Source organism: Citrobacter braakii (assembly GCF_002075345.1).
Classification (GTDB): domain Bacteria; phylum Pseudomonadota; class Gammaproteobacteria; order Enterobacterales; family Enterobacteriaceae; genus Citrobacter; species Citrobacter braakii.
Map to the genome: position 1 here is coordinate 1 of NZ_NAEW01000016.1, position 93,465 is coordinate 93,465.

81 protein-coding genes and 1 pseudogene are annotated in these 93,465 nt (G+C 53.4%); 33 read left to right on the forward strand and 49 right to left on the reverse strand.

The genetic code is table 11. The features are described from left to right. The 4 genes from BZK42_RS22250 to BZK42_RS22265 form a co-directional block, all read right to left on the reverse strand. The coding region (locus BZK42_RS22250; RefSeq protein ID WP_080860276.1) for a DUF2339 domain-containing protein at positions 1-1,835 on the reverse strand (1,835 nt) is incomplete at its 3' end. 136 nt (positions 1,836-1,971) lie between these two features. Further along, positions 1,972-3,840, reverse strand: coding sequence for an amidohydrolase (locus BZK42_RS22255; protein WP_080860278.1), 1,869 nt, complete (start codon positions 3,838-3,840; stop codon positions 1,972-1,974). 21 nt (positions 3,841-3,861) lie between these two features. Continuing rightward, positions 3,862-4,407, reverse strand: a complete 546-nt coding sequence (locus BZK42_RS22260; RefSeq protein WP_016152022.1) for an antibiotic biosynthesis monooxygenase — start codon at positions 4,405-4,407, stop codon at positions 3,862-3,864. Between the two features lie 174 nt (positions 4,408-4,581). Next, positions 4,582-5,223, reverse strand: a complete 642-nt coding sequence (locus BZK42_RS22265; protein ID WP_003021513.1) for a hydrolase — start codon at positions 5,221-5,223, stop codon at positions 4,582-4,584. Between the two features lie 273 nt (positions 5,224-5,496). On the opposite strand from BZK42_RS22265, the gene BZK42_RS22270 reads away from it, so the two are divergent. Beyond that, complete coding sequence (locus tag BZK42_RS22270) at positions 5,497-6,399, forward strand: LysR family transcriptional regulator (protein WP_047357684.1); 903 nt, start codon at positions 5,497-5,499, stop codon at positions 6,397-6,399. Here the strand turns inward: BZK42_RS22270 and malZ are convergent. The 5 genes from malZ to phoB form a co-directional block, all read right to left on the reverse strand. Beyond that, positions 6,393-8,210, reverse strand: a complete 1,818-nt coding sequence (gene malZ / locus BZK42_RS22275) for a maltodextrin glucosidase (protein ID WP_080860280.1) — start codon at positions 8,208-8,210, stop codon at positions 6,393-6,395. The genes BZK42_RS22270 and malZ overlap by 7 nt on opposite strands. 138 nt (positions 8,211-8,348) lie before the next feature. Continuing rightward, a complete protein-coding gene (gene proY / locus BZK42_RS22280) occupies positions 8,349-9,722 on the reverse strand; it encodes a proline-specific permease ProY (RefSeq protein ID WP_016152018.1) in 1,374 nt (457 codons plus the stop codon). An 80-nt stretch (positions 9,723-9,802) separates the two neighbouring features. Then, positions 9,803-11,122 carry a branched-chain amino acid transporter carrier protein BrnQ gene (gene brnQ, locus BZK42_RS22285; protein ID WP_016152017.1) on the reverse strand — a complete coding sequence of 440 codons (1,320 nt, stop codon included), beginning with the start codon at positions 11,120-11,122 and terminating at the stop codon, positions 9,803-9,805. 405 nt (positions 11,123-11,527) lie between these two features. Then, positions 11,528-12,823 carry a phosphate regulon sensor histidine kinase PhoR gene (gene phoR / locus BZK42_RS22295; protein WP_047357682.1) on the reverse strand — a complete coding sequence of 432 codons (1,296 nt, stop codon included), beginning with the start codon at positions 12,821-12,823 and terminating at the stop codon, positions 11,528-11,530. 50 nt (positions 12,824-12,873) lie between these two features. Continuing rightward, positions 12,874-13,563: a phosphate response regulator transcription factor PhoB gene (gene phoB, locus BZK42_RS22300; RefSeq protein ID WP_080860282.1), complete on the reverse strand. Its 690-nt coding sequence runs from the start codon at positions 13,561-13,563 to the stop codon at positions 12,874-12,876. A gap of 190 nt (positions 13,564-13,753) precedes the next feature. On the opposite strand from phoB, the gene sbcD reads away from it, so the two are divergent. The 3 genes from sbcD to araJ all read left to right on the forward strand — a co-directional run bounded on the left by sbcD (position 13,754) and on the right by araJ (position 19,459). Beyond that, positions 13,754-14,956, forward strand: coding sequence for an exonuclease subunit SbcD (gene sbcD, locus BZK42_RS22305; RefSeq protein ID WP_047501945.1), 1,203 nt, complete (start codon positions 13,754-13,756; stop codon positions 14,954-14,956). Next, complete coding sequence (gene sbcC / locus BZK42_RS22310; RefSeq protein WP_080860284.1) at positions 14,953-18,099, forward strand: exonuclease subunit SbcC; 3,147 nt, start codon at positions 14,953-14,955, stop codon at positions 18,097-18,099. Before sbcD ends, sbcC begins: the two co-directional genes overlap by 4 nt. 187 nt (positions 18,100-18,286) lie before the next feature. Then, positions 18,287-19,459 carry an MFS transporter AraJ gene (gene araJ, locus BZK42_RS22315; protein WP_080860286.1) on the forward strand — a complete coding sequence of 391 codons (1,173 nt, stop codon included), beginning with the start codon at positions 18,287-18,289 and terminating at the stop codon, positions 19,457-19,459. 27 nt (positions 19,460-19,486) lie between these two features. On the opposite strand, the gene mak is transcribed toward araJ, so the two are convergent. After that, a complete protein-coding gene (gene mak, locus BZK42_RS22320; RefSeq protein ID WP_047501951.1) occupies positions 19,487-20,395 on the reverse strand; it encodes a fructokinase in 909 nt (302 codons plus the stop codon). Positions 20,396-20,486: 91 nt separating this feature from the next. On the opposite strand from mak, the gene rdgC reads away from it, so the two are divergent. Continuing rightward, positions 20,487-21,398, forward strand: coding sequence for a recombination-associated protein RdgC (gene rdgC, locus BZK42_RS22325; RefSeq protein ID WP_003021479.1), 912 nt, complete (start codon positions 20,487-20,489; stop codon positions 21,396-21,398). A 50-nt stretch (positions 21,399-21,448) separates the two neighbouring features. Here rdgC and ppnP read toward each other — a convergent pair whose 3' ends face one another. The 5 genes from ppnP to BZK42_RS22350 all read right to left on the reverse strand — a co-directional run bounded on the left by ppnP (position 21,449) and on the right by BZK42_RS22350 (position 24,134). Then, positions 21,449-21,733, reverse strand: a complete 285-nt coding sequence (gene ppnP / locus BZK42_RS22330) for a pyrimidine/purine nucleoside phosphorylase (protein WP_016152010.1) — start codon at positions 21,731-21,733, stop codon at positions 21,449-21,451. Positions 21,734-21,804: 71 nt separating this feature from the next. After that, the gene (locus BZK42_RS22335) at positions 21,805-22,482 is read right to left on the reverse strand and encodes an AroM family protein (RefSeq protein ID WP_016155840.1); all 678 of its coding nucleotides are present in this window, start codon (positions 22,480-22,482) and stop codon (positions 21,805-21,807) included. Positions 22,483-22,729: 247 nt separating this feature from the next. Then, positions 22,730-22,921, reverse strand: coding sequence for a protein YaiA (gene yaiA / locus BZK42_RS22340; protein ID WP_080860288.1), 192 nt, complete (start codon positions 22,919-22,921; stop codon positions 22,730-22,732). A 26-nt stretch (positions 22,922-22,947) separates the two neighbouring features. Beyond that, entirely contained in the window at positions 22,948-23,493 is a 546-nt protein-coding gene (gene aroL, locus BZK42_RS22345; RefSeq protein WP_016155838.1) for a shikimate kinase AroL, read from the reverse strand. Positions 23,494-23,678: 185 nt separating this feature from the next. Next, complete coding sequence (locus tag BZK42_RS22350) at positions 23,679-24,134, reverse strand: YaiI/YqxD family protein (RefSeq protein WP_016155837.1); 456 nt, start codon at positions 24,132-24,134, stop codon at positions 23,679-23,681. 148 nt (positions 24,135-24,282) lie between these two features. Between BZK42_RS22350 and proC the strand changes: the two genes are divergently transcribed. After that, positions 24,283-25,092, forward strand: a complete 810-nt coding sequence (proC, locus tag BZK42_RS22355; protein WP_016152005.1) for a pyrroline-5-carboxylate reductase — start codon at positions 24,283-24,285, stop codon at positions 25,090-25,092. A 17-nt stretch (positions 25,093-25,109) separates the two neighbouring features. Here proC and adrA read toward each other — a convergent pair whose 3' ends face one another. The 5 genes from adrA to BZK42_RS22380 form a co-directional block, all read right to left on the reverse strand. Continuing rightward, positions 25,110-26,225 (reverse strand): diguanylate cyclase AdrA, encoded by a 1,116-nt coding sequence (adrA, locus tag BZK42_RS22360; protein WP_088583121.1) that lies wholly within the window; start codon positions 26,223-26,225, stop codon positions 25,110-25,112. A gap of 91 nt (positions 26,226-26,316) precedes the next feature. Continuing rightward, complete coding sequence (gene psiF / locus BZK42_RS22365) at positions 26,317-26,637, reverse strand: phosphate starvation-inducible protein PsiF (RefSeq protein WP_003830956.1); 321 nt, start codon at positions 26,635-26,637, stop codon at positions 26,317-26,319. A 97-nt stretch (positions 26,638-26,734) separates the two neighbouring features. Continuing rightward, positions 26,735-28,150, reverse strand: a complete 1,416-nt coding sequence (gene phoA, locus BZK42_RS22370) for an alkaline phosphatase (RefSeq protein ID WP_019076143.1) — start codon at positions 28,148-28,150, stop codon at positions 26,735-26,737. A 104-nt stretch (positions 28,151-28,254) separates the two neighbouring features. Then, positions 28,255-28,497 carry a sigma-S stabilization anti-adapter protein IraP gene (locus BZK42_RS22375; RefSeq protein ID WP_016152002.1) on the reverse strand — a complete coding sequence of 81 codons (243 nt, stop codon included), beginning with the start codon at positions 28,495-28,497 and terminating at the stop codon, positions 28,255-28,257. Positions 28,498-28,746: 249 nt separating this feature from the next. Beyond that, positions 28,747-29,943 carry a multidrug efflux MFS transporter gene (locus tag BZK42_RS22380; protein ID WP_080860290.1) on the reverse strand — a complete coding sequence of 399 codons (1,197 nt, stop codon included), beginning with the start codon at positions 29,941-29,943 and terminating at the stop codon, positions 28,747-28,749. A gap of 302 nt (positions 29,944-30,245) precedes the next feature. Here BZK42_RS22380 and ddlA point away from each other — a divergent pair, with 302 nt between their 5' ends. Next, complete coding sequence (ddlA, locus tag BZK42_RS22385; protein WP_080860292.1) at positions 30,246-31,340, forward strand: D-alanine--D-alanine ligase; 1,095 nt, start codon at positions 30,246-30,248, stop codon at positions 31,338-31,340. A gap of 25 nt (positions 31,341-31,365) precedes the next feature. Here the strand turns inward: ddlA and BZK42_RS22390 are convergent, their stop codons facing one another. Then, positions 31,366-31,587: a DUF2754 domain-containing protein gene (locus BZK42_RS22390; protein WP_019076140.1), complete on the reverse strand. Its 222-nt coding sequence runs from the start codon at positions 31,585-31,587 to the stop codon at positions 31,366-31,368. Between the two features lie 264 nt (positions 31,588-31,851). On the opposite strand from BZK42_RS22390, the gene BZK42_RS22395 reads away from it, so the two are divergent. After that, positions 31,852-32,175 (forward strand): DUF2755 family protein, encoded by a 324-nt coding sequence (locus tag BZK42_RS22395; RefSeq protein WP_016151998.1) that lies wholly within the window; start codon positions 31,852-31,854, stop codon positions 32,173-32,175. Here BZK42_RS22395 and BZK42_RS22400 read toward each other — a convergent pair. Together BZK42_RS22400 and sbmA are read right to left on the reverse strand one after the other, a co-directional pair. Then, a complete protein-coding gene (locus BZK42_RS22400) occupies positions 32,160-33,263 on the reverse strand; it encodes a DUF1615 domain-containing protein (protein WP_019076139.1) in 1,104 nt (367 codons plus the stop codon). The two genes, BZK42_RS22395 and BZK42_RS22400, sit on opposite strands and share 16 nt — an antisense overlap. Positions 33,264-33,279: 16 nt before the next feature. Beyond that, positions 33,280-34,500, reverse strand: coding sequence for a peptide antibiotic transporter SbmA (gene sbmA, locus BZK42_RS22405; RefSeq protein WP_016155831.1), 1,221 nt, complete (start codon positions 34,498-34,500; stop codon positions 33,280-33,282). A gap of 383 nt (positions 34,501-34,883) precedes the next feature. Here sbmA and ampH point away from each other — a divergent pair, with 383 nt between their 5' ends. Then, on the forward strand, positions 34,884-36,041 hold the full coding sequence (gene ampH, locus BZK42_RS22410) for a D-alanyl-D-alanine-carboxypeptidase/endopeptidase AmpH (protein ID WP_080860294.1): 1,158 nt from the start codon (positions 34,884-34,886) through the stop codon (positions 36,039-36,041). Between the two features lies 1 nt (position 36,042). On the opposite strand, the gene iprA is transcribed toward ampH, so the two are convergent. After that, the gene (gene iprA / locus BZK42_RS22415) at positions 36,043-36,666 is read right to left on the reverse strand and encodes a hydrogen peroxide resistance inhibitor IprA (RefSeq protein WP_080860295.1); all 624 of its coding nucleotides are present in this window, start codon (positions 36,664-36,666) and stop codon (positions 36,043-36,045) included. Positions 36,667-36,756: 90 nt separating this feature from the next. Then, the gene (gene ehaB / locus BZK42_RS22420; RefSeq protein WP_080860297.1) at positions 36,757-39,681 is read right to left on the reverse strand and encodes an autotransporter adhesin EhaB; all 2,925 of its coding nucleotides are present in this window, start codon (positions 39,679-39,681) and stop codon (positions 36,757-36,759) included. A 510-nt stretch (positions 39,682-40,191) separates the two neighbouring features. Between ehaB and hemB the strand changes: the two genes are divergently transcribed. The 11 genes from hemB to fbpC all read left to right on the forward strand — a co-directional run bounded on the left by hemB (position 40,192) and on the right by fbpC (position 52,891). Further along, positions 40,192-41,166 carry a porphobilinogen synthase gene (hemB, locus tag BZK42_RS22430; RefSeq protein ID WP_016151991.1) on the forward strand — a complete coding sequence of 325 codons (975 nt, stop codon included), beginning with the start codon at positions 40,192-40,194 and terminating at the stop codon, positions 41,164-41,166. A gap of 511 nt (positions 41,167-41,677) precedes the next feature. Beyond that, positions 41,678-42,319 (forward strand): PIG-L deacetylase family protein, encoded by a 642-nt coding sequence (locus tag BZK42_RS22435; RefSeq protein WP_080860299.1) that lies wholly within the window; start codon positions 41,678-41,680, stop codon positions 42,317-42,319. A 4-nt stretch (positions 42,320-42,323) separates the two neighbouring features. Next, a complete protein-coding gene (locus tag BZK42_RS22440) occupies positions 42,324-43,520 on the forward strand; it encodes a glycosyltransferase family 2 protein (protein ID WP_047357666.1) in 1,197 nt (398 codons plus the stop codon). Beyond that, positions 43,459-44,088 (forward strand): LbetaH domain-containing protein, encoded by a 630-nt coding sequence (locus BZK42_RS22445; RefSeq protein WP_047357665.1) that lies wholly within the window; start codon positions 43,459-43,461, stop codon positions 44,086-44,088. Before BZK42_RS22440 ends, BZK42_RS22445 begins: the two co-directional genes overlap by 62 nt. Beyond that, positions 44,085-44,867: a YaiO family outer membrane beta-barrel protein gene (locus BZK42_RS22450; protein WP_047357664.1), complete on the forward strand. Its 783-nt coding sequence runs from the start codon at positions 44,085-44,087 to the stop codon at positions 44,865-44,867. Before BZK42_RS22445 ends, BZK42_RS22450 begins: the two co-directional genes overlap by 4 nt. Positions 44,868-45,096: 229 nt before the next feature. Continuing rightward, positions 45,097-45,726, forward strand: coding sequence for a response regulator transcription factor (locus tag BZK42_RS22455; RefSeq protein ID WP_029139427.1), 630 nt, complete (start codon positions 45,097-45,099; stop codon positions 45,724-45,726). After that, entirely contained in the window at positions 45,726-47,267 is a 1,542-nt protein-coding gene (locus BZK42_RS22460) for an MASE1 domain-containing sensor histidine kinase (protein WP_046275611.1), read from the forward strand. The genes BZK42_RS22455 and BZK42_RS22460 overlap by 1 nt, the downstream gene beginning before the upstream one ends. 85 nt (positions 47,268-47,352) lie before the next feature. Beyond that, complete coding sequence (gene uhpC / locus BZK42_RS22465) at positions 47,353-48,657, forward strand: MFS transporter family glucose-6-phosphate receptor UhpC (RefSeq protein WP_080860303.1); 1,305 nt, start codon at positions 47,353-47,355, stop codon at positions 48,655-48,657. Further along, positions 48,654-49,685, forward strand: a complete 1,032-nt coding sequence (locus tag BZK42_RS22470; protein ID WP_016151983.1) for an ABC transporter substrate-binding protein — start codon at positions 48,654-48,656, stop codon at positions 49,683-49,685. Before uhpC ends, BZK42_RS22470 begins: the two co-directional genes overlap by 4 nt. A gap of 69 nt (positions 49,686-49,754) precedes the next feature. Then, positions 49,755-51,833 carry an ABC transporter permease gene (locus tag BZK42_RS22475; protein WP_080860305.1) on the forward strand — a complete coding sequence of 693 codons (2,079 nt, stop codon included), beginning with the start codon at positions 49,755-49,757 and terminating at the stop codon, positions 51,831-51,833. Positions 51,834-51,844: 11 nt separating this feature from the next. Continuing rightward, positions 51,845-52,891 (forward strand): ferric ABC transporter ATP-binding protein, encoded by a 1,047-nt coding sequence (fbpC, locus tag BZK42_RS22480; RefSeq protein ID WP_080860307.1) that lies wholly within the window; start codon positions 51,845-51,847, stop codon positions 52,889-52,891. Between the two features lie 70 nt (positions 52,892-52,961). On the opposite strand, the gene mmuM is transcribed toward fbpC, so the two are convergent. From mmuM to BZK42_RS22525, 9 genes are all read right to left on the reverse strand, one after another. After that, positions 52,962-53,903, reverse strand: coding sequence for a homocysteine S-methyltransferase (gene mmuM / locus BZK42_RS22485; protein ID WP_047497862.1), 942 nt, complete (start codon positions 53,901-53,903; stop codon positions 52,962-52,964). After that, positions 53,890-55,293 carry an S-methylmethionine permease gene (mmuP, locus tag BZK42_RS22490; protein WP_032946968.1) on the reverse strand — a complete coding sequence of 468 codons (1,404 nt, stop codon included), beginning with the start codon at positions 55,291-55,293 and terminating at the stop codon, positions 53,890-53,892. Before mmuP ends, mmuM begins: the two co-directional genes overlap by 14 nt. 274 nt (positions 55,294-55,567) lie before the next feature. Further along, entirely contained in the window at positions 55,568-56,779 is a 1,212-nt protein-coding gene (mhpT, locus tag BZK42_RS22495; RefSeq protein WP_016155816.1) for a 3-(3-hydroxy-phenyl)propionate transporter MhpT, read from the reverse strand. A 68-nt stretch (positions 56,780-56,847) separates the two neighbouring features. Continuing rightward, the gene (gene mhpE / locus BZK42_RS22500) at positions 56,848-57,861 is read right to left on the reverse strand and encodes a 4-hydroxy-2-oxovalerate aldolase (protein WP_016151976.1); all 1,014 of its coding nucleotides are present in this window, start codon (positions 57,859-57,861) and stop codon (positions 56,848-56,850) included. Continuing rightward, complete coding sequence (mhpF, locus tag BZK42_RS22505; protein WP_080860309.1) at positions 57,858-58,808, reverse strand: acetaldehyde dehydrogenase; 951 nt, start codon at positions 58,806-58,808, stop codon at positions 57,858-57,860. Before mhpF ends, mhpE begins: the two co-directional genes overlap by 4 nt. Next, positions 58,805-59,614 carry a 2-keto-4-pentenoate hydratase gene (gene mhpD, locus BZK42_RS22510; RefSeq protein ID WP_016151974.1) on the reverse strand — a complete coding sequence of 270 codons (810 nt, stop codon included), beginning with the start codon at positions 59,612-59,614 and terminating at the stop codon, positions 58,805-58,807. Before mhpD ends, mhpF begins: the two co-directional genes overlap by 4 nt. A 9-nt stretch (positions 59,615-59,623) precedes the next feature. Next, a complete protein-coding gene (gene mhpC, locus BZK42_RS22515) occupies positions 59,624-60,490 on the reverse strand; it encodes a 2-hydroxy-6-oxonona-2,4-dienedioate hydrolase (RefSeq protein ID WP_019076124.1) in 867 nt (288 codons plus the stop codon). A gap of 28 nt (positions 60,491-60,518) precedes the next feature. Then, a complete protein-coding gene (gene mhpB, locus BZK42_RS22520) occupies positions 60,519-61,463 on the reverse strand; it encodes a 2,3-dihydroxyphenylpropionate/2,3-dihydroxicinnamic acid 1,2-dioxygenase (RefSeq protein WP_046275617.1) in 945 nt (314 codons plus the stop codon). A gap of 1 nt (position 61,464) precedes the next feature. Then, positions 61,465-63,129 carry a bifunctional 3-(3-hydroxy-phenyl)propionate/3-hydroxycinnamic acid hydroxylase gene (locus BZK42_RS22525; protein WP_080860311.1) on the reverse strand — a complete coding sequence of 555 codons (1,665 nt, stop codon included), beginning with the start codon at positions 63,127-63,129 and terminating at the stop codon, positions 61,465-61,467. 192 nt (positions 63,130-63,321) lie between these two features. Here BZK42_RS22525 and BZK42_RS22530 point away from each other — a divergent pair, with 192 nt between their 5' ends. Together BZK42_RS22530 and BZK42_RS22535 are read left to right on the forward strand one after the other, a co-directional pair. Then, complete coding sequence (locus BZK42_RS22530; protein ID WP_080860313.1) at positions 63,322-64,134, forward strand: DNA-binding transcriptional regulator; 813 nt, start codon at positions 63,322-63,324, stop codon at positions 64,132-64,134. A 135-nt stretch (positions 64,135-64,269) separates the two neighbouring features. Beyond that, on the forward strand, positions 64,270-64,578 hold the full coding sequence (locus BZK42_RS22535; protein WP_046275619.1) for a putative quinol monooxygenase: 309 nt from the start codon (positions 64,270-64,272) through the stop codon (positions 64,576-64,578). 127 nt (positions 64,579-64,705) lie between these two features. Here BZK42_RS22535 and BZK42_RS22540 read toward each other — a convergent pair whose 3' ends face one another. Together BZK42_RS22540 and BZK42_RS22545 are read right to left on the reverse strand one after the other, a co-directional pair. After that, positions 64,706-65,182: a cold-shock protein gene (locus BZK42_RS22540; protein WP_016151966.1), complete on the reverse strand. Its 477-nt coding sequence runs from the start codon at positions 65,180-65,182 to the stop codon at positions 64,706-64,708. Positions 65,183-65,268: 86 nt separating this feature from the next. Further along, positions 65,269-65,514 (reverse strand): YmjA family protein, encoded by a 246-nt coding sequence (locus BZK42_RS22545; protein ID WP_080860315.1) that lies wholly within the window; start codon positions 65,512-65,514, stop codon positions 65,269-65,271. A gap of 379 nt (positions 65,515-65,893) precedes the next feature. Here BZK42_RS22545 and BZK42_RS22550 point away from each other — a divergent pair, with 379 nt between their 5' ends. Continuing rightward, positions 65,894-66,670, forward strand: a complete 777-nt coding sequence (locus BZK42_RS22550) for an MBL fold metallo-hydrolase (RefSeq protein ID WP_080860317.1) — start codon at positions 65,894-65,896, stop codon at positions 66,668-66,670. A gap of 18 nt (positions 66,671-66,688) precedes the next feature. Further along, positions 66,689-67,639 (forward strand): GlxA family transcriptional regulator, encoded by a 951-nt coding sequence (locus BZK42_RS22555; RefSeq protein WP_080860319.1) that lies wholly within the window; start codon positions 66,689-66,691, stop codon positions 67,637-67,639. On the opposite strand, the gene BZK42_RS22560 is transcribed toward BZK42_RS22555, so the two are convergent. Next, positions 67,636-68,244 (reverse strand): class I SAM-dependent DNA methyltransferase, encoded by a 609-nt coding sequence (locus BZK42_RS22560; RefSeq protein WP_053390018.1) that lies wholly within the window; start codon positions 68,242-68,244, stop codon positions 67,636-67,638. The two genes, BZK42_RS22555 and BZK42_RS22560, sit on opposite strands and share 4 nt — an antisense overlap. 164 nt (positions 68,245-68,408) lie before the next feature. Here BZK42_RS22560 and BZK42_RS22565 point away from each other — a divergent pair, with 164 nt between their 5' ends. The 4 genes from BZK42_RS22565 to BZK42_RS22580 all read left to right on the forward strand — a co-directional run bounded on the left by BZK42_RS22565 (position 68,409) and on the right by BZK42_RS22580 (position 74,430). Continuing rightward, positions 68,409-69,491, forward strand: a complete 1,083-nt coding sequence (locus BZK42_RS22565; protein WP_080860321.1) for a LacI family DNA-binding transcriptional regulator — start codon at positions 68,409-68,411, stop codon at positions 69,489-69,491. A 121-nt stretch (positions 69,492-69,612) separates the two neighbouring features. After that, entirely contained in the window at positions 69,613-72,696 is a 3,084-nt protein-coding gene (locus BZK42_RS22570) for a beta-galactosidase (protein WP_080860323.1), read from the forward strand. Between the two features lie 52 nt (positions 72,697-72,748). Then, positions 72,749-74,002, forward strand: a complete 1,254-nt coding sequence (locus BZK42_RS22575; protein ID WP_080860325.1) for an MFS transporter — start codon at positions 72,749-72,751, stop codon at positions 74,000-74,002. A gap of 155 nt (positions 74,003-74,157) precedes the next feature. After that, positions 74,158-74,430: a YceK/YidQ family lipoprotein gene (locus tag BZK42_RS22580; protein WP_016151950.1), complete on the forward strand. Its 273-nt coding sequence runs from the start codon at positions 74,158-74,160 to the stop codon at positions 74,428-74,430. Between the two features lie 44 nt (positions 74,431-74,474). Here BZK42_RS22580 and prpE read toward each other — a convergent pair whose 3' ends face one another. The 4 genes from prpE to prpB all read right to left on the reverse strand — a co-directional run bounded on the left by prpE (position 74,475) and on the right by prpB (position 80,021). Then, on the reverse strand, positions 74,475-76,361 hold the full coding sequence (prpE, locus tag BZK42_RS22585; RefSeq protein WP_080860327.1) for a propionate--CoA ligase: 1,887 nt from the start codon (positions 76,359-76,361) through the stop codon (positions 74,475-74,477). 39 nt (positions 76,362-76,400) lie between these two features. Further along, positions 76,401-77,852, reverse strand: a complete 1,452-nt coding sequence (locus tag BZK42_RS22590; RefSeq protein WP_016155798.1) for a bifunctional 2-methylcitrate dehydratase/aconitate hydratase — start codon at positions 77,850-77,852, stop codon at positions 76,401-76,403. A gap of 37 nt (positions 77,853-77,889) precedes the next feature. Beyond that, on the reverse strand, positions 77,890-79,059 hold the full coding sequence (prpC, locus tag BZK42_RS22595; protein ID WP_047497899.1) for a bifunctional 2-methylcitrate synthase/citrate synthase: 1,170 nt from the start codon (positions 79,057-79,059) through the stop codon (positions 77,890-77,892). Positions 79,060-79,139: 80 nt separating this feature from the next. Beyond that, positions 79,140-80,021, reverse strand: coding sequence for a methylisocitrate lyase (gene prpB, locus BZK42_RS22600; RefSeq protein ID WP_016155797.1), 882 nt, complete (start codon positions 80,019-80,021; stop codon positions 79,140-79,142). Between the two features lie 251 nt (positions 80,022-80,272). Between prpB and prpR the strand changes: the two genes are divergently transcribed. After that, positions 80,273-81,883, forward strand: coding sequence for a propionate catabolism operon regulatory protein PrpR (gene prpR / locus BZK42_RS22605; RefSeq protein WP_046275626.1), 1,611 nt, complete (start codon positions 80,273-80,275; stop codon positions 81,881-81,883). A 32-nt stretch (positions 81,884-81,915) separates the two neighbouring features. Here prpR and yahO read toward each other — a convergent pair whose 3' ends face one another. Next, the gene (gene yahO, locus BZK42_RS22610; protein ID WP_016151944.1) at positions 81,916-82,191 is read right to left on the reverse strand and encodes a DUF1471 family periplasmic protein YahO; all 276 of its coding nucleotides are present in this window, start codon (positions 82,189-82,191) and stop codon (positions 81,916-81,918) included. A gap of 273 nt (positions 82,192-82,464) precedes the next feature. On the opposite strand from yahO, the gene BZK42_RS22615 reads away from it, so the two are divergent. The 4 genes from BZK42_RS22615 (at position 82,465) to BZK42_RS22630 (ending at position 86,572) form a co-directional block, all read left to right on the forward strand. Then, positions 82,465-83,097 (forward strand): LysE family transporter, encoded by a 633-nt coding sequence (locus BZK42_RS22615; protein WP_016151943.1) that lies wholly within the window; start codon positions 82,465-82,467, stop codon positions 83,095-83,097. Positions 83,098-83,176: 79 nt separating this feature from the next. Beyond that, a complete protein-coding gene (locus BZK42_RS22620) occupies positions 83,177-84,565 on the forward strand; it encodes a diguanylate cyclase (RefSeq protein WP_080860329.1) in 1,389 nt (462 codons plus the stop codon). Between the two features lie 219 nt (positions 84,566-84,784). After that, entirely contained in the window at positions 84,785-85,879 is a 1,095-nt protein-coding gene (locus BZK42_RS22625) for a 4Fe-4S binding protein (RefSeq protein ID WP_032931024.1), read from the forward strand. A 183-nt stretch (positions 85,880-86,062) separates the two neighbouring features. Continuing rightward, on the forward strand, positions 86,063-86,572 hold the full coding sequence (locus BZK42_RS22630) for a hypothetical protein (RefSeq protein WP_223307927.1): 510 nt from the start codon (positions 86,063-86,065) through the stop codon (positions 86,570-86,572). Between the two features lie 106 nt (positions 86,573-86,678). Here BZK42_RS22630 and foxA read toward each other — a convergent pair whose 3' ends face one another. The 7 genes and pseudogenes from foxA to BZK42_RS22660 form a co-directional block, all read right to left on the reverse strand. Continuing rightward, positions 86,679-88,787, reverse strand: a complete 2,109-nt coding sequence (foxA, locus tag BZK42_RS22635) for a ferrioxamine B receptor FoxA (protein ID WP_088583119.1) — start codon at positions 88,785-88,787, stop codon at positions 86,679-86,681. Positions 88,788-88,908: 121 nt separating this feature from the next. After that, positions 88,909-89,892, reverse strand: a complete 984-nt coding sequence (locus BZK42_RS22640; protein WP_032931274.1) for a helix-turn-helix transcriptional regulator — start codon at positions 89,890-89,892, stop codon at positions 88,909-88,911. A 286-nt stretch (positions 89,893-90,178) separates the two neighbouring features. Then, positions 90,179-90,979 (reverse strand): methyl-accepting chemotaxis protein, encoded by an 801-nt coding sequence (locus BZK42_RS29845; RefSeq protein WP_437124554.1) that lies wholly within the window; start codon positions 90,977-90,979, stop codon positions 90,179-90,181. After that, positions 90,971-91,747, reverse strand: a pseudogene (locus BZK42_RS29850) (HAMP domain-containing protein); the annotation flags it as partial. The gene BZK42_RS29845 and the pseudogene BZK42_RS29850, both read right to left, overlap by 9 nt. 208 nt (positions 91,748-91,955) lie before the next feature. Beyond that, the gene (locus BZK42_RS22650; protein ID WP_016151936.1) at positions 91,956-92,195 is read right to left on the reverse strand and encodes a hypothetical protein; all 240 of its coding nucleotides are present in this window, start codon (positions 92,193-92,195) and stop codon (positions 91,956-91,958) included. Between the two features lie 91 nt (positions 92,196-92,286). After that, a complete protein-coding gene (locus BZK42_RS22655) occupies positions 92,287-92,922 on the reverse strand; it encodes a DUF2913 family protein (protein ID WP_016151935.1) in 636 nt (211 codons plus the stop codon). Between the two features lie 448 nt (positions 92,923-93,370). Further along, a partial coding sequence (locus BZK42_RS22660; RefSeq protein WP_046275486.1) for an IS3 family transposase occupies positions 93,371-93,465 on the reverse strand: 95 nt, incomplete at its 5' end.

Sequence of the window (93,465 nt, forward strand, 5' to 3'; positions counted from 1 at the left end):
GCGTCACGCCAGAGCAGCGCTACCGCAACAATTAGCGCCGCGCACCAGGCCAGATTCGGCCAGCCCGCCGCAAAAATCTGCTGTACAGCGATCTGATAGATCAGCATCACCAGCATCATCGGCCACAGCAGCCATTTACTGGCATCCAGCTCCCGCCACGCCAGGCGACCCGCGATACTTCGCCAGCCCCAGCTCGATACCGCCATTAATGCCAGCACGCCAGACAGTACCCACCGATCCTGTTTCAGAACGAGTTGCGATACCGCAACGAGCGCAACAATCCAGAAAACCAAACCACCAGCGAGTAGCGCCCAACTACCCGGCATACAAATGTTGCGCCATAGCCATGCAGCAACCAGCCAACTGAGGCTGAGCACGGCAAAAATCAGCATGACTGAGAGCGCGGTTGTTCCGTTCGCCAGCGCCCATAGCGCGCTCCCCACGGCCAGCACGAGCAGCGCCGTACCGCTATAACTCATGCGTCGTTGCTGTTGTTGCACGCCCAGCCAGAGGATCCCAAGCCCCTCCAGCGACCAGGCCATCGCCGTCCAACGGGCTGAAAGCGCCAACGGGATAGCAAGAGTGGTAAACGCACCACCGAGCGCCAGGGCGGACAATACCAGAGGTCTCCCCAGAGAAGAGGAACGCCGCAACGCAAACTTTGCTAACACCAGATAGAAACCACCGTAACCCAGCGCACTAAGCGCCGGACCATAAGCCATATGCCGGGTAATGGCATACTGCATTCCAAAACCGATCAGCGGTGGGGCAAACAGCAGTACGCCGTCAATAATCTGTTTGCCTTTTTCCTGCGCCTGGAGCGACAACGCCACGCTCAGCACGCCAAAAATAATCGTGTTGGCGATCAGGAACAGTTGGCAACTCAGGTAATACTCTGGTCGATAGCCCTCCAGGCCCCACACCCCGCCAACGCCGAAGGTGAACAGCAGGCCAAGCAGATTAAGCTCCCGCCAGTGCTGCCAGATGCTGATGGCGAGAATGCCGACCGAGAGCAGAAGATAGAATGAGAAGAGCGCGACATGACTGCCGCCGCCGGTGGAAAGCAGCAGCGGCGCAAGATAACCGCCAAGACTTGCCAGCATCGCCAGGCTGAGCGCCTTTTGCAGAATAGCCAGCCCCACACTCGCCGCACAAATCACCACCAGCAGCGCAAATGCCAGCGTCATTGGCAGCATTTGCCAAAGCCGGAACGCGCCAAAGACGGTGAGATAGAGTGCTCCGGTAGCTCCCCCCTGTAATATCAGCGCATAGATCGGTTGCTTATGCCGCAGCCGCCAGCCCAACGCCAACAGCACAATAGCGAACAGCGCGGCCGCCACCAGACGCAGCTCCAGCGGAAACAGAGAATGTTCGACCGTATAACGCAGCAGGAAAGAAAGCCCCAAAAACAGGAGCAAAATACCGAGCTTTGCCAACGGGTTACCCTGCATAAACCAGCGCACCAGCGATGACATTACCCCGCCAAAAGCAGAAGGCCGCTCGACGTCGGGCGTAGATACCGCCGCATTATCCGGCTTCGGCTGTGAAGCCCACGGGTTAACGGGCTCAGGCGGCGGCTCAGTTACAGGCTCCGGCGATACGCTGCTCATCGCAGTCGTTGGCGCATCGGCAGGAACAATATCTTTTGCTGCCGTTGGCTCAACGGCGCTGGTCTGCGCCACACCGCGCAGCTCCAGCTCCTCTACCCGACGGCGCAAGACCATCAGCTCAGAACGTACAGCCGCACTGCGTCTGAATGCCACGATCGCGAGGCCAGGAACCACTACCAGCGCGAAGAATAATACAATGCAGCCAAGGGTTAGCAGCTCATCCATGTTTCCACCTTCACTGTATAAAGACAGACCAGAATGACACAAATTGTTGCAGTTGCGCCATATCGGTTAACACGATGAACCGCTTTTCAGAATAGACAATCAGCCCCTGGGTTTGGCCAGGGGCTGTGATCAGGGATTAAAACGCGAAGCAGGAGCAGCCAAGCGCGCCCCAGAAAGCCCGGTCATCTGACACCGGAATTGCCGATTTACGCGCTATATCATGCTGATGACCGTGTACGCCGCAGCTGCCGCAGCACTGGTGCATCTGCACCATTGCGCCAATTTTCGCCGCAGCAGGCGGCGCTGAGCGATAGTGCCCCGGCACTTTTACCACCGGCGACCAGTCAGGTACAACCGGGATGACCGGCGGCGCCAGCGGAGTGAAATGCCCGGCCGCATACACCACTTTGCCATCGACAATGGTCATCACCGACTCTATGCCTTTGATCTCCTCTTCCGGCACACTGAAGTAATCTTTAGACAGCACCACCAGGTCGGCCAGTTGGTCTTTCTCGATGCGCCCTTTCTTACCCTGTTCGCTGGAGAACCAGGCGCTACCGGCCGTCCACAGTTCCAGCGCCACATCGCGCGGCAGGCGATTGTTATCATCGTACATCGCCATCCCTCCCACAGTACGGCCCGAAACCAGCCAGTAGAGCGCTGTCCACGGGTTGTAGCTGGCCACGCGGGTGGCATCAGTCCCCAGCCCTACCGGAACTTCAGCCGCCAGCATTTTCGCCACCGGCGGGGTATGTTTGACCGCATCTTTGCCGTAGCGATCGACAAAATATTCGCCCTGGAACGCCATACGGTGCTGAACAGCGATCCCGCCCCCCAGCACTTTTACGCGCTCGATATTCCGTTCGGTAATCGTTTCAGCGTGATCGAAGAACCAGTGCAGGCCATTGAACGGGATATCGCGATTCACCTTCTCGAATACGTCGAGCATTCGGCTGATGGATTCATCGTAGGTGGCGTGCAGGCGGAACGGCCAGCGGTGCTCCACGAGGTGGCGCACCACGCGCTCCAGCTCATCTTCCATACCTTCCGGCAGATCCGGGCGTGGCTGGAGGAAGTCTTCAAAATCCGCGGCCGAGAAGACCAACATTTCCCCTGCCCCATTGGCACGGTAGAAGTCGGTCCCCTGCCCTGGTTTGAGCATATCGGTCCAGCGTTCAAAGTCTTCCAGTTCCTGCTGCGGACGCTGGGTAAACAAGTTGTAGGCGATGCGCACCGTCATCTGTTTGTTGGCGTGTAACTGCTCAATTATCTCGTAATCTTCCGGGTAGTTCTGAAAACCACCGCCTGCATCGATGGCGCTGGTCATCCCTAGACGATTCAGCTCGCGCATAAACTGCCGGGTCGAGTTGACCTGCATTTCCAGCGGCAGTTTTGGTCCTTTTGCCAGCGTCGAATAAAGGATCATGGCGTTGGGTTTGGCGATCAGCATCCCGGTTGGGTTACCGTTGCTATCACGCACAATCTCACCACCCGCCGGGTCCGGCGTCGCTTTGGTGTAGCCGACTGCTTTCAATGCGGCACGGTTCAGCAAAGCTCTGTCGTAGAGGTGCAGAACAAAAACTGGGGTATCCGGGGCAGCTTCATTCAGTTCTTCGAGGGTTGGCATGCGACGTTCGGCAAACTGGAATTCGCTCCAGCCGCCCACCACGCGCACCCATTGCGGCGATGGCGTTCTGTCAGCCTGCTCTTTGAGCATGCGCAGCGCGTCCGCCAGCGACGGTACGCCTTCCCAACGCAATTCCAGGTTGTAATTCAGACCGCCGCGAATGAGGTGCAGGTGCGAATCGTTCAGGCCCGGGATCACCGTATGCCCTTGCAGATCGACAACCTGCGTCCCGTCGGTGGCAAAACTCATGATGCGATCGTGGCTACCGGTCGCCAGGATCTTACCATTGGCGATCGCCACCGCCTCGACCTGCGGGTTTTGTCTTTCGAGAGTATGAATTTTTCCGTGAGTCAGAATCAGTGTGGCAGTTTGAGACATAACAATCTCCTGAGAAACCGGTCAGGCTTTTTTCAGCCATCCGGCAAACAGACGGGTTACGATGGGCATCCAGAACCAGACCACCAGCGCAACCACACAGGCATCATTGATCAGATGCAGGAGTAACGAGCCCTTCATGGCAGGCAGCACAATGCCGGTCAACCACGGCACCAGATTGGTGCTGGGAAAAATCACCAGCAGGGTTATCAGAAACTGTTTCCAGCGCCTGGGCTGACGTACATGGGGCGCGGGCGGCGTAAACCAGAACGCTGCTTCGGTGCGGATTTCGGTTTTATCCCCCTCCGCCAGCAGCGGGGCAATCTCTTCGACCAGCACGCGGCGCGTATCGGACTGGGTCCAGTTATACAGATGCTCAAGCGTGTCGAAGCGGATAATGATGTTCCACAAGTTGTTGCCATCTGCAGGACGAATCACATTCGCCCCCAGATGACCGGGAAACTCGGCCGCCACCGGCATGATTTTCCCCAGCCACTGCTCATACCGCTGCGCTTGTTCAGGCAGCAGGGTGTGGGAAATCACCAACGTCACATGTTTGTTCTGCGCCATAAAGGGTTCCTTGTTGAGAGGAAACAGGCCCGCTTAGGCCACGGAAGCAATACACAAAATCATTCATGGCGCATCGAAACGGCAAGATTGTGTATCCCCGGAGGCTGACAAAAGTTAGTGACCGGGGTTCGCAAACGAAGCCCACAAAGAGGCAACATGAAGGATGAGGTGTATTTAGGCTTTACGTTCCGGCGCGCCATGCACCATGGTGTAGGCGTAATCCACGCCCATACCGTAGGCGCCGCTGTGCTCACGTACCAGATCCATGACGGCGTCGTAGGTTTCTTTGCGGGACCAGTCGCGCTGGTACTCGAGAAGAACCTGTTGCCAGGTCACAGGTACGGCACCCGCCTGTACCATGCGGTCGATAGAACGCTCATGGGCATCCACGGATGTGCCGCCGGAAGTGTCAGTTACCACATAAACTTCGTAACCCGCTTCCAGCGCCATCAGCGCCGGGAAAGTCAGGCATACTTCGGTCCACAGCGCGGAGATAATCAATTTTTTACGCCCGGTCGCTTCCACGGCTTTCACAAACGCCGCATCTTCCCAGGAGTTCATCGAGGTGCGTTCAATTGGTTTAACATCAGGATGAACCGCTAACAATTCCGGCCAGATATAACCGCTAAAACTTTTCGTTTCCACAGAAGTATAAATCACCGGAACATTGAATATTTTCCCGGCCTTCGCTAATGCCACGGTATTATTTTTCAAAGTCTGGCGGTCAATATTCGCCACACCAAATGACATTTGCGGCTGATGATCAATAAAAATAAGCGTTGAGTTTTGAGGGTCAATCAGTTCCCGAATAGACATAGCACACCTTCTTAATCAATAAGTTAAAAGGCAACGGTCTGTATCTGCCGTCAGCAGCAGGATCCTGAATCAGAAAGCTTGTTGAGTATAGCGGGAAATTTCTAACGAGTTATTAAAGAAAACTTACCATCCAGTGAAACTATTAATTTTGTGTTGCGTTATATCCTAAACAACATCAAAAAAATGCGCATGACTCATCTAATTTATTCACTGGCATTGTTTTTCTCCATTCGGTACAACAGAGGGGTTTAATTTTCAGGATATTTTCTGCTTATGCGCATCAATCTGGATGTTTTGCTAATTCTCGACGCACTCGATAAACAGGGTTCATTTGCCGCGGCGGCCGAATCGCTGTTTAAAACCCCTGCAGCACTCAGCTATATGATTCAAAAGCTGGAAAGTGATTTGAATATCGAGTTGCTTGACCGTTCCGGTCACCGGGCAAAATTTACCGACACCGGTCAGATGATGCTGGAAAAGGGACGTTTGCTGCTGAGTGCGGCAAAAGATCTCGAAAAGCAGGCGGTGCAGCTGAGTTCAGGCTGGGAAAAAGAGCTGGCGATTGCGCTGGACGACTCCTTCCCTTTCGCCTCGCTGTTGCCCATTATCGATGAATTTCACGCGCTGAATAAGCAAACCCGCCTTAACTTCACCCACCATACGCTGGCGGGCTCCTGGGAGGAACTGACGCATAATGGAGCAGATATTATTTTGGGGGCGATTAATGAACCGCCTACGTCAGCGGCCTGGTCCTACAAAATGCTTGGCACGCTGGACAATGTGTTTGTCGTTGCGCCTGAGCATCCGCTGGCCGCAGCACCGGATGGCCTGACTAACGAACAGCTGTGCCTGCACCGGGCGATTGTCATTAGCGACAGCGCCCGCTTTTGTCATCCGTTACAAACCAATCTGATGGAGGAGCAGGCGCAGATTCGCGTTGATGATTTCCACAGTAAGGTGATGCTACTGCGGGCCGGCTTGGGCTGCGGATTTCTCCCCCGCCATATTGCTAACCCGTGGCTTGCCACGGGCGAGCTGGTGGAAAAAACGGTCATCTCATTTCGCCAAAAAGACGTGGCCTATATGGCCTGGCGCAATAACCGCGATGGACTGGCGCAGCGCTGGTGGCGGGAAACGCTGCTGGCAAGCCCGGATGTTACGCACTTATATCAATGACCCATCCACACCGAGGCGGAAATCGCCGGCAGCGTCAGGATATCCTCGGCAAGCACGCCTTTGCCCTCCTGGTGCTGCCATTGGCTGACGCTCAGTAATGGCGAGGCTGGCAGGACCACTTCACAGGCGTGGCCACGGTTAATCGCCACCAATACGCGCTGGCGGTTTAGCACGCGTACAAACACCACCACGTTATCCTCGGCGTAAATCACCTGACAACCACCATGGCGCAGCGCCTGGCTCTGGTGGCGTAATGTTGCCAGCCGCTGATACAACGCCAGCAGGTTAGCGTCCTGTTTTTCAGGCTGCCACGGGAATGGTTTGCGACAAAACGGATCGTTGTTCCCATCCAATCCCACTTCGTCACCGTAGTAAATACAGGGCACGCCAGGCCAGGTAAACAGCCACACCACCGCCAACGGTAAACGTGCGACGTCTTTACCGAGCAGAGATTTAAAACGGGCGGTATCGTGGCTGTCGAGCTGGTTGAACATCCGCAACTGCTGCTGATGCGACAAACCCGCGCGATAGTTATCCATCCACGCCATACAGGTCTGGGCGTCAATGAATTGCGGATCGTATGAAATATCGGTATTGGCGAGAAATCCCCATATCGGAAAGGTAAAACCGCGATAGTTCATGGCGGCATCTTCCGCGTCGGCCTGCAACCATTGGCGCGCGTCGCCAAAATGCTCGCCCACCACATACGCCTCTGACTGGGTCTCTTTCGCCGCCTGCGTAATTCCGGCCACGTGCTGCAGGTTGTTGTGCGCACCACCGGCCTCTCCCAGCATATGCACCACGTCAAGACGCCAGCCGTCCATACTCCACGGCGCTTTCAGCCAGTGGCGAACGATGCTGTCTTCGCCGCGATAAATTTCATTCACCAGGCTTTCAGAGGAAAAGTCCAGCTTGGGCAGGCTGGAATACCCCAGCCAGTCGAGCGCGACGCCGTCGGCTGAGAAATGATACCAGTCGCGCCAGGGGGATTGCGGATTATGGCACGCGCCATCCGTTCCCCGATTATGTCGGTCAAACCAGGCGTGTGAATCGCCGCTATGGTTAAAAACACCGTCGAGAATCAGGCGCATCCCCTGCTGTTGGGTGGTGTGACGCAGGCGCAGCAGCGCCCTGTCGCCGCCAAACTGCGGATCAACATGACGGTAATCTTCGGTATCGTATTTATGCACGCTCGGCGCGGTAAATACCGGATTCAGGTACAGCGCCGTGACGCCTAACGTTTTCAGATACGGCAGCTTTTCGCTGATGCCGTCCAAATCGCCGCCATAAAACGTGGAGCCACCGGCCTGGGCCGTAAGCGGTTCATCCCACTCGCGCCGCACAATATCGTGTCCGGCAGCGTGGTGGTAATAGACGTTATCCTGAGTCGCTTCACGCGACTGGCTGCGGGCAAAACGGTCCGGGAAAATTTGGTAAAAAATCTGATCGGCGACCCACTGCGGACCGTTATCCGGCACATCAACAGCAAACTGCTCCAGACGCGCAGGCGGAAAACGGCTGAATCCCTGCGGGGTGAACCACAACTGACGATCGAGCCAAAGTAATTTAAAACTATAGCGTCGACGAGGCTGTCCGCTGGAGAGATCGATCGCCGCTCTCCACGCGGTCACGCCCGGCTGCGGCTGGCTGCGTTGCTTGTGCATACCCAGCGAAATCTCTTCGTTATCGTTTTCTGCGCGTAGCGTCACCCGCTGGGGTGGATTTTCCCCCGCCAGCCATAATGTAATCGTCAGTTGATCTTTGTTTTGCTTAACAAATGGGGCAACCGGAAGGTGCCAGGCGTTCAACATCACGTATCCCCTTTGATGATAATGACGTCACCTTGCCATAGCGAAGTGCAGGATCACTCATCATCTTAACGATTATTGGGGGAGGAGTGCGGGGGAGGAGAAAATTGCCGGGTAACATTAAGCTACCCGGCAAAAATATTACTGCGCTTCAGCCAGTTGGCGCTCGCGACGGCGCTTGAAAACCCAGCCGGCAAGCAGCAGGATAATCCACGCAAAACCGACGTATAGCGAAATGCGGGTATCCGGATGATAGCCGATAAGCGCGATGATAAAGACCAGGAAAATCAGGCCAATGACGGTCGTCACAACCCCACCCGGCACTTTAAATTTCAGCGCCTTAACCTCTTCCGGCGGCAGACGACGACGGAAGGCAATTTGTGACAGCAGGATCATAATCCACACCCATACCGTTGCGAAGGTCGCCAGAGAGGCGATCACCAGGAAGACGTTTTCCGGCATGATGTAGTTTAGATACACCGCAAACAGCAGCGCGATGGTCATCACCATCACCGTCACCCATGGCACGCCACGACGCGACGTCTTGGCGAACATTTTCGGCGCGCTGCCCTGCTCCGCCATACCGTGCAGCATACGCCCCACGCCAAAGACGTCAGAGTTGATGGCCGACAGCGACGCGGTCAGGACTACGAAGTTGAGGATCCCGGCGGCAAAGGTAATCCCCATATGCTGGAACGTCAGAACGAACGGGCTACCGTCAGTGCCGACCTGGTTCCACGGGTAAATAGACATGATGACGAACAGCGTCCCCACGTAAAACACGAGGATACGCATCGGTACGGAATTGATGGCGCGCGGAATAGATTTTTCCGGGTCTTTGGCTTCGCCAGCGGTAATCCCGATAATCTCAATCCCGCCGTAGGCGAACATCACCATTTGTAGCGACATCACCATGCCGAGCCAGCCGTTGCTGAAGAAACCGCCGTTGCTCCACAGATTATGGATACCGGTAGGCTGTCCGCCGTTACCAATCCCCCAAATGATGATGCCAAAACCGGCGACAATCATGATGATAATGGTGGCGACTTTAAAGAACGAGAACCAAAATTCCAGCTCGCCAAACACCTTCACGCTCATCAGGTTGATGGCGCAGATAATCAATACCACGCTGAGTACCCAAATCCAGTGCGGTACGGCCGGGAACCAGACGCCCATGTAAATACCAAAGGCAGTCACATCGGCAATGGCGACAATCAGGATTTCAAAACAGTAGGTCCAGCCGGTTATGTAGCCTGCCAGCGGTCCGAGGTTTTCCTGCGCATAGCGCGAGAAGGAGCTGGCAGCAGGGTTATGAACGGACATTTCGCCCAGCGCGCGCATAATGATATACGCCGCTACGCCGCCGATAATATAGGCCAGCAACACGCTTGGCCCCGCCATTTTGATGGCATCGGCCGAGCCGTAGAACAGCCCGGTACCAATTGCTGAACCTAATGCCATAAAGCGAATGTGCCGGGTGCTCAGCCCACGCTTTAGCTTGTTATTACTTTCCATCGATTCCTAACCTGTTAACACAATAAAAAACCACGGGGCCATGTTAATAGCCCCGTGGTTAAAACTTATTGTCAGTGATATTAGTGTGCGCTGGAGGTCACTTGTCGACCCGCTGCACGATCCCAGATAACTGCCAGGACCACCATCACGACTGTTGGCATCAACCACGCCAGCCCCTGCTCCGCCAGCGGTAAACGCTGGGTCCAGGCCGGTAACACGTCGCCAATTGCAGAAGCTTTAATGCCATCAAGGATACCAAAAATCAGGCTGATAAACATCGCAGGTGCAATGACGCGGGAAGAATTATGCCACCATGAGCGGGTAAAACTTAATACAACCAGTGCGATACATGGCGGATAGATAGCCGTCAGCACCGGAATAGAGATCTGAATCAGATGGCTCAGACCCAGGTTAGAGACCACCATCGAGAAGCCGCCGAGGATAAATACCAGCGTACGATAAGACAGTGGAACGTACTGGGCAAAGAACTCTGCGCACGCGCAGGTCAGGCCAACAGCGGTGACCAGACAGGCGATGAAAATCAACGCCGCCAGCAGGAAGCTCCCTGCGCCACCAAAGGTGTGCTGAACATACGCATGCAGAATTGCCGCGCCGTTAGCAGATTGATCGACCAGAATTGCGCTATCTGAACCCAGACGGAACAGCGCGAGATACAGCAGCGTTAAGCCCACACCCGCCATCAAACCCGCCCAAACGGTATAACGGGTCAGCAGACGCGCTTCAGTAACGCCACGCGAGCGAGCGGCGTTGACGATAACAATACCAAATACCATCGCGCCCAGCGTATCCATGGTCAGATACCCGTTCACGAAGCCATTAGAAAACGCAGCAGTTTGATAGGCTTCCATCGCATTGCTGATCGGGCCTGCTGGCCAGACGATTGCGGCGACAGACAGGACCACCAGCGCCAGGATTTTCAGCGGAGCCAGGAAATTACCAACCGTATCCAGCAGTTTGCCCGGATACAGCGAAACCAGAATCACAATCGCGAAATAGACCACGCTGTAGATAAGCAGTGGCAGCGCGGAGTCACCGGTCAGCGGTGCAATCCCGACTTCGAAAGAGACCGTCGCGGTACGCGGCGTAGCAAATAACGGTCCAACAGCCAGATAGCACACGGTCGCCAGCAGCAAACCAGCGACTTTACCGATAGGCGTGCTCAGTCGGTCCACACCACCACCGACTTTCGCCAGCGCGACAACGGTAAGTACCGGCAGGCCAACGGCGGTAATCAAAAAGCCAAAAGCCGCAGTCCAGACGTGTTCACCTGCCTGCAAACCAACCATTGGGGGGAAGATGATGTTACCTGCACCAACGAACAGTGCAAATGTCATAAATCCCAAAGCGATAATATCGCGCGATTTTAACTGATGGGTCATAAAGTCTTACTGCCTGTGGATGTGGTGTTGAAAATAATAAATTTTTGCCTTTCCCTGGGGGACAATACAGCGGCATTTTTGCTCAATTCCAGCGGGAAACACTCCCAGACTGGCGCGGCGAAGAATAGTTTTTCGATTTACCGCGTAAATGCAGTCGGTATGACAGCACCTGGAGCGCAATTTAAACGCTTATAACGTTTTAAAGCAAGGTGGGATCCAAAAACCAGAACAATATAGCGATATGAAAAATGGGGTTAGCACAAAACACCATTTCATGGAAAAAGGTATGGGTAATAGTTCGAACAAAAAACAACCAAACGTCGTAAAATTCAGGATGGTTATATTGACCGCATAGAAAAAGCCAGCTTGCGCTGGCTTTTGGAAAGATTATCTTACGAATGCGCCTTAACCGTTAATTTTGGCAATTAAACGTTCCGGGATCACGAAACTAAATCGCGTCCCAACGCCTGGTTCGCTTTCGATATTCAAGCGACTGTCGTGATGATGCAGCGCATGCTTAACGATGGCCAGGCCAAGTCCGCTGCCGCCCGTTTGCCGCGATCGCGCCTTATCCACACGATAAAAACGTTCGGTTAAGCGTGGAATATGCTCGGCGGCAATGCCTGGACCGTTGTCTTCCACGCAAAACTCCGCCCCCGACGCCACATGCTGCCAGCGTACGGTAATGTGCGTTCCCGCTGGCGTATGGTTCACCGCGTTGTAGACGAGATTCGAGATAGCGCTACGCAACTGCTCCTCGTTACCCCGCACGTTCAGGCTATTATCAACATCAAAGGTAAACGTATGTTTTTGCTGGCTCAGCGTTTGCGCTTCGTGTTCGAGCACGCGCAGCATCATGGGCACATCGACCTTCTCATTCAGCAGTAGCGTCGGCGCAGCCTCAATTTTTGACAGCGTCAGCAGCTGTTTCACCAGCCCTTCCATGCGATACGTTTGTTCACGCATGGTATGCAGCGCTTTTTCACGCGTCGTCCCTTCCAGCGGATGCTCCTGCATCATTTCCAGGTACCCTTGTAACACCGTCAGCGGCGTACGCAGTTCATGGCTGGCGTTGGCGAAAAAGTTACGTCGTGAACCTTCCAGTTGATGCATCTGGGTAACGTCGCGCGCCACCATCAGCAGTTGCTTATCGGTATAGGGCATCACGCGAATTTCCAGATGCCGTCCGGTATTGAGTACCAGATTGATCGGTCGGCTAAAATCGCGCGTTTTCAGATATTGTGTAAATTCCGGGTAGCGCAACAGGTTAAGAATATTTTGCCCGCTATCGTCCGGCCAGCGCAGTCCCAGAACCTGCTGGGCCAGTCCGTTACACCAGAAGATACCGCCTTCTTCAGTGGTCAGCACCACCGCGTCGGGTAGCGATTCCGCCCCGCTGCGAAAACGTTTAATCAGATTACCCAGTTCACGACGGCGCTTTTTGTTGCGCAGTTGCATTTGATGCAGCCCGTACAGCAACGGCTCCCAACTGCCTCGCCCCGGCGGCGGCGTCATGCTTCTGTCGACCCATAGCCACCAGGACAAACGTAATAAATTCCAGAAATGCCAGATAAGCAGGCCCGTTACCGACGCCAGTAAAAACCAGGGCAGGTAACCGAAAAAAGCGCTAAGGATAAATGCCGGTATGCAGCACAGGATCAGCTCCAGTACCAACCTTTTCCATGACAATCGTTCTAGCAAACGTCTTACTCCCTATACGGCCTATTCCTTCAGGCCCTGATTCTTGTCAGTCAGAAGCGGGTTGAAAAACGATATCCCGTCCCGCGAACCGTCTGCACCATACGATCGTGTCCGCTGTGCTCCAGCGCCTTACGTAAGCGGCGGATGTGCACATCCACTGTCCGGTCTTCCACGTACACATTGGTTCCCCAGACATGATTGAGGAGTTGCTCGCGACTGTAGACACGCTCGGGATGAGTCATAAAGAAGTGCAACAGTTTGAATTCGGTCGGCCCCATATCCAGCGGATCCTTGCCGGTCATCACGCGATGCGAGGTGGGATCAAGGCTTAGCCCCTGCATCTCTATAACCTCTTCCACCGCCATCGGTGAAATACGACGCAGAACTGCTTTAATACGCGCCACCAGCTCCTTGGGAGAAAAGGGCTTGGTAATATAATCATCCGCGCCGGTTTCCAGCCCCCGGACGCGATCTTCCTCTTCCCCCCTCGCTGTCAGCATCATCACCGGGATATCCCGCGTCATCGCTTCGCGCTTGAGATGTTTAATAAACTGTAGACCCGAGCCGCCGGGAAGCATCCAATCAAGCAGGACGAGATCCGGCCAGGGTTCATTGAGTTGGTTCACAGCACTGTCATAGTCTTCGGCTTCAACGGGTTGAAATCCGTTTTGCTCGAGCACGAAGCAGACCATTTCACGAATTGGAGCTTCATCTTCTACGACCAGAATACGTCTCGCCATGATTTGCCCTGTTTGTAATTAAATCGTTTGCCATCAATACAGTGCCATTATGCGTCAGTTTTATGACAGATTTATGAAAAGATAGTCCAGGTTTAACGCAGCCCGGCGAATTATGACAGCCCGGAGACAAGATATTCCCACTCGTGAAGGGTTATAATTCCCGCCATTGTTTTACCGTCATGGAACTCTTATGCGCATCCTTCACACGTCTGACTGGCATCTGGGCCAAAATTTCTACAGCAAGAGCCGCGCCGCCGAGCATCAGGCCTTTCTCGACTGGCTGCTGGAAACGGCACAATCCCAGCAGGTGGATGCCATTATTGTGGCAGGCGATATTTTCGATACCGGCTCACCGCCTAGCTATGCCCGTGAGCTGTATAACCGTTTTGTCGTCAATCTGCAGCAAACCGGCTGTCATCTGGTGGTGCTGGCAGGCAACCACGACTCCGTCGCCACACTCAATGAATCCCGAGATATTCTGGCGTTTCTCAACACCACGGTGGTTGCCAGCGCTGGTCATGGGCCGCAGATACTGCCGCTACGCGACGGTACGCCGGGGGCGATCCTGTGTCCGGTGCCTTTTTTACGTCCGCGCGACATCATCACCAGCCAGGCCGGGCTGACAGGACAAGAAAAACAACAGCATTTACTGGGCGCAATCACCGACTACTATCAGCAGCAGTATCAGGATGCCTGCACGCTGCGCGGCGACCACAATCTCCCCATCATTGCGACCGGGCATTTGACCACCGTTGGAGCCAGTAAAAGCGACGCCGTACGTGACATTTATATCGGTACGCTGGACGCTTTCCCGGCGCAAAACTTCCCACCGGCAGACTACATCGCGCTGGGACATATTCACCGGGCGCAGATTATCGGCGGCACGGAACATATTCGCTACTGCGGCTCGCCGATTGCCCTCAGTTTTGACGAGTGCGGCAAAAGCAAATGTGTACATCTGGTGAGCTTTGACGCGGGGAAACTCAGCGCCGTTGAAAATCTCACCGTGCCGGTTACGCAGCAGCTTGCGGTACTGAAAGGCGATTTAGCCGCCATTACTACCCAGCTTGAGCAGTGGCGCGGCGTGCAGCAAGAGCCACCGGTGTGGCTGGATATTGAAATCACCACCGACGACTACCTGCATGATATGCAACGTAAGATCCAGGCCTTAACCGAAGATTTACCGGTAGAGGTGCTACTGGTGCGCCGCAGTCGGGAACAGCGCGAACGCATTATGGCCAATGAACGACGTGAAACGTTAAGCGAGCTGAGCGTGGCAGAGGTTTTTGACCGCCGCCTGGCGCTGGAAGAACTCGAAGAACCGCAGCGTGAGCGGCTTAACCAGCTGTTTAGCGCAACCTTACAAACGCTTGCCGGGGAGGCTGAAGCATGAAAATTCTCAGCCTGCGCCTGAAAAACCTCAACTCCCTGAAGGGAGAATGGAAAGTCGATTTTACGGCAGAACCGTTTGCCAGCAACGGGTTGTTCGCTATCACCGGGCCAACGGGCGCGGGGAAAACGACCCTGCTGGACGCAATTTGCCTTGCGCTGTACCACGAAACGCCGCGCCTGAATACCGTGTCACAGTCGCAAAACGACCTGATGACCCGCGACACCGCGGAGTGTCTGGCCGAGGTCGAGTTTGAGGTGCGGGGCGAAGCCTACCGCGCATTCTGGAGCCAGAACCGGGCGCGCAATCAGCCGGAGGGCAATCTGCAGGTCCCTCGCGTAGAGCTGGCCCGCTGCTCCGACGGTAAAATCCTCGCCGATAAGGTCAAAGATAAGCTGGAGATGACCGCCGAGCTTACCGGGCTGGATTACGGACGTTTTACCCGTTCGATGCTGCTGTCTCAAGGGCAGTTTGCCGCATTTCTTAATGCCAAACCGAAAGAGCGCGCCGAGCTGCTGGAAGAGCTGACCGGCACTGAGATCTACGGCCAAATCTCCGCCATGGTATTTGAAAAGCACAAATCAGCGCGTACGGAACTGGAAAAACTGCAGGCCCAGGCCAGCGGTGTTGCGCTGTTAGCGCCAGAGCAATTGCAATCTCTGACAGAAAGTTTGCAGGTACTTACTGACGAAGAAAAACAATACCTTACCAGCCAACAAGCCCAGCAGCAGCACCTCAACTGGCTCATGCGGCAAAATGAGCTACAGGCGGAGATAAACCGCCACCAGCAGGCATTACAGGCTGCACTTCAGGCGCAGGAAGAGGCGCAGCCGCAACTGGCGGCGCTGAGTCTGGCACTCCCGGCCAGAGCGTTACGCCCACACTGGGAGCGAATCCAGGAACAAACGGCTACGATTGACCGTACGCGACAGAAGATTCAGGAAGTGAATGCTCGCTTACAAAGCAGCTTAGCGCTGCGCGGACGTATTCGTCAGCAGGCACAAACGCAGTCGGCCGCTATGCTCGCCGGACAGCAAACGTTAACCGACTGGCTGAAAGAACATGACCGCTTCCGCTTGTGGAGTAGCGAACTGGCAGGATGGAAAGCGCTGCTGGCCCAACAGTCCGACGCCAGCGCCCAACTGCGCCAGTGGCAGCAGTTGCGGGAGAACGACACGCGCAAGCTCGATGCGCTGGCGATTCCCACGCTGACCCTTTCGGCACAACAGGTAACGGAAGCGCTGGCGCAACATGTGCAGCTTCGTCCGTTACGCCAGCGGCTGAGTAATCTGCACGGGCAAATCGCCCCGAAGCAAAAGCAACTGGCGCAGCTACGCGCCACGCTTGTGCAGCGTCAGCAGGAGCTGGCCCAGCGCAATGCGGTGCTTACAGAAAAGCGTCAGCGCTATAAAGATAAAAATCAGCAGCTTGCCGATGTGAGAATCATTTGCGAGCAGGAAGCCCGGATCAAAGATCTGGAAAGCCAGCGGGCACTATTGCAATCCGGCATGCCTTGCCCACTTTGCGGCTCCACCACGCACCCGGCGATTGAACGCTATCAAACGCTCGAACTGAGTGTGAATCAGACACGGCGTGAAGCGCTGGAAAAAGAGGTCAAAACGCTGGCCGATGAGGGTTCAACGCTACGCGGTCAACTTGAGGCGATAACCCAGCAACTTCAGCGCGATGAACGCGAAGTACAAACGCTTTCTCAGGAAGAGCAAGCACTTACTCAAGAGTGGCAGACAGTCACCGCCAGCCTCAACGTGACGCTGCAACCGCAGGATGACATCGCCCCGTGGCTTGCCGCCCAGGAAGAGCACGAGCAGCAGCTTCACCAGTTGAGTCTGCGTCATACCCTGCAGGCGCAAATCACCGCACACACAGAGCAGATTACTCAGCTCCAGCAGCATATTGACCAGCGTCAGGCAACGTTAACCGCCGAGCTGGCCCGTCATGGTCTGTCCCTTCCGGCCGAGGGTGAAGTCGCCTCATGGCTGAGCGAGCGGGCGAACGAAGCGCAAATGTGGCAGCAGCGCCAAAACGAACTGACTGAATTACAGGCTCGAATCGCCCAGCTTGCGCCGGTGCTGGAAACGCTGCCTGAAACCGATGCGCTTGGTGAAAACATTGAGAATCTGTCGCTGGAAAACTGGCGGCAGGTGCACGACGATTGTCTCTCTTTACAGGGGCAGTGGCAAACCTTACAGCAGCAGGAGGCGCAGGAGGTTCAGCGCGCAGCAGAAATTCAGGCGCAGTTTGATACCGCATTGCAGGCCAGCATCTTTGCCGATCGCGACGCCTTTGTTGCCGCCCTGCTGGATGAAGAGACCTTTAACCGCCTTGAACAATTGAAGCAATCACTGGAAGGCCAGCGACAGCAGGCGCAAACGCTGCTTAATCAGGCGCAGCAGGCGCTGGCGACTCATCAACAACAGCTACCAACCGGGGTGGATCTCACGCTCACCGTGCAACATCTTCACGACGCGCTGGCGCAACTCACCCAGCAGCTACGGGAGAACACCACTCGTCAGGGCGAAATTCGCCAGCAGCTCAAGCAGGATGGTGAAAACCGCCAGCAGCAGCAGGCGCTGATGCTCGAGATTGCGAAAGTCGCACAGCAGGTCGAAGACTGGGGCTATCTGAACGCGCTGATCGGCTCGAAAGAGGGAGATAAATTCCGCAAGTTTGCCCAGGGGCTGACGCTGGATAATCTGGTCTGGCTTGCCAACAACCAGTTGACCCGACTGCACGGTCGCTATTTGTTGCAGCGCAAGGCCAGCGAAGCGCTGGAGCTGGAAGTGGTTGATACCTGGCAGGCCGATGCCGTGCGTGACACGCGTACGCTTTCCGGCGGCGAGAGCTTCCTCGTGAGTCTGGCGCTGGCGCTGGCGTTGTCCGATCTGGTCAGCCACAAAACGCGAATTGACTCCCTGTTCCTCGACGAAGGTTTCGGCACGTTGGACAGCGAAACGCTGGATACCGCCCTGGATGCGCTCGATGCGCTCAACGCCACTGGCAAAACTATTGGTGTCATCAGCCACGTTGAAGCGATGAAAGAACGCATTCCGGTGCAGATCAAGGTCAAAAAAATCAACGGACTGGGCTACAGCAAACTCGATAAAATGTTTGCAGTTGATGCCTGATAGCAGCTCAGCACCTGGAGGCCGGATATGCGCCAGCGCTATCCGGCACAGCACATAGCACGATCGTGAATACACAAAGACGGATATGAAATGGCATTCCACTTCGCTTATCCGCAAGCTATCTCTATTGGCGGCGAACGTTCGCCGCTATGGCGCACATCGTGCGTCTTTCTTGTTGGCAGGTGGTATGAAAAAAGTCATTTTCTCTTTAGCTCTGGGGACATTTGGGCTGGGCATGGCCGAGTTTGGCATCATGGGTGTACTCACCGAGCTGGCGCGGGACGTGGGAATTACCATCCCTGCCGCTGGCCATATGATTTCGTTTTACGCTTTTGGCGTGGTGCTGGGCGCGCCTATTATTGCGCTCTTTTCCAACCGCTTTTCTCTCAAGCATATTCTGCTGTTTCTGGTCACGCTGTGCGTGATCGGCAACGCCATCTTCACCCTCTCCTCCTCATATTTAATGCTGGCGGTGGGCAGGCTGGTTTCCGGCTTTCCACACGGCGCGTTTTTTGGCGTTGGCGCGATTATCCTGTCGAAGCTGGCCCGTCCGGGAAAAGTCACCGCCGCCGTCGCGGGCATGGTTTCGGGTATGACCGTTGCTAATCTGATTGGTATTCCCATCGGCACCTGGCTGAGTCAGGAATTTAGCTGGCGCTACACGTTTCTGCTGATAGCCGTCTTTAATATCGCCGTGATGGTCTCGATAACTTTTTGGGTACCCAACATCAGCGATGAAGCAAAAGGGAAACTGCGCGAACAATTTCACTTTTTGAAAACCCCCGCCCCGTGGCTCATCTTTTCCGCCACCATGTTTGGTAACGCCGGGGTTTTCGCCTGGTTCAGCTACGTCAAACCGTACATGATGTTCATCTCCGGCTTTTCCGAAGCGCTGATGACCTTCATCATGATGCTGGTAGGATTGGGGATGGTGTTGGGAAATCTGCTGAGCGGTCGCCTTTCTGGCCGCTATACGCCGCTGCGTATTGCGGTAATAACCGACTTTGTAATTGTGCTGGCTCTGCTGCTGCTCTTTGCCTTTGGCGGGATCAAAGCCGCGTCGCTGACCTTCGCCTTTATTTGCTGCGCGGGCCTGTTTGCCCTGTCGGCGCCGCTGCAAATTTTGCTGCTGCAAAATGCTAAAGGGGGTGAGCTGCTGGGTGCGGCAGGAGGGCAAATTGCCTTTAATCTCGGCAGCGCAATTGGCGCCTGGTGCGGTGGTATGATGCTGACGCTGGGCTTTGCCTACAACTACGTGACGTTGCCGGCGGCGCTGCTGTCGTTTTCTGCAATGTCGTCGCTGCTGCTCTACGGTCGCCTGAAGCGCAGCGTATCCCGGATGACTCCCGCTGCCGGATAGCCTCCGCGCTACCCGGCAACGCGAATATTACTCCTGCGGCCACAACCAGGCCGCGCCGCGCACACCGCTGGAGTCACCGTGCAGCGCCTTGCGTAGAGGCGTTTCGCACTCGCCGCCAAAGACAAACTGTTTAATCAACGTTGGCACGTTTTGATACAGTCGGTCGACATTACTCATTCCGCCGCCCAGCACGATTACGTCCGGATCGAGAATATTCACCACATGTGCCAGTGATTTCGCCAGACGCAGCTCGTACCGACTCAACGCCTGTTCCGCCAGGGTATCCCGGGCATTAACAAGACTGATAATTTCACTGCCCTTGAGCGGCTTACCGCTCAGACGCTGGTAGTCGGTGGCAAAACCGGTTCCGGAAATGAAGGTTTCAATACAGCCTTGCTTGCCGCAATAGCAGGGCACTTCCTGCCGATAACGCAGTTCGTCTTCGTCCATCCACGGCAGCGGATTATGCCCCCACTCGCCCGCAGTACCGTTCCCGCCCGTGTGCGCCCGGCCGTTCAGCGCCACTCCAGCGCCACATCCTGTACCGATAATCACCGCAAACACGGTTTGCGCCCCCGCCGCTGCACCATCAACGGCTTCAGAAACCGCCAGGCAGTTGGCATCATTTGCCAGCCGCACTTCGCGATTCAGACGCGTACTCAGGTCTTTGTCAAAAGGTTGCCCGTTAAGCCAGGTCGAGTTGGCATTCTTCACCACTCCGGTGTAAGGCGAAATTGAACCGGGAATGCCCATCCCCACGGTTCCCGACTGCCCGGTGGCCTTTTCCGCCATCTCCACCAGCGCGGCGATGGTTTCTATCGTTTGCCGATAATCATCACGCGGCGTGGGCAGGCGATGGCGAAAAAGCTGTTCGCCTGCATCGCCAAGCGCGATAACTTCCGTTTTCGTACCGCCTAAATCGATACCTATACGCACTGTTTGCTCCTCTTCCCGATTAACAATGCAAGCATAGCGACAATTCGCTATCATGCCCGCTGGATTTAACGACAAGGCCGTGGAAATTATCATGCTGTGGTTCAAAAATTTAATGGTTTACCGTCTTAGCCGCGATGTTTCTTTGCGTGCCGAAGAGATGGAAAAACAGCTGGCATCAATGACGTTCACCCCTTGCGGTAGCCAGGATATGGCAAAAATGGGCTGGGTTCCGCCGATGGGATCGCACAGCGATGCATTAACGCATACCGCCAATGGCCAAATTATTATCTGCGCCCGCAAAGAAGAAAAAATTCTGCCGTCGCCGGTTATCAAACAGGCGCTGGAAGCCAAAATATTCAAACTGGAAGCTGAGCAAGGTCGCAAACTCAAGAAGACCGAAAAAGACTCGCTGAAAGATGAAGTTCTGCACTCATTGCTGCCGCGCGCCTTTAGCCGTTTCAGCCAGACGATGATGTGGATCGATACCGTCAACGATCTGATCATGGTTGATTGCGCGAGTGCGAAGAAAGCCGAAGATACGCTGGCGCTGCTGCGTAAGAGTCTCGGTTCGCTGCCGGTCGTTCCGCTGACGATGGAAAACCCCATTGAGCTGACGCTGACCGAATGGGTTCGCTCCGGCACAACGGCACAGGGATTCCAGTTACTGGATGAAGCCGAACTAAAAGCGATCCTTGAAGACGGCGGCGTGATCCGCGCGAAAAAGCAGGATCTGGTCTGCGACGAAATCGCCGTGCATATCGAAGCGGGCAAACTGGTCACCAAGCTGGCCCTCGACTGGCAGCAGCGCATTCAGTTCGTGATGTGTGACGACGGCTCTATTAAGCGTTTGAAGTTTAGCGACGAGCTGCGCGATCAGAACGAAGATATTGACCGCGAAGATTATGCTCAGCGTTTTGATGCCGATTTCATCCTGATGACGGGTGAACTGGCGGCGCTGATTAAAAGTCTGGTGGAAGGATTAGGCGGCGAAGCGCAACGTTAAGCCGTACTTACCGAATGGCGGCACAATGTCGCCATTCGTCATTTCTATGCTTACAGATAGCGGCAAAGATAGGATGTTGGCTCTGCCACCTGCAGATGAAACTCACTGTTGCCCGGTACGTTGAATACGTCCCCTGCGGCATACACCTTCCACTCGGTTTCCCCCGGCAGCAGCACGTTCAGTGCGCCGCTAACGACAGTCATCTCTTCAGGCGCCGCAGTACTAAAGGTATATTCGCCTTCAGCCATCACGCCAACACTGGCGCGGCCAGTACTGCTGCTGGTAAAACCGATCGATTTTACTTTGCCGGAAAAGTATTCATTACTTTGAAGCATACAACTGGCCCTATCTCGTGATTAAGTTGAGAACCAATATAGGGGGCTGACGTTCCACCTGTCACGTAAAATTACGCCAACAGCTCCGAAGCCAGTCGGGCAATCAACACATTAGACAGAAGAACCGGGACATCCAGCGATTTTTGCAGTAAATCACGATGGCGTTGATTGAACCCCAGACAATCCAGCATGATCACATCCGCGCCTTGCTCCAGTAGTTCTTTCCCGGCATCAATTAATTGTTGTTCGGTACCTTCGATCGGATTCGCCACGGCATACACTGGTGGAGTTTGTAACACCTGCCATTTTTGCGTCTGGGCTTTGAGCAATTCGGTGACGGGGACAATAACCCCGACCTGATGCCCATCGACAATCGAGGCCACCAGCGGGGGGATAATACGTAACGGCTCCAGCAGAATACTATTGCGGGCGGTCAGGCGAGCGATTGAGGCGGTACTCATCAGCAGGATCACGTCAAAGCCCTGGTTATCCAGCACCTCCACGATACTTTGCAGCGAGCGCTCTACCTTCTGGCGTGAGACATGCGCAAGTTGGTGGTCGCTGAGCAGCGTTAATAAAGGCTCGTCACCGGGCGAAACGCCGTACTCAGCCATCACATCTTCTCGCCGCATCTGTCCAAGCAGACTGTGGTGAGTAATGTGCTGTTCATCGATATATTCCGTCAGGAGCGGTAACACCTCACACATTGGCACCACGCCAATCGTGAGGATAGCCAACGACGCACTCATTTGTTGCTCCACCATCTTCTTACTTTGCTGTGAAATCCCGGGCAAGTGCCGGGCGCTGACCTGCGCTACAAATGCTCAAAAGCGTAGCAGCTGATCGGCGGTGTATTGTGTAAAGATTCCAAATCATTCCGGTACTGGATTGTTATTGCTTAATTTTCAATTTTAACGGTATACGGCGAAATTTAAGAAAATGTGATGAACGCCCGTCGTGGCACTTTTCAGACTCGTGCCAGGACGGTGCTTAATATCAGGTTTTATCGGGGTCTTCGTAGCGTTTTTTGGCATCCCTGGCTTCCTGCGCAGAAGGATGCTCACTGATCAACGTATTCGGTTTAGGGTGATCGGCTCGAAGTTGATACCAGGTTACCGTCTGGCCTGGCGTCCCCTTTTCAACCGTAACAATGTTCGCTTGACGTGGGTAAGGTGGTTTTGTCGGCATAGTTCTTCCTTTTCACTGGATGAACATTAAGTATAGACACCGCCCTGTAACCGTGGCGCTGCCTGCGCCAGTATCTCAAGAATGTCTTCCACCACCTGCGCAGGTTTATGGGTAGCATCAACGATGTAGTGCGCAGCTTCACGGTACAGAACATCGCGCTGGGCGAGCACTTCCTGCACCTCTTCAGTCAACGGCTTACCGGTTAAGGTTGGGCGCAATCCCTCTTCAGGCGTGGCCTCCAGACGATCAACCAGTACTGATACCGGTGCGCTTAAATAGATAACCACGCCGTGGCTGCGCATGTAATGACGATTAAATTCGGTAAGAATGATACCGCCGCCGGTCGCAACAACCGTCGCTGGGGCTGTGACGGCCTGCAGAGCGCTCGTCTCCTGGGCACGAAACCCTTCCCATCCTTCCCTTTCGACGATCTCCGCCACGGTCATCTGCACGTGCGATTGCAACCAGCGATCGGTATCGACAAACTGGAAATCGATAGCCTTCGCCAGCGCCATACCGGTAGTTGTCTTACCACACCCCCGGGGGCCGACAAGATAAAGAGGTTGCGTCATTACAGAAATTCCCCAGGGAGCCGCGAGCGAGCGGGATCTGATGCGGTTAAAGATATAATCATATCACCAAACTAGTACATCGCCAAAACGTAAAGAAAAAATTACATATAGGGTAGCTGTACCTATTAACCCCTACTATAACAAGAATTCACCATGAATAAAGTGTAAATAATAAATTACACGCTTTATTTTCTGCGCTGTACTTCCAGCCACCACTTATCAAGCTCAGCAGCAAAATGCTGCCTGTCTCGTGGTGAAAGGCTGTCCGGCCCGCCGGTCTGAATACCGCTGGCGCGTAGCGTATCCATAAAATCACGCATCATCAGACGCTCACGGATCGTGGCTTCGGTATAACGTTCACCGCGCGGATTAAGCGCCGCCGCACCTTTTTCAATGACTTCTGCCGCCAGCGGGATATCCGCTGTTATCACTAAATCACCGGCACTACACTGGCGCACAATCTCGTTATCCGCCACGTCAAACCCGGCGGGAACACGTAATGTGCGGATAAACCGCGAAGACGGGACGCGCAAACTCTGGTTTGCTACCAAAATAAGCGGCATCTGCATGCGCTCAGAAGCGCGGTACAAAATATCTTTAATCACATTCGGACACGCATCGGCATCCACCCATATTGTCATAATTTCTCCCCACTGATGTGCAGTTGCACATTGTCGCGTGCTTTTACTTGCAGGCAAAGTGCTGTTTATCCTTCTGCACGTATTCAATCCGCGCTAAGCTTAGCTTTCCCAGGTAAAACAATGAATATCACGCATAGGGAGTGACAAAATGGACAAGAAAATCGGTTTTATCGGCTGCGGTAATATGGGCAAAGCGATACTTGGCGGCATGATCGCCAGCGGCCAGGTTCTCCCCGGACAAATCTGGGTCTACACCCCTTCCCCCGATAAAGTCGCTGCATTGCACGACCAGTACGGTATTAATGCGGCGCAGTCTGCGCAAGAGGTCGCGCAAATCGCTGACATTGTTTTTGGGGCCGTAAAACCAGGCATAATGATTAAAGTGCTGAGCGAAATTACCTCCAGCCTGAACAAAGACTCCCTGGTCGTCTCGATTGCCGCTGGCGTCACCCTCGATCAGCTCGCCCGCGCGCTAGGCCATGACCGTAAAATCATTCGCGCGATGCCAAACACGCCGTCACTGGTGAATGCCGGAATGACTTCCGTCACACCGAACGCCTTAGTCACGCCAGAAGACACCGCCGACGTGCTGAATATCTTCCGCTGCTTTGGCGAAGCGGAAGTCATTGCGGAGGCAATGATTCATCCGGTCGTTGGCGTCAGTGGTTCAGCCCCGGCTTATGTGTTTATGTTTATTGAAGCGATGGCGGACGCCGCCGTGCAGGGTGGCATGCCTCGCGCGCAAGCTTATAAATTCGCGGCGCAGGCAGTAATGGGTTCGGCGAAGATGGTGCTGGATACGGGTAAACATCCCGGAGAACTGAAGGATATGGTGTGCTCGCCTGGTGGAACCACCATTGAAGCGGTACGCGTCCTGGAAGAACGAGGTTTTCGTTCATCAGTGATTGAAGCGATGATTAAGTGCATGGAGCAGTCGGAAAAACTCAGCCGCTCCTGAGTTAACACAGCCGGACGTCAGGCCGCCGCCTCAGTGCGGTTACGTCCGGAATTCTTTGCTTTGTAGAGCGCCATATCCGCCGACTTTAACCATTCTCGATAATGCTCGGTTTCTGCGGTCAGCGGCGCAACGCCCACGCTGATCCGCAGAGCAACCTGCGGCGCGCAGGATAAACGCAGTTGGCCAAGTCGTTCGTGAACGCGAGACATCGCCGCAATCGCGCTGGTTGCCGGCGTGCCGCACATAATCACCGCAAACTCATCACCGCCAAAGCGCCCGATCACGTCGCTACCGCGTAAGGTCATCTGCAACTGGCGGGTCAGCGCGACAATCGCCTGATCCCCAACGTCATGACCCCAGGTATCATTAATGCTCTTAAAATGGTCGATATCGATAATCAGTAACGTGGCGTCACGCTGGTAGCGGCGGCAATTATCAAATTCATTACGCAGTAACAGTTCCCAATGGCGGCGGTTGTACACCCCAGTCATGCCATCTCGCGTACTCATCACCTGTAAACGGCGTTTATGTTCCGCCAGCTTGATGACCGTCTGGTAGCTGACCCAGGCAAACAGCAGCGGATAAATCACCAGCACCGGCAGCGTCAATAGCACGCTAAGTTGAGTACTGCTAAAAGCGACGGAGATATCGGTTAACTGTAACGTCACCAGGCATGAAACCATCATCAAAACGGCGCCTGCGATGAATATTCGCATCCCGCCTGCGCCCATCAGGTTGATGCAGATAATCATCAGCAGCGCCGTGGATGGCAACAGGTTTACGCCCATAATCCCTATCCACATACCGGCAAGAATGGCATCGGCTTTTAAGTTGGTAAATTCGCTATGCAGAGGATCGTCGGCTTTGCTGGCCAACTGCCAGGCCAAATGCGGCCAGACAAACGCCCATCCCACCAGTAATAGCCACCAGCCACCGGTAATGGGCTGAGCAACTAATACCGACGCGATAGGGAAAAACATTCCCCCCAATCCCACCGCTCGCGGCAGCCTGATTCGTCGGGCGAATCGCAGACCGGAACGTTGGTGGTCATTTTGATGAAGCGATAAAAATGCTTCATTCGGGACGACCTTCTTTTGATAAAAGTTTTCATCATTCATTGTATTTGGGAATATTCTGAAACAAATTTCCCAAATTATAGGAAGGGGTCTGGTGGCGGAAGTATGATATTTCGGGTGAGCGATTTTACCTGCTCACCCGTAAGTGCTACGCAGATTTCTTCAGGCAAGCGCTCATAAATTTATTACGATCATCACCTTTCAGAGACTGCTCCGTCGCCTTAACGTTACATTCACGCATTTTTTGCTGCTGCGGCGTCAGGCTCTTTTCCTCCGGCGCAGATTTACTGTTTTTCAGGCAATCACTCATATATGTCTTACGCGCATCCCCTTTTAAGGTCTGCGCCGTTGCCTGCTGATTGCAGGTGGTCATACGCTGTTGTTGCGGGGTTAAAGTCTTCTCGGCAGCACCGACGGTAGTTAAAAAAATCAGACCAAAAAGCAGCGTCATTAATAATGTAATTTTCATAGCATCCTTCTTTTCTGAACGACAACACACAGGTAAGTTTGGCTGCTAACGATAAAAATACCACCCGGCGGCAAAAGTATTGCCGCCGGGCGTCGGGTTATTTCAGTCCTAACGCCGCTTTCATGGTGTAAAACAGGTCGGTTTGATCGGTCAGGCCGACCACATTCGCCGCGTGCGGGCCATAGGCTGCAATTCGCAGCTGGCTGCCGGTGTGCTCCTGAGATTCCTCTTCAGAGTTGCCGTAGCTGATGACCATGACCGCGCCATCTTTGGTGTTCAGCGCCTGGGTCAGGCCTGGTGCTTTGGTATCCGGCGCGACAATCTGGCTGGCATGTGCGTGGTCAGCGGTTACCACCACCAGGGTGTTGCCATCTTTCTTCGCAAAGGCAAGCGCGCGCTGTACCGCTTCGTCCAGATCGACCGTTTCGCCAATCTGTCCGCACGGGTTGGCGGCGTGGTCCTGTTTATCGATTGACGCCCCTTCCACTTGCAGGAAGAAACCTTTCTCATTTTTGCTTAACAGCTCAATCGCTTTATCCGTCATCTGCGCCAGCGTTGGCACGCTGTCGTCACGCTTTGGATTTGGCGTACAGGTCACAACCGGCTTATCCAGATTGCCATGATAAGACGCTTTCGGACCTTCCCAGCGCACGGGCATATTGCCGTCAGAGAACAGGCCCAGCAGAGGTTTATCCTGATTAGCTTCGGTAATCGCCGCCAGCGTCGCGGTATCACTCACCATCTGATAACCGCGGGCCAGGGCTTGTTCACGCAACGTTTTACCCTGCCACTCGCCTGCCGCAGCGGTTTCCGCAAACGTTTTGGCCCCGCCGCCCAGCGTAACGTCAGCCCTGGCATTCAGTAATTGTTCGGTGATTGACCCTTTACCGCCTTTTTCCAGCGCATTGGTTGGGCATTTTTCACGTGTCACGCCTGGGCCATAGCACTTACGCGAAGTCACATGGGCAACCAGCGCCGCCGGAGTAGCATCCTGCAATTCAGCGGTAGAAACGTTGCCCGTCGCCAGCCCCGCCGCTTTTGCCATTTCAAGAATTGTGGCGTGATCTTTTTCATGAATATCAACGCCCAACGCGCCATTATAGGTTTTCACACCGGTGGTCCACGCCGTCGCGGATGCCGCAGAATCCGTCACATAATCGGGTTTACCCGTTTTCTTATCCAACGCATAGTGCGTGTATTGTCCGGTCAACGGTAAAGCATCAATTCCTTTAAAAAAGCCGCCTGCGCCTTCGGCATAATTTCGCGCGGCCGTTATTTCTGAGTCCCCCATCCCATCGCCAATCAATAAAATAATATTTTTGGCAGGTTTATCGCTCAGAGATTCGCGCAGAGCCGCCGTTTGATCGGCAGACAATCGGCGGGCGCCGCCCGGCGTGGTGATATCACCCTGAGCGGCACGATTATCCATAACCGCTATGGCAGAGGTTTCTGCATTAATAACCGGGGTAAACAGCAAAGGTAACAGGGCAATAGCGAGTGCGCTTTGTTTCACTTTATTTTCTCCATGTATAAATACGGTAAAATTAAAACAAAGCGACTATAAGTATTTGATGTGACACTTTTATGATAATTTGTGGATGACGCACCACGGATTACTCAAAACGCTTTTGGCACACTCTCGCCAGCGTTATGAACGTTGGTCAGAAACGCAGGCATACGGCCTTCTCCAGCCAAAGCCCCTTCAATTTGGCGAATAAATATTTGCCGATCGTTACACGTCATATTGCGCAGCATTTCGATGATTACCTGCTCCAGCGTTTCAACCTGCGCCGTCAGTTCTTGCGACTCTTCTTCTTTTTGGGCGAGCTTAAGTAACAACTCAGTAACGAGATTTTTCATTTACGTATTCCCTTAACCAAATATAGGCCACGTTATCATTAAGACTCACAACTGCCTAGTGGATGAAAGTTGTATTTTCATAAGAAATAAAACGTTTTGCGAAAACAATCACAACACAAAATAAGGGAGAAGGAGTCTTATCGCAGAATTATTCCATATAAAAGGGTAAGGGGATTAATAATCACCTGGATATATAAATGCATAATGATGGATTAACAACGCTGACTGGCAGCGTTGTTAATCAGGTACTCAGCGTGCGCAGCGCCGACGTCGCAACGCGATAGCCAGTTGCCAGATGTTGATAAGCACAATGCTCGCCGTGGCAATAAACACCCAGCGAAAGCCCGCCATTGCCGAAACTGTTGCCCCCATTAATGGCCCGGCTACGTTGCCGAGGTACATAAATGACTGGTTATAACCAAAAATGCGCCCGGTTATCTGGTCGCTGGAGTATTTCACCAGCAACGTCTGCACCGCGGGCAACATCGCGCCGTCGGCAAAGCCGAGCAGAAAACGTAAGATCCCCAACTGCAACGGCGTATTGACCCATGACATGGCGAAAAACAACACGACGGCGAAGATTAACGTGGCCATTAAAATCCGCTCGGTCCCAATACGATCGCCTAATTTACCTAGCCGGGGCGCAGAAATCAGCGCCGAGATGCCCGGAACCGAAGCAATCAGCCCGCTGAGAAAGGCAATATTAGAACTGTCTGGGACCATTGATTTAATAAACAGCGCCAGAATTGGCCCAATTGAGCCGTTACATAACTGGATCACCATCGTAGTAAAAAACAGGCTGATCACCAGCGCCGGATAAGGCAGCGAGGCAAAGACGGCCTTCCCGCTCAGGCGTTCGCTTTTTTTGATTGTCGGGCGCACACCTTCTTTGATAAAGAACAGCGTGACCAGAAAACTCACTACCAGCAAAGCCGCGGTAATACAGAATACCGCCCGTAAGCCAACGTGGTCGGCAATAAAGCCCCCCATCAGCGGTCCGCCAATAACGCCGCTAATTTGCGCCGTCGAGAGCGTACTCAGCGCCCACCCGCTGCGTTCGCGCGGAACCTGTGAGGCTACCAGCGCCATCGCATTGGGAATATAGCCAGACGTTAACCCCATGATCCCACGCAGCAGAAAAAGCTGCCAGACGTTAGTGGCAAAGGCCTGCAGTAAAATCGCAATCGCCATACCCAAAGAGGCCCGCAGCAGCATCAGCTTGCGTCCTTTACGGTCGGCTAAACTCCCCCACATCGGAGAGACGATGGCTGAAATCAGGAAGGTGACGCTAAACGTTAAGCCAGACCACATTGAGAGTGCTTCATGGGAGCTTACCCCCAGTTGGGAGATATAGAGCGGTAAAAAAGGCAGGATTTGGCTGATTGCCAGGCCGGTGAAAAAGCAACCGAACCATACGGAAATGAGGTTGACTCTCCAGGATTCCATAGGGACTCATAACGATAAGTAGCTGAAAACTGCGAGCAGCTTAACAAATTACTTAGCCAAATAAGGGTCCACAGGTGCGATATATCACAGTTTAGGATTTTATCTTCCCGCTCATCATATTTGTGATATACCTCACATCAACCCCACAATATCAGCAGGGGTTTATGCTCCGCGTCCGTTCTGCGCGTTTGCGCTTATCTGTTCCTCTGTTGCCCACCAAAACAATCTGCCAGAAGCCGAGGAAACCTGCGTTTTGTCGTGGTAATGTATGTGCTTTGCATTCATGGAATGGGTTTTTTAAGATGGCAAAGTTGCGGGTAGGAATCGTATTTGGTGGTAAATCAGCGGAACATGAAGTGTCATTGCAATCGGCAAAAAATATTGTCGATGCCATCGACAAGACTCGCTTTGACGTTGTGCTGTTAGGTATTGATAAGGAAGGGCAATGGCACATTAGCGATGCCAGTAACTATCTGCTCAATTCAGATGATCCAGCGCATATTGCGCTGCGTCCTTCCGCGACCAGCTTGGCTCAGGTCCCGGGTAAACAAGAGCACCAGTTGATCGATGCGCAAAACGGTCAGCCACTGCCAACGGTCGATGTTATTTTCCCGATCGTACACGGCACGTTGGGTGAAGATGGCTCTCTGCAGGGTATGCTGCGCGTGGCGAATCTGCCGTTCGTCGGTTCTGATGTCCTGGGTTCTGCGGCCTGTATGGATAAAGACGTGACCAAACGTCTACTGCGCGATGCCGGATTAAACATCGCGCCATTTATTACGCTCACCCGTGCCAATCGCAACCGCATCAGCTTTGCCGAGGTGGAATCCCGCCTTGGCCTGCCGCTGTTTGTGAAACCAGCCAACCAGGGCTCATCCGTTGGCGTCAGTAAAGTGACCAGCGAAGCGCAATACGATCAGGCCGTCACGCTGGCATTTGAATTCGACCATAAAGTCGTGGTGGAACAAGGGATTAAGGGCCGCGAGATCGAATGCGCGGTGCTGGGCAACGATCAACCGCAGGCCAGTACCTGTGGCGAGATCGTGCTGAACAGTGATTTTTACGCTTACGACACCAAATACATTGACGATAACGGTGCCAAAGTGGTTGTTCCGGCAGCGATCGCACCGGAAGTTAACGATAAGATCCGCGACATTGCTATTCAGGCTTATCAGGCGCTGGGCTGCGCCGGTATGGCGCGCGTGGACGTTTTCTTAACCGCAGAGAACGATGTTGTGATCAATGAGATCAACACGCTGCCGGGCTTTACCAACATCAGCATGTATCCAAAATTGTGGCAGGCGAGCGGCTTAGGCTACACCGATTTGATCACTCGCCTGATCGAACTGGCGCTGGAACGTCATGCGGCGGATAGCGCGTTGAAAACCAGTATGTAAACCCGCCTGGATGCCTGATCGATAGCTATTGGGCATCCTTTGCTTCTTCTTCATCTTCCACGCGGCGACGGATAATTAATCCGGCCAGCCAAAAGCTAATCACCCACGTCACCAACCCCACCGCATAGGTCTGCCATCCCTGCGCTTCAAAACCCAGTAAGCCCACCACCCCGTTCAGAATAAAGATAAGCCCAATAGCGAAGGCATAGTAGTGCCAGTCTCGGCGGATTTTAACAGGCAGGTTCATAACAGCTCCGGTGGAAATACAACGTGAAAGCGCATCCTCGCACATTTCCTCATAGACGTCTGTGGCCTGTGCGGAATTTCTGAAATGTAACTTAATTTCACTTAAGGTTACGTAATTGTGACAACCAGCAAAAAACCGAGATCCAGGAATAATCTCTACCTGAAATTACCATCATTCTGATATTGACATTGCCGATCACCTGTCAGACTCACTGTCAGTTCCAGGCATCACGTCAAAAAAAGCAGGTTATTTCCGGAGGTCTTTATGGCTGATTTTACGCTCTCAAAATCCCTGTTTAAGGGCAAGCATCGGGATACCTCCTCCCTGCCCGGCAACATTGCGTATGCCGTATTTGTGCTGTTTTGCTTTTGGGCAGGCGCGCAGGTTTTAAATCTGTTGGCCCACGCTCCCGGCATCTATGAACAGCTGATGCAGTTGCAAATGCAAGAGACAGGACGCCCACGAGTTGAAATTGGCTTAGGCGTCGGTACCCTTTTTGGGCTGGTCCCTTTCCTTGCCGGAAGTCTGATTCTTGGCGCCATCGCGGCATTCGTGCGCTGGCGCCGCCGTCATCATAATGATGACTGACCCATACATTTCGCCCGACGATCGTCCACCCGTTTCGCAAACCACGCGGTAGTCAGATTACGTGTAATCTTCGGGCTTTCCAGCTGAATGCCTGGCAGCATTTCACGGGGTAGCGCTTTCCCAGTCTTCGCTTCCGCCAGCTTATAGACCTTCTCGTACAGCGCGGTATCTTCAAAAGCCAGACTGTCACCTTTTTGCAGTTGGCGGTGGATCTCACTCTCGCTCATCCCCAGCTTGCCGGCCAGTTTACGTACCGCCAGCTCGGTTTTGCCCGGCTCGCTGCTGCCGTAGAGAATCAAGTCACCATCCATCGCCAGCTTCACTCCGCTGGCTTTACTGACCGCATTCTGGAAAGCCGCATTGCGGCTGGCATACCATCCCGCATTGAAATCGGCGAAACGGAAGATTGGCGCGCTGTAATTCGCCGGGTAGTTAAGCAGATGATACGTACCGAACCACAACCCACCGCGGCGGCTGAACACTTCCTGACGAACTGTTCCCGCCATTTTCCACGGATACCCGTCGGCGTGCTGCTCGGCAAACGCGATACTGACCTGCATTGGCCCACCGGTATGTACCGGATTAAGCGAACCAAACAGCGTCTGCCCCATCGGTACCATATTGATAAAATCATCAAAAATGGCGCTAAGCTGTTTTTCCGTTTTCACCGTATCCAGACGCTCGCTGTAGCTTTTCCCCGTTGGCGAGTTAATCTTCAGTGCGGTATGCACCACAAACTGCGGGATATGCATACGCTCGGCGCGCCGGTCGATCTCTTTCCAGGCGATTTTACTTAAGTTTGGAACGGCCGGATCCGCCTGATAGTTTGACTCCTGTTGCGCGACCGCCAGCACCGAACAGATATTTTCAACCGTCGGCGCCAGCTTCTGGCTTTCAAACGTCTTCGCTAAATCCTGCGCCCATGCGTCCCGGTCTTTCACGCTGGCGGGCATTTTCTGGCGCACCACGCTCGCCACATCGACGGCTTTCTCCCCTTTTTTTAGCGGCTGCGCGGGTTGGCTACTACATCCCACCAGCACCAGAGCGGCCAGACCGGACAAGGGGTAAAGACGGGAAACCGTCGACATAACATCTCCTTTTTTATTAACTAAGCGTATGGGTAACTTCCTGAATATCCTGGCCATCAAGCTCACGTTCAAAGCTGCGCAGACGCTTATAAATAGACATCAGTTCGACTAACGTTGTCCAGGAGTTAATCAAATACTGGAACGAGCCGCGCACCTGGCCAAACACGTTGGTGATTTGCGTCATCAGGCCGAGCGTAATCGTACCGGCAACAATCGACGGAAACAGCAGGAACAAGCCGAAAACGTTATCAACCTGCAGGTATAGAATACGGGCGATATTGAAGTACATATAGTGAAAATAGAGGCGGAAGTAGTTCTGGCGCACCGCATGGAACAGTTCACGCACCGTCGGCGGGGTCGCACGATTAGCGTCATCTTCACCGTAAACCAGTTCTTTACGGTAGGCCGCTTCCACGCGCTGGTTTTTAAACTCCAGCCCCGGAAGTTTGATGCCGACTACCGCCAGCAAGCCGGTTCCCATCAACGACCAGACAATCGCGGCAATCACCAGGCCATAAGGAACATGTCCAACAATTGGCAGGTCCGGCACATGGGCTGAGAGTGTGACCAGTACAGGTAAGAAGGCAATCAGCGTCATAATCGCATTGATAAAGCTGACCCCCATATCTTCAAGCGTGGAGGCAAAACGCATGGTATCTTCCTGCACACGCTGCGCCGCGCCTTCGATATGACGCAGATGCTGCCAGTGCGCCATATAGTGTTCGTTCATTGCGGTACGCCAGCGGAATACATAGTGGCTGACGAAGAAGTTGTTCATCACCCCAATGACCACGGCAATCAGCGCAATGCCAAGAAAGATGCCTACTTCATGATAGAACTGCTCAATCTTCACCTTATGCGGCGCACTCAACGCGGATTGAATCAGATCATAGAATGGCGCATACCAGGCGTTGACGGCGACGCCAACTTCAACCAGAAACCAGGTCACGAAAATAATCAGCGACGTGCCCAGTATGGACCAGTACTGCCAGCGGTGCGGACTGTAGATAAACCAGAACAGCGCGAACACACCAACACAAAGGATGTAATACGCATAAAAAATCAGGTAATCCAGCGACCAGAATCGGGCCGCGCTAATCGGTACGTCTCCCGATGCGCCGGTAATATGCGCAACCCAGGCTCCCCCACCTCCTTGCCAGAATACAACGGCGACCAGTGCCCAAATAAATGCCGAAATAAAGAACGGCCCCGGCTTTGGGAAAAAAGACTTAAACATAGTGCTCTCCTGCTAACTTCTTATCGTTATGACGACTGCTGTGTATTTGCCACCGTGGAGTGCGGCGGCCAGACGGCTTACGCCCAAAAACACAAGCTGAAACCGACAAGTGTGACCAAAACCGCGGCACTTAGTTCGCACCCGGGTATGAAGAATTGTTTCTGTGATTTTCACACTCGACAACGTTCCAGCAAGTGCAGATTATCACAGCGTGAGATCACAAAAGCGAACATCCGTAATCCGGGAAACGCTCGCGTTTACTCATCGTTACGTTTTTCACACTATCATTGGCTGATAAGCGCTTTGCAATACGCCGATGAGTAGTATAAATACGCATACGCACGACATCCTTTTTCACTTTCTCTAACTCATGGACACCACCGTTGAAACGTAGTCTGCTTTTTTCTGCCGCGCTGTGTGCGGCGTCATTGACATCTGTCCAGGCGGCACAGCCTATAACCGATCCGGTCTTCGCCTCTGATATCGTCGATCGTTATGCCGACCATATATTTTACGGCAGCGGTGCTACGGGGATGGCGCTCGTGGTGATTGATGGTAACCAGCGCGTATTTCGCAGCTTCGGCGAAACACGCCCTGGCAATAACGTTCATCCGCAGCTGGATTCCGTTATTCGAATTGCCTCTATTACTAAATTAATGACCAGCGAAATGCTGGTGAAATTACTCGATCAGGGTACGGTTAAACTCAACGATCCATTGAGCAAATATGCGCCGCCTGGCGCGCGCGTGCCAACTTATCAGGGTACGCCGATTACGCTGGTGAATCTGGCGACGCATACCAGCGCGCTGCCGCGCGAACAGCCTGGCGGTGCGGCGAAGCGCCCGGTGTTTGTCTGGCCAACCCGTGAACAGCGCTGGAGCTATCTATCAACCGCCACGCTTAAAGCCGCACCGGGTTCGCAGGCTTCTTATTCCAACCTGGCGTTTGACCTGCTGGCCGATGCGCTGGGAATCGCATCCGGAAAGCCTTATCCGCAACTGTTTGAAGAAAAAATTACCCGTCCGCTGGGAATGAAAGATACCACCTTTACCCCATCCCCCGATCAATGCAGACGCCTGATGGTCGCGGAAAAAGGTGCCAGTCCTTGCAACAATACCCTGGCGGCGATGGGCAGCGGTGGTGTTTATTCAACGCCCGGCGATATGATGCGCTGGATGCAGCAGTATCTCTCATCTGATTTTTACCATCGTAGCCAGCAGGCCGACCGTATGCAGACGCTGATTTATCAGCGTACGCAGTTAACCAAAGTGATAGGGATGGATGTTCCAGGTAGAGCCGATGCGCTGGGTTTGGGCTGGGTCTATATGGCACCGAAGAATGGGCGACCAGGAATTATTCAAAAAACCGGTGGCGGCGGCGGCTTCATTACCTATATGGCGATGATCCCACAGCAAAACGTCGGGGCATTTATCGTGGTGACCCGTTCTCCGCTAACCCGATTTACCAATATGAGCGACGGTATCAACGATCTGGTTGCAGAGCTGAGCGGGAACAAACCGCAGGTTATTCCTACATCCTGACTTAATACTCAAAAGGCAAACGGTTAATGCTCACCAGTTTGCCTTTATTCATTTCAATGTAACCACCTTTACGCAATGCCGCGAGAACCTCAGCGACAACTGAGCGTGAAATTCGTGTGCGTTGGTGAATATAGTTCATGACGCCGATACGCGAACGCAGTACGTCGTCCCATTTCATCATGGATATCAGCGTCGCGCGGATCTGATCGTAGGAGTTATTGCCGATCAGCTGCAGATCGCGCAACTCAAACATGGAATTTTGCCATGCTAACCAGCAAAAGGCTTCACGCCAAAGCTGGCATTGTTCAATTATATTTATCGTTTGCGAAGCAGGCAGGTGGTATCCCGTACAATTACTTTCGGTTATTAATCTGTATTGTACATCTGTTTTCATCACGCCATCAGAAAGGCCCATAATAAAAGGCGCCTGTGCAATCCCGACCAGCACGCTTTCTCCTCTACGTAGGGAAACAACACCACTTAAAATAACAAAAGTTTCGTCACTATTAATATCGCTGGAAAAAATTATTTCTTTGTCGTTATCACACTCAAAGTGCTTACCATATTTCGCTAAACATTTATCAAGCTTACCAAACTCAAGAAGAGGTTTATTTGAAGATAGCATGTGCGCATTCCTTGCAAGAAATGCCCGTCAAATGCGTGACGGGCATTATTTCTAAATAAAATTACCTTTTATTTCTCTGCAAGAAAGTTGTTACCAGGTATATTTAACACCAACGTTTGCAGACCAGTCTTGATCGACATCACCGCCACCGAGGTAATTAGCATCGGTGTACGCGCTGAAGTTCTTGGTGAAGCTGAACTGAGTACCCAGCCCAACGCGTACCGCAGAACCTTCTACGCCGTTGTCGATAGAATCACCGTTTACATCAGAATCGTTGTTAGAGTCGTCGTAAACGTAGGCCAGTTTGAAGTACGGGGTCAGCGCCTGGTCATCGCTGTAGGCGAAGGTATAACCCGCATCTACACCAAGTTCATAACGCATGCTGTCATAAGACTGACCGTCAACTTTCATGTCGTTGCTCAGCTTATAGTCATCACCAGACTGGAACAGACCGGATACGCTACCGTAAGGGGTTACGTAACCTGCTTCACCCAGCTTCAGGTCATAACCCAGTTTCAAGCCGAAGCCCCAGGCATCAGAAGAGGTGCTGCCATCAACATACTGACCGTTGCTCATGCTGGCAGACAGATCGTTGTTGAAGTGGGAGTAGCTTAAGTTACTGTCAACAAAGATGTTGTTCGCAAAACGAGCAGAAGAGTAGAAATAGGCAGTCTGGCTATCCTGATCTACCTGACCGGTACGATCACTCATGTCACCTTTCGCGAAGCCTGCCGCAGCACCGACAATCCACTTAGCGTTGTTACCATCGATTTTGGAATCAACACCGACCATGATGCCGTTAACATCCTGATCATAGTTAATGTTGCCGTTATCCGCATCGAAGCTGCCGCCGAAGTAGCTCACCCATGCACCACCGTTATCTACCAGACCATGACGCGCGTTAGTCAGACGAGTACCAACGGTGTCTTGCTCCAGGTTCCAGATATTGGTGTTGGCAGACGGAATACTCAGCGCCATGTTCGCGTAGTCGGTCAGCTCCATCTGCTGCAGAACAACGGTGTTACCCTGCTGCTGAGCCTGATAGGTGTAAGCACCCAGGTCTGCTTTGTTGGCTGCAGAGAAGGTTGCGGTGCTGTTCTTGTCGTTAACGTAGATCAGCTCGTTACCCTTGTAATCGGTAACAGAACCTGCGCCAGTGGCGTTATCGATGCGAACTTTATAGTTACCGGTTGCCGCTGCTACGTGATCACCGTAGTTATCAACTTCAGACTGATCGCCTGAGGTGTCGGAATCACCGTTACCGTTGATAGTCAGATGACCATCAGAGTTCATCGCGATCACGCCATAACCGTAGTTAGCCTGGCGCGTATCGTTAGTACGATCGTTGGCCAGGTCAGCATTCAACACATAGTTAGCGCTGTTGATGTCGAAAACACCCGCATTAACATGGTTGTAAGCGTCGGTGTAGCTGGTCAGATTCAGGGTATCAACCTGCAGTGCGTTACCGGTGCTGTTGCCCACATCCAGAACGCCGTTGTTGGTGACGTTAATGGTATTGGCATACAGCGCGGCATTAAGCACATTCCAGCCAGCAGAGACATCATCAGCAATCGTTACGGTACTGTTGTCAATAGACAGCGTATTAGTCGCAACACGACCATCTTCATTGATGTTCAGTGCGGAAGCACCGGTCAGAGAGATGGAGTCAGAAACCAGCGCAGAATCGCCCACGTTGACAACGGAACCGCTGTTGATGCTCAGGGTGTCAATCAGAGAAGTTTTGGTGGTATCCCACTGGGAAGCGCCGTTCAGCGTCACGTTGAACAGACCGCTCTGATAAACGGTATTGCCAACCACATGACCATTTTCGTCATAAGAGGATGTGTTGCTATCGATACCGTAGGTTGAAGAAGGCCACAGGCTGTTGGCAGCGATATCAATCAGCGTGGGAGTGGCTTCAGTGCCCTCAGCATAGCTTTCGTAAACGCCATCACCATCAACGTCAACCTGATGGACGGACATTGCCGCACCAACCCACTTGCTGCCGTGGTTCAGGGTCAGATCCAGACGGTCAGTACCATCCCAGCCGTTGGTATCCAGATCGGCATCGGTATCACGGTAAGTATCAGCACCGTTCGGGAAGAAGTTCTCATCAAAGTTGCTGGAGAACAGCACATCTCCCATCAGCGTAGCGTTATCAAACGTGGCGGTGGTCTGCATCGCGTTATCTGCATTGGGATTAGCAATAACCGCCAATGCGATATCATTCGCGTTCCAACCGTTACCGTTGTAGTCGCTCGCATTGCTGGTGTTACCAAACCAGCCGGATCTTCCTTCATCAGACCAGGAACCTGAGGTCAGGGTAGAGTCGGTAACAGCGATAGTGTTGTTAAACACTTCGCCGCTGTTTACGCCGGTGATGACGGTATTATCGTCAATATCATCCCACTCATAACCCTGAGTCAGGGTAATACCCGCGACGTGAGAGTTGTTGGAGATAGACAGATCAACTTCTTGATCCAAAGTGATAGCCGTGCCCAGGTTATAAACGTCGACAACGTGCGTATCAGCCACGTCATTATAGGTACCGTTGTAGGTATAATGTTCGTAGTTGTCATCGATAGTGGAGTTGATGACGTTCATTGCCAGACGGTCGTAGTAATAGTCGGTACCCGTACGGTTAGTACAATCCGTGGTCATACACTCGGATGTCACCATACCGTGAATGGTACTGTTTTTAATCGTCAGGCTGTTATAATTGCCGTTAGTTGACAGTCCATCATCCAGATAATAAGTAGAAATAACGCCGTTGACAGTAGCGTTATTGATTACCGGATAAATATCACCGTTATAAATGCTATCAGTGCCGTAATTGTTCCAACCGACATAGCCATCGAAGTAAACGTCATCAACATGTGATGCGTCATTATAATGGGTGAACGTTGTGTACGTAGTTCCAGAAATATCAGTAGAAGCATTCGCCTGAGAAGTGATTGCCAAAGTACAGGCTAATGCTAATTGTGAGACTACTAGTTTCTTTTTCCAAGTGTGCATTTGTCATCCCTCCTCAGGGACGTAATATAGTTGATCCATCAATTATCAATGCAAAGAAAACATTTTATGTTTCGCGGAGACGATTATGCGGTTTCACAAAGTAAAGGTTCAATTATTCTTTGCTAGTCGTCCGAAACCGGACAACACTACGAATATCCTCACCTCTGACACAAAAAACAAAAAAACTCATTCTTTCAATGAAATACCGTACAACACATCTCTGAATCATATAATTAACAAATAACTCACCACACACCCAAACAAATAAACAATAAATAAAGAGGAATTATCACCAGCCCTACACAAATAAACATATCGATATTTAAAATAATAAAAATAGAAACAAGCAAAATAATGAATATAAATAACTTGCCATAAATGTGAATAAATTGCTCTAATGATTCAGCCTTCCACGATGGAAAATCCAGATATAACGCCAACTTTCGTAAACCACCCACCCTCAGGTTCGGGTATACTACGGCCTTCGATTCCACAAACATCAGGCATACCATGACAGACCTAATCCAACGCCCTCGCCGCCTGCGCAAATCACCTGCGCTGCGCGCTATGTTTGAAGAGACAACACTCAGCTTAAATGACCTGGTGTTGCCGATCTTTGTTGAAGAAGAACTCGACGATTACAAAGCTATCGAGGCCATGCCCGGCGTGATGCGCATTCCAGAGAAGCATCTGGCGCGCGAAATTGAACGCATTGCTAATGCAGGCATCCGCTCGGTTATGACCTTCGGCATTTCTCATCACACCGATGACACCGGCAGCGATGCCTGGAAAGAAGACGGTCTGGTGGCGCGCATGTCGCGTATCTGTAAGCAGACCGTACCGGAGATGATCGTCATGTCCGACACCTGCTTCTGTGAATACACCTCGCACGGTCACTGCGGCGTATTATGCGAGCACGGCGTTGATAACGATTTAACCCTTGCCAATCTCGGCAAACAGGCGGTCGTTGCCGCCGCTGCGGGCGCAGATTTCATCGCCCCTTCCGCTGCAATGGACGGCCAGGTGCAGGCGATTCGCCAGGCGCTGGATGCCGCGGGCTTTACCGATACCGCGATCATGTCCTACTCCACCAAATTTGCCTCTTCTTTCTATGGCCCATTCCGTGAAGCCGCAGGTACCGCGCTGAAGGGCGATCGTAAAACCTATCAGATGAACCCGATGAACCGTCGGGAAGCAATCCGCGAATCGCTGCTGGATGAAGCCCAGGGCGCAGACTGCCTGATGGTCAAACCGGCTGGCGCATACCTCGATATTCTGCGCGATATCCGCGAGCGCACCGAGCTGCCGATTGGCGCTTATCAGGTCAGCGGTGAATACGCGATGATCAAGTTTGCAGCCCTCGCGGGTGCCATAGATGAAGAGAAAGTGGTGCTGGAAAGCTTAGGCTCGATCAAACGCGCTGGCGCGGATCTGATCTTCAGCTACTTCGCACTGGATCTGGCTGAGAAAAAAATCCTGCGCTAACTTTATTGTGCCATGCCGGGTGGCGTAAACCATCCGGCCTGTTATCGCTAGCCTAAAGATTCTAATGAGTACCAGCGCTCAGCGACTTGCTGTTTATGATTCATTCTGAAAGTAATATCCCCTCTGAAATTCATCATTACAATCAATATCAATTATTCGTAAATGAATACTAAAATGACATATGTATTCTATTCTTCTATTTGAAGGTATAGTTACAGTACAATTTAATAACCTCATCATCTAATTATAAAAAACCAATCACTCAGAAAAATAAAACCAGTAAAAAAATTAATGCATTCATTTTTCTTATTGATTAAGAAAAAACATCCTAACTTTCAATAAATATTATTTTTTGACTAATCAAATTACACATTGTAATATCTTTATTACGACAAACACTAATCCATCCCGTCTTTCCAACAAGAGCTTTAAATATCTGCAAAACAGATATTGTGTTTATATTCATTGAACACCCAAATAACACTCTCATAGAAAAGTGAAGGATTTGCTCATGGTTACATCATACCAAAAAGGGATATTAGCAATCGGTGCCCATCCGGACGATATTGAACTCGGATGTGGTGCCTCGTTATCCCGCTTAATAAAAGAAGGCTATTACGTTACTGCCGTCGTCATGACCGCAGGGGCTGAAGGGTGCGCTTTAAAAGCCGACCGACACGCAGAATCTCAATCGGCATTAACATCATTAGGCTGCCATCAGATTTTTCATTTTCATTTTGAGGACACACGCACACCGTACTTTGTTGATACGATGATCAAATCACTTGAAGACGTCATCACAAATCACATTCCCGCACAAATCAACATCGTGCGAACGTATACTATGCATGATTCTGACCGGCATCAGGATCATCGCGCGGTACATAAGGCTTCTATCGTTGCCTGCCGAAATATTCCCCAGGTTCTCGGTTATGAAACTCCCAGTACCTGGCTGACGTTTGTTCCCCAAGTCTTTGAAAAGGTCAGTGAAAACTGTTTCATTCAAAAACTTCGTGCGCTTTCATTTCACCAAAGCCAGCAGCAACGTGATTATATGCGTACAGAACGTCTGCGTACCGTAGCTCAATTCCGAGGGCAACAGGCCGGATGTGAATTATCTGAAGGTTTTGTTGTTCACAAAATGATTCTCTAATTATATGAAAACAATATTTTTTATTATGATGAGCCTATGTATATTACTTTGGTTCCTCACAACCTTAAAACGAAAACCTAGTTTACGTAACGACAGTATTGACGCCATTATTCCGGCCTATAACGAAGGTCCTTGCCTGGCACAATCGCTGGAAAACTTGTTATTAAATCCTTATTTTCATCGAGTCATATGTGTAAACGATGGTTCCACTGATGATACCGAAATCATTATGCATAAGGTGAAAGAAAAATGGGGAGAACGCCTGATTACCGTGACGCAAAAGAATACCGGGAAAGGTGGCGCCTTAATGAATGGATTAAACTATGCTACCTGTGAGCAGGTTTTTTTAAGCGATGCTGACACCTATGTCCCTCCTGATGGTGACGGTATGGGATTCATGTTAGCAGAAATAGAAAATGGCGCCGATGCCGTTGGTGGAATCCCCTCAACACATCTGCCTGGTGCTGGATTGCTGCCACATATCCGTGCAACGGTAAAACTTCCGATGATCGTAATGAAGCGGACATTACAGCAGTTGCTCGGCGGTGCGCCTTTTATTATTAGCGGAGCCTGCGGCATGTTTCGTACTGATGTGCTACGCAAATTTGGTTTTTCCGATCGTACCAAGGTGGAGGATCTCGATTTAACCTGGACCCTGGTCGCGAATGGTTATTGTATCCGTCAGGCAAACCGCTGCATTGTTTATCCTCAGGAGTGCAATACCTTGGGCGATGAATGGAAACGATGGCGGCGATGGATCGTGGGCTATGCCGTTTGCATGCGTCTGCATAAATCACTCATCCTCAGCAGATTCGGCATCTTCAGCATACTCCCAATGGTGCTGGTCGTGTTGTATGGCGTAGCAATCTATCTCATTACATGGCAACACATCACGCTCACTATCGGCCCACATGCGATTGTGCTTTCCTTGTTTCCCATTATTTGGGTTGGAGTGGTTTGCTCAATTGGAGCATTTAGTGCCTGGTATCACCGATGCTGGAAACTTATTTTCCTTGCGCCTTTTTCTGTTTTTTACGTACTTCTGGCTTATTTAATTTGGATTGTATATGGACTTATTGCCTTTTTTACTGGACGAGAACCCCTACGTGACAAACCCACACGCTATACCGCGGTGGTGGATGCGCCAAACAATAACGCCCCCTCAGCTACCCGCGGTGGTGAAGAACTATCTAAAGCTTAGCGAACAGAATAATAAGTCAGTATCCATTGCACCTGGCGTTGTTATTGATGAAAGCGCGGGAGCGGTGACGATCGGTGCTGGCAGTAAAATTTGTCATGGTGCAGTTATTCAGGGGCCTGTCGTAATTGGGGCCGATTGCATTATTGGTAATTACGCCTTTATTCGACCGGGTTGCTTAATTGGCAATCAAGTACGTATTGGCTATGGCACCGAAATCAAAAACGCAGTATTGGAATCGACGACCACCATCGGTCCCCAATGCTTTATTTCTGACTCGGTTATTGGCAAAGGCGCTTACCTGGGCGCGCAGGTAAGAACCAGCAATCATCGCCTCGATGGTAAAACCGTGCATGTCAGGCTGGACGATGAAGACATTGATACAGGCTGCGAAAAATTAGGGTGTTATATCGGTCCCGGTGCGCGGCTTGGTGTTCAGGTCATTATTTTACCTGGCCGATATATCGCAGCTGAAAGCACAATTGGCCCACGGATAACCATCGAGCAAAACCTGCCAAAAGGTAAATATATCCTCAAACAAGAGATCTCCTGTCTCGTAGGTGAAGAATAATGAAAAGGACTTTATTTGTATCGTTGATACTCAGCACGGCTTCTCTCCCGGCTGAAGCAACCGACCTGAACCTGACAGCCGGATACGACTTTACTGATTATTCGGCAAGGCATGGCACCCGTAACGTCATGTTCAGCGAATTAAAGACGCAGATTGACGATGGTGCCGCGGTTTTCAATATTTCCGAAGGCAGACGCGATTACGACAACGGTGAATCATGGAACGCGTTACGTGGCCGCGCGACCGTTTGGTATAACTGGAATCAGTGGTTATCAACAAAAACGGGTCTGGCAATTGCCGAAAACACCCCCGTTTTTGCCAGACGCGATGCTCAGCAGGATATCAGCGTAAAAGTTCTGCCTAAAACCGTATTTACCTTTGGTTATCGCTATGCCAACTACTTTGACGATACGGACGTCAATGCTTTTTCAGGCGGAATATCTCTGTATACCGGACCGTTTATCACCTCATGGCGTTATACGCATTACGATACTGAAGATGCTGGGGGAAGCTATAGCCACATCGTTTCACTGCGCCTGAACGACCTGAACGGTAAAGGCAATACGCAGCTCTGGGTAAGCCGCGGAACGGGAGCCTATACCTATGACTGGTCACCGGACACCAAAAAAGGAACGTTAAAAAGCATCAGCCTGCGTCGCAATCAGCCGCTGACCGAGCAATTAACTCTCGGTCTTGCCCTCGGCAAACAATGGTATGACACGCCGGTTGAGAGCTATCACAGCCAGCAAATTCTCGCCGATCTCACCTGGCAGTTTTAAATCTCTCCCCCTCGATAGGGGAGAATCAACCACCAATGAAATAGCCATTCTCTCAGCCCTCACGCCGCCATCCATTAATCAATGCCGGATACGCAACGCTTATCCGTCCTACAACACCCGGCAAATTATTGCGATTTTGTTACATTCGTTACATATCAGCGCCACGGGGATTGCCAGCGCGGCGCTGGCAGGCATCATAGATGCCATTGTCAGGCAAGAGAGCAAGATCATGATTCATGTTGTGCTGGTGGATGACCATGTGGTGGTGCGTTCCGGCTTTGCGCAATTACTCAGTCTCGAAGACGATCTCAACGTTGCTGGCCAGTACAGCAGCGCGGCCCAGGCGTGGCCTGCATTACTGCATGATGACGTCAACGTTGCGGTGATGGATATCGCCATGCCAGATGAAAATGGCCTGAGCCTGTTAAAACGACTGCGGGCGCAGAAGCCCGGTTTTCGCGCCATTATTCTCAGCATCTATGACTCACCCACGTTTGTGCAAAGCGCACTGGATGCCGGTGCCAGCGGTTATCTGACCAAACGTTGCGGACCGGAGGAACTGGTGCAGGCGGTACGATCGGTTGGTATGGGCGGGCATTACCTGTGCGCCGACGCGCTGCGGGCGCTACGCGGCGGCGAACAGCCCGCGCAGGTACTGGAGGTATTGACCCCGCGCGAGCGCGAAGTGTTTGATCTGCTGGTCAAAGGCGACAGCGTAAAAGAGATCGCCTTCAAGCTCGACCTCAGCCATAAAACGGTGCACGTTCATCGTGCGAACGTGCTGGGCAAACTGCAATGCCACAGCACCATCGATCTGGTGCATTTTGCACTCGACCACCAGTTGCTGACGGGGCATTAATGTCACGCAGCCTTCGTCATTGGGTTATTTCTCTGTTTATTCTGCTGGCCTGGGGATCGGGCTGGCTGATGCTGTGGACGCTGGGGTTTTACCTGACCCACAACGGCCAGCAGGCAGCGCTATTCCTGCCGCACGGCGTCTATCTCGCCCTGCTAATCCTGCTTTCTCGCCGTTACTGGCCCGCGCTGGTACTGCCGCCGGTGCTGATGCTGTTCTGGTTGCACAGCGAGCAATTAGTGAATGGCTATATCCTGCTGGTTGCGCCGTTGATTAGCCTGATCCCGGCGAGTATCGGCCAGTCATACTGGCACCGCTTCCCCCTTTACTGGCAGCGCTTAACGCTGCTGCTGGCCGCGGTGACGATCACGTCATTGCTCAATACCCTCCTGCTTTCACCGTTTATCCAAAGCCCGGCAACGTTAATTGGCCTGGCATCGTTTACCGGCGGCGTGCTGCTGACGCCGTTTGTCTATCTGATCTATGAATTTCTGCGCCAGCAGCACCGTTATCATTTGCTCGGACTGGATACCACCAATCCCCCCCTGCGTACCTCGCTTATCATCTGGTGCAGTCTGTTCTTCATTATTGGCATAGGTACCCAGATGGTGCTGTCACCAGAGATCGAGCGCCTGCTGCTAATCGTAGTGTTCTTACCAAACGTGGTGATGGCGTGGAAATTTGGCTGGCAGGGCGGCGTGTTGTCCGGACTGCTCGGCAGTATGATGATCACCATCGCCCGGCAAATCGGCGTCGGGTTCAGCAATTTACTGGAGTTGGAGATTTTCCTCGCCACCCAGGCGCTGCTGGGCATAGGGCTCGGGATCGCTATCAGCCGCCAGCAGCATCTGGCGCAAAACCTGCACCATTATCGCCAGCGTCTGGAAGCCGAACTGGCAGCGCGACGCGCGCTGACCGAACAACTGATCCGCACCGAGGAAAATACGCGCAAAAGCCTGGCGCGGGAGCTACACGACGAAATTGGTCAGAACATCACCGCCATTCAAATTCAGTCGCAACTGGTCAAGCGCGCGCCGGGTCGCGAGCAAACGCTTGAAGCGGCAAATCAGATCAACGACCTTGCCCGGCGCATTCACCACTCCACCCGCCAACTGCTGCGCCAGCTACGACCGCCCGCGCTCGATGAACTGGCCTTTAAAGATGCACTGCATCATCTGGTGAATGAATTTGCCTTTGCCGAACGCGGCATTCGCTGTTGGTTTGACTATCAGCTTGAAAATACGCCAGAAAATGAAACGGTGCGTTTCACACTGTATCGCCTGCTGCAGGAGTTGCTCAATAACGTCTGTAAACATGCCGACGCCAGCGAAGTGTCGATTACGCTGCGCCAGCAGGAACACCGCGTGTTTCTGCACGTCGCTGACAACGGTGTAGGTATTCTCGCAGAGAAAATCCCCGGGTTCGGTATCCAGGGGATGCGTGAGCGGGTCAGCGCCCTTGGCGGCGAACTGACGCTCGAATCGAACAACGGCACGCGGGTAATTGTTAACCTGCCCACAAATTTGCAACAAATCAGCCGTTAACCAGGAAAAAGTCTTAGTCACTGCGGACTTTATCTCATCCCATTTTACTTTCACTTTCCTATAGTCAGCACAAACGGAGGCTGCCATGCATGCACGTGCATCACGCGAAACAGACCAACAATACCGGGTGCTACGCCCCCGGCTGCTGATGTGTATGGTGATTGGGTACGCCGCGTTTTATCTGACGCGCAAAAGCGTTAACTACGTCCTCCCGGCGCTGCAAACGGATCTGGGTCTGGATAAAGGCGATATCGGCCTGCTGGGATCGCTGTTTTATCTGACCTATGGCCTGTCGAAATTCACCGCCGGGCTATGGCACGACAGCCACGGACAGCGCGCGTTTATGGGCATTGGCCTGTTTGCCACCGGCGTTTTAAACGTGCTGTTCGCCTTTGGTGAATCGCTGACGCTGCTCCTGGTGGTCTGGACGCTGAACGGATTTTTTCAGGGCTGGGGCTGGCCGCCCTGCGCCCGATTATTGACCCACTGGTACTCGCGCAACGAACGCGGCTTCTGGTGGGGCTGCTGGAATATGTCGATCAACATCGGTGGGGCCATCATTCCGCTGATTAGCGCCTTTGCCGCCCACTGGTGGGGTTGGCAGGCAGCCATGCTGGCTCCAGGAATAATCAGCATGGCGTTAGGCGTCTGGCTCACCCTGCAACTGAAAGGCACGCCCCGGGAAGAAGGCTTACCCACGGTTGGGGAATGGCGGCAAGACCCGCTGGAGTTGCGTCAGGAGCAGCAAAGTCCGCCGATGGGGCTGTGGCAAATGTTACGCATCACCATGCTGAAGAACCCGATGATCTGGCTACTCGGTGTGTCATATGTGTTGGTCTATTTGATCCGCATTGCGCTCAACGACTGGGGCAACATCTGGCTGACGGAAAGCCACGGTGTGAACCTGCTCAGCGCCAATGCCACGGTAATGCTGTTTGAAGTCGGTGGCTTGCTGGGGGCGCTGTTTGCCGGATGGGGTTCGGATCTGCTGTTCAGCGGTCAGCGTGCGCCAATGATTTTGCTGTTCACACTTGGGCTGATGGTCTCCGTCGCCGCGCTGTGGCTGGCGCCGGTGCACCACTATGCGCTACTGGCAGTGTGTTTCTTTACCGTGGGCTTTTTTGTGTTTGGCCCACAGATGCTAATTGGCCTCGCGGCCGTGGAATGCGGACATAAAGCGGCAGCAGGTTCAATTACTGGTTTTCTCGGGCTGTTCGCCTATCTGGGGGCCGCGCTGGCGGGTTGGCCGCTGTCGCTGGTCATAGAACACTACGGCTGGTCGGGAATGTTCAGTTTGCTCTCGGTTGCCGCTGTCTTTATGGGTTTATTGCTGATGCCATTGCTCATTGCGGGCATTCCCCCTTCTCTCAGTCAAAGGATAAAACAATGAAACTGACGCTTACCTCTACCCTAATTGCCTCCGCTCTGACGCTGGCAGCCTTCAGCAGTGCAGCTCAGGCGCAGGGTCGTCTGGTGGTGTATTGCAGCGCCACCAACGAAATGTGCGAAACCGAAACCAAAGCCTTCGGTGAAAAATATGATGTGAAGACTTCATTCATTCGCAACGGCTCAGGCAGTACGCTGGCGAAAGTGGATGCCGAGAAGAAAAACCCGCAAGCGGATGTCTGGTACGGCGGTACGCTGGATCCACAGTCTCAGGCCGGTGAAATGGGGCTGCTGCAGCCGTATAAATCACCAAACCTCGAACAAATCATGGAGAAGTTTCGCGATCCGGCAAAAGTGAAAGGCAACCTCTCCTCGGCGGTTTATGTCGGTATTCTGGGCTTTGGCGTCAATACCCAGCGCCTGAAAGAGAAAAACCTACCGGTGCCAAAATGCTGGAAGGATCTGACCAAACCGGAATACAAAGGCGAAATCCAGATTGCTGATCCGCAAAGCTCCGGTACCGCCTATACCGCACTGGCGACCTTTGCCCAACTGTGGGGGGAAGATCAGGCCTTTGACTACCTGAAACAGCTCAACGCCAACGTCTCCCAGTACACCAAATCCGGCATTGCCCCGGCGCGTAACGCCGCCCGTGGCGAAACGGCTATCGGCATCGGTTTCTTGCACGACTACTCGCTGGAAAAAGAACAGGGCGCACCGCTGGAACTTGTCTCACCGTGCGAAGGTACCGGTTATGAAATCGGCGGTGTCAGCATCCTGAAAGGCGCGCGCAACCTCGATAACGCCAAACTGTTCGTTGACTGGGTACTGTCGAAAGACGCGCAGGAGCTGGCGTGGAAGAAAGGTAAATCCTATCAGATCCTGACCAACACCACCGCCGAGACGTCCCCTAACTCGCTGAAGCTCGACGACCTGAAGCTTATCAATTACGACATGGATAAGTACGGCTCGACCGACGTGCGTAAGGCCCTGATCAATAAGTGGGTCAGCGAAGTGAAGATGGGTAAATAACCCCAGATTTGCGTTCATTTGCCGGATACGGCCTTAACGCCATATCCGGCCTGAAATACCGGAACCGCTATGTCACACACACTTGCACTCCATCCCGTGAAAAAACGGGATGCGATATTTCTTTGGATTTTACTCGGCTGGCTGGCGTTTGCCCTGCTGCCGAGCTGGAGCCTGGACTACGGTCTGCTGGAATCGACGCGTGAAGAAATTCTCGCCGCCTACGGCTGGTCACAGTTCAATATCAGTTGGCTCTGGTATCTGCTGCCAAGCCTGCTGCTGGTGCGCCCGTTCCATGAAGCCAGACGCGAACAGCGCAGCCGCCATTATTTTGACGCGGGCTGGGCGTTTTTCTGTATGGCCTTTATCGTCACCAGCGCGACTCTTGAGGGGCGCGGCTTAGGCTATGCCACCATCGTGCTGTTTGTGGCACTTGGCGCGATCATGACCCTGGCGCTCACCCGTCTGGAATGGCTGGGCGGCGACCGTTTCGTCATCGGCTCGCTCACCGCGATTGTCGCGCTGATCGGTATTTTTATCGTCTGGCCAAGTATCGCTATTTTCATTCCGATGTTCACCAACGACGCCGGGGAATTTGCTCCGCTGGCGTTTATGAATGTGCTGTCGCAGGCGCATATCATTCAGGTGATCCTCAACTCGATTATGCTGTCGATTGCCGTCGGCGTCGGCTGTACCTTCTTTGGCCTGGTGCTGGCTATCTACACCACCCGTATCGCGAAACGCAGCGCCATTATCGGACGTATTTTCTCGATTCTGCCGATCGTCACCCCGCCGTTTGTTGTGGGTTTAGGTGTAACGCTGATGATGGGACGCTCCGGTTACATCACCGAATTTATGGTCGAATGGTTTGGTTTGACCAACACCAACTGGCTGTACGGTTTTACCGGCATCTGGCTGGCGCAGGTGCTGGCCTTCACTCCGATGGCGTTTATGATCCTCGACGGGGCGATCAAAACCATTCATCCGTCGCTGGAGGAGGCGTCATACACCCTGCGCGCCAGCCGCTGGCAAACCTTTAACGGCGTGTTTGTCCCGCTGCTAAAACCGGCACTGGCAAACGCCTTTTTAATTGTGGTGGTGCAGTCGCTGGCCGACTTCAGTAACCCGCTGGTGCTTGGCGGTAACTTCGACGTGCTGGCAACGCAAATCTACTTCTATATCACCGGCTCCCAGCTCGACTACCAGGCCGCCAGTACGCTGGGTGCCTTCCTGTTGCTGTTCTCGCTGCTGGTGTTCTGCGTGCAGTACATGTGGATTGGTAAACGCTCGTACGTCACCGTTTCCGGTAAATCCTATCGGGGCGACGTGCAGCCGCTGCCGGTAACGCTGGTATGGAGCGTGGTCGCGCTGCTGGCAGTGTGGATTGCCTTTAACGCCCTGCTCTATGGCAGCATTTTCTACGGCAGTTTCACCGTAAACTGGGGCGTGGACTACACCCTGACGCTGGCGAACTTTACCAAACTGTTCGGTCAGGGAATGAGCGACGGCGCGTGGCCTTCACTGCTCGACACCCTGCTCTACGCCGGGATTGCCGCGCCGATCACCGCTATCTTCGGCCTGCTGATCGCATGGGTTGTGGTGCGTCAGCAGTTTAAAGGCAAAAAGACCATCGAGTTCACCACTATGCTGTGCTTTGCCGTTCCGGGCACCGTAGCGGGCGTGTCGTACATTCTGGCCTTTAACAGCGCCCCGGTATACCTCACCGGCACCGCCGCCATCGTGATTATCTCAATGGTAATGCGTAATGTCCCGGTCGGTATCCGGGCGGGCATTGCGGGCTTAGGCCAAATCGATAAATCGCTGGATGAAGCCTCGCTCAGTCTGCGTGCCGGTTCCCTGCGCACCATTACGCATATCCTGTTGCCGCTGCTGCGCCCGGCGATCCTCTCAGCGCTGATCTACAGCTTTGTGCGCGCCATTACCACCGTCAGCGCCATTGTGTTCCTCGTCACGCCGGATACCCGCGTGGCCACGGCCTACATCCTGAACCGCGTAGAAGACGGCGAATACGGCGTGGCGATTGCCTACGGTTCCATTTTAATCGTGGTGATGCTGGCGATTATTTTCATCTTTGACTGGCTGATCGGTGAATCACGTACCTCCCGTTCAAAAGCCAAAAACCAGGCGTAATGGAGCGCACTATGACTCAGAAAAATTTCGTTGAACTGCGCAACGTCACTAAACGATTTGGCAGCAACACGGTTATCGACAATATCAATCTCACCATTCCGCAGGGGCAAATGGTAACGCTGCTCGGCCCGTCCGGCTGCGGTAAAACCACCATCTTGCGTCTGGTTGCCGGGCTGGAAAAACCGAGCGAAGGACAAATTTTCATTGATGGCGAAGACGTTACCCATCGTTCTATTCAGCAGCGCGATATCTGTATGGTGTTTCAGTCATATGCCCTGTTCCCGCACATGTCGTTAGGGGAGAACGTCGGTTATGGCCTGAAGATGCTCGGCGTGTCGCGCGTGGAGGTGAAAACCCGCGTCAAAGAGGCGCTGGCGATGGTGGATCTGGAAGGATTTGAAGACCGCTTTGTCGATCAGATCTCCGGCGGTCAGCAGCAGCGCGTGGCGCTGGCCCGTGCGTTGATCCTCAAACCGAAAGTGCTGCTGTTTGATGAGCCGTTAAGTAACCTGGACGCCAACCTGCGTCGCAGCATGCGCGACAAGATCCGCGAGCTGCAAAAGCAGTTTGATATCACCTCGCTGTACGTCACCCACGATCAGAGCGAAGCCTTTGCGGTTTCCGATACCGTACTGGTGATGAACAAGGGACACATCATGCAGATCGGCTCGCCGCAGGATCTCTATCGCCAGCCCGCCTCCCGCTTTATGGCGAGCTTTATGGGCGATGCCAACCTGTTCCCGGCCACTTTCAGCGACAGATACGTTGATATCTACGGCTATCATCTGCCGCGCCCACTGCACTTTAGCGATCAAGGCGAGGGCATGGTAGGCGTGCGCCCGGAAGCGATCACGCTCAGCGACCGCGGCGAAGAGAGCCAACGCTGCGTGATCAGCCATGTCGCGTATATGGGCCCCCAATATGAGGTCACGGTGGAGTGGCACGGACAGGAGATTTTATTGCAGGTCAACGCTACGCGTCTGCAGCCGGACGTCGGCGAGCAGTATTATCTCGAAATCCATCCGTACGGCATGTTTGTGCTGGCGGATGCGGCATAAAGTGTTACCCATGTTTCCGGTTCATACCGTATCGCCATCTGGCAAAAAATGCCCGATGGCGGCTTACGTCTTATCGGGCCTGGGCCTGAACTTTTAACGCGGCAATATCCGCAGGCGTGGTGCGACAGCACCCGCCAATCAATCGTGCACCAGCGGCCTGCCACTGTGGCAGATAATCCGCCAGTTGCGCACAAGACTCACCGTGATGATGCCAGGTTTTGCTCGCGGCATCGTACTGCTCGCCCGAATTCGGATACACCACCAGCGGCAGCGCCGTTAAGCCGTGTAAATGCTGCAACGCAGCGGTGGTGTTTTCCAGCGCAATGCAGTTAATGCCTAACGCCACCACCTGCGGATAATCCGCCAGCAACGCGACCACGTCACGCAGCGGCGTACCGTCGCTCAGGTGCTCGCTGTCACGCAGAGTAAATGAGAACCAGGCACGCGCACGCGGGTACGCGGTCAACAGCGCAGCCAGTGCGCCAATCTCGACAAAATTCGGCAGGGTTTCGCAGGCCAGCAGATCGGCCCCGGCATCCAGCAATGCTTCCACGCGCGGGCGATGAAACGCCTGGAACGCCTCGGCGCTGCGCTGGTAATCGCCACGGTATTCAGAGCCGTCCGCCAGATACGCGCCGTAAGGTCCGACAGATCCCGCCACCAACAGCGTGCCCGCTTGCGGGTTCTCTGCCAGATACGCTTCACGCGCTTTACGCGCCAGCTCCACGCTTTTGCCAATCAGCGCTTTCGACTGCGCTTCATCCAGGCCACGCGCGGCAAAGCCCGCCGGTGTCGCCTGATAGCTGGCGGTGATCGCGCATTGCGCCCCCGCCCGGTAATAATCAAGATGCACTTCGCGGATAAGCTCCGGGTTTTCTACCAGCACTTTGGCTGACCACAGGCTGTCGGCTAAGTTACACCCTCGCGCTTCCAGCTCCGTCGCCATCGCGCCATCCAGTAACAGGACATCCTGTTTCTCAAGGAGAGCGCGTAACGGATTATTCTGCGACATGTTCTGGCTCCTGTTTTGCGTTACGGGGTTGAGTAAGGAAATATGCACCATAGCACAACGCAACAAACGGTAACCCGCACCACAACGCAATTCTCTGCGCTGGATCGAATGCCAGCCCTACACAGGCCACCAGGCACAACACAAATCCCAATACCGGCACCAGCGGATACCACGGCGCACGATAATGTAATGCACTCAATGCCTTACCCTGTTGCAGATGACGGCGGCGAAAAACAAAGTGCGAAGCGCAGATGCTCAGCCACACCGCCACCACCGCAAACCCGGAGATTGCCGACAGCGCGACAAATACCGTGTCCGGGGCCACCACGCTGGAAAACAGCGCCAGTACGCCGCCGAGCATACTGACCGACAGCGCCGTCAGCGGCACGCCGTTTTTCGTTACTCGCGCAAAACAGGCTGGCAGCGTACGTTCATTCGACAGCGACCAGAGCATGCGCCCGGAGGCATACAGCCCGGAGTTCGCCGCAGAAAGAATGGCTGTCAGGATCACGAAGTTAAAAATATCGGCGGCGTACGGAATACCTACCTTCTCAAACACCAGCACAAACGGGCTTTTCTCCACGCCCGCCTGCTGCATCGGGATCAGCGCCGCCAGCACAAACACGGTGCCGATAAAGAAAATAATCAGTCGCGCGATGGTGGTACGAATCGCCACCGGGATCACCTTGCGCGGATTTTCCGTTTCACCGGCGGCAATACCGATAAGCTCCGTTCCCGAAAAAGCAAAGTTCACCGCCACCATCGTCATCAGGATCGGTAAGCCACCATGCGGGAACCAACCTTCCGCTGTGATATTACTTAGCCCCGGCGCGGGCGAGCCATCCTGCATCGGGATAAAGCCAAAAATCGCCGCCCCGCCGAGGATAATAAAGGCGATGATAGTGACCACTTTCACCAGTGAGAACCAGAACTCCCCTTCGGCAAAAAAGCGCGTGGAGATAACGTTCAGGCCAAAAATAATCACACAGAACACCACGCACCAGACCCATACTGGCACCAACGGAAACCAGTACTGCATACAGAATCCGGCAGCGGTAAAACTCGAACCAAGCGCTACGGTCCAGGTCAGCCAGTAGAGCCAGGCCACGGTATACCCCGTCGCCGGGCCGAGATAGCGCGCGGCATAGACGTGAAACGCCCCGGTCTCCGGCATCGCGACCGACAGCTCGCCCAGACACTGCATAACCAGCCAGACCACCAGCGCGCCAATCAGATAGGCCAGCAGCGTTCCCGCGGCCCCGGTAGTGGAGATGATGTAGCCGGTATTGAAGAATAACCCTGTGCCAATCACGCCGCCTAAGGAGAGCATAATCAGGTGACGCGTTTTCATCGTGCGCTTCAGTGGCGCATTTTGTTGTGTTGTTTGCATATAACCTTCTAAACGTATGGACATCTAAACATCCAAAGAAGGTGTGTTATACCGCGTTTGTTAACACAATGCAAAGTCAACCCTGCACCAGACGCAGATGACCGCGCCGGGCGCTTAATACCGGGTGGGGGTTAATTATCAAATATAAAAAGGGCCGCCAGCTCATAACGCCTCCGTTGCCAGGCTTTACATAAACTCTGGCAACGTCATCGCCGGCTGGCGTTCACCCGGAAGTGGGAACCGTATCTCCCCACTCATACAACCGAACGATTGCTTATGAGCCACTGGTCGGGATCGGCATCTGCGATTTACGGCTCATCAGGAAAAATACCGCCAGCCCTGCCAGTAAAATGCCCGGCGCAGAAGCTGCCATCACGCCTACCGTTCCAGTGCCGAGCGCTAACATTTTTCCTGCCAGCAGCGGGCCGCTCATCGCCCCCAGACGCCCAACGGCGACGGCGGTACCCACGCCTGTCGCGCGGATCTGCGTGCTGTAAAACAGCGGAGCCAGCGCATACAGCACGCTTTGTCCTCCAGTGGCAAACATCCCCGCCACAAATCCAGCCATCAGCATACCGCTCAATGACGACACCGTCCCCAGCGCCAGCAACGAAGCCAACATCCCGGTGTAGATCAGAAGCGACATGACCACCGGGCGCAGTTTGTCCATTAACGCCCCGAGAATTAACGTGCCGCTGGCCGCGCCGATTTGCAGAGCAAACATCACGCCAGCCGCCTGCGAGGGCTGAAAGCCCTGCTCCACCAGCAGCATCGGCAGCCAGTTGATCAGCATATACACCACCAGCAGGGTGAAGAAATAGCACAGCCACAGCAGCAGCGTGGCTGTGGCGGTAGCAGGTGCGAACAGGGCGCGCAACGGCGCGGCGGCCACCTGCGTTTGCTGGGCATAAACCTGTGATTCCGGCAGCCAGCGCATCAACAACGGCACCAACAGCAGCGGGATCACTCCGCCAACCCAGAACACCGTTTGCCAGGCGGCGGCCAGACCGCTAAACCCGAGCGCCGCCGCTAACGCCGCACCAATCGGTACGCCGCAGTACATCAGGCTCACCGCCGTACCGCGAAAACGCGGGCCCGCCGCTTCGGAGGTCAGCGCGATCAGATTCGGCAACGCCGCGCCCAACCCGACGCCGGTCATCAGACGGGCAAACACCAGCGACGAGAAATCCCAGGAAATCGCCGTCGCCAGCGAGAACAGGCCGAACAGCGCCACGGAGGCAATAAGAATACGCTTGCGGCCATAGCGATCGGCCAGCATGCCGCCCACCAGCGCGCCGGGCAGCAGTCCGAGAATGCCCGCACTGAAGATCCAGCCCATCTGCATTTTATCCAACGCAAACGCCTGGGCGATACCGACGGCAGCGATCCCGGCGGCCTGTAGATCCAGCCCTTCCATCAGGGCAACTAAAAAGCAAAGCCCGACGGTTAACGTCAGGCGGTAAGATGTGGGGGTACGGGTAGTCATAAGATGTACCTCTGAGGTCACGATGCAGGTGAGTCGCGGCTGATACGTTGCCAGCCGCGTAATCATTTTTATTTGCTATTGCGCAGATCCAGCGCCACGTCGACGATCATATCTTCCTGGCCGCCCACCATTCGGCGTTTGCCCAATTCAACCAGAATATCGACCGCGCTCAGGCCATAACGCGCCGCCGCCACTTCGCAGTGACGCAAGAAGCTGGAGTACACCCCGGCATAGCCCAGTGCCAGCGTTTCGCGATCCACCCGCACCGGACGGTCCTGCAACGGACGCACCAGATCGTCGGCGGCGTCCATCAGCGCATACAGATCGGTGCCGTGCTGCCAGCCGAGCTTATCCGCAGCGGCGATAAATACTTCCAGCGGCGCGTTGCCCGCGCCAGCGCCCATACCCGCCAGGCTGGCGTCGATACGGTCGCAGCCCTCTTCCACCGCGGCAATCGAGTTCGCCACGCCAAGACTCAGGTTGTGATGCGCATGCATTCCGGTTTCTGTCTCCGGCTTCAGCACCGCTTTCAGGGCGCGGAAGCGGGCGCGAATATCGCTCATATTCATTGCCCCGCCGGAATCGACCACGTAGATACACGTCGCGCCGTAGTTTTCCATCAGCTTCGCCTGCTGCGCCAGATTCTCCGGCGTGGTCATATGGCTCATCATCAGAAAGCCGACGGTATCCATGCCGAGCTCACGCGCGTACTGAATATGCTGGGCCGACACGTCCGCTTCGGTGCAGTGGGTCGCCACACGCACCACTCGCGCGCCGGCCTGATACGCGTTTTTCAGGTCATGAAGAGTGCCGATGCCCGGCAGCAACAGCGTGGCGATCTTTGCGTGTTTGACCACGTCTGCTGCCGCTTCAATCCACTCGAGATCGCTGTGCGCGCCAAAGCCGTAGTTAAAGCTGGAACCTTGTAAACCGTCGCCGTGGGCCACCTCAATGGAATCAACCCGCGCGTCGTCCAGCGCTTTGGCAATCTGGCGTACGTTTTCCAGCGAATACTGGTGACGAATCGCATGCATACCGTCGCGCAGGGTCACGTCAGAGATATAGAGTTTTTTACCGTTCATGCTGCTTCTCCTGCCTGACGGGTGAGTGACTGCGCCATCTGCTCAGCGGTCGCCAGCGCGCTGGAAGTCATAATGTCGAGGTTGCCCGCGTAGGCGGGTAAATAGTGCGCCGCACCTTCCACTTCCAGATACACCGCGGTTTTCAGCCCGGAAAACTGACCAATACCCGGCAGATTCACCGGTTTATCCTGCGGGATGACTTCAAACTGGACGCGCTGTTTCAGGCGATAGCCCGGCACATACGCCTGCACCGCCGCCGCCATGTCATTAATCGACGCTTCAACATCAAGCTGGGAGGCCGCTTCGCTCAACACATACACCGTGTCGCGCATCATCAGCGGCGGCTCAGCCGGGTTAAGTACGATAATGGCTTTGCCTTTAGCCGCGCCCCCCACCACTTCAATCGCCTTCGAGGTGGTTTCGGTAAACTCGTCGATATTGGCGCGGGTGCCCGGCCCCGCAGATTTACTGGCGATCGAGGCGATAATCTCGGCGTAATGGACTTTTGCCACGCGAGAAACCGCCGCCACCATCGGGATGGTCGCCTGCCCGCCGCAGGTCACCATATTGACGTTCTGTTGGTCAACGTTAGCCTCCAGATTCACCACCGGAACGCAGTACGGGCCGATCGCTGCGGGCGTCAGGTCGATCAGACGGATCCCCGGTTTTACGGCGCGCAGCGCGGCGTCATTTTTCACGTGCGCGCCCGCGCTGGTGGCATCAAACACGATGTCGATGTCGGCGAATTCTGGCATCGCAAGAAGCCCCGTCACCCCTTCATGGGTGGTGGCAACGCCCATACGCCGGGCGCGTGCCAGACCGTCGGATTGCGGATCAATCCCCACCATCACCGCCATCTCCAGACGTACGCCGTGACGCAGAATTTTAATCATCAAATCGGTGCCGATGTTGCCAGAGCCGATAATGGCGACTTTACGCTTACTCATGACTGACTTCCTTTTGTAACCGCCGCTGAAAAGGTGGCGGCAACTGAACCAATACCGTCGATATGGGCTTCGAAACGATCGCCCGCATTCACCGCCACCATCGGGCCTAACGCCCCGGTGAGAATAATGTCCCCGGCACGCAGCGGCTCGCCAAGGCTGGCCATTTTGCGCGCCAGCCACACGGCGGCGTTGATCGGATGTCCCAGACATTCGCTACCACGCCCGCTGGAAACCTCTTCGTTATTGCGCGTCATTTTCATCGCACAGTTTTTCAGATCTAATCCTGCCGGACGCTGTGCCGGACCGCCGACCACATACACACCACAGGAGGCGTTATCCGCCACGGTATCAACAAACTTGATCGACCAGTCGCGAATACGGCTGCCGACCACTTCCAGCGCGGGTAGCACCCACTCGATGGCGTTGTACAGCTCGTCAAAGGTGGTATCGGCATTGGGCAGATCGCGGTTCAGCACCAGCGCAATCTCCGCTTCAATACGCGGTTGTAGCACGCGGGCAAACGCAATGGTGTCGTTGTCGCCGTAGCACATGTCGGCGAACAGCGTGCCGAAGTCCGGCTGATCGACGCCCAGTTGCTGTTGCACTTTCGGGTGCGTCAGCCCCACTTTGCGCCCGACGACGCGACGCCCGCGCGCCACGTCATACTGCACATTGATACGCTGAATGGCGTAGGCCGCTTCGGCGTTATCCACGCCGATCAGTTCACGCAGCGGGGCGATAGCGTCCCCTTTTTCCTCAGCCTGACGTAAATCGGCGGCTAACTGCTCAAGATTAAGATTCGTCATGTCCGTTCCTTAAGGGCGTGCGAGGAAGTTCAGCACCAGCTGGTTAAAAGCATCCGCATGTTCCCACTGTGCCCAGTGCCCGCAGTCGCGGTAGATGTGCAGCTCAGACCCGGCAATCCCGGAGAGCAGGCGCAGGCCGGCGTCCATCGGCACGAAGCGGTCGTTGCGTCCCCAGACAATCAGGGTCCGGGCTTTGATTTCCCCCAGGCGCGGGCTGAAATCCGGAAACTGTTTCGGGTTGGCTTCAAGGCTGTGGACAAAGTTTTCCAGGTGATCGCGACGCGACAGCATGTTATTCAGACGAGCCTCAAACAGCGCCTCGGTCAGGTCGCTGGTGTCGAAGACAAAGATCTCCATCATCAGCTTCAGGTTCTCGATGGTCGGTTCGCGGTACAGCTGATTCAGGCGCTTGATGCCTTCGGTCGGCATCGGGGTAAACAGGCTCATGCCCCCCGTCCCGCCGCCCATCAGCACCAGCTTGCCCACACGCTCCGGCCAGCTCAGGGTGAACGCCACGGCACTGTGGCCCCCCATCGAGTTGCCCAGCAGATGGATTTTCTGAATATCCAACTGATCGACCACGCTTTTCAGGATGCGAGCATTAAGATCGGATCGCGAACCGCGGTTAACGATGCCATCGCTTTTGCCCCAGCCAGGACAATCCAGCAGGATCACCCGGTATCCAGCCTCCACCAGCGGATCGATATTGCGGCTGAAGTTCGCCCAGCCCGTCGCACCCGGACCAGATCCATGCAACAGCACGACGGTCTCTTCGCCCTGCCCACAGTCATTGAAATGCACGCGCAGCGTTTCGCCTGCTTCCTGCACCTGCAGAAAACGACTGGTTGCGGCTTCGGTTTGCGGTTGGTAAGTCATGATGTTCTCCTGCATATTCAGTTCTGTTTCAGTTCTGTGTGGTGGCGCTCAGGGAGCCGAATCCAGCGATCCACTCTGGGATCGGGCGGTAATAACGGCCTTCGCTGCGCCAGTTGCCAAAGGCAGAAATAGCGGCGAAGGCAGCAACCCAGGTTTTAACTTCGTGCGTTGATTTGCCCGCCATCGCGGACAGTTCTTCGTTACTGACCGCGTCCAGCTCCTGCAAACGCCCCTGTTCAAGCAGCGTCATAAAGCGGTTATCCCAGACAGGGTTAAGCGGATGCAGCGTGTGTTGATCGGCCACAAACTTCTCGGCGGCGCTGATCACCCGCTGCTGGCGCAGCTCGCGCTCGTTTTCAGGCAGTTGTTTGCCGCTGCCGAGCAGGCGGTCGCGCATATGGGCATCGGCCTTCGCCAGCTCCGGGACCGGCGGCTGATGCGACAGGCCGCCGGAGCCTAAAAACAGCACACGCTGATTCAGCGAGCTGGCGAATCGGCCAATCGCTTCACCGAGCATGCGGGTACGCTGAAAGCCCGGCAGCGGCGTGGCGACGCCGTTAATAAACACTGGCAGCACCGGCACGTTATCCAGACCGCCGAGCAAAAACTCCAGCGGCTGCGCGAAGCCGTGATCGACCTGCATGTTGTAGGACACGGCGAGATCGATGCCGCTTTTCATTACCGCGTGGGCGCAGGCTTCAGCGAGATCTGTCGGCACCGGCAGTTCCCCCGCCGCGCTGCCGAAATCGCCGATCGCCGTAGCGCCTACGCCTAAACAGAACGGCGGCATCACGTCGTAGAAAAATCCGTTGTAGTGATCGGGGGCAAACAGCACCACCAGTTCAGGGTCGAACGCCGCAATACGTGCCCGGGCGCTGGCGATCACACCGTTAACCTCGTCGAGCACGGCCTGCGCCGGGTCGACGTAACCCACCAGCGGCGAGTGGGAAAGACAGTGAAGATAAGCGTGCATATCAGGCCACCTTTTCAGCGGGAATGTGGGCATTAACGCGGGTGAGCGTCATCACCGACGCCAGTTTATTCAGGGTACTGCCCAAGGTTTGCGGAATGGCGATGGCGGCCACAAAGCGGTCCGGGCGTATCACCACCAGCGCGGCGTTGTGCTGGGCAAACCACGCGCGCAGGCGGTTTTGCGTATCGCCAATGCGGGTAACGCCGTCGTGGTTATCCTGATCGGTTTGTATCTGTGTATCCGGCACCACCTGGATAAACTGTGTCTCCAGCGCCTGCCACTGTTGGATCTGCGCCTCGCTCATGCCCCACAGCGGGTTACAGCCCCAACCGATCACCGCGAAATTCGGCCCGATGACGTTGTCGAGCAGCGTCACTTCACCTGATTCCAGCGTTACCTTCGGCTGGATAAACATCTTGCCAACGGGAGAGGTTTTCGCGTCGCCTTCACGTACCAGCGCCCCGGCGTGGTACTGCGGCATCGGCTTAAAGCGCATTTCAAGGAAGTAGCGTTTGACCGGCGGAATGTAGTTCAGCAGCCAGGAAACCCCGTCGCGCACCGCGCCGTGCCAGCGTTTCGGCGGCGCAAGTACGTTGCCTGCGGTCACCGAGAGATCGATCATCGCTTTGGCGTGGTCGCGGCGTTCCTGCTGGTAGGTATCCAACAGCGCATCACCGGCTTTGCCCTCAATCACCAGCGCCAGTTTCCACGCCAGATTGAAAGCATCGCGCATGCCACTGTTGTACCCCTGCCCCTGCCAGACCGGCATAATGTGCGCCGCATCGCCCGCCAGCAGCACGCGGTCAATGCGAAAACGTTCGGCCAGACGTGCGTTATGGGTATATACGCGCTGGCGGATCAGCTCGACGTTGTCCGGGTTCGGCAGCACTTTGCTCAAAAGCTGGCGCATATTCTGCGGTTCGCTGAGCTGCGCTTCGGTTTCCCCTGGCATTACCATAAATTCAAAGCGGCGCACCGCGTGCGGCAGCGCGGCGGAGACATACGGGCGCACCGGATCGCAGCACAGATACACATGCGGCGTGCTGAGCGGATCGTTAGCGATATCCACCACAATCCACTGATTCGGCGCGGTTTTGCCTTCAAATGGCACATTCAGCGAACGTCTGACGTTGCTGGCCCCACCGTCGCAGGCCACCAGCCACTGAGCTTTCACCGTTTCACGCTGGCCATCCGGCGCTTTCAGGTTCAACGTCACTTCACCATTTTTCTGGCTGAAGGCTTCCAGTTCGCGGGAGAACAGGCAGCGCACGTTGGGAAAACGCGACAGCCCTTCCAGCATCACCGCGTCTACCTGCGGCTGAATAAACGCGTTGCGGCGCGACCAGCCAAATTCGTCGGTCATCGGCTGGATATCAGCAAAACAGCGCCCTTTCGGGGTGAGAAAGCGCATCGCATGCCACGGCGTGGTGTGCGGCAGAACATTTTCGACCAGACCGACGGACTGCATGGTGCGCAGCGCTTCATCGTCAATGCCGATGGCGCGAGGATAGTCGATAAGGGTATCGAGCTTCTCCACCACCAACACCTCAATGCCCATCTGGCCAAGATAGTTCGCCATCATCAGCCCTACCGGACCGGCTCCGGCAATCGCTACCTGCACGGTGTGCTGCACAGCGGGTTGGATATCTGGATTTATTGTTGTCATTTCAGAACCTCACTACTCGGACAAAATGCAATTGCAGACCCTGGTGAGGCGCAATTGTTTTTTGTTAAAATAATGTGAATAATTTTTTATTGTGCGGTCAGTATAGAAGTGAGTTTTTGCGCTACAATCAAAACATGCCTGGATGTGCACTAAGTGCACCACGTTGTTTTAACTGTATATTTGTCAATAAATATGAAAAGTGACGACAGTACCGAATACAAAACCGTGCGCGGGTTAACGCGCGGACTAATGTTATTAAATATGTTAAATCGTCTCGACGGCGGGGCCAGCGTTGGCCTGCTGGCAGAGCTGAGCGGCCTGCACCGCACCACGGTCAGGCGACTACTGGAAACCCTGCAGGATGAGGGTTACGTCCGGCGCAGTCTGTCCGATGACAGCTTTCGCTTAACCATTAAGGTCCGTCAGCTCAGTGAGGGATTTCGTGACGAGCAGTGGATTTCTGCGCTCGCCGCCCCGCTGTTGGGAGATTTGCTGCGCGAGGTCATCTGGCCGACCGACGTTTCCACGCTGGATGTGGACGCGATGGTAGTGCGTGAAACCACCCATCGCTTCAGCCGCCTGTCGTTTCATCGGGCGATGGTCGGGCGTCGTTTGCCGCTGCTGAAAACCGCATCCGGCCTGACCTGGCTGGCATTTAGCCCGGAGAATGAACGTCAGGAACTGATTGAAATGCTGGCTTCACGACCGGGAGATGAGTTCCAGTTGGCGCGCGAACCGCTGAAGCTCGACGCCATTTTGAGCCGTGCGCGAAAAGACGGTTTTGGCCAGAACTTTCGCGGTTGGGATCAGGAGGAGAAAATCGCCTCCATCGCCGTCCCCATTCGCAGTGAACAGCGGGTGATCGGCTGCCTGAATCTGGTGTATATGGCCAGCGCCATGACCATCGAACAGGCCGCGGAAAAACATCTTCCGGCCTTACAAAAGGTGGCGAAACAGATAGAGGACGGCGTTGAGTCGCAGGAGATTTTGGTTGCCGGGAGGTGAGATGGATCACAGTTAAGCGGATCATCTGATTAATAGCTGAGATAACTCACTCACCGACCGATATAACACTGTGGCGTCTTGCCCTAAATATATCTTCATCACATAGTGTGCATTCGTTTTCTGCCAGGAGGCTGCATGTTAAAGGTCATTGCCGAAGATTTCATCAAACCTGAGTATATTGAAACCGTTCTCCCTTGGTACCGTGAGCTAATATCGGCGACGAAGAAAGAGCCGCAATGCATTGCTTATGACCTCTATATTGATGAAAAAGATCCGGGGCATTTTATTTTTATCGAAGAATGGCCAAACCACGCGGCTCTCGATGAACATTGTGCCAGTGAGCATTTCCGGCGACTTGTGCCGTTAATCGATCAATACACGCGCCAGGAAGCACGTTACATACTGATGGATGACGTGGTAATTCCAGGTGCCTCATCAAAATAAAAAAACAGAATGGAATTTGCTATTTGGCTCAAATGGATATTCCCTTCTGACAAAAATACGCATAAAAAAACCGAAACCCCGCTTCTGAAGAGAGCAGGATTTCGGTTTTCATTCACTCTGAAGGGCTTCAGACCTTAAGCAGTTTCACCGTCTCGTCGATATCGATTTCATCTTCCGAGAAGATCAGCGTCGTGCCCTGGAAGGTGGTGATGGCCAGCTTTTTCAGCGTGCGCATTTCACCAGGCTTCACGTCTGATTTCGGTCGGATGCTGTTCATCAGCACACCAACGGACAGCACCGCATTTTCTTTGTCGATACGAGTCTCAGCAGGGACTTCTTCGCTGTAGACCAGGTAAGACTTGATCGCCGTGAGCTTCAGACGCTCGCCCGCGATATAGATGTATTTGCTGTCGGGTATGACTTTTACCGCGTAGGCAGATAAGCCTTTGTTGTTGGTGGTAGGCTCAAAGGTCACCGCCGCGTCTTTCTTGATCAGCTCAGGATTAGCAACCTTAATCACATGAAAATAGCGGTTGTCGCCGTTTTCATCTTTGATAAATCCAAAGCCTTTATCTTTAAACCACGTTGTGATTGTTCCGTTCATTGCTGTTTCCGCCTGATTAAACCTATTACTTGTAGAGTATACCTACTCAATTTGCGCGCAGTGTAAAACACAGGCCATGTCTTTGGCTACTCGTTACCCCAACGATTGAGGAACTCCGCGATATCATCGATACGCTGTGCGTCGACTCCAGCCTCGGTTGCCATCTCCTGCTGCGCTTCTTCGCTGATCTCTTCATTGTCCATCAAACGAGTGATCAATTGCTGGAAGTAGTGTGCCAGTGCGTCGCGTTCTGTATCGCTCACCGGCTTTGCAGCTTCAGTCGCGTATTCGTCGGCGATATCATAAAATTTTAGCGGAATGTCGTTGTTCATCGGGTGCTCCGGGGTAAATGCGTGTGCCAGCAGTTGCCTGCCGCGTCTGGTGTGAATGATAGCATTCTTATTTCATGGTTCGCGATATGTTTTATTGGCTGCAATACGTTGCATATATCAACACTATTTTCTGGAGCCGCTTCGAATTTAATAAATCTACTCTTATTTAAATGACGTTTTTTTTCAGTACAAGATAATGGCTGCGAATTAAATAAAGAGTCGCAAAGGAAATATTCAATTACTTTAATTGTAATTTCATTATCGATCTCTGCCATCTGCTATTGGCCCAATCTCATCGTTAGTCGCCCATTTGCCCACATTCATCTTCTGGGTAACACTCTACGATGACACCACTGACCCAACATGTGGAGCAAACACTATGAACATCACGCAAATCCGTAACGCCACACAGCGCATCACCTTTGGCGGTAAAACCTTTCTGATCGATCCAATGCTGGCGGCAAAAGGGACTTATCCGGGCTTTACCGGAACGGCACGCGCCGAGATCCGCAACCCGACTGTGGAACTGCCCGTTGATGTCGACACCCTGCTCAACGTCGATGCGCTGATCGTGACCCATCTGCATGAAGATCATTGGGATGAGGCTGCTGCTCGTATCGTACCGAAAGACAAACCGATCTATGTACAAAATGAGCAGGATAAGCAGGTGCTGCGAAAGCAGGGTTTCACGCAACTGACCGTACTGGCACACAGCACCACGCTCGGCGACATCACCCTGCGTAAAACCGGCGGCCAGCACGGTTCGGATCGCGCTTACGCCATCCCGCAAATGGCGGAGCGTCTGGGTGATGCCTGCGGGGTTATCTTCCAGCATCCGGCGGAAAAAACGCTGTATCTGATCGGGGACACTCTCTGGCGCGACGAGGTGGAAACCAACATGCGGACGTTCCTGCCTGGCGTGGTTATTTTGAACGCAGGTTTTGCCCACGTTATCGGGTTTGGCCCAATCATCATGGGCGCAGAAGATGTGCTAAAAACCCACTTCACGCTGCCCGAAGCACAAATTGTGGCGACCCACATGGAGGCAATTAACCACTGTCTTCTGACTCGCGCGGCTCTAAAAGAGTACGCCCACGATAACCAGATTGCGCAATTTGTTAACGTACCGGAAGATGGCGAAACCCTGACGTTTTAATATCCACAAAGGAATCGTATGCAACCGCTTAACGTCGCCATTGTTGCCGTGGAAGATTTCAGCCCGTTTCACTTCTCGGTGCCGTGCATCATTTTCAGTGACAAAGTAGCGGCGAAGAAACGCTTCGAGGTGCAACTTTGCGCCGAACAGCCAGGTATCGTTTCCTCGCAGGATGGCTTTTCCATTACCGCAGCTCACGGCTATGAAGCGGTGGAGGCCGCCGACATCGTGGTGCTCCCCTACTGGGGCACCACGGCACATCGTCCACCACAAAGCCTGCTTGATGCGCTCAACCATGCGCGACAAAACGGCGCACAGATTGTCGGGCTATGTCTGGGGGCATTTGTCCTCGGCTATGCCGGTCTGCTCGATGGCAAACGGGCGGCTACGCATTGGGAGTTCGAGCAAGATTTTCAGGCGCGCTTTCCGGCAGCCCGTCTGGATATTAACGCGCTGTACGTGGATGACGACGGCATAATTACCTCGGCAGGCACCGCCGCCGCGCTGGATTGCTGTCTGTACGTCATCCGTCAGCGTTTTGGCAGCACGGCGGCGAATCAGATTGCCCGACGGATGATTGTGCCGCCGCATCGTGAGGGCGGCCAGGCACAGTTTATCGAGCAACCCGTGGCGAAAAACACCCAGGATCAGCGCATCAACGTCCTGCTCGACTATTTGCGCCAGCATCTCCACGAACCGCATAATCTCGACGAGCTGGCGCAGCGGGTGATGATGAGCCGTCGCACTTTAACCCGTCATTTTATGAAGGCCACCGGGTCAAGCGTGGCCGAATGGTTGATTGCCGAGCGTCTGCGCCGTAGTCAGATACTGCTGGAGTCCAGCCAGTTACCCGTTGAACGCATCGCCGAACAGGTCGGTTTCCAGTCGCCCATCACCTGGCGGCAGCATTTTAAATCCCACTTTGGCGTTAGCCCGGCTGAATGGCGTAAAACCTTTCGCGGCGATTAGCCACGTTTTTGCGCCAGCCAGATGGTATGCCCGGCGCAGTGCGGATCTTCCATCACCATCTCTACCACCACAAAACCGTGCGCTGACAGCAATGCGCGGTATTCATCCGGCGCGAGGCTGGCGTGAAACAGCGGTTCGCCCTCAAATTGCCCCATCGCGATACCGTTTTCCGTCCCGCTGGTAAACATCAGCGCGCTGCCGGGACGGCTGAGTCGGTCAAAAATCGGGAACATCTTTTGCTGATCCTGCTGAGTTAAATGGAAAAAGCTGTCCCAGGCGATCAGACCATCGAAAGTCTCGTTAAGTCCCAGCTCGCGCATATCCTGCTCCAGCCAGCGCTGTGCGGGAAAAGAGTGCCGGGCCCGCGCCAGCATCGCCGCAGAACCATCAATTCCCGTAAGCGGAAAGCCTTGCTGAATAAAATAACCAGCAATCGGCTGACCGTTGCCGCAGCCAATATCCACAATGCTGCCCTGTCCGCCCATCACGGTGATGAACTTATCCAGCCAGCTTTTCTCGAACAGTGCGCGTGAACGCTGGCTGGCAAAGGCCTCCGCATGACGTTGGTAGATGGACAGAATGTTGTTTGCCGCAGAGTCGCTCACGATGTCCTCACTTTTTTATGTTGTTAAGCATCACGACGATAAATCCTCCAGCACACGATCTGCAACCCTGGAATGCGCCTCGCAGAACCAATGCGCAAATACCCCAAAACCGTCCCGCTGTGGCATCATAGCGCGCAGATAACGTCATGACAGGGGTGATAAACGTGAAACCGGTAACGCTATACGATGTGGCAGACCATGCAGGAGTCTCTTACCAGACCGTCTCGCGCGTCGTGAATCAGGCCAGCCACGTTTCCGCAAAAACCCGACAGAAAGTTGAGGCCGCGATGGCGGAGCTCAATTACATCCCCAACCGTGTCGCACAGCAGCTGGCGGGCAAACAGACGCCGCTGATTGGCGTCGTGACGGCGAACCTTGCCCTGCACGCCCCCTCGCAAATCGTTGCCGCCATAAAATCCCGCGCCGACCAGTCCGGGGCCAGCGTGGTGATCGCCATGGTCGAACGTAGCGGCGTTGAGGCATGTAAAGCCGCAGTCCACAACCTGCTTTCTCAACGCGTAACCGGGCTTATCATCAACTACCCGCTGGATGAAGAAGACGCCATTGCCGTGGCTGCCGCCTGCGGCACGGTGCCGGTACTGTTTCTCGATGTCTCTGATCAGACGCCAATTAACAGCGTGATTTTCTCCCATGACGACGGCGCACGTCTCGGCGTTGAACATCTGGTGCAGCATGGGCATCAGCGTATCGCCCTGCTGAGCGGGCCACACACTTCGGTTTCGGCAAGGCTTCGCCATGCGGGGTGGCATAAATATCTGGCGCACTACCAGCTGCAACCCACCGCGGAGCTGGAAGGCGACTGGAGCGCGATGTCAGGTTTTCAGCAAACGCTGCATATGCTTAATGGTGGTAATCTCCCCACCGCCATGCTGGTCGCTAACGATCAAATGGCGCTGGGCGCGATGCGGGCAATCAGCGAGTTCGGTCTGCGGGTGGCGGTTGATATCTCGGTGATTGGCTACGATGACACCGAAGACAGCGCCTGCTACATCCCACCACTGACCACCATCAGGCAGGATTTTCCGTTACTGGGTGAAACCAGCGTCGACAGACTGCTGCAACTTCCCCGTGGGACCTCAAGCGTGGGCAACCAACTGCTGCCCGTAACCCTGGTTAAGCGCAATACGGTTCTGCCTCCTGATACGCAACCCCTCTCACCCCAGGTGCTGGCCGACTCACTGATCCAGCTAGCGCGGCAAGTTTCGCAGCTCACACCTAAATTGTGAACGCATAACAATTGTGTGAGTCAGTTCACTCATTGAGCGCCCCATCCTTTACAGTTGGGATCGCTTATTCGTATTTTGATTGAAATTGTGAGCGAATAACAAATTCAAACAGGATACCGTTATGAACCTGAACACAGATTCACTCTCCGCTGTACTGGCCCGCCGTGACTGGGAAAATCCCGGCGTCACGCAGCTCAACCGCCTGGAGGCGCACCCGCCGTTCTGTAGCTGGCGCTCAGCGGATGATGCGCGTACCAATCAGCGATCAACTCAGTTACGCTCGCTAAATGGCAAGTGGCAGTTCGCCTGGTTTACCGCGCCTGAGGCCGTGCCGGAAAGCTGGCTGACGAGCGATCTGCCACAGGCTGATACTGTCAACGTCCCCTCTAACTGGCAGATGGATGGTTACGACGCGCCAATTTATACCAACGTCACCTACCCGATCCCGGTTAACCCCCCGTACGTTCCAGCGCAGAATCCGACAGGATGTTACTCGCTCACATTCAGTATCGAAGACGCGTGGTTAGATGAAGGTCAGACGCGCATTATTTTTGACGGGGTGAATTCCGCGTTTCATTTGTGGTGCAATGGTCGCTGGGTTGGCTACGGTCAGGACAGCCGCCTGCCGTCTGAATTCGATCTTAGCGATTATCTGCTGCACGGCGAAAACCGCCTGGCAGTGATGGTGCTGCGCTGGAGCGACGGCAGTTATCTGGAAGACCAGGACATGTGGCGCATGAGCGGGATCTTTCGCGATGTATCTTTGCTGCATAAGCCCGCTACGCAAATCCGCGACCTGCGCATTAACACCCATTTTAACGACGATTTCAGCCGCGCCACGCTGGAAACAGAAGTCAGAGTGGCGGGCAACGAGAGCGAAGATTTACGCGTCACCCTGCAATTGTGGGACGGTGAAACGCTCACTCACGAAACGACTTCCCCGCTCGGCAGCGAAATTATTGATGAACGCGGCGCTTATCATGATCGGGTTACCCTGCGTCTGAACGTCGAAAACCCGGCGCTGTGGAGTGCCGAAACGCCTAATCTGTACCGCGCTGTGGTCCAGTTACGTACCGCTGACGGAGTGCTGATTGAAGCGGAAGCCTGTGATGTCGGCTTTCGTCAGGTTCGTATTGAAAACGGCCTGCTGTTACTCAACGGTAAGCCGCTGTTGATTCGCGGCACCAACCGTCATGAGCACCATCCGGTCAACGGTCAGGTGATGGACGAGGCGACGATGGTGCAGGATATTCTGCTGATGAAGCAGAACAACTTTAACGCCGTGCGCTGCTCCCATTACCCGAACCATCCATTGTGGTACACCCTGTGCGATCGCTACGGCCTGTATGTGGTCGACGAAGCCAACATTGAAACCCATGGCATGGTGCCGATGAATCGCCTCACCGACGATCCCGCATGGCTGCCAGCCATGAGCCAGCGCGTCACGCGCATGGTGCAACGCGATCGCAACCACCCGAGCATCATCATCTGGTCACTGGGCAATGAATCCGGGCATGGCGCCAACCATGACGCGCTCTACCGCTGGATAAAATCAGAAGATCCGTCCCGCCCGGTACAGTATGAAGGCTGCGGCGCAAATACCACAGCGACCGACATTATTTGCCCAATGTACGCCCGCGTCGATCAGGATCAACCCTTCCCCGCGGTACCCAAATGGTCGATTAAAAAGTGGCTGTCGATGCCCGGCGAACAGCGTCCGCTGATCCTCTGCGAATACGCCCACGCCATGGGCAACAGTTTTGGCGGCTTCGCCAAATACTGGCAAGCGTTCCGTCAATTTCCGCGCCTACAGGGCGGGTTTGTCTGGGACTGGGTAGATCAGTCGCTGATTAAATATGATGAGAACGGCAAGGCATGGTCTGCCTACGGTGGTGATTTTGGCGACACGCCTAACGATCGTCAGTTTTGCATGAACGGCCTGGTGTTCGCCGATCGCACCCCGCATCCGGCATTATACGAGGCCAAACATGTGCAGCAGTTTTTCCAGTTTACGCTGCTGCCGGGACCCAAACGCCAGATTGAAGTAACCAGCGAATATCTGTTCCGCCACAGCGATAACGAGGTTCTGCACTGGTCGATTGCCCAGGATGGCAACCCGCTGGCCGCCGGAGAAATCGTGCTGGATATCGCCCCACAGAGTCGCCAGGTGATAACCCTGCCAGATGTCCCGATGCCGGAAACCGCCGGCCAGCTATGGCTAACGGTACGCGTAGAGCAACCTCAGGCCACCGCATGGTCAGACGCCGGGCACATTAGCGCCTGGCAGCAATGGAAGCTGGAAGAGAAACTCAGCCTGGTGCCACGGCCAACTGCCCGTACCGCACCACAGCTGAACGTGAGCGAAAACACCTTTACTGTTGAGATCAACGACAAGCGCTGGCAATTCGACCGTCAGTCTGGCCTGCTGACACAGTACTGGATTGGCGACGCAGCTCAGCTGTTAACCCCGCTTACTGACCAGTTCACCCGCGCGCCGCTGGACAACGACATCGGCGTGAGCGAGTCAACCCGCATCGACCCTAACGCCTGGGTCGAACGCTGGAAAGCCGCCGGTCATTATCTGGTCGAAGCAACGTTACTGCACTGTGCTGCCGACACGCTAAGCCATGCGGTACTGATCGCCACCGAACATGCGTGGCAGTATCAGGGCGAAACGCTGTTCGTCAGCCGAAAAAGCTACCGTATTGACGGCAATGGTGAAATGCAGATAACGGTGGATGTCGACGTCGCCAGCGGCACGCCACATCCGGCCCGCATCGGCCTGAGCTGCCAACTGGCGCAGATCGCTGAGCGCGTGAACTGGTTAGGTCTCGGCCCACATGAGAACTACCCGGATCGCCTGAGTGCCGCCTGTTTTGATCGTTGGGATTTGTCACTTGATGAGATGTACACCCCGTATGTTTTCCCTGGGGAAAACGGTCTGCGCTGCAACACGCGTGAGCTACGCTACGGCGCGCATCAATGGCGAGGGGACTTCCTGTTCAACATCAGCCGCTTTAGCCAGAAGCAACTGATGGAAACCAGCCACCGCCATCTGCTGCAACCGGAGGCAGGTACCTGGGTCAATATTGATGGCTTCCATATGGGCGTGGGCGGTGACGACTCCTGGAGTCCTTCCGTTTCACCAGAGTTCCTGCTGAGTGCCGGACGCTACCACTACCAGCTGGTCTGGGGTCAAAAATAATAATAATCGGGCAGGTTCCCCCCTGCCCGCATTCATCGTAAGGAAGTCCATTATGTATTATTTGAAAAACACTAACTTTTGGATGTTCGGCTTCTTCTTTTTCTTTTACTTTTTCATTATGGGTGCCTATTTCCCCTTCTTCCCTATCTGGTTACACGATGTAAACCATATCAGTAAAGGTGACACCGGGATCATTTTCGCCTGTATTTCACTATTTTCATTATTATTCCAGCCTGTTTTCGGACTGCTTTCCGATAAGCTTGGCCTGCGTAAACACCTGCTGTGGGTAATTACCGGAATGCTGGTAATGTTTGCCCCGTTCTTTATTTACGTCTTTGGCCCGTTATTACAGGTTAATATTTTACTGGGTTCGATTGTCGGCGGGATTTACCTTGGCTTTATCTACAATGCCGGCGCCCCAGCGATTGAAGCCTATATTGAAAAAGCCAGCCGCCGAAGCAATTTTGAATTTGGTCGCGCGCGCATGTTTGGCTGCGTGGGCTGGGCGCTATGCGCCTCGATTGCCGGGATTATGTTCACCATCAATAACCAGTTTGTCTTCTGGTTAGGTTCCGGCTGTGCGGTCATTCTGGCATTGCTGCTGCTCTTTTCAAAAACAGATGTCCCCTCTTCTGCAAAAGTTGCGGATGCGGTAGGCGCCAACAACTCAGCATTCAGTCTGAAGCTGGCGCTGGAGTTATTTAAACAACCGAAACTCTGGTTCCTCTCCCTGTACGTGGTCGGCGTTTCCTGTACGTATGAAGTGTTTGACCAGCAGTTCGCCAACTTCTTTACCTCGTTCTTTGCCACCGGCGAACAGGGTACCCGTGTGTTTGGCTACGTCACGACCATGGGGGAATTACTTAATGCCTCTATCATGTTCTTTGCGCCGCTGATTGTGAACCGCATTGGCGGAAAGAACGCCCTACTGCTGGCCGGTGCGATAATGTCGGTGCGGATCATCGGCTCCTCCTTCGCCACCTCTGCGCTGGAGGTCGTCATTCTCAAAACGCTGCATATGTTTGAAATACCGTTCCTGATCGTCGGTTGCTTCAAATACATCACCAGTCAGTTTGAAGTGCGCTTCTCGGCCACAATTTACCTGGTGTGCTTCTGTTTCTTCAAACAGTTAGCAATGATTTTCATGTCAGTTCTGGCCGGAAAAATGTATGAGAGTATTGGTTTCCAGGGGGCGTATCTGGTGCTGGGGATAATTGCGCTGAGCTTCACGTTGATTTCCGTATTTACCCTAAGTGGACCGGGGCCGTTTTCTCTGCTGCGTCGTCGCGAAAGCGTCACGCTGTAAAAGCCTCTTTGCCGGATACACCACTCACGTGGTTTATCCGGCCTTCGATGTGCCATCCTCACACGATGAGTCCTGACCTGGTGGTTTAAGTTCCGAGGACAACACGCCGCTTTTTTATCGTTATGGTAAAACGGGGCGAGAAGCCAGGTCATAGCATGAGCAAAAAGACGGTTGCGGTAACAACGCTCTTTATCAGCGTATTACTTACAGGATGTGGCAGCATTGATGCGCGCACGGCAGGCGAGGATTCAGATACGTATTACGTGGGTATGCGCCATGATATTGATAAACTAAAAAACCCGGGCGCTTACGATTATAACTATTTCGATTTAGCGCTGTTATTTGTTGATGTGCCGTTATCGTTCGTGGCCGATACGGTTTATGCGCCGTTTGATTACTATCACGGGCCGTATAAGAAAGTTGATTAACACGTAGGCCCGGTAAGCATTGCGCCACCGGGCATCACACGACGTTACTCCTCGATCGCCTGACGGATTTGCTGCAACGATGCGGGATCGTCAATGGTCGTCAGATCGCCAGGATCGCGGCCTTCGCAGATCGCCTGAATCGTCCGTCTGAGCATTTTGCCGGAGCGTGTTTTCGGCAGCTGCGACACAAACCAGACGTGCGCCGGACGACCAAAATTACCAATTTGACTGTCCACCAGCGCCATAATCGCCTTCTCTTCCGAATGGGCAATGTCGCTGTCTTCCAGACTGTCGCTCTGTTTTGGAATAACGAACGCGACCGCCACCTGCCCTTTCAGCGCATCCTTCACGCCAACTACCGCCACCTCGGCGACGTTTGGATAGCTGGAAATACTCTCCTCTATCTCGCGCGTCCCCAGCCGGTGTCCGGCCACGTTGATCACGTCATCCGTACGGCCCAGAATGAAGTAATAGCCATCGGCATCGCGAATGCCCCAGTCAAAGGTGGCGTACACCTGGCGGGAAAACAGTGACCAATAGGTATTCACAAACCGCGCGTCATCCCCCCAGATAGTCTGAATACAGCCCGGCGGCAGCGGCCCTTCAATCACCAGCATCCCCTTCTCGTTCGCCGCACAAGGTTCACCGGTCACCTCATTGAGCAACTGCACGTTATAGCCGTACATCGGCACGCCAGGGCTGCCCAGCCGCGACGGTCGGTCGTCCAGCCCGCGGGCGATAGCCATAATCGGCCAGCCGGATTCAGTCTGCCAATAGTTGTCGATAACCGGGACGCCCAGCGTTTCCGTTACCCAACTGGCGGTCGGTTCATCCAGCGGCTCACCCGCCAGATACAGCACCTCCAGCGAGGAGAGATCGTGATTGCGGATTTGCGCGGTCGGGAATTTTTTCAGCACGCGGATGGCGGTCGGGGCCGAGAACATCCGGCTGACCTGATACTTCTCAACAATTTTCCACCATACGCCGCAGTCCGGATACGTTGGCAGCCCTTCGTAAACCACCGTCGCCATCCCCGCCAGCAGCGGGGCATACACGATATAGGAATGCCCAACCACCCAGCCGATATCCGACGCGCAGAAGAACACGCCGCCCGCTTTGCCGCCGAAAATGGTGTCCATCGAGGTCGCCAGCGCGACCGCGTAACCACCAACGTCGCGCTGAACGCCTTTCGGTTTACCGGTTGTCCCGGAGGTGTAGAGAATGCAGGACGTTTCGTTCGACTCCAGCCAGACAACCGGCACCCGTGCGCCGAGATGCTGTTGGCGTAGCGCGGCAAAGTCGAGGTCACGCCCCTCCACCCGCGCCATTTTCGCCAGACCGCGGTCGACCAGCACCACATAACGCGGCTGATGCTGAGCCTGATCGATCGCATCATCGAGTAGCTTTTTATAGGGCAGGATCTTGCCGCCGCGCGCCCCGGCATCCGCCGAAACGATAACCACTGGTCGGGCGTCGTCGATGCGCGCCGCCACGCTGTGCGAAGCAAAACCACCGAACACCACCGAATGGATCGCCCCAATGCGTGCGCAGGCCAGCAGCGTAATGTGCGCTTCGGCGATCATCGGCATATAAACCAGTACCCGATCCCCGCGCTGTACGCCGAGCGACAACAGCATCGCTGCCACAACATTCACTTCGTCATACAACTGACGAAAGGTAAACGTGCGTTCTTCTTCGGTTTCTGATGACACCGCAATCAGCGCCAGCGCCTCGGGCTGTTTCTCCAGCCAGCGGTCGATGGCGTTATGGCACAGATTGGTCGTCCCGCCGCAAAACCAGCGGGCAAACGGCGGATTGCTGTGGTCCAGTATCTGCGTATACGGCTGCTGCCAGTCAATACGCTGGGCCTGCTCGGCCCAGAACGACTCCGGCTGCGTAATAGAACGTTGATAAAACTCGCTATAAGACATAATGCTCTCCTGTTGAACTTACGCCTGATGAGTCGGGTTTCAGATAACAAACAAATCCATATACTCATTGACCGGCATCTGCTCCAGGCGAGTTCTGTCCAGGGAGACATCCAGAATGCGCTGCTGCTGACGGGTCGGGAACTGACGCGCCAGGTTGATTTTGAACTTCTCGACCAGCTTCGGCATCCCATCGTTACGACGGCGCGCGTGGCCGATTGGGTACTCCACCACCACTTCTTCAAAACGTGAGCCGTCGGTGAATTCCAGGGTGATGGCATTCGCGATGGCGCGTTTTTCAGGATCGTGGTAATCGGCTGTAAAGGCCGGATCTTCAAAGCAGTTGATCTTCTCGCGCAGGGCATCAATGCGTTTGTCCTGCGCCACGCCGTCTTCATAATCTGCCGCGGTTAAGCGCCCGAACAGCAGCGGAATGGCGACCATATACTGGATGCAGTGATCGCGATCCGCCGGGTTATTCAGCGGGCCTTTTTTATCGATGATGCGGATACAGGCTTCGTGCGTACGAATGGTCACTTTTTCGATATCCGCCGCCGTTTTCCCTGCAGCCTGTAGCTGCTCGTACAACGTCATCGCCGCCTCTACCGCAGTCTGCGAGTGGAACTCGGCCGGGAAGGAGATTTTAAACAGCACGTTTTCCATCACATAAGAGCCGTACGGGCGCTGGAAGCGGAACGATTCGCCTTTGAAAGAGACGTCATAAAAGCCCCAGGTTTTCGCCGTCAGCGCAGACGGATACCCCATCTCACCGGTTTTCGCCATCAGTGCCAGACGTACCGCGCGCGAAGTTGCATCGCCAGCTGCCCAGGATTTACGCGTGCCGGTATTTGGCGCATGGCGATAGGTACGCAGCGACTGCCCGTCAACCCACGCCAGCGACACGGCGTTGAGGATTTCATCCCGGTTCAGGCCAAGCATCTCGGCGACCACCGCTGTGGAGGCCACTTTGACCAGCAGGACGTGATCGAGACCGACGCGGTTAAAAGAGTTTTCCAGCGCAATGCAGCCCTGAATTTCATGGGCTTTAATCATTCCGGTGAGCACTTTTTTCATGGTTAACGGCGCTTTCCCCACTGCTACCGCATTGCGTGACAGCCAGTCAGCCGTGGCCAGAATGCCGCCGAGGTTATCGGAAGGATGCCCCCATTCCGCGGCCAGCCAGGTATCGTTAAAGTCCAGCCAGCGGATCATCGCGCCGATGTTAAACGCCGCCTGCACCGGATCGAGCTGGAACTGGGTGCCCGGAACGCGCACGCCGTTCGGCACCACAGTCCCTGGGACTACCGGCCCCAGCAGTTTTTTACAGGCCGGATATTCCAGCGCTTCCAGGCCGCAGCCTAAGGTATCAAGCAGGCAATAATGCGCGGTGTCATACGCTACCGTCGAAGTGATCTCGTAATTCATGACGTAATCAACGATATCAACGATTTCACGGTCAAATTCCGGGCGGACGTTCGAAATATGTGCAGACATAACAAGGGTTCCTGTTTTTATATTTAGAGGTTTTGCATTAGCAACGCTGATCTATCGCGACAAAGACACGATCTTCCGGGCCGGTGTAATTGGCGGAAGGACGGATAATTTTGTTGTCCTGGCGCTGTTCAATGATGTGCGCCGCCCAGCCGGTGACGCGGGCGATGACAAACAGCGGTGTGAACATTTCAGTCGGGACGCCCATCATGTTGTAGGAGACAGCCGAGAACCAGTCGAGGTTGGGGAACATCTTTTTCGTTTCCCACATCACGTCTTCCAGACGGTCGGCGATGTTGTACATTTTCAGCGAACCGCCTTCCTGAGAAAGCTGTTTCGCCACGCGCTTTATCACCTGATGACGCGGGTCGGCGATGGTGTAAACCGGATGACCAAAGCCAATCACCACTTCTTTGTTTTCAACGCGTTTACGGATATCCGCTTCCGCTTCGTCTGGCGTTTCGTAGCGCTGTTGGATCTCCAGCGATACTTCATTCGCCCCGCCGTGTTTCGGACCACGCAATGCGCCAATCGCGCCGATAATCGCGGAATACATATCGGATCCGGTCCCTGCAATCACGCGGCTGGTGAAGGTGGAGGCGTTGAATTCGTGTTCGGCGTACAGCACCAGCGAAATATGCATCGCTTTTTCCCAGCTTCGCGACGGCTTTTCGCCATGCAGCAGATGCAGGAAGTGGCCGCCAATGGAATCATCGTCAGTTTCCGGCTGAATACGCTCGCCGTTATGGCTGTAGTGATACCAGTATAGGAGAATAGAACTGAGCGATGCCAGCAGCTTGTCGGCAATATCGCGTGCGCCGGAGACGGTATGCCCTTCTTTTTCCGGCAACGTACAGCCCAGCGCGGAGACGCCGGTGCGCATCACGTCCATCGGGTGCGAGGCAGCAGGCAGCGCTTCCAGGACGGTACGCACGTTTGCGGGCAGTCCGCGCAGCGCTTTTAATTTGATTTTATAGGCGGTGAGCTCATCACGGGTGGGCAATTTCCCGTGGATCAGCAGGTGCGCGACTTCTTCAAATTCGCACTGCTGCGCCAGGTCGAGAATATCGTAGCCGCGATAGTGCAGGTCGTTACCGCTTTTGCCTACGGTACACAGCGCGGTATTTCCGGCGGCGACGCCTGACAGCGCAACCGATTTTTTAGGTTTAATGACATGGGTACTATTTTGCAGGATCGTTGTGTCGCTCATGTTGTCCTCGTCATTTTTATAATATGTAGGGTACAAATTTATTGCCGGATGGCGGCTACGCCTTATCCGGCCTACGACGGTTACTTCTTGGTGTACAACGCGTCGAGTTTCTCTTCGAACTGGTAGTAATTGATGCTTTCGTACAGCTCGTTGCGCGTCTGCATAATGTCGATAACGCTCTTTTGCGTTCCTTCCTGGCGCAGCACGTTGTAAACCTTTTCCGCAGCGCGGTTCATGGCGCGGAAGGCCGACAGCGGATATAGCGCCATCGCGACGTTCGCGCTGCGCAGTTCATCAGTGGTGAACAGTGGCGTAGCGCCAAATTCGGTAATGTTGGCGAGGATCGGCACCTGTACCGCATCGGCAAACTGACGGTACATGGCAAGCTCGGTAATGGCTTCCGGGAACAACATATCCGCGCCTGCTTCGACGTACGCCTGGGCACGTTCGATGGCGGCCTCTAACCCTTCCACCGCCAAGGCATCGGTCCGTGCCATGATCACAAAGTTGGGATCGGTACGCGCATCCACGGCGGCGCGGATCCTGTCGACCATCTCTTCTTTCGAGACGATCGCCTTGTTCGGGCGATGACCGCAGCGTTTGGCGCCGATCTGATCTTCAATATGCAGCGCGGCGGCACCGGCTTTGGAAATTGACTTCACGGTCCGCGCCACGTTGAAAGCTGACGATCCAAAACCGATATCCGCATCCACCAGCAATGGCAGCGGGCAAACATCAGTAATGCGGCGAATATCGGTTAGCACATCATCAAGGGTAGAAATACCGAGATCCGGCAGACCCAGAGACCCAGCCGCGACGCCGCCGCCGGAGAGATAAATCGCCTGATATCCGGCGCGTTGAGCCAGCAGAGCGTGGTTGGCGTTGATGGTGCCAACGATTTGTAATGGGTTTTCTTTGCTGAGCGCGGCGCGAAACGCCTGCCCTGGGGAGTGTAGAGACATATCCCGTCCTTTGTTATCAACTTGTTATCGTTCGTTGATTTATTTAAAGCAAGGGGTATGCCAAAGACCTTAATTTTTAATTATTTTATATATTTACCTTTAAAAACAATATATTAAATTAAATCCTTGTATCTTTGTTGCACAAAAGCGTGTCAGCTATCGTTTCATGAAACGTTCCTTCACGTTTCATTGCAACATTCATGAAACACAACTAAACCCTAATACTCGGTGCCTTACTTTTTAGGATGGTTATGGCTGATACGCATCTTCCGCCGCGGGTGAACGACGACAAACCGGTTATCTGGACCGTTTCGGTCACGCGCCTGTTCGAACTGTTTCGCGACATCAGCCTGGAGTTCGACCACCTGGCAACCATCACCCCTATTCAGCTTGGTTTTGAAAAAGCGGTGACGTATATCCGCAAGAAGTTAGCCACCGAGCGTTGTGATGCCATCATTGCCGCGGGTTCCAACGGGGCGTATCTGAAAAGCCGTTTATCGATTCCGGTGATCCTGATTAAACCCAGCGGGTTTGACGTGCTACAGGCGCTGGCCAAAGCGGGAAAGCTCACCTCGTCGATTGGCGTCATTACCTATCAGGAAACCCTCCCCGCGCTGCTCGCTTTTCAAAAAACCTTCAATTTGCAGCTTGAACAACGCAGCTATATCACGGAAGAAGATGCCCGTGGGCAAATCAACGAACTGAAAGCCAGCGGCACGCAGGCGGTCGTCGGCGCGGGGTTGATTACCGACCTGGCTGAAGAAGCAGGCATGACCGGCATCTTTATCTATTCGGCGGCCACCGTGCGCCAGGCCTTTGTCGATGCGCTCGATATGACTCGTCTGACGCTGCGCAGAAACGGTCCGTACGTTTCCGGCGATACGCTGCGCACCCGCTATGCGCTGGGGGATATGCGCGGTCACTCGGCACAGATGGAACAGGTGCGGCACACCATTATGCTTTATGCCCGTTCGCGTGCACCGGTGCTGATTCAGGGCGAAACAGGCACGGGCAAAGAGCTGGCGGCGCAGGCAATTCATCGTGAGTTTTTCACCCGTCAGGAGAACCGGCGCGGTAAACCTTCGCCGCCGTTTGTTGCCGTCAACTGCGGGGCAATCACCGAATCATTACTGGAAGCGGAACTGTTCGGCTATGAGGATGGCGCCTTTACCGGCTCCCGTCGGGGAGGACGCGCGGGCCTGTTTGAAATCGCCCACGGCGGAACGCTGTTTCTTGATGAGATAGGCGAAATGCCGCTGCCGTTACAAACCCGACTGTTGCGCGTACTGGAAGAAAAAGAGGTCACCCGGGTAGGTGGACATCAGCCGATTCCGGTCGATGTACGGGTGATTAGCGCCACCCACTGTCATCTGGAGCAGGAGATAAAACAGGGAGAATTTCGCACCGATCTGTTTTATCGCCTGAGTATTTTGCGCCTCACGCTACCGCCGCTACGCGAGCGATTGCCCGATATCCTGCCGCTGGCGGAAGGCTTTTTAAAACAGTCGCTGGCGGAACTGGAGGTGCCGTTTTCTGAACCTGTGCGCAAGGGGCTGGGTCTGAGTCAACCGACGTTACTGAATTATGGCTGGCCTGGGAATATCCGTGAACTGCGTAATATGATGGAGCGCCTGGCGCTGTTTTTAAGCGTCGAGCCGCAGCCGGAGCTGAACGTACAATTCCTGCAGCAGCTGTTACCGGAACTGGCCGTTGCTGCTGACGCGCCGCAGGTATCCTCATCGCTCACGCCACAGCAGGTGCTGGCGCAATTCAATGGCGATAAAACCGCGGCTGCACGATATCTCGGGGTAAGCCGAACCACCTTCTGGCGCAGATTAAAAGAAAACCCGCCGATACAATGACCGGCGGGTATCGTGATTTTTACAGTAGCGTATTATTTTTTCTTGTAGATATTGGCTGTGCCATGGATTTTATTATCCGTTTGACCGGAGGTTAATACCACCACATCGGCCCCTTTCTCTTCTGCTTTCTTCAGCAGCTCTTCTTTAGCGTCTGAGACAGAAACTTCATTACTCGTTGAGATATCACCGATTTTTGTGTACTGCGACTCAACCTTTTCAAATTCAAGTTTTGTCATAAATTCCGCGGCATATGCGTTGGTCACGACAAAAGCTAATGCACCAATAAGTACTTTAATTCCAGTTTTCATAGACCAGCTCCAGGTTTTGTTATTACGCCATCATCGATCCCTGAACATTACATAACGCGATTCAAGGATGATTAATAACTAGTCCAGCCTGGATAAAAAATCCACATTCAGCAGGAATATATAGAGATTTTGCGGCGCAGAAAAAACCGGTCACCGGGTAGCAGCGCGTCAACCTGTTCAAAGTTTCAATAGCCAGTGTGAGTTGATCCTCAGAACAGACAGCGCACTGAAATTATAGTGTTAACTTTATGAGAATCTGAGGAATTGTTGTCTATGGAACCTCTGCACGCCGTCGTACTCACCGTCAGCCTGTTTGTTTTAACTTTTTTTAACCCCGGCGCGAACCTGTTTGTGGTGGTGCAAACCAGCCTGGCGTCAGGGCGACGCGCGGGCGTGATAACCGGTCTGGGCGTCGCCTTAGGCGATGCGTTCTACTCCGGCCTCGGGCTCTTTGGCATGGCGACGCTTATCACTCAGTGTGAGGAGATTTTTTCGTTGATTAAGATTGTCGGCGGCGCCTATCTGCTGTGGTTCGCCTGGAACAGCATCCGGCATCAGGCGACACCGCAAATGCCAACGCTACAGCAGCCGCTTTCCGCCCCCTGGTATGTGTTTTTCCGCCGTGGGTTATTAACGGATTTATCTAATCCGCAAACCGTGCTGTTTTTTATTAGTATCTTCTCGGTCACCTTAAGCGCAGACACGCCAACGTGGGCCAGGTTGATGGCCTGGGCAGGCATTGTGTTGTCTTCCGTTATCTGGCGTATTTTTCTCAGCCAGGCGTTTTCGTTGCCCGCCGTGCGCCGTGCGTATGGCCGAATCCAACGGGTTGCCAGCCGGGTGATTGGCGCCATTATTGGTGTCTTCGCGCTCAGGCTTATTTATGAAGGTATTAGCCATCGATAAGAGAGTTTAACTTGACCATCGTGAGGTAATTGTCCGTAATACCGCCTGAATTTTTAATCGCACGTTGAGTGGCAGTAAGATGGAACAGGTTGAACCGGTAAACGACACATTACTCCTTACAGAATGGCAGGCGCTGTTACGTCAAACATCGCCTGAAGTTCACACGCTCCTGACATCGTTAAGCGATGAAGAGATCCGCCATTTAGTAACCGTTTTTTATGACTATATGCTCTCCCATGCGGAGAGCGCATTGTTCCTCAATACAGAACAGGTCAGTACCCGCCTCAGCGGCAGCATGTTTGACTGGCTGCGCAGCGTACTTGGCAGCGCCCACGAAGATCTCTCACAACTGCTGGCCAAACAGCGCAAAATTGGTGTGGTGCATGCCCGTATCGGCCTGCCCATCGATCTGGTTAACCGCGGCGCGCGCAAGCTGAAAGATGAGCTGTACAGAGTGTTAAAAACAAAGGCAGATTCCACTCCCGCCCTGCTGAGCGATGCTATCTGTTTCAGCAGTCTGGCAATGGATACTGCGCTGGAGGCCATGACGGTCTCCTATTCCCCCAGTTTTCAAAACTCTATGCACACGCAGGAGCAGTACCGTCTACAGACTATTTACGATGACGTTAACGTCGAGCGCGAGCGGCAAATCCGTTCGTTTACCGACTGGGAAAACCAGTTTATCTATAACATCGCCACCGGAATGCCTTTCGGTGAGATAGTGTTTCTGGCAAATTCTGACTTCGGTATGTGGTTATCACATAAGGGAAAACATATCCTCGGCAACAGCAATCTGCTGAATAAGATGGAATCACTGATTGCAGAGATCGACAGTCGTCTGACAACAACCCTGTCGCATCAGCATCAGCCGACAGAACCCGAGCGGATGAGCTTATTGCAGGATGTACGCCAGCTATCGGCAAAAATCCATTTCCTGCTCGCCTCAATGTTCGACGCGCTGGTTAAGCAGGAAAATGGTAAAGATTCGCTGACCCAGTTGCTTAATCGCCGCTTTATTCCGACCATCATGCGGCGCGAGATCTCGCTGGCGTTACATACGCGTAAGCCTTTTACCCTGGCGATGCTGGATATCGACTACTTCAAGCAAATTAACGATAACTTCGGGCATAATACTGGCGATCTGACGCTCAAAAACGTCGCGGCGGTCATTTACGATCATATCCGCAGCAGCGATTACGTGTTCCGCTACGGTGGCGAAGAATTTATGATTCTGCTCGTCGAGTCAGATGAAACACAGGCCAGTATTATTCTGGAAACGCTGCGTATGAAAATTGCCGAGATGCGCATGGCAGCCTCAGCGACAGAAACGTTTTCTATTACCGTCAGTATTGGTATTGCCGAATATGACTATCATCCCGACTATAAACAGTTGGTTGATAAAGCCGATCGCGCACTTTATCTGGCGAAAAGTAATGGCCGCGACCGCGTTGAGGTTTATCAGGAATAATCGTTGCCCAGCAGAGAAATAAATACCCCGTTCAGGGTATTTATCTGACCTGTGATAAATATCGGGCTGTTATTATTTTTCAGGCATATTGGCATGAAGAAAATAACAGCCGCGTAATAAGATGCAAATCAAATACACCAAATCTGAATAGCGCTAGCATATCCCGGTGATGACGCCTTCTGAATGCAGAAGGGGAAATATGAGGGATACTATAAAACCATGAACGGGAAGATGAGAACGCGCTGGCAGCGCCGCCCAGGCACGACCGGGGGCAAACTGCCGTGGAATGACTGGCGCAACGCCAGCAGCTGGCGAAAAGCCACCCAGTTTCTCCTGCTGGCTATCAATATTTATATTGGCGTGGCGTTCTGGTATTGGGTCCGCTATTTCGAAACCGCCGGCACCAGCGTTTATATTCCAAGGCCCGGCGGTATTGAGGGATGGCTGCCGATAGCGGGTTTGATGAATTTCCGCTATACGCTAGAGACCGGTTTTCTTCCGCCTATCCATGCCGCCTCAATGCTGCTGTTAGTTGCGTTTATCCTGATTAGCCTGTTGTTAAAAAAAGCTTTCTGTTCATGGTTATGCCCGGTGGGGACGCTTTCCGAACTGCTCGGTAATCTGGGGAGAAAATTATTCGGTCGTAACTTTACGCTGCCGCGCTGGCTGGATATCCCGCTGCTCAGCCTGAAGTATCTGCTGCTGGGGTTTTTCTTGTATATCGCCCTGTCGATGCCCGCCCAGGGGATTCAGTACTTTCTGACGTCAGCCTATGGAATCATCATCGATGTGAAGATGCTCGATTTCTTTCGCCATATTGGCTCCGCCACGCTCATCTCCGTGGTGGTTATCAGCCTCCTGAGCCTGTTTATTCGCAACGCCTGGTGTCGTTATCTGTGCCCTTACGGCGCACTGCTTGGTCTGTTCTCGCTGTTCTCGCCGTTTAAAATCCGCCGCAACGCCGACAGTTGCATTGATTGCGGGAAATGCGCGAAAAATTGCCCATCGAAAATCCCGGTCGACAGACTGATTCAGGTGCGTACTGTGGAATGCACTGGCTGCATGACCTGTGTTGAATCCTGCCCGGTGGCTTCAACATTGAGCTTTTCCCTGCAGACACCGCCGGGTGCAAAAGGCAGCGGTAAAGCGTTATGGCGACAAACGGCACTGTCGGGTGTTGCCATGACAATACTGGTGCTGGGGATTCTGTTTGCCACTATTGGTTACGCGGTATATGCCAATGTCTGGGATACGCCGGTACCGGACCACCTGTATTTCCAGTTGATCCCGAAAGCAAAAATGATCGGCCATTAATGCTTTACCAGTATGTTCAAAACCCCTGCCAATTCTGGCAGGGTTTCCTGCCTGTAACGCCATTTTAAGACTATTGAACTTGTGTCATCGTGTCCCCGTTTATACAACCTTAAATATCACCCGTAATCATTTTTTTATTATGTTATGGGCGACTGGGACCACAATAATGAACGGGATAACATCATGACTAAAATAAAACTGGCGCTGCTTTTACCTCTGTTTCTGGCGGGTTGTACGGTGAGCGATGGAGAATTAAGAAACGCTTACGCTCAGCGTTATCAGCAGCCCGCCGCTTATGTCGATATCTATAAACAGAAAATAGCAGGCATGGATATTAATGCGCTGGCCCAATATGCCGCAGCAGAAGATAAGAAAAAAATGCGTGGGCAACCAAGACTGAAAATCGACGAATTCATTACCATTGAAAATGTGCAGGCGAAAGGAAACCGGGTGGTCTACGATTACTCGCTGTCCGAGAGCTGGCTGGCGCTGTCCGCAGATAAACAGCGTGAAAAGCAGACCAATATGAATAAAGACCTGATCTACCGTACCTGCTCGCTGGAAACGGTACGTCTGGCGCAGGCGAAAGGGTTGGAAGAAGAGCATAACTATTACAGCCAGTACCCAGACAAAGTCGCCTTTACCCTGAGAACCAGCGCGCAGATTTGTATGCAAAACGGTTTTACGCAATAACCGCAATCCCCCAGCCTGATGGCGCTGCGCTTATCAGGCCTACAATTTGCACGCAACTGTAGGCTTGATAAGGCGCCAGCGCCGCCATCCGGCTAAAAAACGATACTCAGAACTTCCATGAAACGCTGCCGACAATGCTGCGCTCGGCGCCGAAGTAGCAGTATGAGAGCGAATTACAAGCCGCAACGTAGCGCTTGTCGGTCAGGTTGTTGACGTTCAACTGAGCGCTCAACCCTTTAATACCGATATTCGTTAAGTCGTAGCCAATTGCCATATCCACCAGCGTGTAGGACGGCAGAGTGTGAGTATTCAGGCGATCGCTGGCAATACCGTTGACATAACGCACGCCTGAGCCCAGCGTCAGGCCATCCAGCGGACCGCTTTTCACATCGTAGCTCAGCCAGGTACTGGCCTGGTTACGCGGCGCGTACACTGCACGCTTACCCTGCTCTTCCGGGCTGCTTTTCTTATAGCGAATGTCGGTATAGGTATACGCCGCCTGCAGACGGAAGCTCTCCGTCAGTTGGCTAATGGCCTCCAGCTCTACCCCTTCAGACTCAATTTCCCCAATCGAGCGGTACGGATCGGTCGGCTCTTCTTTGGTGGCGATATTCGTCTGATTGATACGGAATACCGACGCGCTGAACTGACTGTTGAGTCCTTCCGGCTCATATTTCAGCCCGGCTTCCCACTGCTTGCCTTTCATCGGATCCAGCAGATTGCCGTTCTCATCGGCAAAGCTGGTTGGCGTAAAGGCGGTGGAATAACTCACATACGGCGCAAAGCCGTTATCGAACAAATAGAGCAGCGCAGCACGGGTGCTGAAGTTGTTTTTGTCCAGATCGCTACGGGTATCGTTGATCTTATCAATGTTAGAAACGCTCACCTGATCGTAGCGACCGCCGAGCGTAATACGCCAGCGATCCCATGACATCTGATCCTGCAAATAGTAGCCTGTCTGGCGCAGCTTGTGCTTCTCACGCGCATACATGTTGATGTAATCAGGCTGCGCGCCATATACCGGGTTAAAGGCGTCAATCGGCGGGAATGCACCGTAGTAACCGGTGGTATTGTTGCTGCGATCCTGATAGTCGATCCCCACCAGCACACGGTGGTTGACCTGCCAGGTATCAAAGCTGCCGTCGAGTTGGTTATCCAGCGTAATCGCTGACATTTTTTCATCGGAGCCGGAGTAGCCGCGGTTAAGCTCGGTTTCATTCAGCCAGCCTGCCGCATACACCTGATTCAGCTCAACGTCGGTATGCAGGTAGCGCAGTTTTTGCCGCACCGACCAGCCGTTATCAAACAGGTGCTCAACGTTGTAGCCCACCATGTTTTCACGGCGATCGTATTTGTCGTAATCATCCTCGCCTTCGTAAAAGGTGTTGGAGATCTTTTGCCCGTAATGTGGAACCACGGTGCCGTCATACGGCAGACCGGAGTGGCTTCCGCCTTCCGGGTCACGGTGCAGATAAGCCATCAGATCCAGACGCGTCTGGTCGGTGATGCGCCAGGTCAGGCTGGGCATCAGCGCATAACGTTCTTCTTTCAATGGACCAAACTGCGAGTCTGCGTAACGCGTCATTCCACTCAGTCGTGCCGCCACGCGATCGTTATCATCCAGCGCCCCGGTGACGTCAAACGCCGCGCCGCGCTGGTTATTGTTGCCAGCAAACAGTTTCACTTCTCCGCCAGCATCAAACGACGGCTTACGTGATGTCAGCGCGACAATACCGCCCGGAGAAGAACGGCCATACAGTACGGAAGCCGGACCGCGTACCACTTCGATATCTTCGAGGAACCACGGATCAACCACCAGCGAGCTGTGTGAGTTGGTGTCCCCCATCATCTTCAGGCCATCGAGATAGACGTTGTCCAGGCTACCATCCGAGAAACCACGCAGCACAATATAGTCAAAGCGGTTGGAGGCACCAATCTGATTGCTGTACACCCCCGGCGTATAGCTTACGGCCTGGCGCACGCTGGTGGCGCCCTGCTCTTCAAACTGTTCACGGGTAATGATCGATACCGACTGAGGCGTTTCAAGATCCGGCGTGGCGAGCTTCGTGGCCCCGCTTTGCATTTGCGAGGTGACAACCACCGTATCGTTTTTTGTTGTTTCCTGCGCCAGCAGAGGAAAAGCCACGCTACCGGTCACCCATCCCACCAATAGCGCCAACCGAGTCTTCGCGAACATGAATATCTCCAAAGGCATGTCTAATTGTAAGTGAGAATTATTACCTTTTTGCTAACGGAGATAGCTATGCAGGATGCCAGGTTGCCTATGCGCAGTGCCAAATTGTTGGGAAGGCACGTGCGCAAAACGTAAAAATGGATTAGCAAAGTTTGAGCACATCGCCAGGCGAAAAGCCGTAACGACGCCGAAATGCGGTGGAGAAGTTGGTAGCATGTTGATAACCCGACATCCAGGCCGCCTGCTGTACGCTGTATCCTTCCAGTAAATAGCCGCGCGCGCGTTCCAGACGGCAATCACGCAGGTAGTCAAAGACGGAACAGCCATAGGCCGCACGGAACTTGCTGCGCAGGCTGCTGGGGCTCATCGCCGCGCGTTGGGCCAGGGCATTGAGGGTGTAGTCATTCTCGGGACTCTGCTCCAGCAGACGACGAACGACCTCCAGCCGCTGCTGTTCACCGCTTGCCGCAAGCCGCTTGCCACTCTCAACCTGACACACGCTGAGGCCATGGCCGAACAGTTGTAATATCAGCCCTTCCAGCATCAGTTGGCGAGAAACATGACCGATCGTGCTCCGCTGCGCATACTGCAGGCCGCTGAGTAAAAACCCCGGCACCTGCCAGATAAGCGTCGGCGTTTCGCATCTTTCCCACTCACGCATCAACGATTCGAGCAACCCCGTGCGCCACGCGCCGTCGGGATACAGACCGAGCGATAACGTGCGCAGTTTGCAGTCAGCATGATGGCGGGCACGCATCGTCTGATGCTCGCTCAGGCGTGAGCTAAACGCCATCCCGGAACGTACCACATGCTCCTGCCCGTTGAGCGTCAGGATGACGCAGCCTTCCAGAACCACCAGCATATACAGAGGACTGCTGTGACGGGAGGTGGTTTCGTAGGGTTGTAGCACCTGCACATCAGAGTGCGTGACACACATCCCGCAGGGGAGCGTCATCTCCTCAACCTCCCCCTGCAGAACGGGACTGCAAGACGACAAATCCGGCTTTTGCGCCAGCAGGGGAAAACGGTAATCGATCCCGTAACGCTCACCAAAATCCATAAACTCGCTGACGGAGAAGGTGCGGGCTACGCGTCTGGACGTATTCAGGGCGGTGGTGTTGTTCATGCTGTCTTCTGCACAGGAAATGGGATTAACGGTTGATAACTGAAGCAACATTACCATTACCTGTACAACACAACAATAATAATGAGAATTATTATCAACATGACGTATGCGATTTCATATCGCGCTGGAGAACGTCATTCCCGATATTCTTCTCGCGCAGCCCATCAGGCAACATTGACACCTGATGAGCTGCGGTCTGTGAGCCGTGTGCAGCTCAACCTTTCTCACTGTCATAAACGGGCACGTCAAACGCACCACGATACCCGCCGAGTTTGTACTCTACTTATTATGCTGAAGGCTGGTTTTCCTCCACCTGGAACACCGCCACAGCCTGGGATAGCATTGCTGACTGCTCTTCCACACTGCCTGTCGTGGCGGCTATCTCCTCAACCAGCGAGGCGTTTTGCTGAGTCACTTGCTCCATTTGCGTTACCGCAACCCGGATCTGTTCGATGCCGCGACTCTGTTCCCCCGAGGCTCCAGAGATATCTTCCATTAAGACATTAATGTTGCGTATTGCCTTCGCAATATCCGCCATCATGGCGCCACTGTTTTCGGCTATCTCTACCCCTTCCTTAACGCTAATTGCCGCTTTGGCAACCAGTTCACTGATTTCTTTCGCCGAGGAGGCGCTGCGCTGAGCAAGCGTTCGGACTTCACTCGCCACAACGGCAAACCCACGCCCGGACTCACCAGCGCGTGCGGCTTCCACCGCCGCGTTTAATGCCAGGATATTGGTTTGAAAAGCAATACTATCAATAACATTGGATATTTCGTTCACGCCTTGCGCATTACGGCTGATCAGGTGAATTTTCTCAACCATATCACTCATTAAACGCTCGCCACGCAATGCCATTTCCGTGCTTTCGCTGGTCATGAGGGATGCCTGATGTGACTTATCAGTATTATTTTTTGTTGTGACTGAAATCTGCTCCATACTGGCCGCCGTTTCAACGACTGCCGCAGCCTGCTGTTCCGTTCTGGTTGATAAATCGGAATTACCGGAAGCAATTTCCTGCATACCGATATTAATAGACTCAACGCCATCGCGAATAGTGCTGACAGTCTCCCGCAGACCTTTTTGCATATTATGCAAATTTAAGCACAGTACGCCGATTTCATTGTTACCCGATACCTTAACAGGATGGCTGAGATCGCCTTTACCAATCCGCGCAAAATGTTCAGAAACGATTTTTAAAGGCTGAATGATGGTCCGGTTCAACCAGAAATTACAGATAAAGAAGATAAGTACCGTAATGACCAGGATCACGGATACTTTCAGGATCGAGGTATTAAACTGAACGTGTGTTTGTGCAACGATCTTCTCACCAATCAGCATTGTTGATTTGTAATAATTCGTCACTTCGTTATCGAAATTTTTGCGAGCCGCGAGCAGTTCCGCATTAGCATTTTCTTGTGCATTAATAATACTGTTGCTGGAAAGCATCTGATTTAATGTATCAATAGACTTTTGCTCAGCGTTCATTTGTTGCTCAAAAGCCGTTCTGATGACTTTACCGATTTGCGGATCGTCAGCCGTCAATCCAGGAATACCCCAGAAAATATCGAACTGTTTTCTGGCATACGCCATCTGTTCTTGCATTTGATTCACTGTCTGTCGGGCATCGGTCGCATTATGTTGTTGAATATTATCACGAACGCTTCTGACTTTATAAACAGCCTCAACGACCTTATGCAGGGTATCCTGCTCCTTAATGATGTTATGTAGTAATAACGTATTTTTTTGATTTCCTTTGAGATCAACTAACTCAAATCCATTGGAAAAGAACTGCATGATGGTAAATAACAACAGCAATAATAACAGGCTGGTTTTAATTCTCATATTCTTTAACATTTAAACATCTCCATAACAATAAAAATCCTCTACGACTTAATTGTTATCGACACATCACGTAATACCTTAACCTGTAAAATGGTTAATTATTAGAAAGTTTCCGCATTCATTCTCAGGTAGTAAATTAGTTACTCAGGTGGACATACTGCGATAAACAGCAGCCCTCTAACATTGGCAAAAATAAGGCCAAAACTATTCAACATTAATATTATTTATGGATATAAACGGTAATGTCTTTCTGACTATCGACAGGCACCCGCACCCAGGACAACGAATCGACGGTGATCGGTGCCATTTCATTTTCTAAACGTAACAACGGCGTGCTGGCGTCTGGCACACCTGTACTTTCAGTTATCTCGAGAACGCCCCGAAAAGAAATGGACACACTGTCTGGAATATCAGACAACCTTATCCATTCGTTGGCAATCACTAACTTTCGAGTAAACATTCGCTGTCCTTGGCGCGTGGTTTCTATCCGATAAATTTACAAGTTGATCAATCTATTCTTTGCATTAACAGCACATTGTTCACATCGTCAGTTAAGCATTACTTACCAGAAGAAAATGGAAGTGATAAAACTCATTTGAAACGTGTTTTACAAATTCAGCCGGAAGGTTATGTTTAATGAACGTTAACTTTGCAAACTCAACATCGCCATATACCCGGATACAGAAGGGTTTGACAATCTCACCCTGCACGCCAAAACACGCCTGCAGCCGAGTGTCATCCATAAAAATAAAATTACCTTCTCTTACCTTAATCTTTTCATGCAGATCTCGCCATTTCTCTGGCGTAAGCAGAAAGCTTTCCCAGCCATTATTTCTCAACACCTCAATCGTATGAGTAAACTTAAAATAGTCGTTTTGCATCGATACATCGCCACTCGAAGTCGAGTATAGATATTCTATTTTAAATTTAAGTTGTGCATTGAGGCTTTTTTTCTTCCCTTCATCTATTAGCCATTGAAGTTCATTGATTACGTTCCTTGAGAAGAGCTTTCTTTTTTTAGCGATGGCCAGCCATTGCATAATAAAAAGATGCTCTGACATTTTAGAATGAATCTTACGGTCCCGTATTGCGATACCAATTGCTACCAATGCACTCCAGGTAAACGCTTCCAGGTCATCCTGATAATGGTGTCGTAACGTACTAACTTTTCCTGAATCCCTTACCACTTAAACCTGCCCAAATAAATCATTATTACATGTAAATCTTGCATTATTTCATTTTAAAAAATACTACAACTAAAAACATCAAAATATGATCCAGATTAATTAATCCCTATGTAATAAAATTGCAAACTTAACACATCACTCTTATTAATCATTGATGCCCGGATGGCTCAGCGATAAATAATAAGAATTATACGATAAAGATAAAAACTAATAATACTCACAGGTTATCAATTCCACCTACTGTTAAAAATATGATCATCATAAAACTTCAAAAATTGCTGATTAGAAGAAATATCCTGATAGTTTTGACCAGACACCCAAGACAAACACCCATTTCAACGCTAAACAGCCATTAAACATCCTAATGGAATCGCATTTTATCCTCCGCTGAGCGACAGACAGCCTCACAGCAGCAGTGGACTGACCCCATAAAGTTGGACAGTTCATATTAAGCGGCTTTCAGGGCCTGGGTTCGGTATTCTACCGGACTCAGGCCTTTTAATTTCAGGCTGATCCGCTCGTTGTTATAATAATGGATATAGT

Excerpts from the sequence above, each read along its gene's own strand:
- BZK42_RS22255 (WP_080860278.1), bottom strand. The coding sequence starts at position 3,840 with ATGTCTCAAACTGCCACACTGATTCTGACTCACGGAAAAATTCATACT.
- BZK42_RS22260 (WP_016152022.1), bottom strand. The coding sequence starts at position 4,407 with ATGGCGCAGAACAAACATGTGACGTTGGTGATTTCCCACACCCTGCTG.
- BZK42_RS22265 (WP_003021513.1), bottom strand. The coding sequence starts at position 5,223 with ATGTCTATTCGGGAACTGATTGACCCTCAAAACTCAACGCTTATTTTT.
- BZK42_RS22270 (WP_047357684.1), top strand. The coding sequence starts at position 5,497 with ATGCGCATCAATCTGGATGTTTTGCTAATTCTCGACGCACTCGATAAA.
- malZ (WP_080860280.1), bottom strand. The coding sequence starts at position 8,210 with ATGTTGAACGCCTGGCACCTTCCGGTTGCCCCATTTGTTAAGCAAAAC.
- proY (WP_016152018.1), bottom strand. The coding sequence starts at position 9,722 with ATGGAAAGTAATAACAAGCTAAAGCGTGGGCTGAGCACCCGGCACATT.
- brnQ (WP_016152017.1), bottom strand. The coding sequence starts at position 11,122 with ATGACCCATCAGTTAAAATCGCGCGATATTATCGCTTTGGGATTTATG.
- phoB (WP_080860282.1), bottom strand. The coding sequence starts at position 13,563 with ATGGCGAGACGTATTCTGGTCGTAGAAGATGAAGCTCCAATTCGTGAA.
- sbcD (WP_047501945.1), top strand. The coding sequence starts at position 13,754 with ATGCGCATCCTTCACACGTCTGACTGGCATCTGGGCCAAAATTTCTAC.
- sbcC (WP_080860284.1), top strand. The coding sequence starts at position 14,953 with ATGAAAATTCTCAGCCTGCGCCTGAAAAACCTCAACTCCCTGAAGGGA.
- araJ (WP_080860286.1), top strand. The coding sequence starts at position 18,287 with ATGAAAAAAGTCATTTTCTCTTTAGCTCTGGGGACATTTGGGCTGGGC.
- rdgC (WP_003021479.1), top strand. The coding sequence starts at position 20,487 with ATGCTGTGGTTCAAAAATTTAATGGTTTACCGTCTTAGCCGCGATGTT.
- ppnP (WP_016152010.1), bottom strand. The coding sequence starts at position 21,733 with ATGCTTCAAAGTAATGAATACTTTTCCGGCAAAGTAAAATCGATCGGT.
- BZK42_RS22335 (WP_016155840.1), bottom strand. The coding sequence starts at position 22,482 with ATGAGTGCGTCGTTGGCTATCCTCACGATTGGCGTGGTGCCAATGTGT.
- yaiA (WP_080860288.1), bottom strand. The coding sequence starts at position 22,921 with ATGCCGACAAAACCACCTTACCCACGTCAAGCGAACATTGTTACGGTT.
- aroL (WP_016155838.1), bottom strand. The coding sequence starts at position 23,493 with ATGACGCAACCTCTTTATCTTGTCGGCCCCCGGGGGTGTGGTAAGACA.
- BZK42_RS22350 (WP_016155837.1), bottom strand. The coding sequence starts at position 24,134 with ATGACAATATGGGTGGATGCCGATGCGTGTCCGAATGTGATTAAAGAT.
- proC (WP_016152005.1), top strand. The coding sequence starts at position 24,283 with ATGGACAAGAAAATCGGTTTTATCGGCTGCGGTAATATGGGCAAAGCG.
- psiF (WP_003830956.1), bottom strand. The coding sequence starts at position 26,637 with ATGAAAATTACATTATTAATGACGCTGCTTTTTGGTCTGATTTTTTTA.
- BZK42_RS22375 (WP_016152002.1), bottom strand. The coding sequence starts at position 28,497 with ATGAAAAATCTCGTTACTGAGTTGTTACTTAAGCTCGCCCAAAAAGAA.
- BZK42_RS22380 (WP_080860290.1), bottom strand. The coding sequence starts at position 29,943 with ATGGAATCCTGGAGAGTCAACCTCATTTCCGTATGGTTCGGTTGCTTT.
- ddlA (WP_080860292.1), top strand. The coding sequence starts at position 30,246 with ATGGCAAAGTTGCGGGTAGGAATCGTATTTGGTGGTAAATCAGCGGAA.
- BZK42_RS22390 (WP_019076140.1), bottom strand. The coding sequence starts at position 31,587 with ATGAACCTGCCTGTTAAAATCCGCCGAGACTGGCACTACTATGCCTTC.
- BZK42_RS22395 (WP_016151998.1), top strand. The coding sequence starts at position 31,852 with ATGGCTGATTTTACGCTCTCAAAATCCCTGTTTAAGGGCAAGCATCGG.
- BZK42_RS22400 (WP_019076139.1), bottom strand. The coding sequence starts at position 33,263 with ATGTCGACGGTTTCCCGTCTTTACCCCTTGTCCGGTCTGGCCGCTCTG.
- sbmA (WP_016155831.1), bottom strand. The coding sequence starts at position 34,500 with ATGTTTAAGTCTTTTTTCCCAAAGCCGGGGCCGTTCTTTATTTCGGCA.
- iprA (WP_080860295.1), bottom strand. The coding sequence starts at position 36,666 with ATGCTATCTTCAAATAAACCTCTTCTTGAGTTTGGTAAGCTTGATAAA.
- ehaB (WP_080860297.1), bottom strand. The coding sequence starts at position 39,681 with ATGCACACTTGGAAAAAGAAACTAGTAGTCTCACAATTAGCATTAGCC.
- hemB (WP_016151991.1), top strand. The coding sequence starts at position 40,192 with ATGACAGACCTAATCCAACGCCCTCGCCGCCTGCGCAAATCACCTGCG.
- BZK42_RS22435 (WP_080860299.1), top strand. The coding sequence starts at position 41,678 with ATGGTTACATCATACCAAAAAGGGATATTAGCAATCGGTGCCCATCCG.
- BZK42_RS22440 (WP_047357666.1), top strand. The coding sequence starts at position 42,324 with ATGAAAACAATATTTTTTATTATGATGAGCCTATGTATATTACTTTGG.
- BZK42_RS22445 (WP_047357665.1), top strand. The coding sequence starts at position 43,459 with ATGCGCCAAACAATAACGCCCCCTCAGCTACCCGCGGTGGTGAAGAAC.
- BZK42_RS22455 (WP_029139427.1), top strand. The coding sequence starts at position 45,097 with ATGATTCATGTTGTGCTGGTGGATGACCATGTGGTGGTGCGTTCCGGC.
- BZK42_RS22460 (WP_046275611.1), top strand. The coding sequence starts at position 45,726 with ATGTCACGCAGCCTTCGTCATTGGGTTATTTCTCTGTTTATTCTGCTG.
- uhpC (WP_080860303.1), top strand. The coding sequence starts at position 47,353 with ATGCATGCACGTGCATCACGCGAAACAGACCAACAATACCGGGTGCTA.
- BZK42_RS22470 (WP_016151983.1), top strand. The coding sequence starts at position 48,654 with ATGAAACTGACGCTTACCTCTACCCTAATTGCCTCCGCTCTGACGCTG.
- BZK42_RS22475 (WP_080860305.1), top strand. The coding sequence starts at position 49,755 with ATGTCACACACACTTGCACTCCATCCCGTGAAAAAACGGGATGCGATA.
- fbpC (WP_080860307.1), top strand. The coding sequence starts at position 51,845 with ATGACTCAGAAAAATTTCGTTGAACTGCGCAACGTCACTAAACGATTT.
- mmuM (WP_047497862.1), bottom strand. The coding sequence starts at position 53,903 with ATGTCGCAGAATAATCCGTTACGCGCTCTCCTTGAGAAACAGGATGTC.
- mmuP (WP_032946968.1), bottom strand. The coding sequence starts at position 55,293 with ATGCAAACAACACAACAAAATGCGCCACTGAAGCGCACGATGAAAACG.
- mhpT (WP_016155816.1), bottom strand. The coding sequence starts at position 56,779 with ATGACTACCCGTACCCCCACATCTTACCGCCTGACGTTAACCGTCGGG.
- mhpE (WP_016151976.1), bottom strand. The coding sequence starts at position 57,861 with ATGAACGGTAAAAAACTCTATATCTCTGACGTGACCCTGCGCGACGGT.
- mhpF (WP_080860309.1), bottom strand. The coding sequence starts at position 58,808 with ATGAGTAAGCGTAAAGTCGCCATTATCGGCTCTGGCAACATCGGCACC.
- mhpD (WP_016151974.1), bottom strand. The coding sequence starts at position 59,614 with ATGACGAATCTTAATCTTGAGCAGTTAGCCGCCGATTTACGTCAGGCT.
- mhpC (WP_019076124.1), bottom strand. The coding sequence starts at position 60,490 with ATGACTTACCAACCGCAAACCGAAGCCGCAACCAGTCGTTTTCTGCAG.
- mhpB (WP_046275617.1), bottom strand. The coding sequence starts at position 61,463 with ATGCACGCTTATCTTCACTGTCTTTCCCACTCGCCGCTGGTGGGTTAC.
- BZK42_RS22525 (WP_080860311.1), bottom strand. The coding sequence starts at position 63,129 with ATGACAACAATAAATCCAGATATCCAACCCGCTGTGCAGCACACCGTG.
- BZK42_RS22530 (WP_080860313.1), top strand. The coding sequence starts at position 63,322 with ATGAAAAGTGACGACAGTACCGAATACAAAACCGTGCGCGGGTTAACG.
- BZK42_RS22535 (WP_046275619.1), top strand. The coding sequence starts at position 64,270 with ATGTTAAAGGTCATTGCCGAAGATTTCATCAAACCTGAGTATATTGAA.
- BZK42_RS22540 (WP_016151966.1), bottom strand. The coding sequence starts at position 65,182 with ATGAACGGAACAATCACAACGTGGTTTAAAGATAAAGGCTTTGGATTT.
- BZK42_RS22545 (WP_080860315.1), bottom strand. The coding sequence starts at position 65,514 with ATGAACAACGACATTCCGCTAAAATTTTATGATATCGCCGACGAATAC.
- BZK42_RS22550 (WP_080860317.1), top strand. The coding sequence starts at position 65,894 with ATGAACATCACGCAAATCCGTAACGCCACACAGCGCATCACCTTTGGC.
- BZK42_RS22555 (WP_080860319.1), top strand. The coding sequence starts at position 66,689 with ATGCAACCGCTTAACGTCGCCATTGTTGCCGTGGAAGATTTCAGCCCG.
- BZK42_RS22570 (WP_080860323.1), top strand. The coding sequence starts at position 69,613 with ATGAACCTGAACACAGATTCACTCTCCGCTGTACTGGCCCGCCGTGAC.
- BZK42_RS22575 (WP_080860325.1), top strand. The coding sequence starts at position 72,749 with ATGTATTATTTGAAAAACACTAACTTTTGGATGTTCGGCTTCTTCTTT.
- BZK42_RS22580 (WP_016151950.1), top strand. The coding sequence starts at position 74,158 with ATGAGCAAAAAGACGGTTGCGGTAACAACGCTCTTTATCAGCGTATTA.
- prpE (WP_080860327.1), bottom strand. The coding sequence starts at position 76,361 with ATGTCTTATAGCGAGTTTTATCAACGTTCTATTACGCAGCCGGAGTCG.
- BZK42_RS22590 (WP_016155798.1), bottom strand. The coding sequence starts at position 77,852 with ATGTCTGCACATATTTCGAACGTCCGCCCGGAATTTGACCGTGAAATC.
- prpC (WP_047497899.1), bottom strand. The coding sequence starts at position 79,059 with ATGAGCGACACAACGATCCTGCAAAATAGTACCCATGTCATTAAACCT.
- prpB (WP_016155797.1), bottom strand. The coding sequence starts at position 80,021 with ATGTCTCTACACTCCCCAGGGCAGGCGTTTCGCGCCGCGCTCAGCAAA.
- prpR (WP_046275626.1), top strand. The coding sequence starts at position 80,273 with ATGGCTGATACGCATCTTCCGCCGCGGGTGAACGACGACAAACCGGTT.
- yahO (WP_016151944.1), bottom strand. The coding sequence starts at position 82,191 with ATGAAAACTGGAATTAAAGTACTTATTGGTGCATTAGCTTTTGTCGTG.
- BZK42_RS22615 (WP_016151943.1), top strand. The coding sequence starts at position 82,465 with ATGGAACCTCTGCACGCCGTCGTACTCACCGTCAGCCTGTTTGTTTTA.
- BZK42_RS22620 (WP_080860329.1), top strand. The coding sequence starts at position 83,177 with ATGGAACAGGTTGAACCGGTAAACGACACATTACTCCTTACAGAATGG.
- BZK42_RS22625 (WP_032931024.1), top strand. The coding sequence starts at position 84,785 with ATGAACGGGAAGATGAGAACGCGCTGGCAGCGCCGCCCAGGCACGACC.
- BZK42_RS22630 (WP_223307927.1), top strand. The coding sequence starts at position 86,063 with ATGACTAAAATAAAACTGGCGCTGCTTTTACCTCTGTTTCTGGCGGGT.
- foxA (WP_088583119.1), bottom strand. The coding sequence starts at position 88,787 with ATGCCTTTGGAGATATTCATGTTCGCGAAGACTCGGTTGGCGCTATTG.
- BZK42_RS22640 (WP_032931274.1), bottom strand. The coding sequence starts at position 89,892 with ATGAACAACACCACCGCCCTGAATACGTCCAGACGCGTAGCCCGCACC.
- BZK42_RS29845 (WP_437124554.1), bottom strand. The coding sequence starts at position 90,979 with ATGCAAAAAGGTCTGCGGGAGACTGTCAGCACTATTCGCGATGGCGTT.
- BZK42_RS22650 (WP_016151936.1), bottom strand. The coding sequence starts at position 92,195 with ATGTTTACTCGAAAGTTAGTGATTGCCAACGAATGGATAAGGTTGTCT.